Genomic DNA, 82752 nt, shown 5'->3' with positions numbered 1-82752 from the left:
TCTCGTCGAGCTCATCGAAATCCACAAAGACCTGAAGTCGCGCGCTGGCGCCTGACGCTTCAGCCCATCGCCTGCGGCCCACGCCGGATGCTTACAATGCTGCTGGCGTGCGGCAAGAAGGCGATCACCGCCATCGCGCGCGAGCTCGTCGGCTTTCATTATGGGCGATCCACGCAACAAGTCGAACCGAAGACCAGTGACGCGTAACGCGCACACAACGACATCGAGGCAGCGGCCAGGGCTTCGGCGCCGTTCAAGGAATCCTCCGCCGAAATTATGAGCGGCGCGACCGAACTCCGCGTGTCAGACCGAGGCTCCCCTACGACGAAGGCTTCCGTAAATGCGGCGTCCAACCTGCGAATGAGAAACGGTTGGACCGTCGAAATCACGCGGGCGTAACGTGTCTGCCTCGCCGAACATGTTCGCCCTCGCCTCATAGGAGACGGGGTGGATCGCAGATAGCGCTTGAAACGGTCATAAGAATTTTGACGCCCGATTGACAGCGCGGTCGCCAATTAGGCGTTGAGCAGCGCGTGCCGGCGATGAAATGGCCGCGGATAAGACTGGCGGCGAGGAACAGGCTTTCAATCAGCGTTTGGGAAAGCGGAGGAGAGTTTCAGCCGCCCGGTCGTGACCGGGCGGCGTTGGTTCGTCGATCGCGCCGCGTGCGCAAACCGAGGCCCCTTTGCCTATGTGTGAACGTGACGTTTTATTGCTTTGCATGAGAGGCAGGGGCTCTGGGCGAGCGAGGACGCGGGCTCTCAGTTGAACGGCATGTAGCGGAGGCTCAGGAAGATCATATTCTCAGTCGCCTTGGGCGCGCCTCCGACGCCGATGAACGAGTCCTTGATCGTGTAGGAATATTGGGCGCCGACGCGAACTTTTCCGCCCGGGCCGTCATAGAAATTATGCCAAACGCCGCCTGTCAGCTGGCGTAGCGATTTGGTCTGTCCGACGCAGGAGCCGATGAGCCCGTAGGGACCACCGGTGTAAGAGCCCTCGACGCTACAGCCGCTGTTCACAAAGCCGGGATTTCCGTAGCCGAACGAATAGACTCCGCCCGCGAGATACGCCGTTTTCGGCAGGCTGACGGTCGAATATTGGGCGCCGGCGAATTCACCGCCCGCAAAGGCGTAGACATCTGTTTTCGGAGTCGGATGGACCGTCACGCCGACGAGCAGCTGACGCTCGTGAATGGGTTGCGGCGCGCCCGTCCAGTCGAAAGTGGCGTCCGCGATCGAGGCCGAGCCGTAACGCCCGTTGGCGCGTCCCGTGATGCCGGACAATTGGAAATCGACCAATTTCGGAATCACCGGAACCGTCACGCCGATGAAGCCGCTGCCCGCCCAAACATCGTGGTTGCCGCCGAAGGTGCGATCATTGAGGTTTCGCAACATGCCTCCGCCTTCGATGTGTATCTTACGATCGAATAGCGTCGGATCCCATGACGCTTTCGTCATCAGATCCGGAACATGGTTGAAGGTGACCGCATTGAGGCTGTTATAGAGCGACCCCCCGATCGGGTTTTGGGAATAGGCGCCGGGATAATATGTTCCCGGGAGCGTTTGCGACACGCCATTTGCGGGAATGGGCGCCACCGTGCCGGTAAAGTTCATGCCCGGCGCCGCGAAGTTCGTGTAAGCCGCCTCGGCGCCCACGGCGATTTGCAGATCATATGGGAGATCTTTGCTGATGCGCACGCCGGGCTGGCGGGACCATGTATAGCCGGGCAAATACTGATCGTCGATCACCGGCGGAACCAGAAATGCGTCGGGAGTTGTGCCGCGGGAGTTCAGCGATGCGAGAGAATACATCTGACCGGCGGAGACGTGGAGGCCGTAATCGGAACGGTCCAGGCTCGTGTAGAGCTCACGGAAGCGCAAATTGAACGAGTCGCTCTGCGTGAGATTCGCAGTTTGCGCCGCCGAGAGGAAGTCGGCCGCGAAATACAGTCTCGCGTGCGTTTCGTCGTCGAGATTGGCGTCGGTTTGCAAAGTGAAGCGGCTGCGGCGCGCCGTGAATCTGGTTTCGCCGTCATGGGAGGTCGGATTATTCGCGTAAGGGATGTTGCCGAAAGGCGTCGCGAGGTCTGCGCCCATAAATCGATCGCGATGCACCGCGCCGAATTCGAAAAAGCCTCCGGGCTTGAGAGTGACATTCTTGTAATGGAACACGTCGGGCCATAAGGCATCCGATTTCGCAGAACTCGCGTCGCTCTTTGTGACGCGCTCCACCTCGCGGTTCGTCCCTTTTCGATCTTTCGTTTGCGATTCGAGGCGATGCTCAAGGCGTCGGACTTGCGCCTTCAAGGCTTCCATCTCCGCTCTCATTTCGGTGTCGGAGGCGGAAGCCACAGAGTTCCACGAGGTGAACAATACCGCCAGCAGGACGGAGCGAGGATCTCTTGCGAGGCGCTGGCGAGCATTGCTGCTTCTCGAGTATTCGACTGTCATTGCCGTGTTGATCACTTTTTTCATCCGAGCACCTCCCGACTTAACCGGCGCCGGACTAACGGCAAGCGAATGACGCTCCAATGAAGAAATATTAAATTATTTTTTAATAACGCTTGCGAAGCGCGTTGTGTAATACACTACTTAATGTGGCGCCGGCTCATGGCCTTGTGAATCTATTGTGGCTGGAATCGTGGGCTATATGCTGTAACGCTGCGCTCTAATTGTCGCAGTTATAACTAGACACAAGGCTACAATACATGGTTATGCTAGAAAATCGTGGGTGCGCTCGCGCAGAGGTCGACCGCGATACACGTAGCTTCCCGATTGTCAGCGTCGAGCGAGCGATCTTCGAGGGATCGTTATCGCAGACGCGACTGCAGGTAGGATGACGTTCAAATCTCTGTAGGTCGGTTGCTTCCACCGCGCACATACGCCATATCCCCAAATAGATATATAGTATCTATTTGGGGATATGGCGTATGTGCGCACTAATGTTCGTATTAATGCTTATATAGATATCGTATTGGCTAAAATAAAAGCGCAATGATGAAATATATATACCTGTTGTACATTTGCAACTGCATGTCACAAATCCGCAGATGTCGCGCTCTCAACGGCAGAACGGGCTTCTCGTCGATATGGTGACGAAATATATTACGGCATGGCGCCGTGCAGGCTCGTCGGAATCTCCCAGAGGATCGCCGGGCAAACGATCGGCGCATCGCCGCTAGATCGGAGATGAGAAAATGAAAAATGGATCGAGATTCCGCTCCCACCTCGTAAATGAAAGCGCCCTGCTGCTCACGCTCGCGGCGAGCGCGTTGGTCGCGCAAGCCACACCGGCCGACGCCGGGCAAGAGTCCGCAATTCGATCTGCGCCCGAACCGGAAAACGCGCCTTCGGCGCCTGTGCCTCTCGGGGTGTTCGGTGACAATTTGCCGGAGCCCGGTCGAGTGACGCTTTCGATCATTCCGAAGTTCGTCACCAACGCCAATTCGCTCATCGGCACGAAACGCGTGTCCTCGCAATATATCGCGGGTACGATTCCTTGGTATTGGAATCCATTCGCCGCGACCTTGCGCATCGTCCCGCAATATCAGTTCATCGAATCGCAGACGGTGACCCTGGCCTATGGCTTCGCCAAGAATTTTTCGATCGTGCTGTCCGCCGGCATGGTCGAGAAGCACTCGCATCTGATGACATTCGACGGGGCGTCCGGCGTCACGCCACGCAGCATGAGCTTTCCCGGCACGGATAGCCTCGAGGATATGACCGCATCGGTCGTCTGGCGGGCCTATCAAGATCCGATCAACCGGATCAAGCTCAATCTCGGAATGTCGTTCCCGACCGCGAGCACCTATAACCAAGGCGGCGTCGTGTCGAGGACCGACGGCACCTACAACATCGGTCGGGCGTTCTATGGGATGCAATCGGGGACCGGCACATTCGATGTTCTGCCGGGCGTTCTCTACGCCGGCGCGATCGCTCCCTGGTCATGGGGCGCTTCATATCGCGCGCGCCTTCCCCTCGCGGTCAATAATGAAGGCTATATGTGGGGCCATTATCAGGAAGCGAACATTTGGGGAGGCTACAGCTGGCTCCCCGGCCTGACGACGACCGTGCGCGCGAATTTCAACATTCAGAGCCCGATCGACGGCAAAGACTATTGGATGAGCGGAAAGCTCCAAAGCGCCAATCCGAATTATTACGGTGGCAAAAGGATCGAGATTTACGGCGGGGTCGATATCGATGGAAAGCTGTTTGGGGCGCCGGGCTATTCCGTCGGCCTCGAAGGCGGCCTCCCGATCTATCAGAATCTCAATGGTCCTCAGCTGGCGCGCGCCTGGCAGGCCGCACTGGCGATGCGTTGGAAACTCGGTGAACATGGACCCACTGTCGCCGCCGCCCCGGTCGGCGCGCTGAAGCGTCCTCTCGCCGCCGCCGCCACGCCTGTCGCCGATTGGCGCGGCTTCTATCTCGGTGTGAACGGCGGCTACACATGGGCCGGCGACACCGAGACGAGCTTCACTTATAGAGGCGCCGGCGGATTCGCCGCACTGGCGGCGGCCGGCGCGCTGGCGCCCAATGTCCATCTCGACAGTCACGGCTTCATCGGCGGCGTTCAGATCGGTTATAACCTCGAGCCGGGCGACAAAACGCTTGTCGGGTTCGAGGTGGATCTGCAAGGCTTGACGGTCGGCAACAGCACCGTCAACTCGTTGCGCGGATCGGGCGCCGACGCGGCTTTCCTTCAGGCGCAACGCAATCAGCATGACCTCGGAACGATCCGAGCCCGATTCGGCTATCTCGTCACGCCCACCATTCTGGCCTATGGCACGGGCGGCCTCGCGTTCGGCGAAGCCGTTCTCAACCCGAGCTATTTCAGTCCTCTCCGTTCGCCGGTTCTCAACTTCGGCGTCGGCAACAACGGCTTGGTCGGTTATGTCGACATGCGTTTGGGATGGACGGCCGGCGCCGGATTTGAATGGATGCTCAGCCCCTCTTGGAGCGTCAAGACGGAATATCTGCGTTACGATCTCGGAACGGCGAACACCGCCAATATCGGCCCTCTGTATTATGCCGATAAAGCGGGGCTCTCGAGCGTCGCCTGGAAGGCTCCTATCAATGGGAACGTTCTTCGGGCCGGGCTGAATTATCACCTCTGACGTCGCGTCGCGGCATTCTCCCGTTTCGGGTGAAACGGGAGAATGGCTCGCGTTCTTTTCGCGACCGAAAAATTGCGGACCCGTCAGCGCAAATCTGTTCCGAAAAGTAAGGCGAGCCTCAAGGAATAGACAGTCCTTGGCCTTCTGAGCGGCCCCCGCCATTGTCCAAGATCTCGCCAGCGCCAGGGATATGCTCGTTTACGACCTCGGAGGGCTGGGCGGCATGAGCGGAGCGTTCGTCGTCACGGAGCAACCGGATCCATTTCTGATGCCGAGAGCGCTGATGTGGATGGCAAGCGGCCCGAGCATATTGTCCGCCCGTCGTCGAAAAAGCGATTGCAAGCGCGAGGATGATGTTTACCATGACGTCGCCATCCTATGGTGTTTTGTCCGCGCATATACAATATAATGGCATGATATCTGCGTAACCATATATAGTGTGATTTATATACACAACACGCGCTCGTAATATCGGCTTGTTATGCAAGCATAGTTGCAATGCTTGCATTTGTGAACCGTTTGTGATGCTAGCAAACGCAGCTTACACGAATTTAGCCTCGTAGCGGCATGTTAAGTTGGAATGTTTATTAAATTATATTTTAAGAAGCTGGCTAGCACGAGGAAATGCAGATCGGTCACGAAGCGGTCTCTCAAACCCAGTTCGTTCAGGGACGCGGGAGGACTCCGACGTGAATTGACCGCGCGCCTCAGAACGGCGAGAGCGTCGCGCACACCATGCGCGCGCGTGGTCAAAACCAATCTTTCGTTTCTCCCGAGATCACGACCAGCAACCGTCCGGCCGAGGCTGAAGACACAACCGCGTCAGTTCATTGAGAGGACGATCTGATTCTCGGCTCGAACAGTTCCGCTATCGGAACTCTCGTCTTGAGGACGACGCGCTTTACGTTACTGCGGCGTCTGTTATTCAGCGTGCAAGTTTGGCTCTGACTCACTTCTGATGCACTTGCGGCGCCGGGTGGCGCTGGTTTCACAGGGAATCAGCGCCATGACGACTGCTCTGCGTCCTTCGGCAATCATTCCGTCAGGGTTCCGCGTCGACCGCGTTTCGATTGAGGGTGAGATGACGACGATCGAGGCGCGCGCCATCGCCGCGACGAGGACATGTCCGGACTGTGGTTCGATTTCCAGGCGCGTTCACAGGCACTACTCGAGACGGCTTTCGGATTTGCCGCTCGCGGGGCGCGTGGTTCGCATCTCCCTGACGGCGCGGCGCTTCCGGTGCATGACGCCGACATGTCGCCGATCCATTTTCACCGAGCGGTTCGGTGATGACATTATCGCGGCCCGCGCCCGACGAACCGCCCGCCTCGAAAACGTCGTCCATCATCTGGCCCTCGCGCTCGGCGGCCGATCGGCTGCGGGTCGAGCCCGGCGCCTCATGATGCCGGTCAGTAACGATACGCTGCTCCGGGTCGTGCGCCGCGGGGGTCGGCCGTCGTCGCCGCCGCCGACCGTAATCGGCATCGACGACTGGGCGTGGAAACGCAATCAGCGCTATGGGGCGATCATTTGCGATCTCGGGCGCCGTCGTCCGATCAAGCTGTTACCCGATCGGGAGCCGGCAACAGCGCAGGCATGGCTCGCCGGACAGCCGCAAATAGCCATTGTCGCGCGAGATCGCGGTGGCGGCTTTGCGCTCGCCGCCAGCAGGGCGCTTCCCGGCGCTCTTCAGGTTGCCGACCGCTGGCATCTGATGGAAACGCCAGCGCCGCCTTCCTCGGCGCCGTGCGCAAATCGATGCGCTGCATACGATCCGCGCTCGTCGCTCTCGAAATGGACACCGAGGACGGCGTCATCTGGGTCTACGGCATCGGAGACGACGGCGTTCTTGCATTCACCGACTTCGGCATCGAAACTCTCGTCGAGCTCATCGAAATCCACAAAGACCTGAAGGCGCGCGCCGGCGCCGGGGGGGGCGTGGGGCAACCCCCGTCCTACCGCGACCGAGCCGCGTCACTCTCGGATGCCCGTGTCGCGCCCGCAGACAAAATTTGCGACGCAACCGGCGCTCGCGCGCCCCATTAATCGAAAATTTAGTTGCCTATTTTTTCACGCGAAGACATTCATCCCAGAAAGTGATCCGGGGCGGCGATCCCGACGATCGCGCATCGTCTGACCGCGACGGAGGGGCGGCGAAAAGTCGAGAAAAGAGCGCCGAGGAGGTAGAGTGAATAGTCCTAATGCCGGCGCCTTCGCCATAGTGGCGGCTCTGTCCTGTGTCGGACTCATCGAGGCGTCAGCCCGCGCTTCCGAAAAAGCGATCGCCGCCGAGCGGGCGGAAACGCCGACCCGAGATGCGGCCAGGATCGCGCCCGATATAGACCGGCTCCCAGACGATTCTTGGGGCCGCGCGGTGCGAATGGGCCGAGCCCTCATCGTCGAAACTTATAAGCATATCGGACCGGAGAGCCGCGATCCGCAGAGCCGATTCGCCGGCAACAATCTGTCTTGCCAGAATTGTCATCTCGAAGCCGGCGCGAAGCCGCATGGGCTTCCTTTGGTCGGCGTCTTCCGCGAATATCCGCGCTATGCGGCGCGTGAAGGCGCGATCGAAACGATCCAGGACCGCATCAACGGCTGTCTGACACGCAGCCTCGACGGTCGACCTCTGCCCGTCGACTCCAAAGAGATGAACGCGATCGTCGCCTATATCGCTTTTCTTTCGACCGGCGCGGAGAAAGTAGGGCGCGGCGCTGGCCAAATGGCCGAGCTGACGCGCCCGGCCGATCCGAAGGAGGGCGCGAAGGCCTTCGCCGAGAATTGCGCCGCATGTCACGGCGCCGACGGACTGGGCAAGCGCAGAGGCGTCGTCGGCGACGCCGAGGGCTATGAGTTTCCGCCGTTATGGGGTTTGGACAGCTTCAACGACGGCGCCGGCATGGGACGATTGATCGCCGCGGCGAATTTCATCCACGCGAACATGCCCTTCGGCGCGACCTATGATCATCCGGCGCTGACGGTCGAGCAGGCTTGGGACATAGCGGCCTATATGGCTTCGATGGATCGGCCGCACAAGGTCGGCATAGACAAGGATTTTCCCGTCGGCGTCGAGAAATTCGTCGACGCCGGATATGGACCCTATGTCGACGGGTTCTCTCTGTCCCAGCACAAATTTGGCCCATTTCAGCCGATCCGCGACAAGCTCGAAGCGATGAAGCGTTCGAAGGCCGGCGGACAGACTGGTCCTTGAGCGGCCAGGCAGCGTCGAAGGGCCGATAGGAAGACGCCGAACGCCGAGGTCGAGAACAGCGAGCGAGAGAATGATCGGGGGAGGCCGAGACGGCGCGATCCGTCACGACCCTCCGCTGTCACGCGCGTTCTTCGGCGCGCGCTAGGACTTCGTCGCGGCCTGCGTCGCCATTTCGCACGGAGCGCAGGGCGACTCCGCGACGGGGGGCGGAGAGACCGGGCGGCTCCAACCGCCGCCGAGCGCTGTCATCAGCGACAACGCCGCCTGCAGGCGTCCCGTGCGCAATGCGATCGCCTGACGCTGCGCGGCGAAGGCGTCGGACTGCGCCGTCACCACCTCCACATAGGTCACGACGCCCTCCTCATAGAGCTTCAGCGAGATATCGAGCGTCTTATTGCCGGCGACGACGGCTGCGGCGATATCCTTTTCCTGACGATCGAAATAGCGAATGAGCGCGAGCGCGTCCTCGACTTCGCCGTAGGCGCGCAGGACGACGCTCCGGTAATGCGCCACGGCCTCGAGATAGGCGGCCTCGGCGTCGTGCAGATCGGCCGAATGCGCGCCGCCGTCGAAGATCGGCAGCGTCACGGCTGGCCCGAGCGACCAGAGGCTGTTGCGCGCGTTGAAGAGGCTGAGACCCGTGTCTTGCGTTCCGCCGGAAAGATTGATCGTGAAGCGTGGGAAGAACGCGGCGCGCGCGACGCCGATCGAAAGATTGGCGCCATAGACCCGCCGTTCGACGGCGGCGATGTCGGGGCGGCGCTCGAGCAGCTGCGACGGAGCGTCGAGCGGAATCGTCGGAGCAGCGACGCGCGTCTGCGATGACGGCAGAGAAAAGCTCTCCGGCGTGTGGCCCGCGAGAATGGCGACGGCATGTTCGAGCAGCGCGCGGCGCGCCTCTATCTCGGAGAGCTGCGCCTTCGCGAAGCCGATCTGGGTCTGCGCGCGCGTCACGTCGGCGGGCGAGGTGATGCCGCCGCCGACACGTTTCTGCACGAGGGCGAGCGAGCGGCCATAGGCAGCGACGATGCGCTTCTGTAGCGCAATCTCATTATCGGCGCCTTGCAGGTTGATATAGTCGCGCGCGAGCTCGGCGTGTAGGCTCAAGGCGACGGCGGCGAGATCGGCTTCGGACGCCTGCGCCTGCGCGACGCCTGCGGCCGCAAGATTACGGACGCGCCCCCAAAGATCGATCTCATAGCTCGACTGCATCGATAGCTGATTGTCGCCGTAAAAGGTCGGCGCATTTATGGGCAGGCCACGGGACTGCGCCGATCGCGCGAAGTCGGAGCCGCTCGGATAAGAGTTGGCCAATCGAAGCGGGCGGTGCTGCGATTCTTTGTTCTCGGTCAGTTGGCCGCTCGCCGTCAGGGTCGGCGAGAGGCCCACGGCTGCTTTCGCCGCCAATGCGCGCGCCCGGTCCATCGCGGCCATGGCCTGGCCGAGATCTGGATTGAGTTGGTCGAGCTCGCGTTCGAGCGTGTCGAGGCGCGTGTCCTGGAACGCTCGCCACCACGATCCTCTCGGACGTAGATCGGCGGGATCGGCGGCGGACCATTGCAAGCCGCCATCGCTCGAGAGGGCGCGCTTTTTCTCGGCGAAAGCAGGCCCGCCTCCTTTTGCTTCCTTGAAGCTCGCCGGGGTCTCCACCGTGGGCGCGACATAGGACGGCGCGAGGTCGCAACCACTCAAAGATACGCACGCCGTCATCAGGAGGAATCGACGCAAAAATCTCATCTCGCCTGCGTTTCCTTCCTCTCGCGGTCCTTGATTCTCACCGCGATCCCGTCATGCACGGATTGCCATGGCGTACGGATCACGCGGTCGGTCTCGGAGAGCCCCGCCGATATTTCGAGCGAAGGTCCGAGATCGCGAGCGATCTTGACGGTCTTCATGCGCACGACGCCGCGCTCGTCGACGGTCGCCACTTGCGGCGACGCATTGACGAAGACGAGCGCGCTCGCCGGCAGAAGCAGCGGCGCCCCCTCGGGAGGAAGCGAAATCCTGATTTGTCCGAACGCGCCCGGCAGCAGCGCGCGATCGGGATTGTCCGCCTCGAATTGCACGAGCAGGGTTCTGGAGCTCGCGGCGATCGCGCTGGCGGTCGTCATGATCTTCGCCGAAAATTCCCGCGTCGGATATTGCGGCAGCGTCAACCGCGCGGTCAGCCCCGGCGTGATCTTCGCCGCATAGGCCTGCGGCGCGCGGACATAGATGCGCATTTTGTGAATGTCGGCGACGCGAAACAGCTCGCGCCGACCGGCGCCGGCGTCCACTAAGGCGCCGACGTCGACATTGCGCGCTGTGATGACGCCGTCGAAAGGCGATGTCAGATTGAGATAGGCTTCGAGAGCGACGAGCCGGTCGAGATTGGCCTGAGCTGCATTCTGCGAGGCGGCTGCCGCCTCGAGATTTCCGGTCTTTTCGTCCGCGCTCTGGGGCGAGACCGCCGCCTCGTTACGGAGCGTGGTCCAGCGCTTCGCCGTCGCGCGCGCAAGATTTTGCTCCGCCTTGCTGCGCGCGAACAGGCCTTTGGCTTGCTCCACCTGCTGGTTGAGGTCGGGCGCGTCGATGACGCCCAGCACGTCGCCGGCCTTGACCTGCGCGCCGATGTCATAGGCCCAGCTCTTCAGATATCCGTTGACGCGCGCATAGATTGGCGCGTCGACAAAGGCCTCGACATTGGCCGGCAGCACGAGTTCCTGGGTGGCGGTCGAGAGCGTCGGCGTAATTAAATCGACAGTAGGAACCGCCGCTTCCTGTGTCACGCGCGCGAGCTCGGCGTCGCGTGCGCGACGCGAGACGACGCCGAAGGTGGCGAGCGCGAGAATGACGCCGATGGCGACGAGGACTCTCGGACGCAGGCTACGCAAAAGCTCCGCCTGCGCCAGTGGGTCCGGCGGATGGAGGTGAGGCGGTTCAGGGTGCGACATTCGCTTGCTCCAAGTGCGTGTTCTCCGGCTTGTCGCCTTGCGTGCGCTGCGCTCTGCGGCGCATGAGGAAGCCATGCGCGAGACTGAACATGACCGGCAGCAACAACAGCGTGCCCATGGTCGCGAAGGTCAGCCCGCCGATCACGGCGCGACCGAGCGGCGCATTCTGCTCGGCGGAGAGCGCCATCGGGGCCATGCCGATGATCATCGCGAGAGCCGTCATGATGACGGGACGAAAGCGCGTCACGCCCGCCGCCGCCGCCGCATGGAGCGGAGTGTCGCCGTCATCGAGCCGCTCGCGCGCGAAGGCGATGACGAGATTGCTGTTCGCCGTCGCGACGCCCATGCACATGATCGCTCCGGTCAGCGCCGGAACGGATATGGTCGTCTCGCTCAAAAAGAGCATCCAGACGATGCCGGCCAATGCCGTCGGCAGGCCGGAGACGATCAAGAACGGGTCCAGCCAGGATTGGAAATTGACGACGATGATGAGGTAGACGAACACGATCGACAGGACGAGGCCGAGCAGCAGATCCGCATAGGCGCTGCGCATCGTGGCGATCTGGCCGCGCAGCACGAGATTGGAGGCCGCCGGCGCTTCGTTGCGGGTGTCGTCCAATATTTTTTGAACGTCGTCCGCGATCGCGCCGAGGTCGCGGCCGCGCACGCCGGCGTAGATGTCGAACGCCGACTGGCTGTTGAAATGCGTGACGACGCCCGAACTCCAGCCGCGCCGAATCGAGGCGACGCCGCTGAGAATTTGTTGTCCCTCGCCTGCCGCCACCGGCTTGCTCGCCAGCGCGTCGAGGCTCGTGTTCCAAAACTGCGGCTCCATCGTCACGATCGGATAGGAGACGCCGCTCTTGACGTTGAGCCAGAAGGCCGGCGAGGTCTGGAACGAGCCGGCGAGCATGGTCTGCAAGGAGACTGTCACGTCGCGCTCCGAGAGTCCGACCTCCTGCGCGAGCGTTCGATCAACGTCGACGTGGAGCGTGGGCAAATCGCCCGCCTGCTGCATGCGCGGGTCGGCGACCCCCGGCACGCGGGCGACTCGCTCCAATGTCTTTTGCAGATAGGCGAGGTTTTCGTCGCGCTTGCTTCCCGAGATCTGAATGTCGAGCGGGGCCGGCAGGCCGAAATTGAGGATCTGCGTCACTATGTCTGCCGGCAGGAAGGAGAAGACGACGCCGGGAAAGGCGCGTGGCAGACGCTCGCGCAATAATTCCGCGAAGGGCCCCGCATCGGCGACCTTCTCGGGATCGAAGCTCAGCGTCAGATCGGCGTCGTTCGTGCCGATGGTGCCGGAGTTATTGTAGCTCAGATTGATGCCCGAGATCGGCAGACCGATATTGTCGACGATGCTCGTCAGCGCACCATGCGGCAGAGCGTCGCGGATTTCGGCTTCGATCCGGTCGCAGAGAACGCCGGCCTGCTCGAGACGCGTTCCCGTGGGGAGGCGGACATGCAGCCGCAAGGAGCTGCTTTCCGTCTCGGGGAAGAAATCGCGTCCGAGAAAGGGGGTCAGCGTGAATGAGAGCGCGACGCCCGTGAAGAACATAGCGACGAAAGCCTTCGGGCGCGCAAGCGCCAGTTGGAGCACGCGCGCGTAAGCGTCGAGCAATCTTTCGAAGCCTCTTTCGAACGCGATTTGCGCGCGCGTGAACGTCGCGAGGACGACGCCGCGCCGGGCCGGGCCGTATTTCGCCTCGCGCAGCGCCTCACGTTGCTGCGCGCTCAGGAAATAGCGGGCCATCGTCTCGACCAGAGTGTAGGTCAGAAAGTAGGATGCGATCATCGCGAAGACGACGGCTTCGGCGAGCGGACGAAACAGATAGCCGGCGACGCCGCCGAGAAGCAGCAGCGGCGCGAACACGATACAGATACAAAGCAGCGACACTGTGGCGGGCGTGATGATCTCCTTTGCCGCCTTGATGATCGCGTCGTCGATCGCCTCGCCCGCCTCCATGTGACGGTTGACATTCTCGATCGTGACGGTCGCGTCGTCGACGAGGAGGCCGACGGCGAGCGCGAGACCGCCGAGCGTCATCACATTGACGGTTTCGCCGAGCGCCGACAGCGCGAAGAGGGCGGCGAGAATGGAGAGCGGGATCGAGATCGTGATGATGATCGTCGAGCGCCAGCTGCCGAGAAAGAGCAGGATCATGAGGCCGGTGAGTGCGGCCGCGATCGCCGCCTCGCGCGCGACGCTGACGACCGCTCCGCTGATGAAGGCGGATTGGTCTCCGATCACTGTCATTTCGATCCCGTCCGGGAGCGCGAGCTTCAATCGTGGAAGCATCGCCTTGACGCCGTTGATCACGTCGAGCGACGACGCCGATCCAGAGGTCAGCACGGGCAGCAGCACAGCCGGCGCGCCATCGACGCGCACGAGATTAGTTTGCGGCGCGTTGCCGTTGTGGACATGGGCGACGTCGCGCAAATAGACGATCGCGCCATCGGCGCGCTTTATCGGAAAATCGTTCAGCGCGGCGATGTCTGCAGGCGCGTCGTTGATCAGGACGGCGTATTCATAGTCGCCGATTTTCTGGGTGCCGGCGGGAATGATGAGGTTTTGCCGTTCGACAGCGGTCACCACGTCTTGCGCCGTGAGGCCGAGCCCGAGCAGCTTCTCCTGGTCGAGGTCTATGCGCACCTGCCGCGATTTGCCGCCGTAAGGAAAAGGGACCGCAGCGCCGGTCACCGTGGTTAGCGGCGGCCGAATGAGCGTGTAGACGGCGTCGGCGACCTCCGCCTCGGTCCGCGTGGCGCTCGAAAAAGCGATTTGGATGACCGGCACGGTCGATGCGTTGAACAGTATGACCTGTGGCGGCTGCACACCCGGAGGGAGCAGGCGCAAAACGGTCTGGCCTGCCGCGCCCACCTGCGCCAGCGCGAGATCTATTTTCACCTTCGGCTGAAAATAGATCTTGTTGACGCCGATGCCATTGTAGCTCTGTGATTCGACATGATCGATGTCGTTGACGAGCGCCGTCAGCGCCAGCTCGTAAGGATAGAGGATGCGGGTGGACATATCGTCCGGCGAAAGCCCGACATAGGTCCAGATCACGGACACGACAGGAATGCCGACCGCCGGAAATATGTCGACCGGCGTCCTGAAAATCGCCAAAGCGCCGAGTATGACGATGAGAACCGCCGCCACGACGAAAGTGTAGGGGCGCCGCAGAGCAATCAGCACGAGTTGGAGCATTTCGAAGTCCTTGTCGGACAAACGGCGGCCTGCGCTGGGCGGCCGACGGATTCGACGCTTGGGCCTATCGGCGACGCGACGCCTCCGCCCGCCGAGCGGATCGAATCCGTCCGGCGGCTCGGCGAGCCGTTGAAAAAAGCGTCGACGCCGCACCTTGACCAGGGGCAAGCTAGCACCGACAATTTTGCCTTGCCAGAAGTGATTTTGCAGGAGCAGTCTGCAAAAATGCAGAATCTGAATTGGGACGATCTTCGCTATGTCATTGTCCTGTCGCGGACTGGCCGTCTGGCTACCGCGGCGCGGCAGTTGCACGTCGACGAAACGACGATCGCGCGCCGAGTGGCCCGCGTCGAGCGCGCTCTGGGCTCGCGTCTGTTCGAGCGCGCCAATGGGCAGTTGCTGCTCACGGAGACGGGTCACGAGGTTCTCCGGCACGCCGAGCAAATCGAAATGGGCGTCTGCGGCATCAAAAGCGTCGCGACAGGCCTGGACGACAGAGCCGCGGGAACGGTGCGATTGACCTCGGTGGCTCTGATCATGAATCGGATCTTGCTGCCGGCGCTCCCGGAATTTCTGCGGGCTCATCCTCAATTGCAGCTGCACCTCGTCTCCGAGCCGAGAAACTTGGATATCGGCGATAGGGAGATCGACATCGCCGTGCGCTTCGCCCGACCCGAGCAAGACTATCGCCTCGTCGCCCGCCGCATCTGCGAGCTCCCCTATGGGGTTTTCGGAGCCGTTGGATACTCGACGGAAAAGCTGCCCTGGGTCACTTACGAAGAGAGCCTGTCCGCTTTGCCGCTCGCGCGCTGGCTGGCCGAGGCCGTGAAGCAGGAGCCCGACCTCGGCCCGGGCTTGATCGTCAACGACTCCGATCTCGCGATGAATGCCGTGCACGCCGGCTTGGGTCGCTCGCTCATGCCGATCTGCGTGGGCGACCATGACGAAGGTCTCGTACGGCTCAGTGGAGCCGAGTCCGTCCTCACGCGAGAGCTCTGGCTATTGGTTCGATCCGATTTGAAGCATCTCGCGCGCATCAAGCTCGTGATCGAGTGGATCGAACGAGTCTTCGCAGAAATGGAGGCTCGGTGCGGCGAACGGGCGAAAGCCATGAAATGATGCGTGACACGGACGTCGTCCGGGGCGCATCCGCAACGGCGTTCGGAGGCCACTCTCGCGCGGGGGAGCGCGCTGGTCACCGCGCTGGTTCTGGTGCACATGGCGTGAGCGCGACATAATCCTTCCGTGGGCGAAACCGGACGCTGGGGTTAAGGGCGATGCTGAGCGTGGACGATCTTTTTAAAGGACTCCATTTCGATCGCGAAATCATCGGTTTCTGCGTGCGCTGGCATTTGCGATACAAGCTCAGCTTCCGAGATCTCTTGGAAATGATGACGGAGCGCGGTTCGTCGTTGGCCCATACGACCATTATGCGCTGGGTTCAGCGCTACGTTCCGGAGTTCGAAAAGCGGTGGAACCATTTCGCGCGCCAAGTCGGGGGATCGTGGCGCGTCGATGAGACCTACGTCAAGATCGAGGGGCGGTGGGTCTATTTCTACCGCGCCGTCGACAAGGCGGGAAAAGCAGTGGATTGTTTGCTGCGCGCGAAGCGAGATGTCGCCGCCGCCAAAGCGTTTTTCCGTCGTGCATTCGCGAACCACGGACGGCCGCCGTGCAAAATCACGCTCGATGGATATCAGGCGTCACATCGTGCGGCGCGCGAGCTTTTCGCTCTCCCGCTCCAACTGCTTCCACACCTTGCGCACTTCATGGACCTGGAAGTTCTCGTCGAAGACGCGCCGTCTCCTTGCGAAGGACCGCGTCCCGGCGCGCTCTGGCCGAGGCTTTCGCAGGGTCGCGTCGGCGCGCCGCGTGCGCCCAATAGGTGGAAGGGGTGATCGGCAACAGCTTGCAGATCGGCTCGACCCCGTGCGCCTCCCGATGAGCGTCGATGAAGGCGATCATTGTTTCGTGCGGCGGTCCTACTCCGCCGCCGCAAAATAAGCCGACGCCTTGCGCAGGATCTCATTGGCCTGCCGCAGCTCGCGGTTCTCCCGCTCCAGCGCCTTGATCCGCTCGCGCTCATCCGTCGTCGCGCCACGGCGGGCGCCCGAGTCGCGCTCCGCCAGGCGGACCCAGTTCCGCAACGTCTCGCCCGTGCAGACGATCTTCGCCGCGATCGAGGCGATCGCCGCTCATTGCGACGCATGATCGCCCCGGTGCTCCAGCACCATCCGAACTGCCCGTTCTCGAACCTCAGGTGAAAATCTGTTCGATGTCTTCTTCTTCGTATCCATGGCCCCATCCAATCAAGAGTTGGCGCCTCCGGCAATCCCGGCGCGGTTCAGCTGATTCGGTAGTCGACATACCAGCGCACGCCCCACGGGATCGCATCATGTTCGAAGTGGCTGACCTAGAACTCGTTCATCCCGCTATTCCGCGCGGCCCGCTTCCAGTCATTATAGCCCAGCCCAGATCCGCATCAAAAATTTGCGACAGAACCCTGCCTGATCCCCGGCAAGATGCCGAACCTGATCGCTTGTCCTTTCCTCAATTTGCACCGCAGCCGAACGAACGACGATTTCGAGCCGCGCCCCGTCTATCGCTTGCGCGAAATATTCCACAAGGCGGCTCCCCGCTTCTGGAGCGCCGGGGAGCCTGTCTGTCGACCAATGGTGCAAGTGAGCTCGGCAATGATACGAATTCCGGATTCGAATAAAGGAACAGTCGTACGTAGCGCCCTGATTTCTTCGCGATGTTGCGCGATCGTTCCTCGCGCCGCTCGAATGACCTCAGCCATCCAGCGCTGCGATTCGGCGGCGAGCAATCGGTGTTCATCGGGGCTCAAGCAGTCGTCGCGGACGAGCCCTGGGCGCAGGAGACGGTGAACGAACTCCCGGAACTCTTCTATGCCTTCCGAAGTAAAGGCGTGAAGTTCCGGGTCGGTCAACTCGGGGAGGCATTCGTCGGCGAAGCGCCACGCTAGAGACCTGTCCCGCTCGGCATAGCGCCTTATCTTCGCGAGCCTTTCCGGCAGGCTCCGGAGCACGTTGTTGAAATGCGCAAAAAACACTCCATCGGGAGCCTGTCCTAATTTCGATGGGGCCTCAAAGCCACAGCTATGTATTTTTTCGACGTAAGAAACTTTGGCCGCCTCCCATAGGCGGGCCATCCCATTGAAGTGAACTCCATCGGAGATATCGGTTCGAGTCGGCCACTGCGAATAGACCAGTTCGCCCTCGAAGCAGCTCAATTCCCGACACGAAATCGACCATGCTGAACAGCCCGCGAAATTCGATTTGTTCCCTATCCAGTTCAAAAGGCTCCGTGACGGAAATTCGTCGTCATCGAAGCGCAACACCCAGCGCGTTCCCGCGCTCCTCGCGCCGAATTCGATCATCCCGGCTTCCGCAAAGTCGTCAGAAGGCAGGAATTCGATGACGTCGGCTCCTTTTTCACGCAAGATCGAGAGCGTCCGATCGGCGCTGCGAGAGTCGACGACATACAAAGGCTCGACGCCGGCTTCGCGATACGCGTCCAGAAAGCCAGCAATCCACTTTTCGCTGTCGCGAGTCGGTATGAAAATCCTCACATCGTCCATCAGTTGAACTGTCTCCTCGGGAACTCTGCCCGATTTTGTCGCATATTTTGATTATGGACGCGACGAGCGTGTAATGAATGACACAGCTTACGCGGCGATCACTGCGCTATTCCGGCTGCTCTGTTGCCGGTGATCATAACCATTAGAAATTTGCGAGGGAGCCGGCCGACGATACGGATCGACTCTCAGCAATGCCACAGTCGATCGCCGAACTTCGTCAGCGCCGCGAGGCTCATCGAGCGCCCCATCGTCAAGAAAAGCTCCGCCAAAGGTCGTATCCAGGGTCGCGGCGCGCGTCTTTTCACCTGGACTCGCCGCTTGCGGACGCGTTTGACGCTCGTCGATAAGTGTACAAACGCTTCCGGTCCGAGGCAGGCGCGAATTGAATCCGCCCGCGTCTCTAGTCGCGTTTCGATATATCGCACGAGACTCTCGAACTGCTGAAAGTCTGGATGGTCCGCATAGGAGTTTTGCAAGCAAACGAGCGCGCCGACATAGCGATCCACGCCCAGGCGCTCCGCGAGCTCGTCGACGTGGTCGATCAGACGATCCACGACGGCGCGCCAAGCGAAATACTCGGCCCTGAAAGCCTTGAAGGGCGCCGCGCTATGGACTCCGCAGAGTTCCGCATGGCTCGCGAATCCGTTTCCGCCGTGGATTCGATAAATGGTGAGGGGCGCATCGATGAGCGCGGCGCCGTTCAGAAGCCGCACGCCTTTGTTCAGATAAGTATCTCCGTGGAATCGAAGATCCATGAGAGGACCATCGCCGAGAAGCAACGTCAGAGCGTCTCGCCTGAAACAATTCCCCGACGTCGGCGCATAGACCCAATCCTCCGAACTGAGCGGGCCCACGAAGTGCACGCGAGATTCGACATCGTCGAGTGGCGCGTGCTCGAATGGCCAAAGGTCGCTCGCGGCGGTGTCGATACGACGCAGGCGCTCTTTCCGCAATCCGCGCCCTGACGCGACGTAATCGCTGAGGGTGGTCCAGGACGATCTGACGATGCGACCATTGATCGACTGGAACATATCCGACGAGGTGAAGCCAACCGCGATCCGTAGCGAGAGATGAACGTAGAGATGTGTCTCGACGAAGGCTGGAAGGAGCATATCGTCGGCGTCCAAAAATACGACGTATTCGCCGGAGCTGGCCGCGAGGCCCGTTCTGAACGCGGTTGTCTGCCCCAGATTGTCCTTGTGGGATATGATGCGAACATGCGGTTCGTGGCGACGAATGCTCTCCAGGACGATATCGCTATCGTCGGTCGAGGCGTCGTCGACGATGAGGCATTCGATATGCGGATAAGTCTGAGCGAAGACCGAATCCAACGCTTCGCGCAGGAATCGCCCATAATTGTAATTGGTGATGATTATGCTGACCAACGGCAAGAGGCCGACGAGATCGTGGCCGGACGCGCGCGGGTTCGAAAGATGGCGCATTTTGTTGCCGCCATCTTCTACCTTCTGGAATTGCGCAAAATTCTCCAACATGACCAACTCTACCCTTCAGATTGCCCCCGCCCGGATCGCGTCCGGCGTCCATGCGAGAGCAGCGACTTCAACGTCGCAACATCGGCGATCCGGCGCTGACCGTCGGCTCGCGGTAAGGGACAGCCGAAATTCCGAAGTTCCGCCCATACTGCTGGCGTATGGCCGGCAGGTTGACGACGCCGGTCTTCAGGTCGGACGATCGAGCGTCTACGGGAGGCGCCTCGATGATCGGGCGGACGCGCTCGACGTCGCGCCTCAGCCGTCGATTGAGGCAGCCGAAAGCCAAGTCGCCGCCGATTTGAACGTCGACGCAGGTTCGAGCCTCAGCCATCGGCGACGCTGCGCCGCCGATGATGATTTCTCCATTCGGCGCCGCGACGTCGTTCGCATGACACGGCGCGACGAGCGGCATCATCAGAATAGCGAGACCGAGACATCTCATGCTTCGTCCCTTCGAACGATCGATTTTTAGCCACGGCCGCCGACGAGAGGCCTCACCGCAACCGCACGGCGTTTGCGTTCGCTTGTATGACGATATGATCGAGGCGCGTGTTGATCGCGTCGAAATCGAGCTCGGCGCGGCCAGACGCCGCGAGGCAATTTCGACGACATCCGACGACGAGCGCCGAGCGGAGTCGAGACGGCGCCGCGTCGCCGAAGGTAGCGATCGGAACGATTCCGGCGACCGGATAGCCACGCGCCATCAGCTTGGCCCGCACGGCGAGGCAATAATCGACGGAGCGATGCGAAAAGCGCGTCTCTCCATGGCCTGCGCGATATTTCATGACCGCCGTGCAGAGATCGCCGCCAGCGAGCCGCCAGGCGCCCGCGAGATATTTCACGCCATAGCGAATATTGGTCTCGGGAACGGCGAGCCGCTCCATCCGACCATCGAATCCCAGCGCTCGCGCCGTCGAGGGCAGCACTTGCATGAGGCCGATCTCGCCGACCGAGCCTAAGGCGCTGGGATCATAGCCGCTCTCGACGGCCATGACGGCGTCGGCGATCTCGCCCGGCATTCCGGCGCGGCGCGCTTCGCTTTCGGCCAGCGCGCGATAGACGGCTGGCGAGCCCGGCCGCGCCGCCGCCGGTTCCGGCGCCTTCGCCGAGCCTCGATCGTTCGTCTCTTCGGCCGCGAGAGGCGAGGCGACCGCGAGCGCGCCGAGCATCGCCGCGGCGAGCAGGCAAGCCGCGCGCGCTTCGGCCGCGCTCCGACTATGCGTCCCGCCGCTCAATTCTTCGCCTGCAGCGATAGTTTCAAATGCAGCGGCTGCGACATATCGGCCGGCGGCGGCGCGCCCACCTCCTGTCGCGTCAAAAGCGCGCGCAACGCCTCCGCATCCGCGGGATCGAATCCCTCCAAATCGACGCGCTCGACCGTCCCATTCGCCAAAATCCAGAGACGCGCCACGATGGTCGACGACGAGGCGTTCTGCTGCGAGCGCGCTTCCAGAGACATTCGCAGCCGGCGGGTCTGCTCGCTGTCCTGGCCGAGCCAGTCCTGAACCCGACGCCCCACGAGCAATGCGTAATCCCGCCATGCGGCGGGAGCGCCGTCCGCCGAGTGGTAGGCGGCGGCCTGCGCCGGCGCAGCCCCGTGGAGCAAGGCGCTCGCCGCGACGAGCCCAAGGCCTAGCCGTTTCGCGAGAGCTTCCGTCAATCTATAGAGCGGCGATCGTCTGTGTTGCGACATTGCGACTCTCGTCGTCTCGTGAATATGCCCACATGCGGGCGCGATCTATTCACGAGACGATGCACGAGAGCCAAACCCGAAGCGTCACCGTAAAATTTCTTTCGAAAGTTCAGCGCTGCGCATTCTTGCGCGCGGTCTTCGTCGTCACGCGCCTCGTCTCGAACATGGCGAATGTCTTGCTGCGCTCATCCTGCCCAAAAATGATCCGCGTCGGTTCTATCCGTGTTATTTTCCAACCATTTATATCGTCGCCGACGCGAGCGGCGCGAACCTTGTCCATCGGATTGGGCCGGATGAAGGCGCGCGTTCCTCGCGCGTCGGTCAGCACGCCGAGCAGCACGACGGTCGGCGGCTCGGGCGGGGGCGGCGGCGGCTCGGCCTCGCGATGCGCCGTCGGAGTCGGCGGCGGCCGGCGGCTCGGCGAGAACAAAGGGCGGTCGCGCGTCGCGGCAAAACGCTCGAGCGGCTGGCGCGCCAGCGGATTGGCGTCGACGCGGGCCGGCGTCTCCTGCGCGGGGACATGCGAGGCGGCGAGAAGGGCGAGAGCGACGAGCGGCGAGCGTCTCATGACGCCGTCCGGCGCCAATGGGCGCGAAGGTTCAAGGTGACGCGCAGAAGCGGCTGCGAGCCGCCGCGTCGCGCCCCGTCCAGCGGCTGGAGCGAGAACGCCTCGACGAAGACATAAGGCGTCCCCGCCTCCAGCTCATAGAGCAGCGCCTGCAGCGCCGAGAGCTCCATGTCGAAGGTCGCCTGCAATTGGACGGCGTCGGCCGCCTCCTTGCCCATCGGCGGCGGGGCGTTGGATGAGGTCAGAGCGGCGTGCTGGGCCGCGACGAGGCGCGTGACATAGGCCTGCAATTGCGCGCCGGCGAGCGCCGCGGTCGGCGCCGCGAGAAACGCCGCCTCGGGCGCGACAGCCCGGTCTCCCGGGCCGCCGGCGCGCTTTTGCGCCGCTTCGAGCCGCGCCAGCGCGTCGCGACGCTGGGCGTTCTCCTCGGCCGCGCCGCCACGCCCACCGAGCGCGAACAGCGCCGCCGCCCCGCAGACGAGGACGAGCGCCGCCAGCGCGCCGAGCGCCGCGCCTTCTTCGCGATTTATCGGAAGATCGAGCCGCATCGCATCATCCTCCCGCCGGAGTGAGGCGCGCGGCGACACGCGCCTCTATGCTGAATGTGAACAGCCTGCCGTCGGGGCCGCGCGTGGTCGGCGCAAAGAAGCGCACCTGCGACAGCGGCCCGGAGGCTTCGCATGCGGCGATCAGCGCCGGCGCGTCCTCGGCGAGGCCGATGAGCCGCAGCTTATCGGCCTCGAGCCGAAGCTCTGTCAGGTAAGCGCCGTCCGGCAGGCTGCGCGATAGCGATTCGAGGAGATGAACGGCGGAAATCGATGTTTCCTTGCGCGCCCAGGCGCGCTGCTGTGGCGGGAGCGCCGCGATGATCCGCGGGTCCTCGCCGGCGCGCGCCTGCTTCTGCATCGCGCGCGCGCGCGCCGTCAGCGTTTCATTCTCGTCTTGCAGCGAGACCGCGGAGATTGCAGCCCAGAGGCCGACGATGGCGCAGATCGCCACATAGGCGGCGACGCCGCCGCCTATGGCGAGGCGCAGACGCCCCCGGCCCTGCGCCGCCTGCCGCATATTGCGGGACCACAGGACCACGGAGGCCTCGCCTTCCTGCGTCGCGACGACCCTGTCGACCGTGAGGCCACGCGCGGCGAGTTCCGCGCAGGCCGTGTCGATCTCGCCGCGCGAGACGATAGAGACGCGCACGTCGAGGCTGCCCGGCTGCGCGCCGGGCGCGGCGGCGAGCCCGTAGACGATTTCCGCGACCGGCCAGGGCGACAGGCGATCGAGCCGATTGTCGACGACGCCGCTCATGAACTCCCGCGCCTTTTCCGGCAGCGTGATGCGGCGCGTCACAATGCGCTCCTGCGGCCATTCGAGCAGCACGATCTCGCTGCGCGCGCGGCGTTGGATCTCCTCGGGAAAGGCGCCCGCCTCCGCGGCGATGAACACCGACGCGTCGGGGTCCACGCCGGAGCGAAGGCGAAAGCCATCGATCTCGCGGGAAACGAGAAGGGCCCCGCGACCGCGCCAAATCTCGTGCAGACGTTCGGCGAGCTGCGCCAGCACGTCGATCCAATGAATGAGGAAATCTACGCCGAACATGAATTTCACTCGAAAAATCGGCGTTCGCCGGCGTCGATCGGCGTCGGTTTCTGCTCGAAGAAGAGCACACGATAAGGCTGTCGATCCTTCGGCAATATGACAATGACCGCTTCCGCCGCCGCCGCATATCCATCCGCGAGGGCGACCGTGATCCGCAGCCGCGCCACCGAACGGGTCGCGAGCTTGGCGTAGCGGGCGGCCGGCCCGAGAATCTGCTCGATCCGCGCCGGCTCGATCGGAGAAGCGCTCCGCGCTTCGAGCAGCTGCTCGACTTTGGCCTCGGTCATCTCGGGCAAGGCGCGCAGGATCTGCGGCGGCGCCGTCGCGGCGTTCACCGTCGCGGCGCCGAAGACGGTCACATAGGGGGCGACGAGGCCCACATGGGCCGGCGTCACGGCGGGGATCTGGGCCAATTGGTCGACATTGGTGAAGACCTGCTCCAACTCCTGCTTTTCCGGCGGCTTCTCGCCCGGCTGCGGCTTCGCCGCGCTGGGATTTTCGCCTTGCTGCGGCGGCGGTTCGGCGGTCTCTTTCTGAGCGGCCGTCTTCAGCTGACCGTCGCGCCACAGCACGATGGCGCGAGCGACCTCATTGGCGTCGGGCGCGCCGACCTCGGCGAAGAGCGAAGCGAAAACCTCCACCGGCGCCTTGTTGATGTCGATCCTGCCGAGCTCATCGCCGAGCCGCACGCGCGCGGCGCCCGTCGAAAGGGAGATGCGCGTCTCCACCGGCCTCAGCGGCCGCCCATGATATTTGGCGAGAAGGTCCGCCCCGGCTTCCAACCCCGCGGTGAACAGCGCCTCCGCCTGCACGCGATCTCTATCGACGGCGAGAACGCCGGCGAAACCGCGAAACCCCGCCCCCGCCGCCATCGCGAGGGTCGAAAGCAGCGCGATCGTCCACAACACGGCGACGAGCACGACGCCGCGGCGCGGATCGAGGCGGGAGCCGCTTCTCATGTCGGTTCCTTCGCCGGTTCTGAAGCTTTCTTCTCGCTCGGCGCAGCGGTCTTGCCTGGCATGCAGTCGCCCCCCTCGCGCGCGCAGGCGGCGGGCGCGTCGGCCCATAGGACGAATTGCGCGCCGGCGGCGAGATCGGCGCCGGTCACCGGGTCGGCGAGACGCAAGCGCACGACGCGCGGCAATTCCGTCTCCTCCGTCCATCTGTCGGTCCAGGCGAGCGCGCCGCGTGCATCCATGCGCGCGAAGTCGAATGAAATGTCGTATCGGCCTTCGAGCAGCGCCACTGCGTCTCCCGCCGCCTCGGCGACAAGGCCGGCGCGCGGACCGAGCCAGACGGAACGCCGGCGCACCAGCCGCGTCACGCCGTCGCGCAGCGGCTCGACCTCGAGAGTCAGCGCTTCCTCCCGCGCAGCGCGGGCGCCGACGGCGCTCCCGGTGACGAAGACGATGCGCCCCGGCCCGCCCTCGAAAGCGACGGGCGCCGCCCTTTTTTCCTTGCCCTTCGGCATTTCGATGCTCCCCGCGACGAAGCGCGCGGCGCCGAAATCGCGCGACAGACGATCCATCGCCAGCGCGAAACGTTCCGCCTCATTCACGCCGAGCGCCCCGCGATCGAAATAGAGCGCCACATGATGGACGAGCGCCGCCGCTCCGAAGATGATGGCGGCGGCGACGGCGAGCGCCGCCAGCGTCTCCACGAGGGTGAAGCCGGCGCGACGCCCTCTTTCCTCCAGCGAGCGGCTTCTGGCCATCATGCGCTCCTATCGCTCTTTTGCGAGACGGATCGTCTCGGCGGCGATCGACTGGCCCTCCCCCCAGGAGACGCGCGCCGCGACCCGATAGGCCGCCCATTTCGGCGCGTCACTCTCGTCCTTTTCCTTCGCTTTCTCGTCCTTTCGAGGAGCCGGATCGTCGAAGACCGGCGTGTCGAGAAAGATCGGCTTTGCGTCGATCCGCCAGCGAAAGCCGCCGGTCTCGCCATCCTGCGTTTTTGCGCCGCCCTCGCGGTCGAAAGGCGCCTCGATGAGTGAGCGCAACAGAAGCGCCGCGTTCACCCGCCCCTTGCCGCTCGCCAGAATGCGCCGCCCTTGAAAAAGATGCGGGCCGAGCGCGCCGGCGAAGGCGACGAGCACAGCGAGAGCGACCAGCGCCTCGATGAGCGTGAAGCCCGCGCGCAGGCGCTTCGCGTCACGGCGCATGGATCGACACGCCGCCGGTGAACCAGTCGATGCGCACCTCATAGCGGACGCTTTCCCGCTCGAAGGCGAGCGCCGCGCCCGTGGACGCGCCATCCGGCTCGAAGCGGACCACCGGCCGCAACGAGCCCGCGCCGCCGTCGACGCCGAGCAGCGCCACTGCGACATCGGCGGGGACGCGCACCGAGCCGCCGCTCTCGCCCAGCAACGCGCGCTTCTCGCCGTCCAGCGCCACATGACGGGGCCTGCCGCTCATCATCGCGCCGAGCCGCTCGCGCCGCAGCAGCGCCGCCACGTCGATCGCCAGCGCCTTCAGCCGCGCCCGGCCAGACGCCGGCGCCAGCGTCACGGCGAGAGCCGAAATCAGGGCGATGATCATCATTACCGCCATCATCTCGATCAGCGTGAAACCGGCCCGCCGCTCAATGGTCCGCATTGGCGACATTGGGATGTTCTATGTTCGAAATATCGGCCGCGGTTCCGACGCCGCCCTCCTGGCCGTCAGAGCCCAAGGACATGATTTCGTAAGGCGGATTATGGTCGACCGGGAAGCGATATTGATAAGGCTTGCCCCAGGGATCATTGGGAACGCGCCCGCCTTTCACATATGGCCCGCTCCACACGTCGACGTCGCTCGGACGCTGGACGAGAGCCGCGAGCCCTTCTGAAGCAGACGGATAGCGACCGGCGTCGATATAGAAGAGATCGAGCGCGGAGGCGAAGCTCTCGATCTGAAGCTTCGCCGTCTTGACACGCGACTCGCCGAGATAATTCAGCACGCGCGGCCCGACGAGTCCGAGAATGAGGCTGATGATCGTCAGCACGACGAGCATCTCGACGAGAGTATAGCCGGGACTCGCAGCGCGAAGCAGGCGTTCCGCGCGCTCAGGAGGACACATTCTCTTCATAGGGCGAGCTCCGTTATGCTGAGAAGCGCGCTCATGATGGAGACGACGAGCGCGCCGACAATGACGCTGACGAAAATAATGGCGATCGGCCCGATCGCTCCCATGAGACGGTCGAGGCCGAGGTTTAGCCTATGCTCGTAGAACTGCGCCGCATGGGCGGCGATCGAGGCGAGATCGCCGGTCTCCTCGCCAACGCGCAACATTCGGACGGCGAGCGAAGGCAGCAAGTCCGTCTCGGCGAGCGCCTCCGCGAAGCGCCGACCGCTGCGCACCTGCGCGAGCACTTTGTCGATCGCGGCGATCGCCGCCGGATCCGCGACGATGTCGCGCAGGATTTTCAACGCCGTCGGCAGTGGCACGCCATTGCCGACGAGAAGACCGAGAGCGCTGATGAGGCGCGTCGTACGTGCGTCTCGCATCGGCCCGGCGACGCCCGGCGCTCTCGCAAGAACCGTGATCGCCCGGACGCGCGCTTCTTTTCGGCTGAAGATCAGCCAGAGAAAAAAGGCCGAGGCCGCGCACCCGGCGAGGAATGAATAGAGATTGGCGTGCAGCCACGCCGAAGCCGCCAGCACAAAGGCCGCGCCGCCGTTGAGACGATCCCCGATGTCTTTGAAGACAGGCTCGAATTGCGGCACGACATACACCAGGAAAAAAAACAGGATGAGAATAGCCGAACCGATGAGAAACAAAGGATAGCGAATGGCGGAATTGATCCGTTCGCCGAGCAGCTCCTTGCGGGCGCGATCCTCGACGATGGCGCGCAGCACGGGCTCCAGCCGGCCCGACGCCTCGCCCGCCCGCACCATGGCGACATAAGCCGGTTCGATGATCGCGGGATGACGCTCGAGCGCCTCGGCGAAACTATCGCCCGCGGAAATCGTCGCGCGAAGCGCCTCCGCGAAACGCATCATCGGCTTGCTCGCGTCCTCCGCCAGCGTTTGCAGCCCCGCTTCCAAAGTCAGGCGAGAGCCGATCAGCAGCGCCAATTGCCGAAGGAAGATCGTGACGTCGCGCGGCGGCGGAGGTTGGACGCCCCCCGAAAGCGCAGTGAGCCGCCCTTTGGCCGCGAGCTCCGCCTCTATGGGCATATGGCCGAGATATTCGATGCGACGAAGCACTTCCTCGCGAGTCGGGGCCTCGACTTCGCCCGAGACCACCTCTCCGGCCGACGTCACTGCGCGATAACGAAACTGCGGCATAGGCTTACATGCTCATGGTGACGCGGAAGACTTCGTCGATGGTGGTGAGACCGGCGCGGCATTTGGCGACGCCGTCTTGCGCCATGGACGTCATGCCTTCGCCGCGCGCGACCGCCTCGAGCTCGCTCGCATCGGTCTTGGGTCCGATCGCCGCGCGCAGCGTGGGGGAGGCCTCGATGACCTCGAACACGCCGCGGCGGCCGCGGAAGCCGGTGTAATTGCACCATTCGCAACCTTTGGGACGGTGCAGCGTCTCGCCTTCCACAAAGCCGAGCGAAGCATAGCGCGCGTCCTCCGCAATATCCTGCGCCGTCAAGAGATGCGGCTGCTTGCAATCTGGACAGAGGATGCGCACGAGGCGCTGGCCGATGATCGCGCGAACGCTCGAGGCGAGCAGAAAGCTCTCGACGCCCATGTCGATGAGACGGGTGATCGCGCCCGCCGCCGTATTGGTGTGCAGCGTCGTGAGCACGAGATGGCCGGTGAGCGCGGCGTGGACGCCGATATGCGCCGTCTCGGCGTCGCGCATCTCGCCAACCATGATGACGTCGGGGTCCTGGCGCAGAAAGGCGCGCAGCGCTATCGCGAAGGTCAACCCGATACCGGGATGGACCTGCGTCTGATTGACGCCGGGAACCTGATATTCGACCGGATCCTCGATCGTCAGAATTTTCCGCGTCGGCTCGTTGATCTCGGCGAGCGAGGCGGCGAGCGTCGTCGTCTTGCCGGAGCCGGTCGGCCCGGTCACGATGATCATGCCGAATGGCGCCTGGAGATTTCGCTTCAATATATCGCCGTCGCGCTGCGACAAGCCGATCTGATCGAGCGCGACGACGCCCGAGCCCTTGCGTAGCAGACGGATGACGGCGCCCTCCCCATAGAGGGTCGGCATCGTCGCGACGCGAAGATCGATCTCGGCGCCGGCGACGACGATGCGCGCACGCCCGTCTTGCGGCAGGCGCCGCTCCGTGATGTTGAGCCCGGCCATGATCTTGAGGCGGGAGAGCAGCCCCTTGGCCATGCTCATCGGCGGCGCCGGCGTCGCTTTCAAGAGCCCGTCGATGCGCAATCGCGCCTGCAATGTTCCGGCGAAGGGCTCGATATGCAGATCCGTGGCGCGCTGCTCTACAGCGAGTCGCAACAGATCGTCGAGAGCGCGCACCACGGGCGCGCCGCGCGCGAGATCGCGCAGATCGTCGAGATCGTCGGAGCCGGCCTCGGCGATCTCCGTCGCGGACGCCGCCTGCTCTTGCCCGCATGCCGCCGCGAGCGCGGCGTCGATCTCGTCTGCGGTCGCCACCGCGATTCTTGCCTTGCGCTCCAGCGCGGTCTCGATGGCGAGCAGCGTCTCCTCCTCCACTGGCGCGGCGACGGCCAACAGAAGACCGCCGTCGTCGTCCGCGAAGGGAAAGAGACGCTCGTCCTTCAAAAAACGACGCGAGAGACGCCCACCGGCGAAATCATCGGCCGGGAGCTCGCCGCGCTTGATACGCGCGCAGGCGTAGAAATCAGCGAGTTCGTCAGCGAAGTCGGAAGGAGTCAAACGGGTGAGGCTCGCCCAGTCTATCTCGCCGGCCATGTCGCGACCGCGCGCGCTTTCGAGCGCCTCGGCCTCACGCACGACGCCCTTTCGGGAAAGATGCTCGAAAAATGCAATTTGAGACATGAAAGACCGCCGAAGTCAGTGCATCGAGCAATACGCTCAAGTAGAGCCTCGAGTTTTGACGGCGGCATGACAGCCGCGCGGTCAGACGCCAGACTCCGGCCACGGTTTCGTTGCCCCTCTGTCACACAAGCGTGCGATTGCATTGCAACGTCAGCGAAAGCGCAAGTTTATTGGTAGTCGAATTTGTCGATCGGAGTCGCGTTGTGTTTTGTCGTACCAAGCGCCGGAGCGCCGGTTCATTTTCTTCCGCGGCCCGGCGCTGGCTGGTCGCAGCGGCCCTGACGATGTCCCAGGGCCTGCTGCAATCTTGCTCATCGCCCGAACAATTGACCGGCGTCGGCCCGGGCGACAGCGTCGACTCCATCCGACTCGCCGATTTGACCGCACGCTTTCCGCTTCTCGCCGATTACTCTCGGCGAGAGTCGCAAAAACCACCGATGCTCTTTCCGGCCCAAAAGGGAGCGACGAAGGCCGCCGAGCCGATGGCCTCCGCATCGCCGGCCTCCGGCGCGACCGAACGCGGCGACGGCGTCGAGATCAACTTCGATCAGGCAGATGTCCAGACTGTCGCAAAGGCCCTGCTCGGCGACGCCTTGGGACTGAATTTCGTCGTCGACGCGCGCATCACGACGCCGATAACGCTCGTCGCAGCAGCCCCGATCGCGCGCAAGGACGTTCTGCCCGCATTGGAGAGCGCTCTACGAATGTCCAATGCGGCGCTCGTGCGCGACCACGACGTCATCCGCATCATGCCGATCAACGAGGCCAATGGCACTGGCCCAGTCACATTCGGCGCGGATCAGCTGGGATTTGGCGTCACCATCGTCCCGCTGCGCTATACGTCCGCAGCCGCGGTGGTAAAGGCGGCCGAAAATTTCGTGAGCCGCCCCAACATGATTCGCGCCGACTCGGCCCGCAATTTCATCCTGGTGCAAGGCTCGACGAACGAGCGACACGCGGTCCTGAGCATGATCGCTGGCCTCGACGTCGAGTGGATGCGCAACCAATCCGTCGGCGTCTATCCCCTGAAATCGACGTCGCCAGCGACGCTCGTCCGCGAGCTCGAGCAGATTTTCGAGACGGGGGAAGGCGCGCAAGGCGCCGGCGCGGTGAAATTCCAACCCATTTCGCGCATGAACGCCGTTATGGCGATGACGCAAAGTCCGCGAATGCTGGAGCGCGTCACGCTATGGGTGCGGCGTCTCGATCGTTCGGACATGACCGGCACGACAGTGCGCATCTATCGTCTCGAAAATGGCAACGCCACCAAAATCGCCAAAATTCTCAATGAGATTTTCGTTGGCAAGGGCGCGGGGTCGTCGACGAGCGATACCGCGACCAGCCAGATCGCTCCAGGCGCGAGCGCGGCTCAATCCAAGCTCGACTCTGTGTCCTCAGGTAGCGCTTTCGGCAACAGCAACAACGCCAACAGCTCTAACGCGCGCCAAGCCAGCGGCGCAGGCGCAGGCCAGGGTGGCGGCCAGATCGCCGCCGCCTTCGAGAATTTCAACGAGAAGAAGGAGGCCGACGCAGAGACCAAAAACGATGCTTCCTCGCCCGGCAGCCTACCCCGCGGTGTTTTTCAAAATGTCCGCATCACGGCCGACAGCAGCAATAATTCGATTATCGTCTACTCCAACCAGGACGACTATCGTGTCATCGAACGCTCGCTGCGCGAGCTCGACAGGCCACAAATGCAGGTGGCCATAGAGGCGACGGTCGCCGAAGTCTCGCTGACGGACCAGCTGCAATATGGGGTGCAATATTATCTCGGCAACGCCACCAGAGCCAATGCGTCGCAGGCCAATTCGTCCGCCTCCTCGACATCGACCTCGAGCTCGTCGTCGTCCGACACGACGTCCAGCTCCTCCACCGCGAGCGTCGTTTCGAACCTCGTCCTCCAGCGCGTCCTTCCCGGCTTCAATCTGGTGCTCGGTCCGGAGGCGCGACCTCACCTCATTTTGAATGCGCTTTCGACGCTCACCAGCGTCAAGGTTCTGTCGGCGCCTTCGCTCGTCGTCGCGGACAATCAACCAGCGCTTCTCCAGGTGGGCCAGGAAATCCCGATTTCGACCGGCACGGCGAATATCCTCACGAACGCCAACACTGTCGTCAATTCCTTTCAGATGCGCGACACCGGCGTGATCTTGAAGGTCTGGCCGCATGTCCACGGCAATGGGACGATTCAGCTCGAAGTCGAACAAGAGATTTCCAATGCGACGAGCACTAGCCTGACGCCGACCATCTCCCAACGACGCGTGCATTCGACTATTTCGGTAACGAGCGGCCAGACTGTGATGCTCGGAGGCATGATCAGCGAGCAGGATAACAGCACATTGGACGGCCTCCCGATTCTACGCCGCATCACCTATCTCGGCGATCTGTTCGGCAATACGGACAAGTCCAAAAGCCGGCAGGAAATCATCGTCTTCGTCAAGCCTCAGATCATTCGCAACGGCTTCGACGCGCAAGGCGTCTCGGAGGAATTCCGCTCGCGGCTCGAGTCGATGCGCAGCGTGGCGGCCGTCGCGCCCGCCTCCGAGCCGTCGCCCGCTCGTCGTATCCGCAAATAAACGACGCCTTTCATCCGATTAAGGCGTTCCCTGAGCCGGACGCGTCGGCGTCGTATCGGCGGCGGCCTTGTGCTCGCGAACGAAATTCCATCAAATCGGCAAAAATCGCGCGTCTGTCATTGCCGGGTCATCAGCTCGACCTATCCGCATGCGCATATTCGAGACGTCGAGGCGCGCAGCCACGATGGAAGCGGAGCGTGTTCGATGACGATCGAAACCAGCCGCGCGACTCTGATCAATTTGCTTCTTACGGGATATGAAGATCTCAAGCGGCGCCTATCGCGTCGACTGGGCTCGACGGATATCGCGGCGGACGCCCTGCAGGACACGTTCTTGCGGCTGCATTCGAGCGTCGAGATCGGTCCGATCAAGCGGCCGAAGGCCTATCTTCTCCGCGTCGCCACGCGGCTCGCCGCGGATCGGCGTCGAGCCGAATTGCTCGGCGGCCCGCCGGAATCAGAATTCTTCCTGAATATCGTCGACGACGCGCCGGATCCGGAGCGCATCGTCGAAGCGCGCTCCGAGATCGAGGCGCTGAAACGCGGCATGATGGAAATGCCGCAGCGGCGACGCGACATATTGCTCGCTGTCTCCATCGACGAAGTTCCTTCCTCCGATCTCGCAAAGCGTTTCGGCGTGACGAAGCGCACGATTCAAGCGGAATTGAAGCTGGCGCTGATCCATTGCGCGAAGCACCTCGATCGCGACATCGGCATACGTATGCCGGCGCGACGAAGTCGGATATCCCCCAGTTCTCCCGGTGACGTAAATGGGAACGCAGAGGTGAGAGGGCTCGACGACGGAAGCGATTCGAATTTGCGTGATTTTCGTCCTGAAGACAGCGATTCGCGCCCCCAAGACACATGCTTCAAAGACACACGCCCCGAAGACATATGAGCGCGAGTCGAACGGCGGCGCTTCGTTCGTCGATCGATCGTTCTCGCGCCGCTCTCGGCTCTCGCGCAGATGGGAGAGAAAACCGGCGCGCGTCTGTTACGCGGCCTTCGTCCGATTTTCGAGCAGATGCGCGACTTGGAGGACATGAGCGGGCTCGAGCGGACATGCGCCTACGAGGACGCCTGCCCGTTCCCCTTTCTCAATTTGGCGCCGCCCGAGTTGTTTCCGCCGACGCCGAGCGCCTCCTATGACGTTTTCGCCAAAGCCGCGGCGTGTCGGAGCGCGATTTCTGCACGATCGCGCATGCCCATGGCTTCGAGCGCCGTGCCGAGCGCCGCATAGAATTCGGCCGGTCGATTCTGATCGAGAAGAATGGCGTGGTGAAAATGCGGGATCGATTCTTTCGGCGCGCCCGTTCGTTGCAAAGCCATCGCATAGGCGGCGCGCGCATCGGCGTTCCGCGGCCCCACCTCGATCGCTATCTCGAATTGCGCACGCGCCTCCTGCTCCCGGCCAGCGGCGACGTAGGTCTCGGCGAGCGCGAGACGCGCGGGCACGAGCTTTGGATCGGCGGCAATCGCCTGCTCCAGCAGCTCCACGGATCGGCGCAGATCGCCCGAGACGCGGCGGAGCGCGCCTAGATTGCAGAGAGCGAAGGCATGCGTCGGCGCGCGTTTCAGGACGCACTCGAAAATGACCGCGGCGCGCGCCAGATCGCCATCGCGCTGGCGCCGCGTTCCCTCTGCGAAGAGCGCGTCGCAGAGGATCGCCTCGTCCTCGGGCGACAGATCTTCGATCTCGCGCCTCTCTTCCGTCTCCGCCTCGATGGCCGCGGCGCGGGTCGAAGCCTCCGCATGATCGGGCGAGAGGACCAGCGCGTCCGCGATATTGTCCTTCGCGCGATCGACGAAGCCCAAACGATGAAATGCGACGGCGAGCGCTACATGCCAATCGGGATTGCGCGCATCGAGCGCGAGCGCCGCCGCGAAGGCCGCGGCCGCCGCGACCGGCCGTTCGTCGAGCAGCAACAGGCCGAGCTGCGCATGCGCCTCCGCATTGCGGGGATTGGCCTCGAGAGCCGCTTTGAAGAAGAGCTGCGCCGCGGACTTCTCCATGAGCCTGGCCGCGATGACGCCGCGCAGATGGGCCGTCACCTCGCGGGCGCTCGGCTCTTCGCTCAATGTCGCGAGAAGCACCTCGGCGCTCTCCAGCCGGCCCTCCGCGATCATCTTTACGGCGCGATCGAGAATGGCGCGGATATAGTCCGGATGCCGCGCGCCGGGAATATTCTGCTGCGTCATGTCGTTCACCCGAATACAATTCGATTGCATTGAAAAAGCGGACTCGCCACGACCGCGCTCATGCGGTCGCGCCCACGCCGGCTGCATCGCGCGCGCGGCGCTGATTGCTCCATTGCGTCCAGAGACGAGACAATTCGTTCGAGAGATTCTGTCCGAAACGGACCGGATCATTCAGCGGCGAGGCCGCGACCTTGTCGCGCAGGCCGGCGCGCAAGGCCGCGAGATCCTGAGGCCGCTTCGCCCAATCGACGGCGAGCGCCACATAATCGTCGATCGAATATGTGCAGAAGTCCGCGAGGCCCGCAGCCGAAAGATGCGTCGCCGAATGGCGGCCGGCGAAAGTGTCGCCGACGAAAGTGACCGTCGGCACGCCCATCCACATGGCTTCGAGCGTCGTGACGCCGCCAGAATAGGGAAACGGATCGAGCGCCAGGTCCACCCTGTTTGCGTAGGCGTCGAGCAATATGGGCTGCTCGGCGCCGCCGACGAGCTCGACATGCTCGCGCGACAGGCCACCCTTCTCGAGAACGTCGTAGAGCGCCTTCTGCGTGGCGCTCTCGTTCAGACCGCCATAGACCATGAGGATGCGCGCGCCGGGCAACTGCTCGACGATGCGCGCCCAGGCGCGCCCGACCTCGGAATTGATCTTGGCCGGACGATTGAAGCAGCCGAAGGTGATCGCGCCCTTTTCCAGCGCCGGAAGCGGCGCCACATCCGGCGCATTGGTCGGCGGATGATAGCAGACGTAACAATCGGGCAGGCGAATGACAGGCTCGGCGTAGAATTCATCGTCCTGCGGCGGAATCTCGACCGGATCGGCGATCACGCCGTCATAGGTGTCGAGACCGATGGTGCCGACATAGCCTGCCCAGCTCAATTGAATCGGCGCCGCGCGTTGCGCGAAGACGGAGAGGCGATTGCCGGCGGTATGTCCGGCGAGATCGAAGAGAATGTCGATTTTGTGCTCCTCGACCAGCGCGGCGAAAGCCGCATCGTCGAGGTCGGAGACGTCGCGCCAGAATTTGCCCGCGGCCTTGAAGCGCTCGCTGAAATCATCGTCCTCGCGCTTCCTGTCGGTCTTGTAGCAGAAAATCTCATAGCCGAGGGCCGCGAGCTGCTCGAAGGCGCGCAGCGTCAGGAAGGCCGCCGCATGGCGGTGCATGTCGGCGGAGACGAGGCCGAGACGGGGCTTGCGCGCTGGATCGGGATCATTGCTGAAAGCGACCTTGTCGCGCGGCGCCGCCGGACGGTAGAGCGCCGCCCATCTCTTATGCGCATCGAGCAGGTCCTGCTTGGTGACGCCCGGATAATGCTGCAGAGCAAACAGCAGCGTTCCGGCGATTTGAGCGCTCTCCGGCTTGAGCTCTCCGGCCCGCCGATAGGCCGCGACCGCCTCGTCGATGCGCCCCTGTCCGAGCAGGCCGAAGCCGCGGCCGACATAGGGCTCGGCTTGCAGAGGATCGAGCTCGATGGCGCGATCGACATATCGGAGACCGGCCTCGAAGAAACGATGATTGATCAGGAAATTGCCATAGACATATTGCGGCAGCGCGATATCCGGCGCCACTTTCGCCGCCATCTCGAACAGGCGCGCCGCCTGCTGCTCTCGCGCATTCGCGCCGAGGCTCATGCCGAGATCGAGAAGCGCGCGATGGTTCTTGCTGTCCAGCGCGGCGGCCGCTTGCAGATCGTCGACGGCCTTGTCGTGCTCGCCCTCCATCGTGAGGGCGAGGCCGCGCATGCGATAGGCGTCCGCATAGGCGCCGTCGTAGGTCAACGCGGAACTCAGGGCGATGATCGCGTCCTTGGGCCGACGCTCGGTCAGCAGCGCGAGGCCGAGGCTGAATTGCGCCAGCGGCAGATGGGGAATTCGCGCGAGGCCCCTCTGCAAAAAGGGAATGCCCTGCCGGGTGCGCCCCGTCCGCGCGAGGCAGGTGCCGATCTCGGTCAAGGAGGGCGCATGTTCCGGCGTCACTTTCAATTCGAGCTGAAACGCGCCGATCGCCTCGTCGAACCGATCATGGCGACATAGAGCGACGCCATGCACATAATGATAGTTCGGCTGATCGGGCGCGCAGCGCGCGGCCTCCTCGAAAAACCGCAGCGCCTCGCGCCAGCGGTCAGCGCGCGCATGTTCGACGCCGCGCGCATATTGCTTGCGCGCGCGCGCGAGCTGCGGGGGCGGCGTCGGCGCGACGACCTCGTTGCCGGCGGCGGGCGTGACGGGACGAAAGGCCCCGAGTTCCATGCGCGCCTGCGCGCGATAGGTCGGCGGCTGGAAAAAGCCTGGAGTTTCGGCCATTTCACAAATCTCCCGGGAGATCAATCAATCGAATGACCGACGAAATATAAAGAGGCTCTGCGTTCGCAGCGACTCCTTTTTGCCAAAAAATCCGCAATTTTTTTCTTCGCGATCGACCGGATTTGGCCGTCTATAGGGTGTAAGGCGGCGCAATAGCGACAAAGGACGAGAAAAGAGGCCAAGCGTACTAAGTATCAACTACGCCTCTATATCATCTACTTGTCGGACAACTGTAACGAGAACGTCATTTTTGAACAGGGATCGGGCGGCCCCCCTCTGTGGGGGCCGACCCTTTCGCGCAGCCCTACGCGATGATCCATTAGGAGAAGCACATGTCTGCTCTTTCTTTCAGCAAAGCTCTGCGTAACGGAAGCTCGGCTCTCGCGCTTTCGACCCTCGCGTTGATCGGCGCCCAGCCGGCCCTCGCCACCGACGGCATCTTCGGCGGCGGCAGCACGCTCGCCTCGCTCGCGGAGCGCCAGCTCAGCGCCGATTACTACACCGCTTCTAGCTCGAGCGTTCTCCTCCTCTACGCCGGCATCGGCAGCGGCTCGGGCCAGCGCGTGTATATCTCCAACGACCCGTCGCAGGGCTTCCGCGGCGCCGGCCTGGATCCGGCCGCCAACCCCGACTACACCCTCGGCTTCACCTCCTACCCCTATCCGCGCATCGACTTCGGCGCGAGCGATTCTCCGCTCCCCTCGAATTTCGTGAGCGGCTACACCACCACCGTCTATCTCTGGGACCAGATCAACCACACGACGGCGGCCAATGGCTCGACGAGCTTCCCCACGGCCGACGTCGGTGATCCGATCCAGCTGCCGCTGTTCGAGGCGCCGGTCGCCATCGCCGTCAATCTGCCGGCGGTCGATCAGTCCACGGGCACGACGACGGCCGGCGGAACGACCTGGACCATCAAGTCGCAGTTCTCCACCACGGCCGCGGGCGGACGCATCCAGCTCTCGACCGCGCAGGTCTGCGCGATCTTCTCGGGCCTCGTGACGGATTGGAACTCCACCGCCACCATCCCGACGCTCTCGAGCACTGGCGTGGCGGGCACTGAAGGCTTCGCCGACGCCAACACCTGGCACGCCGCCAGCACGGCCGGCACGCCGGGCACGGGCGGCGGCACGGCCTACGCCAGCGCCAGCAAGCAGATCAAAATCGTCTATCGTTCGGACGGCAGCGGCACCAGCTTCATCTTCACCAACTATCTGAAGACGGTCTGCCCGCTGCTCGACCCGAGCAACACTTACGGCTATGTGTCGATCTTCTCGACGAGCGCCCTGCCGAACAACAACTTCACGCAGCTCATCAACAAAGTGACGGCCTATGGCCGCAGCCTCAACACGACTGGCGCCGACGGCAGCGATGCGGTCGCGGCGGCGATCGGCAACACCTCGGCGAACTACGGCTATATCGGCTATCTGAGCAACGACTTCGTCGCGCCCTATAATCCGTCCACCGCGACGACGATCCCGCACGCCGCCAGCCTGCAGAACGATTATCAGCGTTCGGCCGGCGTCACCCACCCCGGCGTGTCGTCGACCAACTTCATCGCGGCGACGCCGACGAGCGCCGACGCGGCTTGGGGAGTTCTCTCGCTGCCGGCCAGCGCGAACTTCGCCGACTGGAACGTCTATGCTCAGACCTTCCCGGCGACCACCTATCTGCCGGGCACCGGCGTGTGGGTCGACATCACCGGTCGCTCGAAGCTCCCGCTGGCGCCGGCGACGGGTGCTTATTCCCTGGTCGGCACGGCCTATCTCTATGTCTATAGCTGTTACGGCGACGGCCGGGATTCCACTCCCGCCGCGACCCGCGTTTCCGATCTTCTGGGCTATCTGAAGTGGCACTATGGTCTGACGGCGGGCAACGCCGCGACGATCACCGCCAACAACGGCTTCAAGGCTCTGTCGACTGGGGCCGGCAGCTGGGCCCAGAAAATCGGCGACACCTATCTCGGAACGGCGACCAGCTCGGCGACGATCACCGCCTATGACGGGTTCTTCATCGACGGTTGCGCGAGCGTGAGCGGAACCGGCGCGCAATAAAAACTATCGATCTCGATCGAACCGCCGGACGCGCCGAAAGGCGCGCCCGGTTTTTTTTTTGCGACGGGATTCTTTCCGGCGATCGCGTTTTCGACCGTCTCCGCTTTCGGCGCGGCGAGCCGGCCCTTGCCTGTTAGACGAGATGTCGCCGGCAGCATGTTTTTCGATTAGCAAAGGAACGCTTTAGAGAGATTCGGTCGATCGCGCCGGCCTGCTCCCGATCAGGCGAGCGGCTTCTCGCCTCTTCTCATGCCCTGCATTCTCATGCTTCGACAAGCGAGCCTTCACGCTCGCTCGGAGCCGCGTGCGCGTTGGCGGGTCGATCCGGGTTCGGATCGACGCCGCGCGGCTCACCTCGAGCGCCGCGCCCTGTCGCTCTGCGAGCTGGCGCCATTCGCTGGCGGCGGCGTCTCCGGCGAACCCGAGCCGGCGCTCGTCGGCGTCACGCTCGCGCCGCCGCCCGCCGGAGTGTCTCCGTGATCGGAGCCGCCATAGCCCAGCACCTCGACGGTGATGATCGAGGGCGTGTCGGAGCCTCCGGCGCCAGCCTGCGGCGTCGCCACCGCCTTGGCCGCCGCGCCCGCTGTGTTGGAGGCCGAGGTCAGCGCGCCGACATTCGGCCCCGTCGTCACCGTCGTCAGGCCAGAGACGCTTCCGCCGACCTGCGCATTATAGGCGTTGGCGACATGTTGCGCGACAATGGTGAGATTGCCGGCGGCCCGCACGCCCGCCGCGCCCAGATCCACCGTGCCCTTCGGCGCGGAGAGGAAAGCGTTGGAAAGGCTCGGGTCCTGCGTCGGCAGGGTGACGATGGCGCCGATGCCCGCGCCAGTCACGAGGCCTTGCGGATTGACCGAGCAATAGCCGGCGATGTAGTTGCAGACCTCGCTCAGCACCGGATTGGCGACATAGGTCTTCGGCCCCGAGCCCGCGCTTATGTCGCCATTCCCACTGAATATCTCCACATTGCCGCCCTGCTGCGTCATGATGCGGCTCTGGTTCAAGAGCACGGTCTGGTCCGTGTAGATGCGGATCGAGCCGCCGCGCAAAGTCAATATGCCTTCCTGATTGGGCTTCAGCGTATCGCGGCCGGCCGAGCCGACGCGAATGCCGCCATTGGGTCCGATGATATTGATGTCGCCGCCGGCCTGCGTCTCGACCAGCGAGAAGGGCATGACCAGCCTTCCGATCGCCGAAAGATCGGAGCCGCCGCTGCCGTCGTTCGCATAGCCGAGTCCATTCGGGAACAGCGTTCCAATCGCCTCATAGGCGCGGCCATATTTGCCGTAATAGTCGCTCGAGGAATTGCGATAATCCGTCACCACCTGCGTGAGGAATTGCAGGAAGGCCTTGTCGACGAGGAGATGCTGATGCGTCTCGTCGAGAGTCTGGAAGCTCGCCCAGGCCCGATCGCGCGACTGGCCGAGGCTGGCGGCGATGAAGGAGAGGAAGTCTATGCCGCTCGTTCCCGCCGAGGCGGGATCGACATAGGCCGATATCGCCGAGGCGTAATCGACGCCCTTGGCGATCCCATAGAGCATGGTGATGTCCGCGCCATCTTCCGGCAGATAGCTCTTCAGCGTCGCGAGCTGGCCGGCGGCTCTCCCGCCGCCCGAGCCATTGCCGATCGTGTTGACGCTGAAGGAGGCAAAACCGCTGCTTCCCAGCGGCTTGCGAATATTGCGGCCGGCCTCGAGGAGGAGCGCGCCCGGGCCGTAGAGATAATATTGGCCCGAGAGATCACGGCCGGCGACGACGCTCGTCACATCCGCATCGGTGAAATTAAGGCCGGTGAAGGTGAACTGCGTGTCGCCTATGTCGTGGCCCGCGAGAATCTGCGCCGGCCGTTCGACGGTGAGGGACCCGTCGAGGTTCATGCCTGCGCTGACAAGGATCGGCGCGCTGTTCGTCAGCTCCGTCGAAGCGAGCGTGTAGAAGGAGACGCCGAGCGGATTGACGTATCCGCCGACACTGCTGTCGATCGCCCTCGGCGTCGGAGCGCCCACGGTAAGATCGATATTGATCGAGCCCGCCGCCGCGAGCGTCAAGCTCGCTGTGTTATGTCCCAGGCTGTCGGTGGGATAGGCGAGGATCGTCCCTCCGCGGCCAGTGATATCGCCCTGCAACGCCGCGATCTCGAGGCGCGGCGGCAACAGGAGGGACGGGAAGAGCCCGACGGCCGCCACTGTCACCGCCTTCACATCGCCCGTAATGCTGGTGAGTGAGAGACCCGCCTGCGCGCCATAGCTGGTGAAGACGTTCGCTAGGCCGGAGCCAGGCCGATAGTTGGCTTGGCCGGGAGTCAGGCTCTGCACATAGTCATTACCAACGCCATTTTCTAAAGTCGTCGTCGGATCGAGCAGCGCGCCGAGCGTTAGATCACCCTTGGCGATGACGGAAATATAGCCGTCCTGCGCGGCGAGCAGCAGCGGATAGGGCGCCGCGTCCTTCGCGCTGGTGATCGGATTGTCGGCGGTCTGCTGCACATTGCCGCCGACCTCGATGAGGCCCGCGCCGCTCCCGACCAGAAAGGCGCTGGAATTGAGATTCCCGCCCGCCTGCACGAGCAGATTGCCGCCGCCGTAATAAATGGCGTGAGCCGGATCGGCGGCGGTGAAGCCTCCGGCGACGACCATCGTCTCCGGCAGGGAGGCGGAAATATCGGTGATGTCGCGTCCGGCCCGCAGCGTGATGTCGCCGCCGCCGAGCGCGCCGAAATTCTGGAAGAAGGTCGCATAATTGACCCAGGCCGCCGTCTGGCAGGCGGTGGCGCCGGTCGCCGCGCAGCCGGAGAAGGGCGTGCTGTCGCCGTCCGACGAGCCGTAATGAATGAGCCAGTCGGCCCAAGTCTCGCTCTCGGTCGCCGCGGCGACGCCGATGATGGAGCCTCCCGCCACGACGGTGATCGATCCACCGCCTGTCCCCCAGGCCGGCGTCGAGACCAGCCCGTTGGGATTGGCGTTATAGGCGCTCGCCAGGGTCGGCGCATTATAGTCGGCGGGCGTCGTCGTTGCGGCGCCGGCCGTATAGACGGCGCCTTGAACGATCGGATCGGTGAACTCGACATTGCCGGCCGCCGTCAGCGTGATCGATCCCGTGCCGGTCCGCACGATCGTCGGTATGGAGATCGTCTTCGTCGTGTCGAGCGGGTCCGTATAGGAGGTGTGGCCGTTGATCACGATGCTGGCGGTCGGCGCCTTGGGGTCGATCGCGCCGCTCAGCGCGACGACTGCGTTGGGATCGACGGAGGAGGCGCCGCCCACACCGAAATAGGCGCCAGCGACGAAATCATAGGACGAGCTGGCCCCGAAGCTCGCCGGCATCAGGCTCGCCGCCGACGTCGTGTTGTAATCCTTGATCGTCACCGCATTGCCCAAACTATCCGTCGTGACATTGCTGGCGGGATTATTGGCGATGGCGTTGGCGGGGCCCGGCTGGGCACTCGAGGCGAGGACGATCGGCGGCGTTTCCGAGGTGGTGGGAAGATAGGGCAGAACGGCGAGCCACAGGGCGGTCTTGCCGGTCGTATTCGCGGCGCTGCCGGTCACATTGCCCGGCTCGACCTTGTTGCCGTTGTAAAAAAGTATAAAATTGTAGTACGCGGAAGATGTTCCCGTGGCGTAGTTGGTCACATAGTCGGTGGTGAATTGCGATGCGGTCTCGGTCGCGCCGCCGGAATAGACACTGCCGTAGACCGGCGGTATGGGCGCGAGAATGGTCGAAGGATAGGTCCTCGGATCGACGCTGCTGTTGACCGGCGCTTGGCTATATATACCATAGTAGGTCTTGAGATATGTCGCCAATGCGGCGGAGTAGGTTTTATAGGCGGAGACGTAATTGGCGTAGCTCGTGTAATGGGTCGGGTTATTGTCGAAATTGGTCAGATTTTGCGTTGTTCCATTCGACGAGCTTGCCGGCGTCGAGAATGTCTGGGTCGCCTCGTTCGCGATGCCTGCGACGCCGGTGACATAGCGCGAGCCCACATAATAGGTGTTATAGGCGGCCACATAGGCGGCGTAGGATGAATAATGAGTGGGATCATTGTCGAATGTGCCGGAGCCAGAGGCGTTGGTCGTGATATAGAGCGAGCTCGCGCCGCGACCGAGAATGTTGATATAGGGAATCGTCGTATTCGCATAGTAATAGTAATACTGCGCATACCATGTATTTTGCGCGACCGTGCCATAGGAAGACGGAAACACGGTGGGGGGCGCATAGATGGATGTCATCCCCGGCATATAGGCGGCCGTCCCATACAGGTTCCTGCTCGTGTACCGGGTCGTCGCCAGGGCGAGAGATGGATCGTTGCTGGCCAGGCTGCTCGCCACCGCGGCCGCGAAGAACGGATCGCTGGTTTCATAGAAGCCGTCGCTGATCGTAGCGTTCAGCTGGATATTATTCGCGGCCCGCAACGTCAGCACGCCCGGCTCGCCGCCATTGGTCGTCCGGTAATAGAGCGAGAAGGCGCCCGTCGCCGTATTGTAGACGCCGGCGCCGAGGTTCCAATTGGAGGCGACGGTCACATTGCCGCCATTGATGCTGCTGGACGGATTGACGAGATCGACCTCCGGCCGCAGATGCAGGGAGGTCGAGGGCAAGGCCGTCGCCGGTCTGTCGCCGACCTGCAATTTGGCCTCCGCGAAATCGGCCGCCACCGCCGCCGCATTGCCGCTGAACGGATTCTCGACGAAATTGAGCAGCGTGTTCTGATAAAAGCCGACATGCGGCAGATAGGCGCCGCTGGCCGGCGCCGCATAAGTCGAAGAGGGATAGAGGCCGGACGTCGCCGAGATGATCTGCGCGCCCGCTCCGCTGAAGAAGCCCGCCGGATCGATGATCCCGTCGAAATGCTGCTGCATCTGCGCCTTTTGCGCCGCCGTCAGCGCATTATATTGCGCGACGGTCGTGATCGAGCCGCAGCCTCCCGAAATGAGCGTGCAGGAATCGGTCGTGCTCCACACTGCGAAAGCATCGAGGACGACGCCCTGGCCACTGGCGTTCCCGCTAGAGTCCGCATTGGTGACGACAGTGCCCTTGAAACTGACATTGACATTGTTGTTCGTCAGGATCGGCGCGCGCACGACGACGGCGCCGCCGGTATTGTCGACGCCGTCCCCGCCCGGACCGCCGCTCACGTCGAAGATCGCGCCGCTCTCCACCTTGACGGCGCCCGAGCCCGTCACATTCTCGTAGCCATAGGTCGCATTCAGCGTTCCATTCGTGGCGCCCGTCGTGCCGAGGGTGATCGTGCCGCCGCGCTGGCTCTGCGCGCTCTCGCCATTGGCGTAGCCCGGATCGTCCTTCTCCGCCGCGACATAGTGGGCGTCGAGCTTGGCGGTGGAGCGAATGATGACGCCCGTAGCGCCGGGATCGGTCGCGGCCAGCGTCGTCGTTCCGGCGCCATAGAGCGCGATGCTGCCGCCGGTCGGCCCGCTGGCGTCGATCGTTCCATTGACGATGACGCTGCCCTGATTGGCGACGAGCAGCACCTCGGTCGAGCTCAGCGTCACGCCTGTCGGCACGACGATGTCGCCCGGCTCATAGATCGCGGCCGCGAAGCGGCTGGTGAAGCCGCCCCACGGAAGATCGCCGACGATGGTCCCGGTGCTGAGCACGAAAGCTCCGCCCGCGTCCTTATAGGCCGCCGAGCCGTCGAGCGTTCCCTGAAGCGTCGTCGTCCCATCATTGGCGGTCGTGATATAAATTCCGCCCGCATAGCCGTTGCCCGAAGATCCGTCGGCATTTTTGGCAGCCGAGACGTCCACCTTCGCGCCGCTCGCGATCGTCACATTTCCTTTCTGCGAGACGAGCTTCACCACGCCGCCGGGCGAATATTCCGTGCTGTTGCCGAGCACGATACGCGTGCCAGCGGCGTTTACGATGGCGCCGTCGGCGAGAGTCACGTCGCCCGTCGTCGCGGTCAGCGACAAGGTTCCCGCCTGTACGGTGATCGCGCCCGAATCCGCGATGCTCGCGGCCGTCAGCGACAGGCTGCCGCCGATCTCTGTCGGATCGACGGCAGCCGCCGCGCTCGTCGAGAGAATGGTCAAAAGGCCGCTCGTCGTCAGCGCCTGCGCCGAGCCGGAGACGGCGATGACATTGGGCGAGGAGAAGACGAGATCGGCGACGCCCGAACCATTGCTCGCCGTCAGCGAGCCCGTTCCGGCGAAGCGGATCGCCTCTCCCGACTGCAGCGCGATCGTCGAGAAGCCGTTCGCGGTCATCGTTCCGGCGCTCTGGGTGATCGTCTTGCTCGCGACGAGGGTCAGCTTTCCGTCTGTCCCCGAAAGCCCATTGGTCGTCGTCGAGGCGCTCTGCGTATTCGTCAGCGTGATATTAGAGGCGTAGACGCTGGTCTCGCCCCCCTCGCTGTAGAATCCGCCGCCGTCGAAGGTCAACAGGCCGATCGGATGGGCGGAGTCGCCGATGGAAAGGCCACCGACATCGTGAAAATTGAAGGCCGAGGCGCTACGCAGGCGAACCGAATCCGCGCCGACGAAATTGGCGATGATCGCATCGGTCAGCGCGAGGCCGGCAGAACTGCTATCGGCGCCGAACTCGATCGCCTTGGCGGAAAGATCGAAGGCTTTGGCGATGAGCGCGGCGTTGGGGCCGACGCGATTGACGCCGCTCGAATCGAGGGTGAGGGCGGCCGCCCCGTCGATGGAGACATTGGCGCCGATGACGAGGCTGCCGGGCGTGGCGGCGGGGGTCGGCGCGGGCCCGGATCCGGTGTAGAGACCCGGCAGATAATTGCGGGTCACGGTGACCATCGCGCCAGTAGAGACGCGCAGCAGCGAGCCTTCCCCGCTCACGCCCGCCGTATAGGTCACGACGCCGCTGCTGTTGGTCTGCGCGACCGGATCGGCGCCAATGACGATCGCCCGGTCGCCTCCGCTCGGCACGGTTCCGATCGCGGCGATGGCGCTACCGTCGTCGACGAGAATGCCGCCGCCGCCCGCCTTGGTCATGATGAGAAGCTGCGGCGCGCTCAGCGCGTGAGCGGCGTCGGTGGCGATCTCGACATCGGTGGCGACGCCGGTCACGACGAGATTGCCCGACGTATCGACGACCGACGAGCCGCCGATCAGCAGAGTGGTCGCGCCGACAGTGTCGAGTTGATCGGCGTAGAGCTTCAGATAGCCGTCCGTCCCCGCCGGGGCCGCCATATCCTTGGAGCCGAGCACGAGCACCTTGGCCGCGCTGATCGCCAATTGCCCGCCGACGCCGGCCACATCCGGCGCGAGCGGACTGGAGCCCGCGGCGAAGCCGAACAGGCTGCCCGCGTCGATGGAGAGCGAATTGCGCGCGGCGAAGGTCAGGGAGCCGCCGTCCACCGGGAGAAGCGGAATGGCCGTGCCGGCGGTGAGCGCCAGATTGCGGATGAAGCTCGTTCCGGAGGTGATGTCGATCTGCGAATATTGCGACCAGGTCGATTGCGACTGCAATTGGAACAGCACGGTTTGCGAGGATCGCGTCCCGCTGATGACATTGGCGAAATTGCCGGTCACATAGAGCGAGCCGTCCATCGACGTGTAGCTTTGCGCGGCCGCGCTCTTCACTGATGTGGAGGCGACGGTGACGCGATAAGCGCCGGGCAAGGTCGCATACATGCCGGGCATCAGAGTGTAATAGCCGGCAGCTATCCCATTGCCGCCGGCGATATAGATCGCCGTTCCGGCCGGCGCGTTCAGCAGGCTCGAGGCAAAAGCCGCCGAGCCGATATCGGAATTGGTCGCAGCGAAAGTCGGATCATAGGCGGCGACCTTGGCGGAGGAGGTGGGAACGAGGGCGTAGACCGTGGAGCCGGCGAGCACATTGCGGCTGCCGCCCGTGCCGGCGACGAATTCGCTGGCGTAGATGTCTCCGCCGCCAGAGAGATCGAGCTTTGCTCCGGCGGACGTCGAGACATCGGCGCCGTTGAGCGTGATCGCCTTGGTCGGGCTCGCGGTGAGGCTGGAGCCGTTATAAATAATAGTGGCCCCGCTGCTCGTGGTCGTTTGTCCGACGTACCAAACCTCGCCGTCGACAGTGTAGCCATAAGGAATGAGCGAGCCAGCTCCCGAGACGGAGGTGAGGCTGCCGGCGCCGAGCGTGACGCTCTGCGTCGTCGTCGTATTGCCGAGCACGATTTGTCCAAAGGGCGCCCAGAGCGTGCCGTTCTGCACGATGTTCGTGGCGTCGACGATGATCGTTCCGCCGGCCGACAGCGGCGCGCTGGCGACGCCATTCTGCTCAATGTCGATCGTGCCGGTCGCCTTCAGCGTGAAGCTCGTTCCGCTGGTCGGATAGATTTCCGCCGCTTTCAGCGTCAGATCGCCTGCGACGCCGAGCGAACCAGTAAAATTATTGTTATTGCTCGTAGCAGTGTTCGCTCCCATCAGGCGGATCGCGTCGGCGCTGTTCAGCGTGACGGAGCCGACATTACGGAAGTTGACTCCCGAGCCAGCAGCGCCGGCATTCGGATTGCCGATGTCGATCCATTGCGCCGAAATATTTATCGATCCATCGCTCACTGTCGCAGCAGGCAGGACAGCTCCTGTTGTGATCTGACCGAGCCACACATAGCCCGAGCTCAAATCCACCGTCGTATGGCCGATCGAGGGGGCGCTATAGGTCAATGGATCGCCGCCACTCGCCGGCAGCAATGTGAGGTCGCCGCCGAGGATGAGCGATCCGCGCATCTGAATCGACTGCGATCCGACGAAGGCGACCGTGGTCGCGGCGTTCAGCTCGATCGAGTCGAAGCCGCTATTGTTCAGCGTGTCGACGCCGATGAAGGCATTGCCCTGCAAGGTCGTGTGCGATGCCAACGCGGCGTCGATGATGCCCGCCTGCTCGACGACTATCGTGCCGGGAAGCCCCGCATAGCCGTTGGTCACGCGGCTGGAAAGAAGGCTCGGCGCGCTGGACGCCGGTATTCCGATGCGGAACAGGCCGCCATTCGCGAGCTCCCCGCCGCCATGCGCGCTGACCGAGCCGGCGAAATAGAGAGAGGACGCGCCGATCTGCAGGACGCCGCCGTCGCTCCATATATTTCGCGTCGCGAAGCGCGGCCCGAACAGTCCCGCGCCGGAGGGAATCTCGACCTCCGCCGACGTCCCGTCGAGAAGGAAGCGCGAGCCCGTCTGCGCAGTGACCGAATCGCCGAACAGCGTGATCGTTCCGGCGTCGAGCGCGCTGCCTGTACGATAGGCGGTCACGGTCGGATCGGCAATGAACACACCACTCACGTCCAGCACGGCGTCGGCGCCGATGGTGAGCTGCATCGGCGCCACCGTCTGTGTCGGCCCGGTCGAACCGTTCGAGACGCCTGTATTGGCCAGGACGATGTCGCCGCCGGGCGCGATGATCTCGCCGAGCACGGTGACCGGGCCGGCGGCCGCCAGCGTCACCGTCGCCTGCCGCGTCGCATTCGCTTCCGCGATGATTCTGGCCCCGGCGTCGAGCAGCGTTCCCGCTGTCGTGCTCGGTCCCGTCCCGCCGTAGATGTAGCCATATTCCTGCAGCGCGAAGCTCACGGGATTGCGCAATCCGTCGGGCGCGAGTCCGACCGTCGCGACGTCGCGCAGCACCGCGCCTGTCGGCAGCGATAAGAGCGCATCGTTCGCCGCGAGATAATTCGCCTGCCGCAAGAGCACGGTCGTGCCGGCGGTCACCGTCGAGCTGCCATAGACGCTGGTCAGCGAATAGTTGGAAAATCCATTGTCGGTGAAGAAGCTCGCCGGCAGGACGATCTCGCCGGATCGCGCGCCGGAGGTATAGGTTGTGATCGCGCTCGCCTGCCCGTCGATAGTGATCGTCGGGGCCTGCAGCGTGAAGGTTCCGCCCGTGTCGAAGCCATTGGAATAGATCGCGCCGCCGAGAACCGCCGTCGCCGTATTGGGCTGATTGCCGTTGGTCGGTGGCTCGTTGTAGGGTTGATAATCACTGTTGAGCCCGACGAATCCGCCCGAATAAGTGACCAGCGAGAGGCTTCCGCCCTTGCCGACCGGCAGACCATCGGAGCCGAGCTTCAATTTGCCGTTGGAGCCGACATAGCCGCCGCTCGAAACATCGATGATGCTGCCCGGCGACAGAATGATGCTCTGCGTCGCGTCGACATTGTCGGTGTCGGCCCGCCCTCGGTGATAGGTTGCGGCCAAAGTGGTGATGCTGATCGAGCCACCGTCGATGAAGGCGGAACCCTGCAACCGATCGCCGACGGCCCCCGAGTCGTTGATCCACAGCCCGTGGACGTCGAGAAGCGCGTTCGATCCAATCACCAGATCGGCAGGAATCGACGCGGCTGTCACGTCGCTATTGTAGATATGGCCGGAGAGCGTGATCTTGCCGGCGGGCGCGATGATCGAGCCGTCGATGGTCTCGACATTCGTCAAGGTGACCGAGCCGCCCGAGGCAACCTTCAGAACAGCGCCCGTGGCCATGTTCACTGTCGGCTGACGGGTGCCGGAGCCTTGGATCGTGATTGAGGCGAAACCGGTCTCGGACAGCCGATCCGTCAGAATGGGCAAGGTCGAGGGCGCGCGCCAATTCGAGCCATAGCTATACGAGGCGAGCCCGTAAGAATCGTCGCCGGCGTCCGCGCTCGATTCGAGCAGATAGCTCGACACGAAGGCATTGGACGAGGTGATCGTCAGCGACGCGCCGGCCGGCAATTGCGCGAGCGATGTCTGAACCGCCGTTCCGCCGCCCTGCGCATTGGCGCGCTGGCGCAGCCCGGTCACTGTCTCGCCGAGAATCGTCCCATCGAGAATCGGCGCCGCCGCGATCGACAGAGAGCCGGCGCTGGCGCCGGCGAGATAGCTCGCCTCGTAACGCGACCTGTTCAATAGCGGGTTGACATAGGTCTCGGTCACGCCCCAGCGCGAATGATCGACCGTGAAGCCGCTCCCCGCCGTGACGCCGACATAGCGGATCGTCGGATCGGCGCTGCCGATGTCGTAGAAGCGCCCGTCCGCGCCGACGAGCCGCGTCGTGTTCACCGCCGAGCCCGTATAGGTGACATAGCCGCCAGAGAGATCGACGATCGAGCCAGGCTGTTGGATAAAATTCGTCCCCGAGACATTGACCGACCCGCCGACCGTCAAAATCTCGTCGATCGACTTGGGAATGAGCTTGGCGTAGCCGGAGGCGTCGACGATCGGCGAGCCAACCCGCGTGTCGATCGTCACCGTCTTGCCGACGAGGGCGGCGGCGAGCGGCGAATCGGCGATCTCATTGGGCGTGACGACGAAGGTCACGAGGAAATTGGAGATCGGAACCTGCACATCGGCGAGACCCGAGACATCGATTGTCGCGCCGGTCTCGAGCAGCACCTCGGGCGCAGTCACGTTCACCGCTGCGCTCGGCGCCCGCAGCAGCGCGCCGGATTGGAAGTCGACGCCTTTGAAGGCCGTGATCGAAATTTGCGGCTGCAGGCTGCTCGCGAAATAGTCGGTGGTAGCTGTGCCGCTCGGAACCGAGCCGCTCCCCTCGTCCGGCAGAATGGCGGTGACGCTGTTCGGCCCAAAGACGACATTGTCCGTCGAGTAGAGCGTGATCGAACCGGGGCGCGTCACGCTCGTCGTCGCCGCCGACACGCCGAGTTGCTTGATCGGTCCGCCGGCGATCGTCACATTTCCGCTCGGCGCCAGCAGCAGGCCGTCGTTGACCGCTGCGCCCTGATAAGAAACGGTGAAGGTCTTATTCGTCGGATTCGTGCCGGCGGAAAAGTCCTGATCGACGACAATCGCCGTGCGCACGCCCGTCGCTGTCGACTGCGGCTCGCTGAGCAGCGCCGACCCCTCGGCGGCGAGGATGATCTGGCCGTTCTTCGTCGTGATCGAGCCGGAATTCGTGACATTGGGGGCGAGCAGCGCCACGTAGCCGCCGTCGCCGGTCGAATTGACCGAGGTATCGATCGACGCGCCTTTTTCGACCACGACCGCGCCGATGGTCTGCCCGGCGATCGTCCCCGTGGAAAAACGGGTGGAATTGCCGATCGTCGTCCCGAGCGCCGTCGCGATCGGGAAAAGTCCCTGCCCCGCATCGGCGCCGACGAAATTCGTATTGGCCGCGACCTCGTTCGACGGCGCATAGGCCGCGATGTCGCCGAGACCGTCGATATGCAGCGTCATCTTATTGTAGGCGGCGGCGCCATTGAAGACGCTCGACGAGGTGGTTCCGTCCATGTCGAGCGAGGAGGCGATCAGCGAATGAACGTTGATCTGCGCGCCGGCGCCGAAAATAACGCCATTCGGATTGATGATGAGAACCGTGCCGTCGGCCTTGATCTGGCCGAGGATTTGGCTGGGCGTTCCCGTCGCATCGATTCGGTTCAGCGCCACCCAGCTCGGATTGCCCTGCTGGTCGTAGACGACAGTCGTATTGGGCGAGACATTGTAATAGGCCCAGGTTATCACCGCCTGCGCGGCGTTCTGCTTGATCGTTACAGTGGTCTTGCCACCGGTCGCCGATTGCGTCGGCAGATCGGCGTTGATCCAAAGCCCGGGAGTCGTTCCGACACGCGGATCGACGACGAGCCCCGGCAGCTTGCCATTGCCGCCGACCGAGAGACCATCGGCGATCGACGAATTCGTAGCCCCTGCCGCCGCCGCGCGCGCGGCCGCTTGCGCCGCTTGCATGGCCTGAATCGCCTGCGTCGCGCGCAACAGCGATCCCTGGCTCTGCTTGGCTATGGCCGCGGCCCGCTGCGCCTCTGTCGTTGCTGCGTCGACCGCGACGGTTGGCGCCGAGGTCACTCCGGAAGCGCGCCCGAGCGGCCGAGCGGCCGCGCCACCGAGCCCTTGCAAGAGTATGAACGACAAAGCGATCGCGCTCGCTCCCGCTAGCAGAACACGCCGCGAGGATCGCGCCTGTGGCCTTGCGAGCCCTAGCGCCGATGCTTTCGACTCTCGGCGGGCGGCCGCGCCGCAGCGATGTCTACCGGATATCGGAGCGTGAACGCGATGTGTCATGTCGGTGCCATGCATCTTGCGAGAGAATGTCAATGTGACGTGTGCGTGCCGAATCCCGTCGCCGGATCGTCGCTCGCCGGAGCGGCCACATCCACCTCCACGCCGCGACCGGTCCCATTCGCTTGCGGTCCTCGCAACCGATCACGCAAATAGACGATGAGCTCCTGCGCGAGCTGGTCCCAGATTTCGACATGCGCCCGCAAATGGCTTTTCGTCACGCCACCGACAACGGAAATATCCATGCAGAGCGCGAGGAACGGCCCGCTCAACTGGAGGCGCGAAAACCGTCGCGCGACGTTCCAGTCGTTGACGAGGTCTCGCGGCAACTCGCCATTCACTTGAAGAACGGACACGAACGCCATATCGGCGAAACGCACGCTCTCATCGCCGACCAAGCGATTGCCAGGTCGAATATCGAAGGAGAGACCGCTGGTCGCCGAGCGCAAATAAGCGACATTCGCGACCGGATCGGTCACCGCTTCTACGCGGTAGCCCGCCTGCTGGAGAAGATCTCGCAGATCGTCGAGCGTCAAGGATGTGACGAGGATATCGGACATGAACGACCTCCCAGATGAAGTTACTTGCGAACGCTGTCGAGCAGATTCGACAAAGCGATTTCATTGACGACAGCCGGACGCTTTTTCAGCAGCTCGGCGACATACGCGCGGCGCAACACATTCGCCCGCTCGGTCCGCATTTGTTGCGCGAGCTGCTCGCGCGCTTCGGCGAGCGAACGCGTGTAGGACGCCTTCGTATCGATCAGCTTGACGATGTGCCAACCATCGTCCAAGCGGATCGCCTCCGAAACCGCCCCTTTGGCGAGACCTGTCACACGCGCGCGGATCTCAGGTCGAATCTGACCTTCCGACAACCAGCCGAGATCGCCCCCGTCGCTGGCGTCATTTCCGGCGCGCGCCACCGCCATGAAGTCGGCCCCCGCCGCCTTCAACTTGCGCTCGATCTCTTCGAGCGCCTTCTTCGCCTTATCCTCGGTCGCGCGGTCGGCGTCCTTCGGCGCCGAGACGAAAATATGGCCGAGCTGAAACTGCCGCGGAACGACGAAGACGCTGCGATTTGCGTCATAGGTCTTCTGCAGCTCCTCCTCGCTCGGGTAATTCGCCGGAGGTATCGAGACCGACTGCAGATAGAGCTCTACGAGCGCGCGCTCCCGCAATTGCTCGAGCTGGACCGCGACATGCGGCTGCTGGTCCCACTTCTTCGCGATCGCCTCCTGCAGCACGACACGCTCATTGAGCATGAGACGCACCATCTGATTGAGCAGCGCCGGCTCTTTGGCGATCGCCGCCTGCTCGCGCGCGCCGAGCGTCGCAACATAGGCGCGCAACTGCGCAGAGGTGATGTCGCTGTCGCCGACATGCGCGACGACGTCCTCACGCGATCTACCGTCGACGTTCACGGCCTCCGGAGACGCTTTCGGCTTGCTCGCCACCTGCGGCGCAGGTCTGAGCTTGGGAGCGACGGCGCCGCCGGGGGGCGCTTCCGCCAGCGCGCCAACGGTGAAGCCGATCGTCCCCGCGAGACCGACGGCGCACGTCACTCGGAGAAGGCTCGTAACGCGGAACAACACATGACTCATGGCTTCACCTTGTGATCGAGGATCTTGTCGTTGTAATCTTGCAGGAGATTTTGGATTTCGATGCGCCGCACGCCCGTGAGCGGCTCGCTCGCCAAAGCGAGATCCGCGAAATTCGCCGCCTCATAGCGCTCCAGCAAATCGCGGCCGACCTTCACCAGCTCGACATTCTTCGCGTTACAGCTCTTGACGTTCGCCTTGTATGCTGCGGCCTGCGCTTCGAATTTGGCGCGCTCCGCGTCTTTGGCTCGCGCAACATCGGCGGCCTCCTCATAGGCCGCCTTCCACTTCTCTAAGGTCTCGTCTCGCTCTACGAGGCGTCGATTGAACTCCTCAATTGCTTCGCGATTCTGCTTCGCGACTTGCTTGACTTCCGCCTTGGCCGCGCTGGCTTGGTCTTTGAGTCGCGCGCGTTCACTCTCCGCCTCGGCGAGCTTGGCCTGCAGCGCGGCGCGCTGATCTTCCAGCGCGCGCTGTTGCGAGATCGCACCGCGCAGAGCCTCGCGAAGCCGATCCGCTTCCGAATCCGCTCGTGCGCCCGTGATCATCGACGCCGCAAGCGACACGGCGACAAAAAACGTCGGAAATCGCATCATCAGAACTTCCCGTTGAGATCGACATGCAGAACGTCGACGGCGTAAGGGACGCCGGAGATGCTATTCGCACTCATCCAGCGCAGCGACAGCCACACATTCTTGCCGACTCCGAGATTTCCGCCGACGAAATAGCCCTTCAGATTCGTGCCGCCGAGTCCGAAGTCGGCGTCGACGAACGCGTCCACCATCGCATCCGACCCGAGATATTTGTAACCGGCAAAGACATTCCAATCCCAGAGACGACGAATTTCCCTATGTCCGACAGTTGCGCTCGCGAGATAGCCATATTTCCCGCCCACGTAATTGCCGGGATACCACTCGTTGGCGCTTATCTGGAATGCCCCGGTCAGATTGTTCGCGAGAATATCCGGCCTGATCTTTCCGTCGAAAGCCGTGTTCACCAGATACTCGCCATTCAGAACGACATGTACCGGATCGAAATGTCCGAAGTCGATCTCTCCGGAGGCGACGAACGGCCGAAACTGCTGGGCGAGTCCGAAATATTGATATTGACCGGTTGTCCCGCCGCTGTTCGACGTGTCGCTGATGATCGAGCGCAGCGGCATGTAGGTGTTGCCGCGCTGCGCGAAAGACGGCCGCGTCAGATCCGTGTTACACCCGTCTGATGCGCTATAGACGCGGCACGGGCTCGACAATTCTCCCTGCACCTTGCTGAAATCATAATAGGCGGCGGCGATCTTGAACGCATAATCATCATTGAGCTTGGCGGAGACGCCGAGCTGCCCCGCGAAGAGCCATTTATCGTGGCTCGGCAGCTTCGTCGGAGGGCCGCCGTCATAGGCCGGCAAATTGATTCCCGCGTTCAAATCCGTGTTGAAGACCGGAAAGGCTCCGCCGGCGACGAAAGAGGTAATGCCTTCGGCGATCTCGTATTTGCCCCGCGCAGCGAAGCCGTCGAATCCTATGTCTCGATACCAGACGAGATCGGTCGGCGACCAAAATGGATTATCCATTCGCCCAGCGGTCAGAGAAAATTCTTCGCGCGGCTGATATTTGAAGAAAGCGCGATCGATCCATAAGGAATATGTCGAGAAATTGCCGCCGCTCGCGCCGAAGGTCTGGTTCTGCGACACGGGCGAATTATTCTCGCCTCCCGCAAAGCGCAGGCTAGCCGAAAGGCCATCGTGAAGATCGGCGACCATTCCGAGTCGGCCGCGGAAGCGGAATTGATCGCGATTCTGCGTGACGTCATAGGTCGGATAGTAATAGGGGTTGGTCTTGCTCACATCATAGGGCGAACCGGTGTTGATCGCATTGAAATTGACAGCGTCGTATTGATCGTTTCCGCTGGGATAGTAGATTCCGCGATATCGCAGGCGCATGTCGCCATAGAACTGGATGCGCGACGCCCATTCCGGATATTTGCCGGGCGAGGCCCAATTTTCTTTCTCGGCCTGAGCCATGACCTCGTTCTTGATGTCCTCGCGCAATTGCCGCTTCACCACCTCCGGCACATAGGTCACATGTTTGACGCCCGGCGGCGACGCGGCGGCTGCTGCGGCCGCGACTTTCGCCGCATCGCCCGCTTTCACGGTCGCATCCTTCGCAGCTTGGCGCTGCACATAGGCCTCATTGGCCGCCTGCTCGACGAGCGACTTCGCTTGCTCCTCCGTCAGCACGCCCTGCTTGACGAGAAGATTGACCAGATTGATCGTCGCATTGGGCGATAGCGGCTTGGCTCGCGACACTCTGGCTGGCTTCGGCTCCGGGGTCTTTCCCTCGTCTGCGGCATCTTGCGCGACAACCGGAGCCGAGCCCGCGCATGCGCAAAGAGACGCGACGAAGACCAACGAACTGCGACGCGCTCCCGACTTTCTCTCGAACATGAAACTCCCCAGCACTCTTCAGCCTCGATGCGTGGCTTCGATTGAAACTATCTGCGCCGATCAACTCGGACGCTGCTCGGTGATCCGAATAATCATCGGCATCGGCATGCCTTTGGGCGGCGGCTCGCGCAGAGTGAGATTACCGAACACCTCATTGCGGAGAACCGCGTCGAGCTCGGCGTCGCCGGTCGTTCCGTTGAGCTGCACTCTGGTCACGCGACCGGACTGATCCGCCCACAAGCGGATATTGCCGCGCATCGTCGCTTTGCGCGTCCGCTTATGCGCCTCGAGAGCGGAACGGAGCTGGGATTGCACCATGGACGCATACCAGCCCCACCCGCTTCCGCCGCCGGAACCGCCATAAGCATTTCCCCCGGGCTTGCCGCCGAGATTGAACAGATCGCCGGGTCCCTGCGCTTTGGCGTCGAGCGAGAGTGGTCCAGGAGGCTGATCGTTCTTCGCATCCTTGATCGGCGCCTTCTGCGGCTCGTCGACCGGCTTCGGCTCTTGGAACTCCGGCTGGTCCACCTTCGTCTGCTCGATCATCTTCTGCTCAGGCGGCGGAGGGGGTGGAGGCGGAGGGGGCGGCTGAAGAATATTGACGATCGAAAGCTCGTGAATTCGGCGAGGCGCCGGAAGATCGTCATGTCCAGAAAGGACGACGATAGCGATGATCGACAGAACCGCGCCGCCGATCGCAATCGTCGCCCTATGGCGGCGCAGCCAGCCTCTCACAGACGCGTCATTGCGATGCTGGAAAGCTTCACGCTCCGGCCGACGATAACTTTGTCCAGTCGACGAATTCATGACGCCTTCTCCGAATTTCGCGCGCGGCAGCTCACTTCACCAACGGCTTGGTGGCGAGCCCCACTTGCGTGAGGCCGATACGCGACAAGAGATCGAGAACATCCATCACGCTTTGATATTGCGCCTGCGCGTCGCCGCGCAGCACGATCGGAAACTCCGGCGTCAACGCCTTCTGCTGGATGAGCCGCTGCTCGAGCTCTGGCAAGGTGACGGGAATCGTGTCGAGAAAAATCTTGCCATCATTGGCGATGGTGATCGCTTTCGTCGTTTGCGTGGCGAGGCTCGGAGCGGCGGAGGCCTTCGGCAGATTGACCTTTTGGCCCTGCACCGTCGCTGTCGTCATGATGATGAAGATCACTAGTAGAACATAGGCGAGATCGAGCATCGGCGTGATGTTGATATCGTCATAGGGCTTGGCTTCGTCTTGCATCTTCATTGGCGTCACTCCCCCGCAATTCGCCGCTCGACGACCTCGAACCGGCCTTCGGAATAGGATTCGGCCATGCGCGTCACGAATTCGTCGACGAAAACGTGAATGTCGCTCGTCAGATCTTTGATGCGGGAGATGAGATAATTGTATCCGAACAGCGCGGGGATCGCGACGCCGAGGCCGGCGACGGTCGCCACCAGCGCCGCGGCGATACCCGGCGCGATCGCATTGACATTCACATCTCCGCTCGCAGCGATCGCCGCGAAGGTGATCATGACGCCGACGACCGTGCCGAGCAGGCCGAGGAACGGCCCGCCAGAGATCGCGATGGTCAACACGACCATCATCCGATTGAGCTGTTGCGTCTCCTTGACGACCCCACTGTCGAGCGCCGCCCGGATCGCCGCGATCGACGGTCCGGAAAGCGCTCCCCTGCGCACGCCGGAGGCGACGAAGCGATGACGGATCTCCGAAGCGCCGATGTGATAGATTCGGTAGAGCGATGATGGACGCATGCTGTCTGCGTCCCGCTCGCTGATGCGGCCGCCCAAAGTCGCCACATCCTCATCGTCGCTGTGATCCAGCGCGGTGAGATCGGTCGCGAGCTCGCGAAAGCTCTTCATGAATTGCGCATTGGCCTTCGCCTGCCTGTTCAAATAGGTCGCGCGGTCGATCATGACGAGCCAGCTGATCGCCGCCATGATCATCAATAGGCCGATGATGATCCATCCATCGAGCGTCACCGATTTCAAGATGATCACCATATAGCCGGACAACCAGCTCGCGGTTTCTTCGTCCACGCTGAAGGAGATGAGCTTGGATGGATCCGGCCCCTGTCCGATCGCAGCGAATTTGATGAAGCCGGCCGAACGGGCACTCTTGGCGATTTGCAATTCGTCGATATCGCCGACGAATCCGGGAGCGCCCGCTTCGCCGCCGATCGCAGCGCTCGTTCGGAGCTCTGGAACGCTGGCGTCGAGCGTCGCATAGACGCGGCCGTCGACATAGAGCGAGAGGCGCCCCGCGCCAGCGACAACGGCGAGATGCCGCCAAGCATTCGCAGTCCAAGGCGCTCCGACGGCGCTGCGCGCGACGGCGCCGGCTGTCGTCACCTCGATGTAAGGCGCACCGTTGTCGAGGCCTATCGCCAATGCATCGGCGCCGGCGCGGCGGCTATAGAGCGTCGCATCGGACGCGAGCGTCGCCGGTTTGACCCAAGCCGAAAAGGTGAAAGCGTCGCCAGCGGCTAGCGCCAAGGACGGAGACGCGGGAATAATAAGAGGCGTGCGGCCGTCGAGCCGCAAGCCGCCGCCGATGATCGCGCCATCGGCCGGCTGACCGACGCTCGACGCATTGTTGCCCCACACTGACGAGTCGAGCGCCGGTGTTCCGCGTTCCGCGAAATGATAGACGAGCGCGGCGTCCGCATCAAAGGTCCCTTTGGGATCAGCGGTCGAGACGGCTTTTTTGTCGCCATAGTACAACCATATGTCCGTCTTTGCGCCGGGCTGCACATTCGGCGCGGCCACCCATATCAACGCCTCCCCTAGAAGGGGATCGAATTTCTCGATGTGATGCTTGAGCGGCGTCTTGTCGTCGCCGGCTACGAAGCGCAGATCGCCGCCATCCTCTTTGGCTGCGGAAAAGCGGAAATTGCCTATGTGCAGTCGCACCAGCACCGGCGTCGCGCCGATAGGATCCGTGATATTGGCTCCAGAGGCGCTAACGTCGATGGTGATTTTTTTGCGCAGCTGCCACTCGTCGTTCCACCAGGCGAATGCGGAGGACGACCACAATGTCATCATCGTAGCGACGCAGAAGAGCATCGAGGCGATGCGGAAGCGGCGGCGCGCGAACTCGAGCGCCAATTGACGGCCTCGCAGCTCGGATAGAATGGGTATGTCGAACGTCATCGTCGTCATCAGAATTCACCCCAGACACGAAAGTTCAGGCGCGGCTCCTTCGCCTGCGTATAGAGTTGGCTTATCATTGGCATCGAATAGACGAACATGCCGCTCACATGGTCGAGCAGCTTGATGCGCGCCCCGAAGCCATAGCTCCACAAATTGAAATGCGCCTGCTGCTCGGCCAGCGGGTGAATGACTTCGACGACCCCCTTGTCGACGAAGCCGAACAGCCTCCACTCGTTGAACAGGCTCACTGGCAGGCGATCCGCGCCGGCTTCTCGTTTGAACGCATCCTGCAGAATTTCGCCCACGTTGGGGCTGCGCAGTTCCACTGTGCCGGCGGCTCCGGTGTCGCCGAGGACCTCGGATTCGAGATAGCCCCTCACCGTGTCGAGACCACCGACGCTGATCTGCTCGCTCGAGGCCAGTGGGCCATCGGCGATCTGGCCGACGATCCGGCCATAGCCCTGGAAGCCGCCCGGCAGCTCCTGCAGATGAGAAACGTCTAGATTGAAATGGGTGAAGCTTCCCGACGCGTAAGCGCGTTTGTTGTCGAACGCTGTCTCGTTGCTGCCCGCCGGCCGCATATTCAAAGTGAATGACGCATTGAGCTGCGTGGTGAAACTTTCGGTCTGATAGGTGGCGTTGTAAGTCGCGACCAGGGGATAATAGGTGATCGGCGAGGAGGATGAAGTTTCGGTTCCGATCCTGACGACCTCGCCGTAGTGCTTATAGTCGAGCCCCACCGAGACGGAATGATACAGATTCTCGATCGCCGGCAGCGACATCACAGCGCGCAATCCGACGGTCTGGCCGGGCCCGACGACATTCACTCCGCCGACAGTGGCGACGTCGCTCGTCGATGTGAGTCCATATGCGAGCACCGCCAGCCAATCGACGTCCGGCACGCGCGCGAGATAAGAGGCGGAGAAAACCTCGGCGTCGGAACGTTTCTGCGGCGCCGACTGATAGGTGAAGCTCAGCGAATGACCGAGTTGCCAAAGATTATCGTAGCGCACAGTCCCGATGATGCGCTGAGGCGTCGTGTTGGGCGAGCGACGATTGTTGAACTCCATATTCGCATGGAGCGGAAGCTTGTCTTCGACTTCGAGATCGACATCGACCGTGCCTGGCGCGACACCGGCGCGTAACGCGGGCGTCACGCGCCGGTCGGGCCATTGGTTGAGCGCGACGATGTCTTTCGTCACCTCGCTGAAATTCGGCACGGTGCCTTCCTTCAGAGAGGCCGCCTTGGCCTTGATCTGGTCGACATCGAAAAAGCGCGCGCTCTTCACGCGCAAGCGGCCGATTTTGAGCTCGGCGACCTTGAGGATAATGACCCCGCCTTGCGCATTTTGTTGCGGAACGGATACGGCGACCGTCTGAAAGCCTTTGTCGTGATAGGCTTTTTCGAGGGCCGCGCGCGCTTTTTCGACATCGGCGGCAGTGCGACCCGGGCCGACGAATGGATAGATCGCCTCCTCGACCTCGAGCTGCGTCAGTCGATCGGCTCCGTCGACGACGAAATCATCTATATCGAAACGCGCCGACGACGCGGAACTCTCCGACGCGGCTTTCGCGGAGGCGGGCGACTTGGGCGCTGTCGTTTCCGCGACCGCTTTTCCCGGGGACGTCGCCTCGGCGGCGCCTTCGGCCACCGCGCTCCGCGCTTTTCCGATGCACCAAGCGGACGTTGACGCCGACAAACCGCCGCACATCACCAGAACCACGACAAAGTCACGACCTACATCGCTTCGAAACTGCAGATATGCACGACTGCGCGACCCACTACTGGACATGACCATTCGGTTCCTCACGAACGCAGGAAGCGCGCACCTGGCAGTCGATCGCTGCCCGATGCGATGATCAAACGCGCTCCCTCGTTGGAAAGACGATTCGGTTAGCCCGGACCCGAAAATCAAATTGCGAAAAAATACGGAGCCCTCACCTCGCGGAATCGGATCGGCGAGAATTTCGAGAGGATCTTATTTGCGCGCCGTGGTGCGGCGGCCGGTCAACCGAGAAGGACGACGCCACCCGGAAGCGCCAGCGCGCGGGCTCCGAACAGGCGCTGAACCTGCTCCACGAGAACCTCGAGCCGATCGACGCGAAAAACGCCGTCGACGATGCGTCGGCTCAAATCGGCGTTGGCGATGATGATCTTGCCCGGACGGTAGCGATTGACCTCTTCTATGACCTCGACGAGCGGCGTGTCGTGAAAGAGCAGCAACCCCTCCCGCCAAGCAGTCACTCGGCGCGGGTCGACGCGCGAGGATCGCATGACGCCGTCGGCGCCGTAAGACACTTGCTCGTCCTTGCCGAAGCGCAACGTGAATTCGCCCTGCGCGACGCTTACCGAGCCCTCGAGGCAGCTCACCGAGACAACGCCGTTGATGCAGCGCGCGTCAAAGCGCGCTCGACTCGCCGTGATCTTGCTCCCGGCCGCAAGGACGACGAGCGGCCGGGTCTGCGGCAGGTCGACGGAGACCGCCGTCTGTCCGGAAACCAGCTCGATCTGCAACGCGGACTGCGTCGGTTTAACCGCGATGCTCGTCTGGGTGTTCATCTCCAGCGAAACATCGGGAGCGAGGGCCACCATTCGCCGCTCGCCTTTGCCTGTCCGGTAGTCGGCTGAGAGTTCTTGGAGTGAGGGCCACAGATCGAGCGGCGGGTGCAAGACAGCGACTCCGGCAACCGAGGCGGCGATCGCGCCTCCGACAAACACGCGACGCGACAACGCCCTGCTCTGCGACATTATTTGCGGCGGCGATGCATTCTTCTGGCTCGCTTCTTCGGCTAGCTCGCGGCCGGCCGTGCCGACGAGACGCCAGACGCGCACGGCCTCCCGAAACGCCTCTTCGTGAAGAGGGCTCTGCGCGCGCCAATGCTGCAGTTCTTCGAGATCCACGGCGGAGGGCTCGCCGGCTTTCAGTCGCGCGATCCAGCCGAGGGCGTCGTCCAGCAGGGCGCGAGGCTCGCACGTATCGGCCGGCTCAATCACGGATCGAGGCTCGTCATCGGCGCCAGCCACGCCAGAATCCTCCGTCAGAAGGCGAGAGCGTCGCGTATCTTTATGCGATTCTATGGGTTTGGAGCAATCTTCTCGCATCGCATCTTTCGGTCCTGCGCGGAGCCGTCCGATCGGGTCATCACCTAGACCGAAGCCGCTGCAAACGAGACAACGGCCGCTCCTGTCGTCGAAGCTCCGCTCGGACGCTCGCAAAAGCGTCCGGTGCTCCTGAACATCAGACGACTGGCTCGCGCCTATCCCGAAGCGCGACGAAGACCAAAGTGAGACGATTTTGCGGGAGAGCTTTTGGACGGCGCATAGCGCGCCGATCTCTTAGAGCGCATCGTCACGGCGCATCCGCGTCATTATGACTTCGGCCGTGGCCCCCCCAGACGGACCACACGCGTGCGACTCAGACGTTCCGCGCAATGCGTCAAAGCATATCGGAGATCAGCCTCGACCGTTCGGGTGGTGACATCCAGACTGATTGCGACCTCTTGCGCTGTCCGACCCTCGACGGCGATTTTCCTCAGCACTTCACGGCGGCGCGGCGACAGCTCGGCCATCGCGCGCGTGAAAGCTTCGATCTCTGAACGCGCTTCGGCGATCTGAGCCGGTCCCGGCGCTTCATCGCAAATGTCGAGGATCGCGTCCACCGCAGCAGCGCTCACGCGATTACGCCCGGCTTTCTTGTGATCCTTGGCGATATTGACGGCCGTGCGAAAAATATAATCCTTCGGGCTTCGAACGTCCGCCGCCTCGCCCACCCGGTCCAATCGCAGGAATGTCTCGTGAAGCGTTTCGTAGGCGAAATCCGCCGAGCCCAATCGCCTCGTGAGTCGTCTCAGCAATTCGTCGTAGCTTTCGACGAGCTGACTGCACAAACGCGCACGATTGGTCTGTATCACGGAACTCGGGCCCCAACGACGCCGGCCCTCGAGACCTCGAGAGCGTGCAGTCACTAACGGTGTTGAACGACGAATTTATGACAGCCCCGCTCGAGGCGTCGTCGAATATCCTTTATGCGAACTCGGTTCCGTCGCTGCGGTGACACGATCTCGACGGTTATGACGAACAGCTGCGTCTATTTGAGCGATTTGACGACGACCAGGACGCGAACGGGCAGCGGCAGATGCGTCGGCGCATCCCGGCTGATGAGAAGCCCTTGCAGAGAGGCGCTCACCGCAGCGTCCCGCTCGCTGTCGCCGGTCGACTGGAACAGTTGAGCGCGTTCGACCCTGCGCGCATCGTCCACCCAGAGCTTGACGCCGATACGATAGTTTCCCGAGCGCGTCCGCGCATTTTTGCGTAGAGCCCTCTCGATGTCGCTGCGGACGGCGTCACTATAATCTCGCAAGAGCGCCTGTTCTTGTTCGCCGTCCCTAGACGCCTCAACTTGCAGCGGATCGAGAGACATATCAGCAGATGCGAGAGGATGAGCAGGCGGCAGATCAGAGAGGGCCGCAAGCCGCTCGAGCGTGATCGCATTGGGTCCGACATAGCGAGCTTTGATGTCGGTTCCCGCCAGAAGGCGCTCGAGCGCGGCGTCCGCCGTGAAGCTTCCATGCAGCGGCGCAGATCGGCGCCCCGCCGCAGAGCGGCTCTCGAAGAGCACTTGCACGCCGGCCGCCTGGCCATAGGCCTCCAGCGCGCTCGCGAGCGACTGTGCGGGAATGTCGAAGAAGCGGGCCGACTCCTCCCGTGCGCCCTCGTCCTGGGCCGACGCCGCATAGGCGAAAGCGGCGACCCACGCCATTACGAAAAACGGTGGCAGGAACGACGCCCGCGCGGCGCGAATGCGATCGGCCTCGCCCACGGAAGCCCTCGGCCCGGTCGCAGAAACCCGTTTGACCGACAAATCGATGCGCATGACTCTCAACTCTACGATCCGCAACGACGCTGCCGCATCGCGTTCCAATCTGCGCTCGCATTCCTGCGATGAATGGTCCGCGCGTCAGAGCATATCAAAAGCGATCGGCGCGAGAATCGTCAGCCGGTCGGGCAGTTCGCGGGGGATTCTCGGCAGCGGCTGCGCCCGCCGGATCGTTTCGGCTGCCGCCGCATCGAGAGCGCTCTGGCCAGAGCTGGTCCGAATCTGCACATCGGTGACGGCGCCGTCCCGCCGCATGGCGAAGAGCACTTGCACCGTTCCCTGCTGTCCCGCTCGCCGAGCCTCTTCTGGATACCGCCGAAACCGGGCGATATGGGCCAGCAACGCCTTTTGGAAGGCGATCGCCGCTCGATTATCCGAAGTGAGCATTCGGGTCGAGGATGCAGCGGGGGCCTCTGCGACAGACGTTGTGTCGACGGTCCGTTCCCGTGGCGTTGGCCTCGTGTCCGGGGCGACAATGGTCGGCTCGGATCGTTCGACGGAGCGCTCGGACAGCATAGCGGACGCCGTCCCGTTCCTCGGCGGAGCCGGCTCCTGCGGGCGGTCGACGTGCTCGCGCGGAGGAAGCAAGCGGACGTCGATTACAGAATCCTGCGTCCTCGAATAGATCGACGACGGCGTTTGGCGCAGCAAGTAGACACCCACGGCGAGCAGCGCCGGCACCATCAATGTTACGCCGACCAGCCATCTCACCTCGAGCGGCTGGGCGACAGCGAACCAAGCCGCCCCCTGCCCGCGCTCGGGAGTCGGCGAACCCTGATCCGACATGCCAGCTACCCCAGTCCCACGCGACGAAAGAGCAAGACATCCGCCAACGGACGTAATCCCGACGCCCACTAGCGAGCGAGCTTACAGTCGACCCAATACGGCATTTTGTGACCGCAACGAGGCGCACTCGGCCCATTTCCGCGCCGCCTTCCGCCTAGATCGCCCCATTTACATGCGATAAATGTCTCCGTTTGATGACAAGCCGCCGCCAAGTTGGCTGTAGGGTTGCGGTACAAATGTTAGGAATGGCCGCTCGATCTGGTTCGGAATTTCGTCGGCGACGAGCACCGTCTCCAAATATCAGGCGCTGTTCGTCCAGCGGTTCTAAATTTGCTCAGTGCGAATTGACCTTTCCTGATCCGATGCATGAGCTCTATCCCGGCGATAGTGACCGACGCGCGCCGAAATCGCTCGAGCCCGAGCATCGCCCCAAGCGGAGCTTGATCGCTCGATGATCCTGTTCAATGAGATTGTTCAAATATTTCGACGATCGTATTTTGGTTCGAGCGCCGCCTCGATGCTCTCCGAGGACTTCACGCGCCGCTCTATACGAGGCCTGATAGCCGTCGAACGTGATTTTGCGTGGCGCGCGACCTCGGTTCGCGAATGCCCCGACGGAAAAACGCTTTGGCCGCGGCGACGTCTCGCTTGGCGCGCAGAAGAAAATCGACAGTCTTTCCTGCCTTGTCGACGGCGCGGCAGAGATAGGTCCAGCGGCCCTTGATCTTGACATAGGTTTCATCCACGCTCGGCCGACTGGGCGAGCGAAGCCGTTCCACCGCCTTTCGAAATTCTGGAACATATCGTTGGACCCAGCGCATGATCGTCGTATGAGCGAGCGACACTCCACGTTCGGCTATCATCTCCACGAGATCCCGAAAACTGAGCTTATAGCGCAGATACCAACGCACGCATAGAATGATGATCTCGCGATCGAAATGGCGGCCTTTGAAAAGATCGTCGACGCTCAACATCGGTCCTCATCCGTGCAACATCGCTCCTCGTATCGAGCGAGTATGCTCGCCCCCTCCGGCGCGGTTGGCGAGCGCTCTCGATAAAGGAACGCTCATTGTGCCTCCGGGCCGACTTTTCCTGCCGCCGGAGCTTGCGCCTTGCTCGCCGTCTGAAGGATTTTCGCGCGCCGATAGGTGAGCCTTTCTCTCTCCTTGCGGCTCAAGTTGGATGAGGTCGCGGCGCGATCACACGCCTCGATGATCGCCTGGACATTCCGATCCGTCACGTCTTCTTTCGTGAAGCAGGCCTGCCAGCTCACCAGGAGCTGCAGAATGTTCGAGTCGGCATCGGCGTTTCCTCGCGTCGTCTCGATCACTTTGTCGTGACAGCCGCTCCCATCTCCAATAGCCGGCGCGGGGCAGCTCACTGTCGGTTCGAGCGCGAGCGCAGTGTATGCGGCGGCGAGCCCCAGCATGACGCCTCCGGCGCCGACAAAAGCCGAGCATGCTCGGCTGCGTGCGAAAACAACGCCTCGGAACGCTCTGCGAGCTGGCGGGATTTTAGGAAGCGGGCTTTTTGGGGCTGACATGGCTCCTCACGGCACGACTTTGGCCATCGACGCGTAAGCAGGCGACGAAGGTGGGACTTCGCGCCGATCGAGACAGCGCGCGCGATCGAGGGAACGCCTCAGAATTGCTTCGGAATCCGCGCTCCCATCGACTGATCGCGATGCGATGAAGCCGTCGGGGCGCACGAGCAGAGCTCCGCTCGGTCCGAGCCCGGTTCGCGAGAGAAATGCACCGGTCGGATCATCGACATCTACTCCGATCAGAAAGGCTCTCAACGGCGCGTCTTCGCCGTGAGAGAGCGCTCGCGCGGCCTCGATCCATGCGGATCCGGAGGGACCGGCCAGCAGCACAAATCCTTGTCCCACGAGATCGTGCGTCGAAATCTCGGCGCCGTTTCTGACGAGCGGAACATGCGCGAGTCGGGACCCGGGCTTTCCGCTCGGATGCAGCGTATCGTCCGCCGGCAGTCCATCGTCCGGCTCGTCCAAGGAAATAGCCGGCGATCGATAGCGATAGCTCATCGCGGCGTCGAGATAGTTGACTCGACCGAAGGCGTCAGAGAGATCGGAACGGTCCTGACGTAGCCGTTCGACATAATTCTCGGTCGCACGCGCGATCGAGAGCTGCGCGACGGGACGGCGCTCGGCGTCATAGGTGTCCAGCAAAGCCGGGCGGGCCTCGCCTTTGATCACCATGGCGAGCTTCCAGGCGAGATCGGCCGCATCCTGGATCGCGGTTTGACCGGCGAGGCCTCCGACCGGCGGCATTATATGGGCCGCGTCGCCGGCGAGAAACACTCGGCCGAGGATCATTCGTTCGGCGAGCAACGCCGACATCCGCCAGGGAAGGACGTTCAGAATCTGGACGTCGAGATCGGATTGACCCAACGCCGCGCGCACGAGTTTCTTACATCGCTCGACATCGAAGTCCGACACGGTTTCGCGAGCCGCGTCATATTCGACATTGAGCTGCCCTCGGTCGGGATCGTCGCAGCTGACGAAGGCTCCCGTGAAGTCGCGATGACGTAGGTAGCAGAGAAGGAAGCCGCGCTTCCCCATCGCGATCGACAGATCGGCTTGGAAGAGAATGGACACTGCGTGAGACACGCCGTCGAGTCCGATCATGTCGACGCCGAGCGCTCTGCGGATAGCGCTGCTGCTTCCATCGGCGGCGACGAGATAGTCGGCATGGACCATCGTCTCCTCTCCACTCTCCGTGTCGCGCAGACAGGCGCGGACATTGTCCACGTCTTGCGAGACACGGATGAGCTCGGTCGAAAAGCGAATGTCGGCGCCATGCGCTCGCGCATGGCGAAGCAGCACCGGCTCGACGCGATCCTGGCCGGCGCTGCAAAGCATTGCCGGCGAGAGCGGGCGCGGATCGAATCCGCCCGGCGTCGCCATTATCTTTATGGGCGAGCTCGTGACCGTCTCAGCGACCATGATCGTCGTGTCGCCGGGCGCAGCTCGCGTGACGAGGCGCAGGTCGTTTTCGAGGCCAGGAACCTGCCGTAGCAGCTCGAGGCTGCGAAGATTGAACCCGTGCGCTCTGGGATGATCGGAGAGCGCGGCGCGGCGCTCGATGAGCCGGCACGGAACGCCGCGGATGGAAAGCATCAGCGCGGCCGTCAGCCCCGCATATCCGCCGCCCACGATCAAAACTGGCGCATGTTCGGATGGCATGGTCCTGCAACCTCCTGCTCTCTCGCGTCGCGTCTTCTCTCGGCGCCCCTCGCGGATCATGGCTTTTCAGAGGGCCGCGTTCGCGCGCACGCTGTTCCTGGGCAGTGTGAGACGCCGCCAGAGCCACAGCGCGCAGATAGCCTCAGGGACGATCAGCGACGTATAGGTCAACGGCGGCGAATCGGCCGCGAGTCCCAACGCCAAAAGAGGCACGGCGCAGGACCAGAGCGCGACGCTGTCCGCTTTCGCGACCTCGGCGAAAGCTCCGCGCGACAGCAGCGCGGCCCTCGTCACATTGGCCGCGTGTCGAAGCGGTAGTGAAACGGCGAGCGCCACGATCAGGGACGACCACCAAGGCCCCTGCTGACCGTACAGATCGCCGAGCAGATCGCGGCTTGTGAACAGCACGAGCGCAGCGAAGAAAGAGACGGGCGCGCCGCGAAGCCAAAGCGCGCGGACGAGCGGCGCGATGACGTCGTCCCCGACGCGCGCCAGTCGGAAAGAGAGAAAGCGCGTGAGCGCCAGCAATGGCGCGAAGACAAGGAGCATCAGCGTCTGTCCGGCGGCATAGGCGCTCAGCCGAGAAATGTCGTAATGTCCGAGCCAGGGGGCCGCGAAAAGCATGACGCCGACCGTTACCGCGAAATGCACCGCGACAGTTCGCTGCGACTCCCACGCCGTCGAACGAAAGAAACTCCTAGCCAAGGAACAGCTCGGAATGTGGAACGGCGCTGCGTGACGCGAAGAGAGGATGCGCCAACACCATATGGACGAGACGATCGCAACGACGAGCCCGCTCGCGAAGCAGCCCCGAAGCCCCAAGCCCAGAACGCCGATGAAGAGGAGATTGCCACCGATCTTCAATGCGCCTTCGATCAATTTCCAGCGAACGATGGAAACGCCTTCGTCCAGCGCATGGAGAATGAGAATGGCGGCGGTGACGGAGAAGCGCAGGGGCGTGGCGACCGTGTACAGGTAGATAGCCGTCTCGATCTGCGCCGCGACTTCGCCCTCGCCTGCCACCAACGCAGCCAATCTGGGATAGAACATGAAGCCGAGAAGCCCGCAGAACAGGCCGCCGATCGCCGAGAGGAACAGCGCGCCGCCGATCGCTGTCGCCCCGTCGGCTGTGCGTCGCCTTTGCGCGACGATGGTCGAGGCGACCGTTCCCATGGCTGTCATCAGCACGAGATCGAGCAGCGCCAGACGCGTGAGAAGAACATAGGCGCTCTGCGCGTCGCCTCCCAGCCACCCCAGCGTGACGATATCCACCTGCAGCACGAGCTGCGTGGAGCCGATACTGACGAGCAATGGCCAATATCCGCGCCAGAAGCCGCTTTCGATCATCGCGGTATCGGCCGCCAGCCGGGAAAATGGCCGAGTCTGAGACTTGGCGTGAAGAAATAGCCGAACAGGCCGTCCGGCGCCGGAAGCGGCTCCTCGAACTCGAGGCGCTCCACCTGGTTCAGGCCGCAATAGACGCTGTCCATCTTCCAGCCGACCACCACTCCATCGATCAGAGGCGTGCCGATCACGACGCCGAGGTCATCGACATTGCGATCATAGCCGAGCCAGCGAGCGGCGGAGGCCGTCATCATCGACAACAATAGTTCCTCGCTCAGCCGGTCCCGAAACTCCGACTGCGCCAGCCATTGATAGACCCACAGAAAATAGGTCCAATCGAAGGACAGCTTCTCCTGTCTGGCCCAGGCCATGAAAGGATGGAAGATCGACGCTCCGTCCGGGCCGGACAGATCGAGCAGCAATGGGCAGGTGTCGAACAGCGTGTGCCAATAGGCGCGAAGGCTTATGTCGATGCGGATATAGGAACGTGACTCGCGTGGATAGGTCGCGAGCCGCGCAGGGTCGATAAGATCGGCATAGAGATCGGCGTCGATTCTAGCTGGCGCAGGCGACAAGATCGGCATGCTCGAGCTCCTGAGTGTGGGGGAATATCTCGCGCAGACGCTGCAGATCGACTGCAATCGAATCATAGTCGATGTTGATGTCGCGCTCGTAGGTGATCGTCGCGCCGGGCTTGTCGAATGACGAGCGCATCGAGGACAGAAATTCGATCGTATCCGGCGCCATCTCTCGATCATGCGCGTCGACGATGACATGAGGCGCGCTGAATGACTGCGCATAGCCCGCGACATGAAAATGCTGCGTCGTCTCGACGATATCGTTCCAGAGGTCGAGCGGCGCGCCGCAATTGTGCTTCGCGCAGACGGCGTTCGATGCGTCGAAGAGAACGCCCGCGCCGGTCTCCTTGGATAGGCGCCGATAAAAGGCCGGCGCATCCCATCCGCCCTCCATGATCGATGGAAAATTTTCGAGATAGAGGCGACGTCCGAGCAAATCCTGCCACTTCTCGACGCGCCGTCGAACGGCGTCGAATTGCGTCTCGTAATCTATTTCGCCCAGGTTGTAGAAGCATCTGCCTTCATGTGTAAAACGTAGCAAATGGTCCGACACGTAGATCGGGTTCAATGCGTCGATGAGAATCCGTATCCGCTTCGCCAGCTTGCCGAGGACCTCGTCGTCACTCTCGAGAAATTTCGAGAACATGATATGAAATGCGATCGGGCAATCGAGAGTCGTCTCCAGCTCTTTTGGGGGGACATGGAGAAAATTGTCGATCAATAGCTCACAATAGTCGATCTGGCGCGCCTTGATCATCCGCTGGACCATGTCGAGGGTCGCGTTGAGCGTGAAATTGAAGCCGATCAGCATATCGAAACAGGCCTCCAAGAAAATGACCGTAGGTCTCGAGACGCCGCCCCCGGCGAATGCGACGGGGGCGGCCTGCCGATCAGGGGCAGAGCGGGCCGCACATCGGGCACGAGCTGCACATCGCGCCCAGACGACCGACGACCGGGAGAACTTCCTTCTTGGAGATCTTGATAGCCATTGCTTCCTCCTGAAAAGCGCCGAGTTAAGCCGGTCTGACTGTATTATACAGAATAGACAAAGCATCGCATCCGCGGCGTTCAGCAATGCGATGAATACATAATAGCTGAAAATTCTCCTATGGCAATACAAAATCGCTTATTTTTCTATCTTCGAGCCGAAAATAGTTAAGTGTAAAAAATATATACATTGCGTACGTAGTATAGATTGCGTCCATGCCTGTTCGCGGTCCGCGCCTCCAATGGTTCGGAGACGCGCGCCGAGAGACCGATCCTGCGGCAGCGCTGCGCGTGATTATCGATGAACTCTTCGAGCGTCGCGGTCGTCCCGTCATGCATGCAGGGCGACCGCGCCAATTTGTTGCGGTGGGGTCGCCGCCGCGGCGATATCGGCTACGAACGCGAGAGAAGCGGCGCGCGTTTCATTGCTTGCCGCCCACGATCTTCGCCGGCTTGGCGGCGCCGACCTTGAAGACCGGCGAGACGCCGGGCTTCGTCCGCTTGCCGGCATCGCCAGCGCCTGGAGCGCTTTCCGCGAGATCGAGACGGAGCGCCGAGACGATCGGCGTGGCATTCTGGATCGTCCAGCGCGGTCATGCGGCAGATCGCGCCACTTTTGTCGACCGGACTCCGACCGTGAGAGCTGCGATCAGCAGCGCCGCGAGCTTCGAATTTTGTTCCCGCATCGTTGGTCGCTCCTTCCAGATGGGCTCGCACCCTCGTCTTCGTCGGCCGCCGAATTCGCAGACAGACTTAGAACTCCACGCGCAGAGAGCCGAGGAAAGTGCGCGGCGTTCCGGTCTGGATGGTGTAGCGATCGGTCGAGGTCGGATAATAGGTCGCGTCCGTTATGTTCTTGACGTTGAGCTGGCCGGTGACGGTGTATCCCGCGATCTTCGTGCTGTAGGCGACCATGCTATTGAGCAGCGCATAGCTTGGCAGAACGAAGGTATTGGCGGTGTCGCCGAAGGAGCTCTCGTAGACGGACACCCCGGCGCCGAGGCTCAGCCCGAGCAGATCCCCATCGGCGTCGTATTTCACCCAGAGATTTCCGTAGTTCCGAGGGCTCGCAGCCAATTTCGAGCCCGAGATCGCGAGCTGCGTCGTGATGAGCGTCAACGGATTATAGGAACTCGCCCCCTGCATCGTGCGCACATCGTCATGTGTGTAATTGGCGATGACGCTCCAATTGTCATCGATGCGGCCCGTCAGATCGAACTCGAATCCCTGGCTGCGCGCCTTGCCGATCAGCAGCGTGTTGTTCGAATTGGTCGGATCCGTATAGGGAATATTGGTCTTAAAAATATCGAAATAGGCCATGGTCAGCGTGAGGCGCTTGTCGAGCAGCTCCGCCTTCACGCCGCCTTCGAATTGCTCGCCCTTCTGCGGCGCGAGCGGCATGAGCGCCGTGGTCGTGCCATTGTTCGCTCCGAAGGACTGGGTGAAATTTCCATAGAGCGACAACCAGGACAGTGGCTGATAGACGACGCCGACGCGAGGACTGAAAGCTTCGGCATGGACACTCACATAGGAGGTGCTGGCCAAATAGGCGGAGGAGGAGATTCTGTTGGAGCCATAGTCGGTCCAATCATAGCGCCCGCCGAGCAGCACATGGACGGAATCGTCCAGGAACGAGATCATGTCCTGACCATAGACTCCGGTCCACTTTTGGCCCGCCACGCCGTAAACTGGCTTTTGATAAGGGTTTTCCAGCCGCGAATAACCAGGAGCGTAGATGTTGATCGCGCTCGTCGGGTTGTAGAAATAATAGGTGTAGGTCGGCAGGAAAGTGGCGAAATAATCGTAGCCGAGCAATATCGAATGCTCGAGAGGGCCGGTTGTAAATTTTCCCTTCAGGTCGAGATTGGTCGCGAAGCTCCTATCCGTATAGCCGGGAAAATAGTTTAATGCGCGGTTCAATACGCCCGTCACCGCATTGAAACTCGTTCCGGTCACATTCTCGTTTCTCGTACCGACATTATAGTAGCTCAGTCGATTTGTCAGGCTCCAGTCGGGAAGGAAGTCGTAGGTCCAATCATAGGCGATACGCTTCCTGTCGAAATGGTCGGGCATCGTCGTCATCACGGTCGGAGCGCTGAGATAGCGGCTGACTGGAATATTGGCAGGGCGTCCCCCGACCGCCGGCAGAACGGGATAATCGTCGACCCAGGTCTTGTTCTGATATTCGAAATCGATGTTCATCCGAAACTGTTCGACCGGATGAATCGAGATCGTCGGCGCGATGAAGACATTCCTGTCGCGGACGAAATTGCGATAGGAATCGGTGCTGTAGAATTCGCCGTTGAAGCGATAGAGGATCGATTTGTCTTCGGTCAGCGGTCCGGTGGCGTCCAGCGTCGTGCGCGTTCCACTGAAGGACTTTACTTGCTGCTGCAACGAGTAGTAGGGCGTCTCCAGCGGCCGCTTGACCACCATATTGACGACTCCGCCGGGTTCGCCACGGCCGAATAGCATGGCCGCCGGGCCTTTCAACACCTCGATCGACTGCAGATTGGTCGTGTCGAGATTGCGGAGCCTGTATTCCATGAGGCCGTTCTTGTAGACGTTGCCAACAGTGTTGAAGAAACCGCGAACCTTGAACAGATCGAAGACATTCGCCGCCGGCGTCACGCCGCTGACGTTGGATAGCAGCGCATCCCCGACGGAGATCGCCTGCTGATCGTCCATCGTCTGGCGCGTCACCACCTCGACCGCGATCGGAGTCTTCAGTAGCGGCGTGTCCGTCTTCAGCGTCGAGGGCGCGCGGACGGCGTTGTAGCCGGTGTGCCGATCTCCCGGCCCTTGGCTGCCTGCGCCCGAGCCGGGGCGGCTTGTCGGACGATTGGGCTCGGAGCCGATATCGATCGTCGGCAGAGGCGTGGCGCCGCCAGCGCTCGCATCGTTGCGAGTGTCGCCGGCTTGAGCCAGGACGATCAGCACCGACTTGCCGTTGGGAGACAGCTCATAGCTCAGCCCCGTTCCCGACAGGACTTCCGACAGCGCCGCCGCGAGACTATGCGATCCCGAGACGCCTCTCGTCCGATACGAGCGGGTCAAGCGTGAGTCATAGACGATGCGCACGCCGCTCGCGTCAGCGACGCTGTTGAGCGCAGTCGAGATGGGGCCGGCCGGAATGTCGTAGCTTCGTACGATCTCGGCGATTTCCTTCTGCGGCATCTGCGCATGCGCTTCGGCGCGATCCGCGTTCGATCCGAATGCGAGAGCGCCCATCGCGGTCAGGATGGCCGTCGCCCCCATCATCCCACCCTTCGCTGACTTGCTGCCGTGAGGAATCCGATCCGACATCTCGTTTTGGTCCTGTCCCGTCTCCTGGCGGCAGACACCACGCCTCCCACTCAGACAAGGACGAACCGACCCCTCCCGCGGGGAGGTCGACGAGCAAAAAAAATCCTCTCTTATCCCGTGAGCACGACGAGATAGCCGAGATCGAGAGCGCGAAGGCCGAGAGCCTTCTCGATCGCGGAGATGGCGGCGATCGGATCTGCCGCGTCGAACACGCCGCTCACGCGCCTTTCTCGGATCGATGGATCGAGAATGAGAATATATCCGCTCAGATAATGTCCGAGCACAGAGACGACCTCGGCGAGCGGCTTGTCGTCGAATATCAGCTTTCCGCGACGCCATGCGGCGACATGGTCGACTTGCACCCGGTATGGATCGACCGCGGCGACGCCCGGCCCAAAAGCGCTCTGCTCGCCTTCATCGACGATGATCGCCGGGCCACCCGTCATGACGCGCACCCGATGCTGAGCGACAGTGATCTCCGTTCGCTCCCCCGTCGTCGAGATGTCGAAGCTCGTGCCGAGAGCCGTCACCGAGCCGCGGGCGACCAGAACGGAAAAGGGCCTGCCGGCGTCCGGCGCGACGTCGAACCAAGCCTCGCCCTTCAGGAGGGTCACATTGCGCTTGCCTTCGTCGAAATCGAGCGAGATGGCCGAGCGAGGGCCGAGCTCGATCCGCGATCCGTCGACGAGCCGAATGGTCCGCGTCTCCGCGACGCCGGTGCGGGTCTGCGCCCTCAACATGATCCAGGCGTCGTCGAAAAAGACATAGGACAACAGCGTTATGGCGAGCCCCGCGAGGACGGCGGCGACGCGAACGCGCCGCGTTCGGCGCGGCGGAAGCACTTCGAAGGCGTCTATGAGCGGCCGCAGGTCTTCGAGATCGCCCCAGATGCGGCAAACCTTCTCGAATGCCTCGCGGTTGGCCGGATCATGCGTCAGCCAAACGACGAACGCCTCGCGCTCCTGCGGAGTCGGAGCGCGACTGTCCAGGCGCGTCCACCATTCGATGGCCGCTCTCCGACGGTTCGCCCGATCACGGGGAGCGTCATCCTCCTCCATCTCCGCGCCAATCTGCCTCTTACAGGGCGTTATCGCCGCCATTGATCCACTACTTTAGCAGGACGGATGCCGACAGTGATATAAGGTGAGCGTCTCGATGCGAAAATTTAGTCGAGCGCCGCATGGCACCTCTCCAGCGCCAGTCGCAGATGCTTGAGGACCATGTTTCGGGAAATGCCCAGCCGTTGAGCTATTTCGTCCGGCGAAAGATCATGGAAGCGACGTAAGATGAAGACTTCCCGACACTTAGGGGGCAGGCCTTTCATCGCGGCGTACAGCAAGCGGGCGCCTTCCTTCGCCTCGCAAACTTGTGACGGATCGAGTCCGGTCTCGGCGATCTCGGCCGGGATGTCGCCTGGCGCGACGTGCTTGGCCATGGTCTTGGAATGACGGGAGAAGTCGCGCGCGAGATTGATCGCCGTCGTTCGTAGATAGGCGTCCTCGTCGGCGATCGGTCCGACTTCCCGACGCCGCAGCATCCGCACAAAGGTCTCTTGTAGAAGATCGAAAGCGTCCTCGTAACCGACGCGACGCGTGAGACAGTCGAGAAGATCGCGCTTGTTGCGCTCGAAGAGCTCGCCGATCGAACGGCCATTGGTTCTGAACATGATGTGGCTTCCGCTGGAGCCTCGAACTCGCGATGGCGGCGAAGCGAGAGGCCGCCCGAGCGGGCCCCGCCCCGAACGATTTTCCCGCTCCAGAGCGGGAGAAGCGTTCAGGACAGACGCGGCGGAGCGCGGGAAGAGTGAGAACTCGTCCAGGTCGTAAGGTGACGGTCGATGTCGTCGACGCACGTATCGGCGACGTCGGTCGAGGTTAGAGGGGCGAGAAAATCGGAGACAACGCCGAGGAAGAAAAGCAGAGTAGGCTGATCGTCACGACCACCCGATGCGCAGAGAAGGCAGCATTGATCGGCGGTATGGTGGTCCTGGATCGGCGCTTTTGGATCCGACGCGGAGGCGAGTCTGCAAATCTCATAATTTCCAGACTCGAAAGCGGCGGAGGTGTGAGAACGGAGCGCTTCCACATTGCGCGCATAGGCAAAACTGCTCTGCAATGCGACGAAACAGATCAAAGCGCCGATAATGGCGCTCGCCGATAGTTTTCGCTGTGCGCCCCAGTTCATCATGCGTGATTTGTAAGCCCGCCCCTTGTCATTGGTCAAGTTTAGGAAGGACCGAGAAAGTTCCAGCGCGATCGTCGAGCCGAGCGGACTCGCGAGGAATGCGGCAGGGACAAGAAAAATGCCGCCGGGGGCATGGCGACGGTCGTCGCCGACGCAATGACTGACGCTCGCAGCGACATGCCGCGGTCGACGGCATCGGACAAAGCGGCCGCCGCCTTACCTGACGATGAAGAGAGACCGAGCCAAGAGGCCCACGATCGACACGCGGGCGATTCCATTCGGCCAGATCGCGATCGCCGCCTTGTTTCCCTCGGTCTTTCTGAACATCTTCGGACACCCGCGCCGAGCGCCCGTCTTCTCCTCCGCCTGACCGCCTCGACTTCGACCCTAGGCGCATTGGTAACTTCCGACGTGAGCTTGTCAACGCCGCGAAAGGAAACGTCTGGGCCGGCGGACCAGCAAAAGCTCTTTGTCTGTTGCAGAATCCCAACGTGGCGAGAGGTGCGGACTTTTCCAGCGGTCTTTCCCCCCGACCCAAACCAAGAGCGTCCGTACGTTACGCCCAGTGACGCCGGATCCGGGAATGTCAGCTTCCGGCGTAACCAGACGTTGGCCCTGCGGGCGCGACGGGGCCGCAATGGGTCACAGTTCCTCCTTCGCCGCCGAGAAGGGGGAACTCGCGCCATAACCGGCCATTCGTCACAAACGTCCAGAGGGACCGCTTTCCCTGGATTTCGCGGACGTTCGCGCCACCGGATCGGCAGGGCATAAAGATCCGGATCCCCTGGCTCGGCTGAAGTTCTCGTGACGGTCGCGGGGTTCGCTATTCCACGTCGGTGACGCGCGAACGAGTGACCCGCTGGACGGGCTCGCGTAGCGGCTCAGACCTTCGCCTGGGGGGCGGTCTTGGCGAATCCCTCATCGTATCGCTTGAAATGCGAGTTTGAATGTCGCTCCTCCGCCCGGAGTCTCCTCGATCCAGATACGTCCCCCGAGCTTGTCAAAAAGCTCCTTGGTGATGGTGAGCCCCAGTCCCGTTCCGGGGACCGCGTCGCTCTTCCGCCAAAATGGCTCGAAGGCCGTCGCCTGATCGGACTGCGAGAGCCCCTCCCCATGGTCGATCACCTCGACGACAGCGTCGGAGCCGACCCGCACGAGCACCGTTCCTCCAATCGGCTCAGCCCGCAAGGCGTTGTCGACGATGTTCGCGATTATGCATTCGATCGCGCGAAGATTGCCTCTGACTTTCGGAGCTGGGTCGCTTGTCTCGAACTCGATGAAGCGTTCACATCGCAATGCGAGCAGGACATGACGGGACACGGTCTGACGAACAGCCTCGGCGAGATCGACTATCTGATCGAGTGGAAGCTGGCTCTCGGCCAAACGAGACGCGACGAGCATCTGCTCGACCACCACTTGCAGCCGACCAGCGTCGCGCAGGAGATCGCTCTTGAATGTCGGGGCGTCCTCGCTGTCCTCTATGCGCGTGCGCAGAATCGCCAGAGGCGTGCGCAGCTCATGCGCGGCGTTCGCGATATAGCGACGCAGTCGGGTCGCGCTGGCGTCGAGGCGCGACAGCGCCTCGTTGACGGCTCTGACGAGGGGCGCCGCCTCCGAGGGAACGTCTGCGGTCGAGAGACGCGCATCGAGCGATTCCAAATCGATGCGCGAGGCCTCCTGTGACAAGGAGCGCAGCGGAGCCAATCCACGCCGCACGGCGAACCAAGCCGCTCCCACCGATAGCAGAGTGGTCGAAACGAAATCGACCGACGACCATCGGAATTCTTCGCTGATGGCGTAGAGAAGGTCGATCCATTGAAATTTCTCCCCATAGACGGCGATTTGAAAAGTTCCATAAGGCGTCGTTCTGGCGTCGGCGTATCCGTGAGGGACCGACTTCGGATCGGAAGGAAGAACGAAATGCGTGTGGGTGGAGTTGACTCTGATCGCGCCAGACAGCGTTTCCGCGAGTTCTGGGGAGGAGCCCGGGAGCGCCTCGTAACTTTCGACATCGAAGGCCGCATATTTCAAGCCGGGCGAGCGCTCGAGCTCGGCGCGCAGCGCCTCGGTCGGCGCGAGCCGCATTTGGCCGTCCGCTCCTTTGGTCAGCGAGTCGATCACCATCCGTCCGACGCGATGGATGGCGAATTCGTCGACGCTCGTATCGACGAACCACAAATGGGTCGCGCCGAGGCCCATGATCGACAATTGCGCGACGACGAAGGCGACGAACTGCGCCGGGACCAGATAGCAAACGACGCGCAGCGCGAGCGAGCGGCCGATCGTCATTTCGGTCTCTTGGGCGCCGCGTCCGTTATCATATACCCCAAGCCTCTGGCCGCATGAATGAGAACGCCGGCGTTCAGCTCGGCCAGGCGCGCGCGCAGCCGGGAAGCGAGCTTCGTCAGCGCATGCTCTTCTATGTCTTCGTCGAGCCCGTAGATCGCCGAAACCAGCGCCTCGCGCGAGACGATGCAATCGACGCGCCGGATCAGCGCGTCCAGAAGAGCAAGCTCACGGCGAAGCAGCACGACCGGCTCGCCACCGACAAAAGCCGTACGCGTCTCCAGGTCGAACGAAAGCGCGCCCACTTCCACTGGCGGCGCGCGCTCGCCGCCGGGCCGTCGCAAGCTCGCGCGAATACGCGCCATCAGCTCCTCTATGGCGAAAGGCTTGACGAGATAGTCGTCTGCTCCCGCGTCCAATCCCTCGATGCGGCTGTCGATCGCGTCCAGGGCCGTCAGCATCAATATCCGGCTACCAGGATGCTTGCCCCGGATGCGCGCCACCAGCGACAGTCCATCGCCGTCCGGCAGGCGGCGGTCGAGCACGGCGATTGCATAGGATTGCTCGTCCAACGCCGCATCCGCGTCGCGAATGGTGCCGAAAGTGTCGATGGCGTAGCCCGCCTGTCGAATTCTCCTGGCGACGCTGGTCGCCAGTTCCGGTTGATCCTCGACCAATAAGATACGCATGGGCGCCGCTCCCAAGATCCCCAGCCCGCGTGAATGGGCCGACCGCCATTCCATAGGGAAGCGTCCAAAAGTTGCAAGAAAGCAATGGCAGGACATCGGTCCTATCGTTGACTGTGTCATTTGTATCACGATCGCCCTGAATTTTCGGCAATTCTCGCCGGGTCATCTTCGCAAGACGTTCGTGCCTTATCGTGCATCGACCGCGACCGTGGTCGAAAAGGCCGAATTGTCCTGGAGGTTGACCAGAGCATGATGCGAGCGAGGACGACAGGGCGGGAGACCGCGCGCCGTCGGTCCGCGAACCGGCTTCGCGTCGTCGTCGCTTGTCTCCTGGCCGTCGCGATCGCTCTTCAGGCTCTTACGACAATCGGTCTGCCGTTTCGGCCCCGGGGCCAGCCGAACGGCGATACGGCCCTTCTCGCTTCGGGCGCTTCCATCGCTTGCGCGAAATGGGGGCTCGGCGGCGGCTCCGGCGACACGCGACATCATCTCGACGACTGTTGCATCCTCTGCGGTGGATGCGACGCCGATTGCGCAACGGCTCTTCTCGCCCTCGTGGACAGCGAGCCTGTCGACGCGAACGGCGCCCGATTGTCCCGGATTCCTGCTTCCGCGCAAGTCAGACCGCCTGCGGGCTGGGCGAGCGCCTGGTCGTCGCGCGCGCCGCCGCATTTTTCCTGATCCGATCCATCGAATGGTCCGAACGGACCGCACTCGCACGATCTCGGTTCAAACGGCCGATAGCGGCCGCATCAGGGACAAATCATGACGCCTTCTCGACTGCTGCGCGGTGTTTCCGCTGGCGCCTCCACCTTTGTGTTCATGTCCGCCGCGTTCGCCCAAGAGGCGCTGCCGACGATCGACGTCGGCGCGGACAGCGCCGCGCGCGCCAACGCGACCGTTCCCTCACGAGCTACTCCGGGCGACGCCATCGGCAGTCCTAGCTACGCCGCTCCGAACGCGAGCTCGGCGATGAAGACAGACACGCCGATCTTCGTCACGCCGGCGTCGATTCAGGTCGTGCCCCGCGCCGTCATCGACGATCGCAAGGAGAACTCCGTCCGAGAGGCGCTCCAGAACGTCAGCGGCGTCTGGTTCGAGCCGGCGCTCGGCGGGAATGCGGTCTACAATATTCGCGGATTCCGTACCTTTTCGATATTCCGCAATGAGCTGCGCGCCGGCCCAGGCGCATTCGTCTTCCTGGCGCTCGGGCCTTTGGACACCTCTAATGTCGAGAGCATCGAAGTGCTCAAGGGTCCAGCCGCCATGCTCTATGGCAAGGGCGATCCTGGCGGCATGATCTCGCTCAACACCAAGAAGCCATCGGCTACGCCGCACTATTCGGTCGAGCAGCAGATCGGCTCGTCGGCGCTGTATCGAACGCTCGTCGACGCCACAGGCCCGCTGAATGACGATAAGACGCTGCTCTACCGTTTCACGGGGGCGTTCCAGAGCTATGATTCGACCTCCAGAGACTTCGTCTCTGGGGATGGCTTCGACTTCGCGGGCGCGGTGACGTGGCGACCATTCGAGCAGACCGAAATCACTTATGAGGTCGAGGTCTCCAAGCAGCGCTTCAAGCAGGAGTCCGGCGTCATTGCGTTGGGAAATCGGCCGATCCAGATCCCCACCACGCGGAACCTGCAGGATCCGAACCTGCCCTACAGCAATTTCCTGACGCTTTTCAACGGCGTCAGCGTCAAGCACAAAATATACGAGAACGCAGACATGTCATGGACATTCAATGGTCGCTTTCTCGCCCGCAATTACAAGGACGATGACATCAATCTCGTCCCCGTCGACGGCTTCGCCTATTCTTCCGCCTTCGATCCCGCGACCGGTGTCTTGCACCGCAATGTCTTCGCGCAGCACTACCACGAGCGCGACTGGGCGTGGAACGCCGACGTGATCGGCAAGTTCGACACATTCGGCGTCGGGCACGAGGTTCTTCTGGGTTACGACTTCAATAAGGTCACGGGCGAGTACCGGACTTATGGCGGCGGATATGTCGCCGACCCGGACCTCGACGTCAATGTATGGGCGCCCTGGCGCGGCGTTCCGTCCTGGAAATTCACCCAAGCGAACCTCGACTCCTGGTGCGCCCAAGTCAGCGGCTGCCAGCCAGGCCGGCTCAAGCAACAAAATTCCGGCTTCTATGCGCAGGATCATATCACGCTGTTCGACAGGCTCCATATCATCGGCGGCGGGCGGTGGGACTACGCCGTGCATGGCTACGGCTATTCGGATTTTTTTGGAAATCCCCCGACCACGATGGAGCAGGTCAATGTTCCAAAATACGGCGAGCATGGATTCAGCCCGCGCGCGGGCGTTCTATTCGAGGCGACGCCGTGGCTCGCGGCGTTCGGAGACTGGTCGAACTCTTTCGGAGTCAACAACGGCAAGGACGCCAACGGACAACCTCTCCGCCCACAAATTTCCGAGCAGTGGGAGGGAGGACTCAAAGGAAAATTCTTCGACGATAGGCTGACGGCGACGCTCGCCTTCTATCAGCTCACCAAGACGAACATTGCGACGGCGGACCTCAGCACGCTCAACACCTCGATCACCGGAAATGTGCGCAGTCGAGGGATCGAGCTCGACATCTCCGGCCGCATCGACGATCATCTCAGCGTGATCGGCAATTATGCGCATACACGGACAAAGATACTGAAGCTCTCCGATTACAGTTCTGATCTCGGGACTTATGTCGATGTCTCCGGGCGGTGGTGGCCGAATGTGCCGCGCAATTCCGGTTCGATCTGGGCGAAATACGACTGGAACGGCTACGCATCCAAGGAAGGCGCGAGCTTCGGCCTCGGCGTCCGCTATGTCGACATCCGCCAGGGCGACAACCAGAACACGTTTCAGCTTCCCGCCTACGCCGTCCTCGATGCGATGGTCGGCTATAAATGGAAATACGAAGGAACAAACTGGAATGCCCAGCTCAATTTCAAGAATCTGACCGACACCAGATACTATCAGGGCGCCGATCAGTTCACCAATTTCGACCCGCGTCTTTCGATCTTCCCCGGCGAACGCTTTCAGGTCATCGGCTCTCTCAAGGTCGAGTATTGAAATGATCCGCGCAGCGCTCGTTCGGCTGCATCGCTGGGCCGGAGTCGCCATCGCGGGATTTCTGATCGTCGTGGGTCTAACCGGAAGCCTTCTAGCGTTCTGGAACGAAATCAACCACTGGATCACGCCCGATCTCTATCCCGGCCCCCACGCCGGGATAGAGTTGGACGCCGCCATTTTGGCGCGTCGCGCCGAAGCGCTCGCGCCACAGGCGCGAGCAACGCAGGTCTACCTCGGTTACATAGGCACAGCCTGGGTGACGATGGAGGCGCTCGAAGGGGCGCCTCCACTCGCTTTCGACCAGATCTATCTCGACACGGTGACAGGCGTCGAATTGGGCCGACTGAAATTCGGCGTATTCCCGACGCGCCGCGCAGAGGTCATGCCCTTCGTCTACAAGCTTCATTATGCGCTCGCTCTCGACGATCCGGGTGGGTGGATTCTCGGTGTTGTCGCACTCGTTTGGACGATCGACTGCTTCGTCGCCTTCGCGCTCACATTGCCGCGCGCACGCGGACGCTCTCGCAAGAGTTTTTTCGCTCGATGGAAACCGGCATGGCTCGTGAAATGGAGCGGCTCGCTCTACCGTGTCAATTTCGATTTCCACAGAGCGGGGGGGCTCTGGCTGTGGGCTATGCTGCTGATTTATGCATGGTCCAGCGTGATGATGAATTTGGACGTCGTCTATTCGCGCGTCACGGGCTTTTTCTTAGTGTCGGTCCGAAGACAAGTTGAATCGGATGAATCGCTTGTGATTCAATGAGGCGGTCTGATTCTCGCGGAGACCGCCGATGTGGACGAATGAA

Annotated in this window: 53 protein-coding genes, 5 pseudogenes and 1 other annotated feature; of the genes and pseudogenes, 10 read left to right on the top strand and 48 right to left on the bottom strand. The window is 62.7% G+C overall.

Annotated features, from left to right (window positions below; translation table 11 throughout):
* Positions 1–761 precede the first annotated feature (761 nt).
* On the bottom strand, positions 762–2534 hold the full coding sequence (locus tag EDE12_RS18465) for a hypothetical protein (RefSeq protein WP_157198928.1): 1773 nt from the start codon (positions 2532–2534) through the stop codon (positions 762–764).
* An 872-nt stretch (positions 2535–3406) separates the two neighbouring features.
* On the opposite strand from EDE12_RS18465, the gene EDE12_RS18460 reads away from it, so the two are divergent.
* The 3 genes and pseudogenes from EDE12_RS18460 to EDE12_RS18450 all read left to right on the top strand — a co-directional run.
* Complete coding sequence (locus EDE12_RS18460) at positions 3407–5119, top strand: outer membrane beta-barrel protein (protein ID WP_166671892.1); 1713 nt, start codon at positions 3407–3409, stop codon at positions 5117–5119.
* Between the two features lie 958 nt (positions 5120–6077).
* Positions 6078–6779 (top strand): annotated as a pseudogene (locus tag EDE12_RS22310) (ISL3 family transposase); the annotation flags it as partial.
* A 612-nt stretch (positions 6780–7391) separates the two neighbouring features.
* A pseudogene (locus tag EDE12_RS18450) lies at positions 7392–8330 on the top strand (c-type cytochrome); the annotation flags it as partial.
* Positions 8331–8471: 141 nt separating this feature from the next.
* Here EDE12_RS18450 and EDE12_RS18445 read toward each other — a convergent pair.
* The 3 genes from EDE12_RS18445 to EDE12_RS18435 are packed head-to-tail and all read right to left on the bottom strand — an operon-like array spanning position 8472 to position 14471.
* Positions 8472–10040, bottom strand: coding sequence for an efflux transporter outer membrane subunit (locus tag EDE12_RS18445; RefSeq protein ID WP_256388653.1), 1569 nt, complete (start codon positions 10038–10040; stop codon positions 8472–8474).
* Positions 10041–10063: 23 nt separating this feature from the next.
* Complete coding sequence (locus tag EDE12_RS18440) at positions 10064–11263, bottom strand: efflux RND transporter periplasmic adaptor subunit (protein WP_024881723.1); 1200 nt, start codon at positions 11261–11263, stop codon at positions 10064–10066.
* The gene (locus tag EDE12_RS18435) at positions 11250–14471 is read right to left on the bottom strand and encodes an efflux RND transporter permease subunit (RefSeq protein ID WP_026598254.1); all 3222 of its coding nucleotides are present in this window, start codon (positions 14469–14471) and stop codon (positions 11250–11252) included. Before EDE12_RS18435 ends, EDE12_RS18440 begins: the two co-directional genes overlap by 14 nt.
* Here EDE12_RS18435 and EDE12_RS18430 point away from each other — a divergent pair.
* Positions 14463–15590, top strand: a complete 1128-nt coding sequence (locus tag EDE12_RS18430; RefSeq protein ID WP_245275729.1) for a LysR family transcriptional regulator — start codon at positions 14463–14465, stop codon at positions 15588–15590. The two genes, EDE12_RS18435 and EDE12_RS18430, sit on opposite strands and share 9 nt — an antisense overlap.
* A gap of 158 nt (positions 15591–15748) precedes the next feature.
* A pseudogene (locus EDE12_RS18425) lies at positions 15749–16147 on the top strand (IS6 family transposase); the annotation flags it as partial.
* A 30-nt stretch (positions 16148–16177) separates the two neighbouring features.
* Here the strand turns inward: EDE12_RS18425 and EDE12_RS18420 are convergent.
* The 16 genes and pseudogenes from EDE12_RS18420 to EDE12_RS18345 all read right to left on the bottom strand — a co-directional run.
* A pseudogene (locus tag EDE12_RS18420) lies at positions 16178–16768 on the bottom strand (transposase); the annotation flags it as partial.
* Positions 16362–16478 (bottom strand) — a sequence feature (AL1L pseudoknot). (Overlaps the previous pseudogene by 117 nt.)
* A gap of 302 nt (positions 16769–17070) precedes the next feature.
* Positions 17071–18072, bottom strand: coding sequence for a glycosyltransferase family 2 protein (locus EDE12_RS18415; RefSeq protein ID WP_026598255.1), 1002 nt, complete (start codon positions 18070–18072; stop codon positions 17071–17073).
* A 185-nt stretch (positions 18073–18257) separates the two neighbouring features.
* The gene (locus EDE12_RS18410) at positions 18258–19565 is read right to left on the bottom strand and encodes a glycosyltransferase family A protein (RefSeq protein ID WP_051592395.1); all 1308 of its coding nucleotides are present in this window, start codon (positions 19563–19565) and stop codon (positions 18258–18260) included.
* A gap of 67 nt (positions 19566–19632) precedes the next feature.
* The gene (locus tag EDE12_RS18405) at positions 19633–19980 is read right to left on the bottom strand and encodes a hypothetical protein (protein ID WP_245267463.1); all 348 of its coding nucleotides are present in this window, start codon (positions 19978–19980) and stop codon (positions 19633–19635) included.
* Between the two features lie 79 nt (positions 19981–20059).
* Entirely contained in the window at positions 20060–20800 is a 741-nt protein-coding gene (locus tag EDE12_RS18400; RefSeq protein WP_245275730.1) for a transglycosylase SLT domain-containing protein, read from the bottom strand.
* Positions 20797–21171, bottom strand: a complete 375-nt coding sequence (locus tag EDE12_RS18395) for a YbaB/EbfC family DNA-binding protein (RefSeq protein ID WP_134188214.1) — start codon at positions 21169–21171, stop codon at positions 20797–20799. Before EDE12_RS18395 ends, EDE12_RS18400 begins: the two co-directional genes overlap by 4 nt.
* 196 nt (positions 21172–21367) lie before the next feature.
* On the bottom strand, positions 21368–21826 hold the full coding sequence (locus tag EDE12_RS18390; protein ID WP_134188213.1) for a hypothetical protein: 459 nt from the start codon (positions 21824–21826) through the stop codon (positions 21368–21370).
* Positions 21823–22374 (bottom strand): type II secretion system protein GspM, encoded by a 552-nt coding sequence (gspM, locus tag EDE12_RS18385; RefSeq protein WP_134188212.1) that lies wholly within the window; start codon positions 22372–22374, stop codon positions 21823–21825. Before gspM ends, EDE12_RS18390 begins: the two co-directional genes overlap by 4 nt.
* A 4-nt stretch (positions 22375–22378) precedes the next feature.
* The gene (locus EDE12_RS18380) at positions 22379–23422 is read right to left on the bottom strand and encodes a PilN domain-containing protein (RefSeq protein WP_134188211.1); all 1044 of its coding nucleotides are present in this window, start codon (positions 23420–23422) and stop codon (positions 22379–22381) included.
* Between the two features lie 5 nt (positions 23423–23427).
* Complete coding sequence (locus EDE12_RS18375; protein WP_026598261.1) at positions 23428–24381, bottom strand: type II secretion system protein GspK; 954 nt, start codon at positions 24379–24381, stop codon at positions 23428–23430.
* The gene (locus tag EDE12_RS18370) at positions 24378–25139 is read right to left on the bottom strand and encodes a prepilin-type N-terminal cleavage/methylation domain-containing protein (protein WP_064032708.1); all 762 of its coding nucleotides are present in this window, start codon (positions 25137–25139) and stop codon (positions 24378–24380) included. The genes EDE12_RS18375 and EDE12_RS18370 overlap by 4 nt, the downstream gene beginning before the upstream one ends.
* Positions 25140–25145: 6 nt before the next feature.
* Positions 25146–25583 (bottom strand): prepilin-type N-terminal cleavage/methylation domain-containing protein, encoded by a 438-nt coding sequence (locus EDE12_RS18365; protein ID WP_024881710.1) that lies wholly within the window; start codon positions 25581–25583, stop codon positions 25146–25148.
* On the bottom strand, positions 25573–26025 hold the full coding sequence (locus EDE12_RS18360) for a prepilin-type N-terminal cleavage/methylation domain-containing protein (RefSeq protein WP_245275731.1): 453 nt from the start codon (positions 26023–26025) through the stop codon (positions 25573–25575). The genes EDE12_RS18365 and EDE12_RS18360 overlap by 11 nt, the downstream gene beginning before the upstream one ends.
* The gene (gene gspG / locus EDE12_RS18355) at positions 26003–26488 is read right to left on the bottom strand and encodes a type II secretion system major pseudopilin GspG (RefSeq protein WP_026598264.1); all 486 of its coding nucleotides are present in this window, start codon (positions 26486–26488) and stop codon (positions 26003–26005) included. Before gspG ends, EDE12_RS18360 begins: the two co-directional genes overlap by 23 nt.
* The gene (locus EDE12_RS18350) at positions 26485–27690 is read right to left on the bottom strand and encodes a type II secretion system F family protein (RefSeq protein WP_026598265.1); all 1206 of its coding nucleotides are present in this window, start codon (positions 27688–27690) and stop codon (positions 26485–26487) included. Before EDE12_RS18350 ends, gspG begins: the two co-directional genes overlap by 4 nt.
* A 4-nt stretch (positions 27691–27694) precedes the next feature.
* Complete coding sequence (locus tag EDE12_RS18345; RefSeq protein WP_026598266.1) at positions 27695–29356, bottom strand: GspE/PulE family protein; 1662 nt, start codon at positions 29354–29356, stop codon at positions 27695–27697.
* Positions 29357–29838: 482 nt separating this feature from the next.
* Here EDE12_RS18345 and gspD point away from each other — a divergent pair, with 482 nt between their 5' ends.
* Both gspD and EDE12_RS18335 read left to right on the top strand, forming a co-directional pair.
* Positions 29839–31929, top strand: a complete 2091-nt coding sequence (gene gspD / locus EDE12_RS18340) for a type II secretion system secretin GspD (protein WP_245275732.1) — start codon at positions 29839–29841, stop codon at positions 31927–31929.
* 204 nt (positions 31930–32133) lie between these two features.
* Positions 32134–32826: an RNA polymerase sigma factor gene (locus EDE12_RS18335; protein ID WP_064032707.1), complete on the top strand. Its 693-nt coding sequence runs from the start codon at positions 32134–32136 to the stop codon at positions 32824–32826.
* A 245-nt stretch (positions 32827–33071) separates the two neighbouring features.
* Here the strand turns inward: EDE12_RS18335 and EDE12_RS18330 are convergent, their stop codons facing one another.
* Together EDE12_RS18330 and EDE12_RS18325 are read right to left on the bottom strand one after the other, a co-directional pair.
* Positions 33072–34127 (bottom strand): tetratricopeptide repeat protein, encoded by a 1056-nt coding sequence (locus tag EDE12_RS18330; RefSeq protein ID WP_026598267.1) that lies wholly within the window; start codon positions 34125–34127, stop codon positions 33072–33074.
* A 58-nt stretch (positions 34128–34185) separates the two neighbouring features.
* Positions 34186–36429: a tetratricopeptide repeat protein gene (locus EDE12_RS18325; RefSeq protein ID WP_051592397.1), complete on the bottom strand. Its 2244-nt coding sequence runs from the start codon at positions 36427–36429 to the stop codon at positions 34186–34188.
* A 332-nt stretch (positions 36430–36761) separates the two neighbouring features.
* On the opposite strand from EDE12_RS18325, the gene EDE12_RS18320 reads away from it, so the two are divergent.
* Positions 36762–38483, top strand: a complete 1722-nt coding sequence (locus EDE12_RS18320; RefSeq protein WP_026598268.1) for a substrate-binding domain-containing protein — start codon at positions 36762–36764, stop codon at positions 38481–38483.
* Positions 38484–38833: 350 nt separating this feature from the next.
* Here the strand turns inward: EDE12_RS18320 and EDE12_RS18315 are convergent, their stop codons facing one another.
* From EDE12_RS18315 to EDE12_RS18190, 26 genes and pseudogenes are all read right to left on the bottom strand, one after another.
* Positions 38834–51226, bottom strand: a complete 12393-nt coding sequence (locus EDE12_RS18315; protein WP_166671888.1) for a filamentous haemagglutinin family protein — start codon at positions 51224–51226, stop codon at positions 38834–38836.
* A gap of 245 nt (positions 51227–51471) precedes the next feature.
* The gene (locus EDE12_RS18310; protein WP_024881699.1) at positions 51472–51999 is read right to left on the bottom strand and encodes a YbjN domain-containing protein; all 528 of its coding nucleotides are present in this window, start codon (positions 51997–51999) and stop codon (positions 51472–51474) included.
* Positions 52000–52019: 20 nt separating this feature from the next.
* Positions 52020–53000, bottom strand: coding sequence for a peptidylprolyl isomerase (locus EDE12_RS18305; RefSeq protein ID WP_026598271.1), 981 nt, complete (start codon positions 52998–53000; stop codon positions 52020–52022).
* A gap of 35 nt (positions 53001–53035) precedes the next feature.
* Positions 53036–53629 (bottom strand): hypothetical protein, encoded by a 594-nt coding sequence (locus tag EDE12_RS18300; RefSeq protein WP_051592419.1) that lies wholly within the window; start codon positions 53627–53629, stop codon positions 53036–53038.
* Between the two features lie 2 nt (positions 53630–53631).
* Positions 53632–55341: a putative porin gene (locus EDE12_RS18295; RefSeq protein ID WP_348625824.1), complete on the bottom strand. Its 1710-nt coding sequence runs from the start codon at positions 55339–55341 to the stop codon at positions 53632–53634.
* A gap of 198 nt (positions 55342–55539) precedes the next feature.
* The gene (locus EDE12_RS18290; RefSeq protein WP_024881695.1) at positions 55540–56286 is read right to left on the bottom strand and encodes an energy transducer TonB; all 747 of its coding nucleotides are present in this window, start codon (positions 56284–56286) and stop codon (positions 55540–55542) included.
* A 31-nt stretch (positions 56287–56317) separates the two neighbouring features.
* Positions 56318–56722 (bottom strand): biopolymer transporter ExbD, encoded by a 405-nt coding sequence (locus tag EDE12_RS18285; protein WP_024881694.1) that lies wholly within the window; start codon positions 56720–56722, stop codon positions 56318–56320.
* A gap of 5 nt (positions 56723–56727) precedes the next feature.
* Positions 56728–58542, bottom strand: a complete 1815-nt coding sequence (locus EDE12_RS18280; RefSeq protein ID WP_036290691.1) for a MotA/TolQ/ExbB proton channel family protein — start codon at positions 58540–58542, stop codon at positions 56728–56730.
* 95 nt (positions 58543–58637) lie between these two features.
* Positions 58638–60341, bottom strand: a complete 1704-nt coding sequence (locus EDE12_RS18275) for a ShlB/FhaC/HecB family hemolysin secretion/activation protein (RefSeq protein ID WP_036290578.1) — start codon at positions 60339–60341, stop codon at positions 58638–58640.
* Between the two features lie 296 nt (positions 60342–60637).
* On the bottom strand, positions 60638–61624 hold the full coding sequence (locus tag EDE12_RS18270) for a FecR domain-containing protein (RefSeq protein ID WP_245267461.1): 987 nt from the start codon (positions 61622–61624) through the stop codon (positions 60638–60640).
* 374 nt (positions 61625–61998) lie between these two features.
* Positions 61999–62541, bottom strand: coding sequence for an RNA polymerase sigma factor (locus EDE12_RS18265; RefSeq protein ID WP_024881690.1), 543 nt, complete (start codon positions 62539–62541; stop codon positions 61999–62001).
* Between the two features lie 176 nt (positions 62542–62717).
* The gene (locus EDE12_RS18260; protein ID WP_051592398.1) at positions 62718–63449 is read right to left on the bottom strand and encodes an STN domain-containing protein; all 732 of its coding nucleotides are present in this window, start codon (positions 63447–63449) and stop codon (positions 62718–62720) included.
* Positions 63450–63587: 138 nt separating this feature from the next.
* The gene (locus EDE12_RS18255) at positions 63588–64292 is read right to left on the bottom strand and encodes an energy transducer TonB (RefSeq protein ID WP_051592399.1); all 705 of its coding nucleotides are present in this window, start codon (positions 64290–64292) and stop codon (positions 63588–63590) included.
* A gap of 239 nt (positions 64293–64531) precedes the next feature.
* Positions 64532–65266 (bottom strand): annotated as a pseudogene (locus tag EDE12_RS18250) (IS6 family transposase).
* A gap of 92 nt (positions 65267–65358) precedes the next feature.
* Positions 65359–65721, bottom strand: a complete 363-nt coding sequence (locus EDE12_RS18245) for a hypothetical protein (protein WP_024881687.1) — start codon at positions 65719–65721, stop codon at positions 65359–65361.
* 120 nt (positions 65722–65841) lie between these two features.
* Complete coding sequence (gene mbnF, locus EDE12_RS18240; protein WP_051592400.1) at positions 65842–67497, bottom strand: methanobactin biosynthesis FAD monooxygenase MbnF; 1656 nt, start codon at positions 67495–67497, stop codon at positions 65842–65844.
* A 66-nt stretch (positions 67498–67563) separates the two neighbouring features.
* The gene (mbnM, locus tag EDE12_RS18235) at positions 67564–68844 is read right to left on the bottom strand and encodes a hypothetical protein (protein ID WP_026598277.1); all 1281 of its coding nucleotides are present in this window, start codon (positions 68842–68844) and stop codon (positions 67564–67566) included.
* Positions 68841–69425: a methanobactin biosynthesis protein MbnC gene (gene mbnC / locus EDE12_RS18230; RefSeq protein ID WP_024881684.1), complete on the bottom strand. Its 585-nt coding sequence runs from the start codon at positions 69423–69425 to the stop codon at positions 68841–68843. The genes mbnM and mbnC overlap by 4 nt, the downstream gene beginning before the upstream one ends.
* Entirely contained in the window at positions 69397–70230 is an 834-nt protein-coding gene (gene mbnB / locus EDE12_RS18225; protein WP_024881683.1) for a methanobactin biosynthesis protein MbnB, read from the bottom strand. The genes mbnC and mbnB overlap by 29 nt, the downstream gene beginning before the upstream one ends.
* Before the next feature lie 79 nt (positions 70231–70309).
* Positions 70310–70408, bottom strand: coding sequence for a methanobactin (gene mbnA / locus EDE12_RS22530; protein ID WP_084768440.1), 99 nt, complete (start codon positions 70406–70408; stop codon positions 70310–70312).
* Between the two features lie 751 nt (positions 70409–71159).
* On the bottom strand, positions 71160–73664 hold the full coding sequence (locus EDE12_RS18215; protein WP_026598278.1) for a TonB-dependent receptor: 2505 nt from the start codon (positions 73662–73664) through the stop codon (positions 71160–71162).
* A gap of 158 nt (positions 73665–73822) precedes the next feature.
* Complete coding sequence (locus EDE12_RS18210; protein ID WP_026598279.1) at positions 73823–74770, bottom strand: FecR family protein; 948 nt, start codon at positions 74768–74770, stop codon at positions 73823–73825.
* A gap of 107 nt (positions 74771–74877) precedes the next feature.
* Entirely contained in the window at positions 74878–75378 is a 501-nt protein-coding gene (locus EDE12_RS18205) for a sigma-70 family RNA polymerase sigma factor (protein WP_026598280.1), read from the bottom strand.
* Positions 75379–75485: 107 nt separating this feature from the next.
* Positions 75486–75935: a hypothetical protein gene (locus EDE12_RS18200; protein ID WP_134188209.1), complete on the bottom strand. Its 450-nt coding sequence runs from the start codon at positions 75933–75935 to the stop codon at positions 75486–75488.
* Positions 75936–76814: 879 nt separating this feature from the next.
* Complete coding sequence (locus EDE12_RS18195; RefSeq protein ID WP_026598281.1) at positions 76815–78185, bottom strand: HAMP domain-containing sensor histidine kinase; 1371 nt, start codon at positions 78183–78185, stop codon at positions 76815–76817.
* Entirely contained in the window at positions 78182–78871 is a 690-nt protein-coding gene (locus EDE12_RS18190) for a response regulator transcription factor (RefSeq protein WP_036290583.1), read from the bottom strand. Before EDE12_RS18190 ends, EDE12_RS18195 begins: the two co-directional genes overlap by 4 nt.
* 765 nt (positions 78872–79636) lie before the next feature.
* On the opposite strand from EDE12_RS18190, the gene EDE12_RS18185 reads away from it, so the two are divergent.
* Complete coding sequence (locus EDE12_RS18185) at positions 79637–81946, top strand: TonB-dependent receptor (protein ID WP_084768441.1); 2310 nt, start codon at positions 79637–79639, stop codon at positions 81944–81946.
* Between the two features lies 1 nt (position 81947).
* On the top strand, positions 81948–82709 hold the full coding sequence (locus tag EDE12_RS18180) for a PepSY-associated TM helix domain-containing protein (RefSeq protein WP_051592402.1): 762 nt from the start codon (positions 81948–81950) through the stop codon (positions 82707–82709).
* Positions 82710–82752: the final 43 nt, after the last annotated feature.

This window comes from Methylosinus sp. sav-2 (assembly GCF_004366495.1).
Taxonomy (GTDB): Bacteria; Pseudomonadota; Alphaproteobacteria; order Rhizobiales; family Beijerinckiaceae; genus Methylosinus.
Note: the sequence above shows the minus strand (reverse complement) of the source record. Positions and strands in the feature narration are given on the sequence as shown.

Excerpts from the sequence above, each read along its gene's own strand:
- EDE12_RS18415 (WP_026598255.1), bottom strand. The coding sequence starts at position 18,072 with ATGGACGATGTGAGGATTTTCATACCGACTCGCGACAGCGAAAAGTGG.
- EDE12_RS18410 (WP_051592395.1), bottom strand. The coding sequence starts at position 19,565 with ATGTTGGAGAATTTTGCGCAATTCCAGAAGGTAGAAGATGGCGGCAAC.
- EDE12_RS18365 (WP_024881710.1), bottom strand. The coding sequence starts at position 25,583 with ATGCGCCGTGACGCGAAGCGCCTGCGCGCGGGCTTCACGCTCATCGAG.
- mbnA (WP_084768440.1), bottom strand. The coding sequence starts at position 70,408 with ATGGCTATCAAGATCTCCAAGAAGGAAGTTCTCCCGGTCGTCGGTCGT.
- mbnB (WP_024881683.1), bottom strand. The coding sequence starts at position 70,230 with ATGCTGATCGGCTTCAATTTCACGCTCAACGCGACCCTCGACATGGTC.
- EDE12_RS18290 (WP_024881695.1), bottom strand. The coding sequence starts at position 56,286 with ATGAATTCGTCGACTGGACAAAGTTATCGTCGGCCGGAGCGTGAAGCT.
- EDE12_RS18330 (WP_026598267.1), bottom strand. The coding sequence starts at position 34,127 with ATGACGCAGCAGAATATTCCCGGCGCGCGGCATCCGGACTATATCCGC.
- EDE12_RS18245 (WP_024881687.1), bottom strand. The coding sequence starts at position 65,721 with ATGCTGGGGCTCGCCGCCGCATACACTGCGCTCGCGCTCGAACCGACA.
- EDE12_RS18190 (WP_036290583.1), bottom strand. The coding sequence starts at position 78,871 with ATGCGTATCTTATTGGTCGAGGATCAACCGGAACTGGCGACCAGCGTC.
- EDE12_RS18255 (WP_051592399.1), bottom strand. The coding sequence starts at position 64,292 with ATGTCGGATCAGGGTTCGCCGACTCCCGAGCGCGGGCAGGGGGCGGCT.
- EDE12_RS18205 (WP_026598280.1), bottom strand. The coding sequence starts at position 75,378 with ATGTTCAGAACCAATGGCCGTTCGATCGGCGAGCTCTTCGAGCGCAAC.
- mbnF (WP_051592400.1), bottom strand. The coding sequence starts at position 67,497 with ATGCCATCCGAACATGCGCCAGTTTTGATCGTGGGCGGCGGATATGCG.
- EDE12_RS18325 (WP_051592397.1), bottom strand. The coding sequence starts at position 36,429 with ATGGCCGAAACTCCAGGCTTTTTCCAGCCGCCGACCTATCGCGCGCAG.
- EDE12_RS18275 (WP_036290578.1), bottom strand. The coding sequence starts at position 60,341 with ATGTGCGGCGGTTTGTCGGCGTCAACGTCCGCTTGGTGCATCGGAAAA.
- EDE12_RS18195 (WP_026598281.1), bottom strand. The coding sequence starts at position 78,185 with ATGACGATCGGCCGCTCGCTCGCGCTGCGCGTCGTTTGCTATCTGGTC.
- EDE12_RS18210 (WP_026598279.1), bottom strand. The coding sequence starts at position 74,770 with ATGGAGGAGGATGACGCTCCCCGTGATCGGGCGAACCGTCGGAGAGCG.
- EDE12_RS18180 (WP_051592402.1), top strand. The coding sequence starts at position 81,948 with ATGATCCGCGCAGCGCTCGTTCGGCTGCATCGCTGGGCCGGAGTCGCC.
- EDE12_RS18370 (WP_064032708.1), bottom strand. The coding sequence starts at position 25,139 with ATGATGGCCAGAAGCCGCTCGCTGGAGGAAAGAGGGCGTCGCGCCGGC.
- EDE12_RS18375 (WP_026598261.1), bottom strand. The coding sequence starts at position 24,381 with ATGAGAAGCGGCTCCCGCCTCGATCCGCGCCGCGGCGTCGTGCTCGTC.
- EDE12_RS18440 (WP_024881723.1), bottom strand. The coding sequence starts at position 11,263 with ATGTCGCACCCTGAACCGCCTCACCTCCATCCGCCGGACCCACTGGCG.
- gspM (WP_134188212.1), bottom strand. The coding sequence starts at position 22,374 with ATGCGGCTCGATCTTCCGATAAATCGCGAAGAAGGCGCGGCGCTCGGC.
- EDE12_RS18310 (WP_024881699.1), bottom strand. The coding sequence starts at position 51,999 with ATGTCCGATATCCTCGTCACATCCTTGACGCTCGACGATCTGCGAGAT.
- EDE12_RS18345 (WP_026598266.1), bottom strand. The coding sequence starts at position 29,356 with ATGTCTCAAATTGCATTTTTCGAGCATCTTTCCCGAAAGGGCGTCGTG.
- mbnC (WP_024881684.1), bottom strand. The coding sequence starts at position 69,425 with ATGCCGATCTTGTCGCCTGCGCCAGCTAGAATCGACGCCGATCTCTAT.
- EDE12_RS18445 (WP_256388653.1), bottom strand. The coding sequence starts at position 10,040 with ATGACGGCGTGCGTATCTTTGAGTGGTTGCGACCTCGCGCCGTCCTAT.
- EDE12_RS18390 (WP_134188213.1), bottom strand. The coding sequence starts at position 21,826 with ATGAGACGCTCGCCGCTCGTCGCTCTCGCCCTTCTCGCCGCCTCGCAT.
- EDE12_RS18380 (WP_134188211.1), bottom strand. The coding sequence starts at position 23,422 with ATGTTCGGCGTAGATTTCCTCATTCATTGGATCGACGTGCTGGCGCAG.
- EDE12_RS18350 (WP_026598265.1), bottom strand. The coding sequence starts at position 27,690 with ATGCCGCAGTTTCGTTATCGCGCAGTGACGTCGGCCGGAGAGGTGGTC.
- EDE12_RS18215 (WP_026598278.1), bottom strand. The coding sequence starts at position 73,664 with ATGGGGGCGACGGCCATCCTGACCGCGATGGGCGCTCTCGCATTCGGA.
- EDE12_RS18285 (WP_024881694.1), bottom strand. The coding sequence starts at position 56,722 with ATGAAGATGCAAGACGAAGCCAAGCCCTATGACGATATCAACATCACG.
- EDE12_RS18335 (WP_064032707.1), top strand. The coding sequence starts at position 32,134 with ATGACGATCGAAACCAGCCGCGCGACTCTGATCAATTTGCTTCTTACG.
- EDE12_RS18185 (WP_084768441.1), top strand. The coding sequence starts at position 79,637 with ATGACGCCTTCTCGACTGCTGCGCGGTGTTTCCGCTGGCGCCTCCACC.
- EDE12_RS18280 (WP_036290691.1), bottom strand. The coding sequence starts at position 58,542 with ATGCTCTTCTGCGTCGCTACGATGATGACATTGTGGTCGTCCTCCGCA.
- gspG (WP_026598264.1), bottom strand. The coding sequence starts at position 26,488 with ATGAAGAGAATGTGTCCTCCTGAGCGCGCGGAACGCCTGCTTCGCGCT.
- EDE12_RS18405 (WP_245267463.1), bottom strand. The coding sequence starts at position 19,980 with ATGATGCCGCTCGTCGCGCCGTGTCATGCGAACGACGTCGCGGCGCCG.
- mbnM (WP_026598277.1), bottom strand. The coding sequence starts at position 68,844 with ATGATCGAAAGCGGCTTCTGGCGCGGATATTGGCCATTGCTCGTCAGT.
- EDE12_RS18360 (WP_245275731.1), bottom strand. The coding sequence starts at position 26,025 with ATGTCGCCAATGCGGACCATTGAGCGGCGGGCCGGTTTCACGCTGATC.
- EDE12_RS18320 (WP_026598268.1), top strand. The coding sequence starts at position 36,762 with ATGTCTGCTCTTTCTTTCAGCAAAGCTCTGCGTAACGGAAGCTCGGCT.
- gspD (WP_245275732.1), top strand. The coding sequence starts at position 29,839 with ATGGCCTCCGCATCGCCGGCCTCCGGCGCGACCGAACGCGGCGACGGC.
- EDE12_RS18300 (WP_051592419.1), bottom strand. The coding sequence starts at position 53,629 with ATGCGATTTCCGACGTTTTTTGTCGCCGTGTCGCTTGCGGCGTCGATG.
- EDE12_RS18435 (WP_026598254.1), bottom strand. The coding sequence starts at position 14,471 with ATGCTCCAACTCGTGCTGATTGCTCTGCGGCGCCCCTACACTTTCGTC.